Raw genomic sequence first — 111,947 nt, 5'->3', positions numbered from 1 at the left:
TTCTTCAAGGCCTGGGAACTGGCCTGCTTCGGTGGCTTCCTGGTCGGACGCGAAGCGGCGCGCGTCATGCTGCCGCGCGGACGCGGCACCATCTTCTTCACGGGGGCCACCGCGAGTGTGCGTGGCGGCAAGGGATTTGCCGCGTTTTCTTCGGCGAAGTTCGGTCTTCGCGCGGTGGCGCAAGCGATGGCGCGCGAGCTGGGGCCGAACAACATTCACGTTGTGCACCTGCTGATCGATGCCGGCGTGGACAGCGAGGCGATCCATCAGCGCATGAAAGCCGCGAAGGGGATCGAGGCAAGCGACATTCCCGCCGACAGCCTAACCAGGACCTCTTCCATTGCCGACGCCTACTGGTTCGCCCACCAGCAAAGCCGGGACGGCTGGACCCACGAACTCGATCTCCGTCCGTCCGTGGAGAAATGGTAAGATGCACGCAGCTCCAAACCTGACCTTGTGGGGCGTTGGGACCAGCCGCACGATTCGTCCGCATTGGGCCATGCACGAACTCGGCCTGGCGTACGAGACCAGACCGATCGGTCCACGTACCGGCGAGACAAAGACCGCCGAATATACCCGGCTTAACCCGCGCCAGAAGGTGCCGCTGCTGCAGGACGGCGATTTCGCCATCGGCGAGAGCGCCGCGATCGTTGCCTACTTGTCGCGAATGTATTCAACGACGCAACGCTCGCTTATTCCCGAAGCCCCTCGCGACTACGCGGCCTGGCTGGAGTGGTGCTTCTTCATCGTCGCGGAGCTGGATTCAACCAGCCTTTATGTGATGCGCCGCCATCGGGCCGACGCGCTCGGCCCGATCTACGGGATCGCGCCCGAGGTCGTCGCCCAGGCCGGCGAGTACTTTCGCCAGCAGTTGCGCCATGTCGAAGTCGCGCTGATGGATGGCCGGCAATTCCTGATGGGCAACAAGTTCACAAGCGCCGACATCCTGCTGACGACATGTCTGGATTGGGCCATCGCTTACGGTGTTGGCATCTGCGACAACGCCCAGCCCTATCTCGAACGCATGCAGGCGCGGGACTCCTATCAGCTCGCCAAGAAAGCAAATGTGCCGTTGGCACCGATCACGGCGGCGCCGGCGAAAGCCTGAGACCCGACGCCACACGTTCAGGACGGCATTAGAGCCTCTTCCGCTCCGATGGAATCGGAACGGAAAAGGCTCTGGATTTTCGATTTGGCGCGTTTTCTTAGCGCGAACCGATTCCTACTTGGCTGAAAAACGCTTCAGACCGCCACACGCACGCTGCGCTCGGCCACCATCTTGTCGATGGCGCCGTCGTCGTAACCGAGCCCACGCAACACCTCGCGCGAGTGCTCGCCAACGCGGGGAGCAGGCCCGCCGATCTTGGCCTCGTTGACCTCAAAACGTGCCGCCGGCTTCGGTTGCCGCACCCGTCCGACCTTTGGCTGGTCGAACTCGGCGATGATGCCGCGTGCGACCACCTGCTCGTTGTGGATGATTTCGCTGCGCCGAAGAATCGGCGCGCAAGGAACGTCGGCGGCATCCAGACGCTCCAGCCATTCGGCCGTGGTGCGCTGCCCGATATGCTCCGCCATCTTGTTGATGCGGGCCGTGGCGTTGACCGAACGCGCCGACGGCGTCGCGAACCTGGGATCCTTGGCAAGCTCGGAATCGCCGGAGGCTCCGCAAAAGCCTTGCCATTCGGAATCCGAGATGGTGCCGGCAGTGATGTAGCCGTCGCTGGTCTTGAACACGAGGTCAGGCCGGTCGTTGGGATCGGCGGCGGCGGCTTCCGCGCCGACCACCGTGTATTGCATCATGCCTTCCGGCCACAAATACGAGATCATCGTGTCCAGCATGGCGACCTGAATATGATCGCCCTGCCCGGTTTTCTCGCGGGCATAGAGCGCAGCGGCCACCGCCTGCGCGGTGAAAACGGCGGTGGTCTTGTCGCAGACGATGGTCCGGATCATCTGCGGACGGTTCGTCACCGGCTGCGACTGGATATCGGCAAAGCCCGACAGGCCCTGAATGATCGGGTCGTATACCCGCTTCTTGACATAGGGCCCGGTGTCGCCGACGCCGCTGATCGAGACATAGATCAGGCGCGGATGGCGCTGGCGCAACTCGTCGACGCCGAGACCAAGCCGTTCCATCGTGCCGGGCCGGAAATTCTGCACTAAGACGTCCGCCTGCGCCACCAGCCTCGCAAGCACCTCACGGCCGGCGTCGCTCTTGACGTCGATCGACAGCGAACGCTTGCCGCGGTTTGAAGAGATAAACAGCGCGGAGAATTCTCCGTCCTTATCTATCGTTGCGCGGCTGCGGCGGGTGATGTCGCCGCCGATCGGCTCGATCTTCAGCACGTCGGCGCCTTGATCCGCCAGAAACATAGTCGCGAACGGACCCGACACCACGCCGGTGAGATCGAGCACACGAACGCCGTTGAGTGGGCCGGGCATGGGTATTCTCCCTGAATTTGCTTTGTTATGGGCCGACTGAAGTTATGGGCCGGCTAAGTGTCCGTCACGCAGGTCCGGGACATCGACCCTCCGCATCTCGCAGTTTCCGCCTTGGCGCCTTCGGCTCCCGCGTGAGGTCTTGACGCGTTTTTCACGCGAACGGATTTCCACTTCGCTCGAAACGTTCTAGGCAGACTTCGGAACCGGCCGGCTAGTCTGTTCGACGATCGACTCCTCGACGTCGCGGAGCTGGTCCTTGCCGAAGAACATTTCCTTTCCGACGAAAAATGTCGGGGAGCCAAAGGCACCACGGTTGACCGCGTCGGTAGTCCGATCGATGAGCCCCTTCTTGACGTCGTCCTGCTGGGCCCGCGCGATCAGCCGGTCGATGTCAATGCCCGAGACGATGAACGCCTTTCGGAAGATCTCGAGGTCATCCATCTTCTTCGGCTCTTCCCACATGTGGTGGTACGCCGCGCGGAAATAGGGCTCGAACATGCCCTCGAACTGGGCCGCGACGGCGCCGCGCATCATCATCAGCGTGTTGACCGGAAAGAACGGATTGGAACGGAATCTGGTTGCGTTGTGACGACGGACGAAGCGTTCGGTCTCTAGCGCATTGTACTCGGGCTTGTTCTTGATGCCACGGAGCGAGTCGAACGGGGACATGTTGCCGGTCGCCTTGAAGATGCCGCCGAGCAGAACCGGGACATATTCGAATTTCACGCCGGTGCGACGTTCGATGCCGGGAAGGGCCAGCTCCGCCAGGTAAGCGTTGGGGCTGCCGAAATCGAAGTGAAATTCAACTTTCAGGGGCATGTCAGCTCCTTTCGTGGAGTGAAGTGAATGGCCGGGCCCGGTCGTCCCTGGCGTGGACCCGGCTACATTCGTTCATACAGTTCTAAAATCGAACTGTCAAATTCACGATGGATTCTGCTAATTTGTGCCAGTCGGCGGGGTATTGTCTGGTATTTAGTACCTAACTAGAATGGTAGCTAGGCGCCGGTTCCCTGGGACGATTCGAGGGAATGGTGGCCGGCGGACCGGAGAGCAGGAATGAAATGGGACGAACTTGAGGAACAAGCGTGTTCGATGGCTCGTACCATCGGCGTGATCGGCGACCGCTGGACGCTGATGATCCTCCGGGAATGTTTTCTGCGCACGCGACGCTTCGAAGGCTTTCAGTCGGCGCTCGGGATTACCCGGCATCTGCTCGCCGAACGGCTGAAGAAGCTGGTTCGCCAAGGCGTCCTACGCCGCATTCCCTATCAGGAAGCGCCCAAGCGCCACGAATATATCCTGACGCAAAAGGGCCTGGACCTCTATCCGATCATGATGGCGATCGTGCATTGGGGCGACATCCATATGGTCGATGTGCGTGGACGCCCACTGCTCCATCAACACCGTAAGTGCGGCAAGATGTTCGATCCCGTGATGGTGTGCTCGGAATGCGGCGAACCGCTTTCAGCCAAGGAAGTTCAGGTTCATCCCGGCCCAGGCGCACACACGGTTTTGGAGAAGTCTTCTGTGGACAAGAAGGCCAAGTCGAAGAGCCGCAGAGTAGCGGCCTGAAGCAAATTCGCGTCCCGGCGGCCGCGCGGCTGAACGGGGAGTGCAGGTGTTCTATCGCTACGTCGGGCGGAGAGATAGCATCGACTTGGCGTGCGTAAGCGCGTCGAAGCCGTATTTCCCATAGTAGTGGCCGATGCCGGCGGACCCGGTGCTGCCAAACGGCATGATCTCGACGAACAAGTGCACATTCACCAGGTTCACACCACCCCGTTGGCCGACGAACCCGTCGATGGTTTTCTGGTTGCGGCGAAGATAAGGGCAGCGAGCGGACGTCCCGTTTTCGCCATCCGCATCATCGCCTCGTCGAAGGACGTGTAAGTCAGAGTCGGCGGGATTGGACCGAAGATCTCGTCCTCCAAGATCTTGTCGTCCCAGGTGATCGGAAAGAGGAGCGTGGGTTGGAGGTAGTGGGCATCCCGATCTGACTTGCCGCCGGCGATGATCCTGGAGGGAGCGACGAGCCCAGCCAGTCGATCGACCGTGCGCGCGTTGGTGATCCGCGAATAGTCGGAATTGGATTTCGGATCGTTACCACGTGCTGGGCTAGATCGGGTCGCGTGCCCGGAGTGTCCTGTGAATAAGCACCGAAGTGGGACCCCCGCTGAGATGACCGCTATGCTTTGATCTAGCACAAGGAAATTCGCTCGGGGTGGGGTCCGGATCGGCGCCGATCGGGACCCCGGTTGTCTGTCAGTTCACGAACTAAATCAACGGTTGGCTTTAACGTAGCCGGGGTCCCACTTCGGCGCTTTTTCACACCGACGTGTTAGCCAAGGCTGTCGTTGCTATGCGCACTAGGGCGCGACCTCACAACAGCGTGCGTTCGCGATAGTTTACCTCCATTCGGGCAGACCGGCCCGGCGGAGACCATCGATCATCAGTACCTTGGTCTTCGGCGCAAGAGAAGTTCTTGCGTGAGCCGTCGATGGTGCAGGTCGAGAGCCGACCCAACCTGCATCGGGCCTCCTCACTCCTGCCGAGAAGGCCAAATGCCGAAGGATGGTAGTCAATGTGATCTGCCAAACGTCTTAGTGAGCGCTTGAGGTGGTGCGCCGGTCCAATGTCCCGCGCCAGCTTGCTGGAGCGTAGAGGGGCTTCGGGCGATGAGCAGATTGTTTTGCCTCAGAGTCGATACTTGAGGTGGGTTTCATTGTGGACCGCGGGTCAATCGGCCGTGCGAGCCAAAACCGCTTCAAGCCGAACCGCTTCACCATTCAACTCTCCCCACTCGGGCCGCTTGGGCCGGGACGTTCTTTGGTGGGCCTCCAGTGAAACACGTCATGAATAGGCGCGCAACATGACGCTATGCGGCAGTGCATGCAACCAACGCGCGTCTGTCGGTCGCCGAGTCGCGCCTTGGACGTGAGCTCGGAGCGCGGCCTCACTGGTCAGGATCAAGCCCAGCCGCGACCAGCGCCTCAGCATCAGTCACGCCTTCATCGGTCGGGACCGGGCTCGACAGCATCATGGCGATCAGGCTCGGTGCAATTGTGCTGGCGTGATCCTAAGACCGTGGGGACTTACTCTCTTCATCCAGCCGGATGTATGACGGCCTGCGCCCGCATTCGAGCAAGTTGAAGCTAAACGAGGGAAGCTCTCTGGGTGAGAGCCCTTTCGGCGAGCCTCTCGCGCATGAACCACAGCAGAACACGTTGGCGATCTGCTTCATGATGCCGCCAGACCACTCAGCGGATTGGGCGTTTCGAAGCAATCAAGGCCGACCAACTCGATCGGGTCCCGCGCCACCGTCCGGCGCTCCGGCTTCGGCAGCCGAACAGCGCACCGGAAACTCGACATTGTTTCTCCGTCAGCCAGGGAAACAGGCGAGAGGATGGCGCGGCCGCCACCATAGTTGCGACCAGCCGATTCTCAACGTCGCCGGGGCCGTGAAAGCCGTGCGCCATGAGCGCGATCACCTGAACTCTAATTTATATATTCCCAGAAATCGTCTGGAACAGAGCTTCCGAGAGCAGCCCGCATGGCGTCCCGAAAAAGTTTCGCTGCGGGCATCGGACGAAAAGCAACTGTGCGATCGACGATGAGTCCCTCATCGTTTTCTTCGATAAAGTCGAAACTTTCCAGCTCGTGACCCTGAATCTGCCCCTTCCATCTGAGTAAGGTTCTGCGGTCGTCTAGCTTCCACTCACCTGTATAGGCGCCTTCTCGTAGAGTGGTCGAGGCCGCAAAGATTTGTGCAACCGCCGCACGACCTTCGATGGTCCGTATCAAGACTGGACTGTGAAAAACAACATTCTCAGCGAGCATTGTTTCGTAGTCAGCCGTGGTGGCGTGGCCTGACTCACGAAGTTTTCGAATTGCATGCATGTCGGATGACTCCTTCGCGGTTGACTACTCCTATGTCTGCTGCTTGACGATTCTGCTGCCCCGTTCCCGATCGGGACAGATTTCCAGCATTGTGGCGTAGAATTCGCGTGCGATTGCCGTCGTATTCCAGCCGATTGTGCGCGCCAGCTTTCCGGACGCGTAACGTAGAAGAAGCCGGTGACGTCCGACGAAATGTCGCCAAACGACGGCGTCCCGTCAACGACATGCGAGAGCTTTGGCCTCTTGATCTGCCGAGTCAACCCGCGCAGTGTCTGAAGGGCGAAGTGACTACTGTCGACCGGGTGAAACCGGGGTGCGGCATGTTCGTGTTGAGCCTAAGGAGGAACCGTTCGTTAACATCGGCAGTGATCGGCCGTGTTCTCGTCCGCCCGCGGGGAGTCAACAGGAGCGGCTGTCGACTGAGTAAGGAAACCTGCCACAAACGAACCGCATCCGACTGGGAGGAGGCCGGTTTTTGGTGTTGCAGACAAGCTTCAGGTGCACGGTCACGTATGTCTACGGTTTCGTACAAGCCTCAAAACCCCATAAACTTTGTATAATGCAACAACCGGGACCTGCAGCAGTAGTGCCACAGTCAATCGCCCTTGCGACAGGTTCGGGCCTTAGGGAGACTTCACCGAACAGAGGGGGTGTGACGTGCTCAGCAAAACATTCGCAACCGCAGCGCTAGGCCTCGCCGGTGCGCTCGCGGCATCGCAAGCTCATGCACAGTCGGCAAGCAGTGATCAAGAAATTGCGCTGTTAAAGCAGCAATTGAGAGTCCTGGAACAGAAGCTCGACAAGCTCCAGAAGCAGACCGCGGCAAACACGGTGGCTGCGGCAAGCGCAAAGGCGGAGGCCAGGCTCGAGGCGCGGTCCGAGGCAAAGGTCGCGGTCGCCAACGCCAGTGCCGCCATCCCGGTCAAAGGTCCGGCGGCGGCTGCAGGGGTCGTGGTGACGATGCCGAACAACCGGCCGACGATCTGCACCGCCGACGAGGCAAACTGCATCGCAATCACTGGGCGCGTGCATTGGGATGTCGGCGGCTACGATTATAGGCCCAACACGGCGGCGACCGTGCCGCAGAGACTCGATAGCGGCGAAAATCTCCGGCGCGCACGCATTGGCCTTGCCGGCAAGTTCTTCAACGACTGGAATTTCGCCCTGGTCTACGACTTCGGCGGCACCTCCGCGGGATTCGGCGGCGCCGCGCCAGGATCCCTGCCAGGCGGCGGCGTATCCGGCGTGGAAAACGCCTTCCTTAGCTACACCGGGCTGAAGCCGTTCGGCGGTCGGATGGCGATCGAGGCCGGCATCATGGACCTGCCGTACACGTTGGACGAGGCCACCAGCTCGAACGATATCCTATTCATGGAGCGCGCTTCGTCCGGCGTCATCGCCACCAACATTGCCGCCGGCGACTTCCGCTCCGCGGTCGGAACACGCTGGTACAATGACCAGCTCTGGGTTGGCGGCTACGTCACAGGACCCGCTGCCGGCGCGATCCACTCCGCCTCGAGCGTTGCACCGGCGGGGACGAGCGAGCAATACGGCGCCGTGGCGCGCATTGCGGGCAATCCCATTAACGGCAAGGACTATTCGGTCCATCTCGGTGCCGATGCGCAATGGCTGATTCAACCCCCGCGCAATCTCATTGCCAACACGCAGACCGTTACGCTCAGCGATCGACCGGAGTTGCGTCTCGACCCGACGACGCTGGTTTCGACAGGCGCGATGGCCAACGTTTCGGGCGCACAGGTCTACAGCATTGAAGCCGCCGCGACGTATGGACCGCTGATCCTTCAGGGCGAGTATTTCTGGTACAACGTCGATCGCACCGCTAACACAGGTTTGCCGCCCTTCGGTGCGCCGAGCTTGAAGTTCCAGGGCGGGTATGCGCAAGCGGGCTACGTTCTGACCGGCGAGAGCCATGCCTACAATCCGGCGTCTGCCGCATATGGCGGCGTCAAGCCGGCCCATCCGTTCTCGCTTGAGGGCGGCGGCTGGGGCGCGTGGGAGGTCGCGGGGCGCTTCTCGACCATCGACCTCAACGATCAGCTCGCGACCGCTAATGGCATCGCCGGCGGTCGGCAGACGGTCTACACGCTCGCGCTCAACTGGTATGTCAATGGCAATGTCCGTTTCATGCTCGACTACCTACATGGCAACGTATCGAAGCAGGCCTCGCCGCTCTCGACGGCGGACGTCGGCTCGAAATTTGATGCAGTCGCGATGCGCACCCAGTTCGCGTTCTAACACATGCATTCCGGGAGCGGCCTGGCCGCTTCCGGACCAACCCAGCTGATACGATCAGTCGATCGTGAAACGGCCGGTCAAGCCAAACGCGGCCGGGAACGGCTCGCAGGCACGTCGTACGTCGCTTCGCTGGCTGCAACAGCAAGGCAGGGCACTGCCGCACGCCCGCGCGTTTCCTCGGTTTCCTGAATAAAACAAGATTCCCTAGGCCGGGCGAGTGCCGCCTAGGTCTGGAGGCTGCGACGCGGCCTATGTCGGCAGCTCACGGCCAGACAATTCGGCCGCCATGTAGTCGGCGTACCAGTCCGGCCAGTTTGCATCCGGAGCACCGATCCTTTTCTCGTGCTCACCGTGCGCGGCCGCAGCGCGACGAAGCGCACCCGCAAGTTCGGCCGGCGAGGAGAACGTTGTTTGTTCCGCGTCCACGCGCCCAGCCAATCGCGTGGTGATCTCCTGGATCAGCCAGGTGTTTCCGTCTGGGTCACTGAATGAGGCGAACGAGACGTAACTGCGCCCCGCGGGATCTCGTCCATTGATGCGTGGCTGTCCTGGACCGGCGCGATGGAATACCTCGCCTACGTTGGCACCGCGTTCGACCAGTTCGGCGCGTGCAGCCTCGATGTCCGAGACGACCAGATAAAGGTTCTGGGCTGCTCCGGGAGCGGCCGACGTCAATCCCTTGCCGAAATGGATTGAGGCCGGTGAGCCTGGAGGCGTGAACTGTACCACGCGGAACGGCTCGCCAGCGACAAAGTCTGCGTCCAGCCGCCAGCCCAGCTTGCCGTAGAAGGATTTTGCGCGATCGACGTCCGAGACCGGGAGAACGACAGCCTCGAGCTTCAAATGGATTTTAGCTGCTCGGGGAGGCTTGATCGCAGATCCGCTCTGCTCCTGACTCACGCTCATGTGCAACTCCTATGCTGTTCGGTTAGGACGGCCTATTTATTGGGTTTCCCGCAGGGACCTGAATGCAGTCCGCAGCTCAGCCGAGAAGATTTGCGGTTGCTCCCAAGCCGCAAAGTGGCCACTCTTTTCAAGCTTGTTGTAGTGGATCAGGTTAGGGTAAGCCCGCTCTGCCCAGCTCCGCGGAGCTTGGTAAATCTCATCGGCAAAAGCGCTTACCGCAACCGGAATCTTGACGCCCCGAACATCAAAGAAGCCTCCCCCGGTCGAGATCTGCGTGGTGTCCCAATAGAGGCGCGCAGACGAGACCGCAGTGTTCGTCAGCCAGTAAAGCGTGACGTTGTCGAGGATGTCATCACGCGTCAGGCCCTCAGTTGATCCGTCAAAAACGCGCGCGATAAGCTTGTAGCTGCGGATGTCGTGATCGATCATCCACGCGGCGAGCCCAACCGGCGAATCCGCGATGGCGTACAGGGTTTGCGGGCGGTTTGACATCTCCAGGGCGTATGCGAGCCCCTTGCCGTAGAAATCGGCCAATTGATCCCACGCTTTCCGTTCGTCTGTGGTGAGGTCGCTAGGCGGCGTCTCGTGATACGCAAGCGCCTTTGAGATATTGGCCGGAACCGTGGCTGCCATGTTGGTGTGAATTCCAAGCAGTCCTGCCGGCCGCTGCAAACCCATCACCTCCGAGACGGCGTTCCCCCAATCGCCGCCCTGTGCGACATATTTCGTGTAGCCGAGGCGTTGCATCAACGTGGCCCAAGCACGGGCGATGGTGACGGGGGTCCAGCCGGGCGCCTTCGGCTTGCCCGAGAAGCCATGGCCGGGCAACGACGGAATCACGACATGGAAGGCGTCCGCGGCGCTGCCGCCATGTGAAGTTGGGTTCGTCAGCGGTTCGATGATCTTCAACTGCTCGATGATCGACCCGGGCCAGCCATGCGTGACGATCAGCGGCAGTGCGTCTTGATGCTTCGAGCGAACGTGAATGAAATGGATATCAAGGCCGTCGATCTCGGTGATGAATTGCGGCAGGGCGTTGAGCTGCGCCTCCACCTTGCGCCAGTCGTATTCCGTCGCCCAATAGCGCGCGAGCTTTTCTGTCGTCGCAAGCTGAACGCCTTGCGACGCATCGCCAACCGTCTCCCGATCCGGCCATCGCGTCGCCAGGACGCGTCGGCGGAGATCGGAGAGTTGCTCTTCCGGCACATTGACGTGGAAGGGACGGATAGCGTTGGCGGGCGCAGCCGCCAAAGGCGACGGAAGCAGGCTTGCGGCACCGGCTACCGCGATACCCATGGCAGCCGCACCCAGAAATTTGCGTCGATCTTGATCGATTACCTCTGTAATGATGTTCGTCTTCATGACGATCTCCCTGATTTCAATTGCAGCATTTGGTACGACTACGCGGCAAGTGCCGTTACATGCTCAGGCCGCTGTGTTGGCGCACGTGGTACCGAGGCGCCGGGATTGCACTCGAAAGCTTGCAGTTCATGGTGCGGCGAGCCATCTCATAGCGATCCCATTCCGTCTGGTCGGGCAGCGAAGGAATTGTCACGGTCTCGCCGAGATCGAGGCCTGCCAATGCGGCGTCGACCATGTCGTCAGCCGACATCACGATCTCCGCGGGCAGTTGGTGAACCGGCTTGCCGGCAATGTCCCAAAATTCGGTCGCTGTGGCGCCGGGAAGGACCGCTTGAGCGCGGATGCCCTTGTCAGCGAGTTCGTGGACGAGAGAATGATTGAGCGCCAACACGAATGCCTTGGTGCCGCCGTAGACGCCGTTCAATCGCTCCGGCGCGATCGCAACGATCGACGAAATGTTGATGATCGTGCCGCGGCCGCGGCTGACGAATCCAGGGACCACGGCATAGGTCAGGCGGGTCGGTGCGGTAACATTAAGTCGGATCATCTCCTCCATTTGGTCGACATCGGAGGCAAGAAGCGGCTTGGTGGCGCCAAAGCCGGCGTTATTGACCAGCAGGGAAATCCCGGCATTGTTCCGCAAGATGTCCTCGACGCGCCGCAGGTCTGCCGGAGAGGTGAGATCGGCTTGGACCGTCTCCACGTTGCGGCCGGTGTCGCTCGTGAGACGACGCGCCAGCGATGAAAGCCGATCCATGTTGCGAGCAACCAGAATGAGGTCGCGGCCGCGTTTTGCCAGCCGGTCAGCGTAGACTGCTCCGATACCACTCGATGCGCCGGTAATGAGCGCAATGCCCTTCGTTTCAGTCGTGTTCATGTCCGTCTCCCGTGCGCTAAGCGACTACGTCGTCGACGCTGGAGATAGACTCTGCTCAGTTATCCGGTATTGGACAAAATCGAGATTCATCCTTCCAGAAAACGGAAGCAGACACGGATCGTTATGGCAGCCTGCCCGCTGCCAGGCTCCGGTACAGACACGCTCGCAATTGCGAGCCGCAAGATGTCCAAACTGGAAGCGCGGCTACAGATGAAGCTCTTGAAATCATCCGAGCCGCGGAATCGTGCCGACGACGCCGGTCAATGCGACGTGCCGCAGCGAAGTGGATCCCGGTCGCGCGGGGTGAACGCAAGAGCAAGCAGAAACCGTTTTGAGGTGACCGTGACGGCAGGGGGTGTGGTAAACGAAAATCCGCGGGATCAAAGAGGTCGCTTTTCATCGGGCCTCCCGTCGCCCGTAACGCCCGTCCGCGCCCTTGGCAGACCAATTCAACGAGGTATCTAGCACCCTGTATCTTCCGAAATTTGCGGCGACGTGGCAAAGTCGAGAGCTGTCCTTCCGGATTTTGGAAGAGGATTCGAATGGATCGGTTGGAAGCCATGTCGACCTTCCTCGCCGTGGTCGAGGCCGGCAGCCTGTCGGCTGCGGCGCGTCGATTGAAGACGCCGCTCGCAACGGTCAGCCGTAAGGTCTCCGAGCTTGAGTCACATTTGCGGACCAAGCTGTTCAGTCGGTCGAGCCGCCAATTGGTGCTCACCGATGCGGGCAGCTCCTACCTGACCGCATGCAAGCGCATTCTTGCGGACGTGACCGAAGCCGAGCGTTCAGCGTCGGGTGAATATATCGCGCCGACAGGCGAGCTATCGGTGACAACGCCGCTCGGTCTTGGGCGAACCATCCTCATTCCGATCATGGCCGATTTCCTCAAGGCGTATCCGGATATCAAGGTCAGAATGATCCCCACAGATCGCGTGCTGAGTCTGGTTCAGGAGCAAATCGATGTTGGGGTGCGCATTGGCGCGCTGCCGGATAGCGGCCTGATGGCGATCCGGGTCGGCGAAGTGCGTCGCCTGGCCTGCGCCAGTCCCGCCTATCTTTCGGTTCGCGGAACGCCGCGTACGCCGGAAGAATTGGCAGATCATGATTGCATAACCTATGCCGGCTTTGCGTCAGGCGATGTCTGGACCTTCGTCAAAGACAAGGCGACGACTGCAGTCCCGGTACAGACGCGGCTCGTCGTTGGAAATGCTGAGGCCGCCTTCGCCGCAGCTCGTGCCGGGATCGGAATTGCGGCCGCTCTTTCCTACCAGCTTCAGGAACCCCTAAACGACGGTGGACCTTTGACGACCGTGCTCGATGCTTTCCAGCCGATACCGCTGCCGGTGTCTCTTGTATACGCCGCCAACCGATTCCTGCCGATCAAAATACGCGCTTTCCTGGATTTCGCGGCGCCGCGGTTGAAACGAGTGCTCGCCAGTTAGCGGCGGGGTCGCTAGGCAGCTTTGGTTGGCCGCAGCCCGACAACAACCTCGCGATTCTTCAAAGAGGCGTTTCGAATCTCAATGGCGTCGACGGACTTTTCAAACCCTCTTTTCAAAACGCGCTTGCCGATGGTCTTGAGCACCAGCCCGAGGATCCATCCCTTGAAATTCTTGCCATCGCGTACGACAGCGACGTCAATGTCGGTCGTGCCGTCTGGAAGACGCGTGAAAGCGTATGTGTGACCTGACGCGCCTCCCCATACATTGGACTCGGTGGTCGTGAGTACAACGCGGTCGGGATCGGACCAGTCGTAGGTCAGGCGTTCCCAGATGCCGGACGAGCCTTCTGTGACGTCGGCGTGCGAACGACCCTTGTGATGCACCTTGAGGTACTCGTCGGCGCTATTGCCTAAGAGCTTCGCGCGACCGGGCCCGAAGTCGGTGAGCCCGGCAATATACTGTTCGGGTGTCAAAGTGGTCGTTCGATGGAGACGGATCGTCGACATGCTTGGCATCCTTATTCCATAGCTACATTGGTTGACTAAGATTCAGTCCACGGCTGCGTTCGCCTTGCGGACGAGGACGCTGTCGCCTTGTCGGCTGATTTCCAGCCTGCTCGCCCGATTTGCTGTCGAAAGAACCACACGCTGGCCCGGCGCAAGAACCGACACGACGCGGATCGGCGTTCCCTCTTTGCCTTGCACAAGAGTCGTGACGACGTGAAACCCATCAGGCTCGGCGGTGTAGTAGGCGACGCCCGATATATCGCCAAGGTGGATGCTCGTGGCTTCAATCGGACGGAGGCCATTAGCATGAGCGGTCGTTAGAGAGGAAAAAGCAAATACGGTTGCGGCAAGCATGTTTTGGATTGACACGGCGCTCTCCTGTTGTTTGCGAAAAGTGTTCAGTGGTCGCAGAACATCGCGATGTTGGTGATCACGACAGAATGTTGTGGGGGTGCTGAGCATTGGCTCCGTTGGCACCATGCATCAGTGGCGGCTCGTCTCGCTGCTCGTTGACCGATTGAGACGGCGGGAAAACGCTGTCGTAAATGGCGCGGGCTTCTCGAATCAGGCGGAGTCGCTCGCGCTCGGCCTTTGACACAAATCGGACAACTTCTCCCATATCCGCCTCCTGGTGTGTTGGGCCGCACTCTGGCGGCGTCTGGTCCAGGAGATGGGGCGAGGACGATGCGTCAACAGGCGCCCATAGCGGAAGGAGCCCTTCCAAATTTTGGAAAGCCCGGCCGAGGCTGACAATCCGCTCGAACAAGCACTCTTAGTGCGGGTTTTCGCGAGAAGATCCGCCAGAAAGCTGGACCTTACATCGCTACTCAACGGCGCCCCGCAACTCTAGACCGGAGCGAGCATTTGCGACAGCGCCCCTCATTCCGTCGCATCGAAATCCTCCTCCTTGGCGTTCAGCATCGCTGCCAATGTGCGCAGGCCAGTATCGAGTTGGTCCATGGTCGGAGCCGCCAAAGCCAGCCTCACGGCGTTGGGTGCATGGCCAAGCGTGGCGGCAAAAGTCGTCGACGGAGTCAGTGCAATGTCGCGCCTGGCTGCGGCAGCGACTAAGGTCTGCGAGCGCCAGTGTGCCGGCAGCGTCAACCACAGATGATAGCATTTTCCGTTGGTCTGGATTTCGAAGCCCGAAAGGCAATCAACCGCAAGCTTCTGACGCGCGCGCGCATCGAGGCGCTTCAATCTCGTAAGCTCGGCAATGGTGCCATCACCCATCATTCGCTGCGCAGCCGCAAACGCAAATCCCGATGCGGTCCACCCGCCCGAACGCACCGAGGCCGCCATGGTTTCACGTAGCCGCGGCGGCGGCACGATGAAGCCCAGGGTCAGGCCCGGCGCGACCCTCTTCGAGAGACTGTCGATCACAATGCAGGCCTCCGGCGCCAGCGCGGCAAGTGGCGGCTCATTGTCCAGGAAGCCGTAGACGTTGTCCTCAATGATCGGAAGGTTGAGCTTCTCGACGACGCGCAGGAGATCGGCCCGGCGTGCCGAGGTCATTGTCATACCCAACGGATTGTGGATCGCCGGCTGAATATAGATGGCCGAGAGATGGGCCTCACGGTGCGCCTTTTGCACCGAGTCAGGCCGTACGCCGCCTTCGTCCATCGCTAGAGGCACCAGCAAAATACCCAGCCGGGCCGCGATGCCCTTGATGAAGGGATAGGTCAGGGCCTCCACGCCGCAGCGGCCGCCGGTAGGCACGATTGCGGCAAGTGCGGCGGCAATGCTCTGCCGCCCGTTCCCGGTGAACACGAGTTGTTCAGCGGTGGGCGACCACGCACCCTGCGAAAGATATTCAGCCGCGACGCTTCGGACCGCCGTTGTTCCGATGCTGGTCCCCTGCCTCAATGCGGCATCGAGCGCCGCAACTTTGTCCAGGCCATTCAGGCTTTTTGCGATCAGCGCGGTCTGCTCGGGAAGCATCGGATAATTGAACTCGAGGTCTATCCGGACGCCCCGCGGCTCGCTTGGCGCTGCCGCTCCGCGCCTGGCATTGCCCGAGATGAAGGTGCCCCTACCTATCTCGCCGACGACGAGCCCGCGGCGCAGTAGCTCGGCGTAGACGCGGCCCGCCGTCGAGACGGCGATCTTACGCTCGTAAGCAAAATTGCGCTGAGGCGGCAGGCGGTCGCCCGGCTTGAAGGCGCCTGCAGCTATTTCCGAGGCAATTGCATCAGCGAGCTTCAGATATTCGGGCTTCGACATTTATTGCACCGAGTTCAATGTTCTAATTGCACCGAGAACTGTATCGGGTCATTCTGGCCACATCAACCCAACCTTACCGGGGATGCGAAAACTTCCTCAATCAAGGCGCGGTCCGCGCGAGGAGCGGTTGCGCCAAAGGCGTCGCATTGCCCGGAGCAACCAATGGAGTCTCCCATGGAGTTGACGCTCACCACGATCATGGTCGCCTTTGCCGGCGTCTTCCTGATCTGTTTCATGAAGGGAGCGTTCGGTGGCGGATTCTCCATCGTCGGCATTCCACTACTGTCGTGCGTGATGGACCCGGTCACCGCCGGTGGTCTGCTCGCGCCCTTGTTCATCGCGATGGATCTGTTCGCGCTGCTGTACTGGAAGCCTTCGACCTGGTCGAAGCCTGACCTTGCGCTGCTGTTGCCGGGACTCGTAATTGGCATCGGGTTTGGCTACCTGGTGTTCCGCTTACTCGACCATCGCGCGATCGCAATTGTGATGGCGGTGCTCACTCTGATCTTTGTTGGCCTATGGCTGGTTGCAGGCGCGGAAATTGCTACACGTCCGCGGTCCAGGCCGAAGGCAATCACCGCCGGTCTTGCCTCGGGAATAACCACGATGGTGGCGCATTCAGGCGGGCCGCCGCTTGCGATGTACCTACTGCCCCTCGGCCTCAGCAAGGAAATCTACGCCGGAACGACAAGCCTGTTCTTCACCGTCGGCAACGCGACCAAGGCGGTGCCGTGGCTGCTGCTGGTCAAACCGACCGCCAGCGTCTGGACCTTGATGGCGATTTGTCTGTTCGCCATTCCCGGCGGCGTATGGCTGGGTTGGCGACTTCACGGCTCGCTGGACCAGCGTCAGATCTATCGTGCTTGCTATGGACTGCTGGTCGTGACGGCATTGAAGTTACTGTGGGACGGCGCTTCCGGCTATCTCGCTTGAGTGGGCGGGACCTTGGGTAACACGCCGGCGGACGTATCCAACACGTCGGGATCTCTCAGACTTCGGAAGGATTGCTTCCAAAATCCAGGGGATGGCAAGGCGGACTCTCTTCTCCATCTTGTTCGACAACGGCGTCTTGCGAAGAGGACGCCAACGCATGAGGAGAAGTTCAATGACGAAAACGACCGACGCTTATCGCCACAAACTGGTGCACGACGACGGTGCTGACTTTGTCGCCTATCAGCGCAACTCAGGCGAAGGCATCTGGCAGACGGTTTCAGTTTGGATGATCCCACAACAGGTTTTCTGAATGCTGAGAGGCAGCACCCGAAGATTAAGCCCTTCGCCCAGTGCCTCGATCTCCAAGTGAAACACGTGAGCGCTCGAGGATGACTGGGATTTGATCGACCACGTTTTTTGTCCAAATACAGAAAGGAAAGCACCAATGGACTTTACCTACTTCGAAGCCGTTATGGCGTCCTTGGGCATCGCGTCCATCGTGATCGGCTCGTTCGCCGACCGTCTCACGGGCGGATCACTCCGGGGCCGGCAGCCTGCATCAACCGAACGCCAAAGACACCAATTGAGAAGACAGTTGCGGCAACCCGAGCAAAGCCAAGGCTGGTGAAATCTCGCCCGTCAATGACCAATTCAAGCCAAAGGAAAAAGGCCATGAGTGCAATATCGACCACTATAGGGAACGACACCTCCGCCGAAAGCCATGAATTACCGAGGACGCGGCTCAGTTTGTACTACCTCGTCGGCTACACGCTTCCGGTTGGCGTGTCGCTGATGTTCGTTCCGCAGACGATGATGAATTTGTTACTCACCAACCACGCCTACGATGACCTCGGCCTTCGTATGTTCGGGGTACTTATTTTTTCGCTGGGAATCATCGCGTTTGGATTGATCATCAATAAAGCGTCTCCAGTTTATACGGTGACTCTATTTGTGCGCGGCTTCATCATCGCGGCATTGTTCGTGCTTTACTCCCAGTACGGCGACCCTGCGTTGCTTGCGATTAATCTGGTTGTCATGGTGGGCTGGACATTGACAATCCTGAGCTGGCGCAAGGATAAGGCTGAGGAGCGTGGATAGAGTGACGCCCATGATGAGGCGGATGGTGCGCCTGTCCCGCGCGTCATCCGCCATCATCGGCGTGACGAATTGGTTGCAGCGCCCTTCGTTCAGTGGCGGCGGGCTGGCGTCTGGGACCAGATCCTGGATGCGCTGAGCGAGATGATTTCGTCGACGCAGGCGCGAGCCAGCAGGGTGCTGTCGATCGTCCAAATGTCGGGGTCCGATCAGGGAAGGTTCGCGCGTTCCAGCGGCGTACTGAATGCGAACGGCCTCAGGCGCGTCAGCTTGGACCGGACCGCGTCCCGATGCGTCGATGATCCGTCATTCCACTACGCGAGCTCGGCTGCCCAGAGGGGACCATCGATCGCCTCTCCGAACGCAGGGCGCCGAAAATGCCTGCTTTATGCCACGTCAGTCGCCGATCGACATCTATTTGCGGCGTGATCAGTCGGCGCGATCCGCAGATTAGATACTCGCGCTCGCCTTTCGATTACGAGAGACGCGTTACTTTGTTCCCCCTAGCCTTCTCCAGCAAGTCGACTAGGTTTGCCTTTTCCAAATCCTTCTCGAAGGCCGCCTTACAAGGGCCGGAGCTTAGTTCGATTTTTTGATGGCAAAGTTCGCACGTCCAGTCTTTAGCGCCGAATAGTCGCCCAAGAACGACCTTATGCCCACATGGGAGCTTGAAAAGCATTTGGTCCAACATGCTGATAGACATCGAGTGGAGCCCTATGTGTAATGACTGGTTGGTCGATATGTCGCCTGATGGGGCCATCGAACCCCATACGGGGGGCTGATAGGCTTCAACTCCAATCCGCTATGTAGTCAGGAAGTAATGTCTCTTTGGTCGTTCCGAGGCTTGTCAGGTATTCCTGAAGGGGCTTCGGGAGCCGGTCGTACCAGGCAGCTTCCTTGTCCGGCTTCCGCAGTACACGGCCGTATTCCGCCATGTGCGTCGGCATCTGCCAGACTACGCTCGATTTTGTGAAGCGGAAATAGGCCATCGTGCGTATCGGCACCGGCAGCACACCGCCGGAACCAGCACCATTGCGAAATCGTACGCGAGGCGAGATCCGAAGGCCGCCGCCCGGCCACAAATAGCCGCGATCCTCTGATCGGAGAGGCCCCTTCCGTTTGGCCATGATCTCGTCGATTCCAAGCTCGACATGGCTTATATTTTGATGGAGCAAGCCTCGAGCCCTTGCATCAAGCGGAGGCACACTACCGCCAAGGTGGACCCGGACAAGGCGCCTATCGAATGGTTTGACCACCTTGTCATTGGGACGCGGTTCAAAGCGATGAAGTGCAGATCACCCCGTTAGATATCAAGCGGTTTGCGGCCGAGAGTTCGATCTGCAGCCGATGCACGTAGACGAGAACTCTGCCGCAAAGACTATGTCCAAGGGGCGTCGCCGCGTCAGGATGGCAGCGGCAATTGCGCTGAATCTCGCAGTTCAAATTCGACCGTTCGGGCCTCGTCCACTGATCGGGATGGGCGTCGACGGTTTACGGTGGACAGCCCCCGTACGGCCTGACGATATTTTATCGTCTTGACGGCAAATGATAGGCCTCACTCGTCGAAGACCAGGCTGCAAGGCATCGCGCTGGTAAAATGGACTATGTACAATCAGAGTGGCACTCAAGTTTTATCCCGATCGCCGTTGTTCCACGTCGTCCCCAGAGTTAGCGAAACGGGTTATTACGCGTTTGGGGGCGCGCACCCTCGCAAGAACAGGCCGGCAGCAGCCTGCGCGCGCCGCTTTAGCTCGTTTCGGGACGGCGCGGGCGCATGGCCGAACATGGCAGCGCGCTGCGGCTGGAAGGCGAGCATACCCAGCAACATGCCGGCGGCATCCACAGCATCGTCGATCTCGATCAGGCCATGCACAGCTTGCGCCTTCAGCCAGTTCGACAGCGTGCTTTCGGAGCGCTTGATCGCCTTGCCGTAGAATGTTTCGGCGATCTCTGGAAATTGTTCGCTCTCGCCCAGGATCATACGCTGCAGGGCGATCACTTCACTGTCTAGAATCAGCTCTCCGCAGGCGATCAGCGCTTCGCCCAGCGCGGTCTCGACATCGCCTCCATCACACGCTTTCAGGCGAACTACCGAATCGAAACGATCGAGGCGGTCCGTGATCATGGCCTCGAACAATGTAGCCTTGTTTGGTATCAGCCGGTACAGCGTCTTGGTGGAGACACCGGCACGGCGCGCCACGCTTTCCATACCGGTGGCGGCATAGCCGTTCGACGCAAATTCGTGCCGCGCGGATTGGAGAATAATAGCACGCGTCTCGTCATCCGGACGAGCCTGCGGCCGACCGCGGCCGCGCCGCACTTCCGATCCGGCGCGTTCGCCCGTTGCTCTCTTCTTCGTGACTGCCATGGGCCAGCCATGCCTTTCGATGATGCCTGTCATTCCATTGACAGTCCGAACATAGGGCCTATTTTGGAAAACAGCAAGTTTCCAAATCGGAGGCCAACATGGGTGCCCAGATCGCTTCGGCTCAAGTCACCTCGCTCCAGCCGCTTCAAAAATTGACGTCCGAAACCGATGAGCTTTTGACCCCAGTCACAGCTCCCGGCAACGAGGTCACCGACTCGCCGACCAAACGCGGACGAAAGGGCAGCTTTCGGCGGGCTTTGCTGGCCAGTGCGGCCGTCGCCCTGCTCGCCGCCGCATCCTGGTACGGTTGGGATTACTGGACCGCGGGCCGTTTCCTGGTGTCGACCGATGACGCCTACGTGAAGGCCGACAACACCACGATCGCTCCGAAGGTTTCCGGCTATCTGAACGATGTTCTCGTCGGAGACAACCAAAACGTGAAGGCGGGTCAGGTGCTGGCGCGGATCGACGACCGGGACTTCAAGGTCGCGCTCGACCAGGCAAAAGCTGACGTTGGCGCGGCGGCGGCTGCGGTCGAAAGCAAGCGTGCGCAGCTCGATGTGCAGGGGGCTGTGATCGACGCCGCCAAGGCCACACTTAACGTTGATATGGCGGCGCGGGTGTTCACAGCGCAAGAAAACAAGCGCTACACCGATCTCGCGGCTACTGGCTATGGCAGCGTGCAGAATGCAGAAAATGCACAGGCGCGCGATAACACCTCGCTCGCCGCCATCGAGCGCGACAAGGCAAACCTTGCATCAGCGCAGAAGCAAACCGAACTTCTTAAGGCCGAGGTGGCCCAAGCCGTGGCAGGAGCTAGGCGAGCCGATGCCGCCGAGCGTCAGGCTGAGCTCAACCTATCCTATGCGACGATCACGGCTCCGATCGACGGTGTGGTCGGCAACCGCACGCTTCGTGTCGGGCAATTCGTCCAGGCCGGCACCCAGCTGATGTCATTGGTACCGTCGGACGGCGCCTACGTGGTCGGGAATTTTAAAGAAACCCAGCTGGGCCAGGTGCGGGCCGGACAGGCGGTCGATATTGAGGTCGATATGTTCCCGGGCAAAGCCGTGCACGGGCATGTCGACAGCCTTGCGCCCGCCAGCGGCCAGGAGTTCGCGCTGCTGCCGCCGGACAATGCAACGGGCAATTTCACCAAAGTCGTACAGCGGATTCCGGTGAAAATCGTGCTCGACAGCGCCGACGCGGATCTGCGCCCCGGCATGTCTGTCACCCCCAGCATCCAAACCAAGTCTTTGACAACCGGTCGCCGGCAACTCGTGTTCGCCAACCCCGTCACGTCTCCGCTCGCCTCGAACAGGTGATGCCATGTCCACTCTTACTCTCAACGGCTCCGTAGCCGCGCGAGGCGCCACCACTGTCGCCTCAGTACAGCCTGACCGTGCCAGAGCTACCGTCTGGATTACCATTCTTGCCGCCATGATCGGCGCCTTCATGGCGATTCTCAACATCCAGATCACCAACGCCTCGCTGCTCAACATCGAAGGCGGCATCGGCACCGGCGTGGACAATGGCTCCTGGATCTCGACCTCTTACCTGATCGGGGAGATCGTGGTGATCCCGCTGACCGACTATCTCAGCCGGGTATTTTCCTTCCGTGCGATCATGCTGAGCTTTGCCGGCCTGTTCGCGGCCTTCTCGGTAGCCTGTGCCTTTGCCACTGACCTGCCGACGATGATCGCCCTTCGCGCCTTCCAGGGCTTTTTTGGGGGCGTATTGATCCCGATGGCGTTCACGCTGGTGTTCACCAAGCTGCCGAAGCGCCAGCAGCCGATCGGGCTTGCGATGTTCGCGATTGCGGTAACCTTTGCGCCGGCAATCGGCCCCACCATCGGCGGGTACCTCACGGAAAATTACGGCTGGCAAACCATCTTCTTCGTCAATGTCGTGCCGACCGCGGTCATGGTCTCCACCCTGTACTTCACGCTGGACCGCCAGAAGATGCAGCTCGCTCTCCTGCGCGAGGGCGACTGGTTTGGTATCGCCAGCATGGCGCTTGGACTTTCTGCCCTGCAGGCCGTCCTGGAGGAAGGAAACAAGAACGATTGGTTCGGCTCGCCTTTCATCGTGAAGCTGGCTATTGTTGCCGGCATCAGCCTGTCGCTGTTCGTCGCCAACGAGTTGCTGGTCGAGAAGCCGCTCATTCGCCTCCGCCTGCTCACGATCCGCAGCTTCGGACTGGGCACCCTCGCCGCCGTCTTTATCGGTTTTGCCTTGTTCGGCTCGATCTATCTACTGCCGGCCTATCTCGGCCAGGTACAGCACTACAACGCGGAGCAGATCGGCGCTGTGCTGGCTTGGACCGGCCTGCCACAGTTGCTGCTGATACCTCTGGTACCGAAGCTGATGGAGCGCTTTGACATTCGCTTCATTGCCTTTGCCGGAACCAGCATCTTTGCACTCAGCTCCTTTATGAACACCGCGATGTCGCTCGACTATTCCGGCGACCAGCTCTTCATCCCCAACATCGTGCGCGCGGTCGGCCAAGCCCTGTTGCTTACCCCCCTGAGTGCGATTTCGCTGGGCAGCGTGGCACCCCAGGATGCGGCTGCCGCTTCCGGCATCGCCAACATGATGCGCAATCTCGGCGGCGCCATTGGTACCGCGATGCTCTCCACCATTGTCACCAAGCGCGAGCAGTTTCATTCCAACATCATCGGCCAATCTGTCGATCTCGGCCGCGAGCAAGTGCGCGAGCGGATTGCGACGATGACTGACTACTTCCTGGCGCACGGTATGACCGATCCCGCCGGCGCTCGCCATCAGGCCATTATCGCGCTGGGCAAGTCAGTGAAGCAGCAAGCGCTGGTCATGGGTTTCAGCGACACCTTCGCGGTGGTTGGCATCGTGCTACTGCTGGCTGGCGTCGCCCTGCTCCTGACCGGAAAGCCAAAGGGCGCGACCGCCGGCGGGGGCCATTGAGAAGTGCCGGGACCGGCGCACTCCGAGACAGGCCCAAGCGCCTAATAACAGCTTACTTGCAGGCGCTCAGGCTTGACCAAGACGGTCGCCTATTCCCTTCGACTTGCTGGGACGGCTTGCCGCTATACGAACGCGAACAGCACCACCAGGTCAGCACGGCTAGGCGGTCTTGCGGCCAGATTACCGCTCCGGGTCAAACGCAGCGGCAAACAGCCAGACCATGGCCGGTCCGCCCCGGATAACGAACAGGATGCGCGTTCAAGCGACCTTCGCCTAACGGCCACAAGCTTTATTTCGTCGTCGGCCGCAGCGTGCCTCTGACTGGCCGGCATTGCCCGCGCGTGGATCGGAGAACAGCGCCTGCCATTATTCAGGCGGCAGATCGCCCGCTGCAATGGCGGACGACGTTCGCTACCCGCCTTACCATTTCGTGTGCGCGGTTAGATCCCGACAGACGTGCTTCCTCAACCCAAATCCCCCGCTTTCTATTGACCCGCATCGCCAACGGTCAAATCCTGACAACCACGCAATTGCCGTCGTCAATCTTACTAGTACCAACTTCGGCGGCCGCCTTTATCGGCGCCATCTAGCCGATGGGCGAACTCCTCGCCATCCGCAACTGGACTCTGCTCGCCGAATCCGAAACGCGATCCGCTCTTCTGGCCGGATAAGATGAGAGAATTGGACCATCACACTTGCGCGGCGGATCCCCCATGCAGCCCAGAGTAAAGTCAGGTCTTCGTCAGTGCATGGTGAAGCCGCCATCCACCGGCAGTGCGACGCCGACGACGAAGCTGGCCGCGTCGCTGCACAGAGAACGGCCGCCTCGACGTCTTCCGGACGGCCGAAGCGGCCGATCGACTGGTCGCGCATGATCTCCTTCAGCATGCCGTGATCGATGCCCGCAGACATTGGCGTTTCGATGGTGCCCGGGCAGACGGCGTTGACGCGGATGTTCTTCGTCGCGAAATCGAGCGCCGCGCATTTGGTGAGACCGAGCACGCCATGCTTCGAGCCATGATAGGCCGCGCGGTTGGGCAGTCCGACGAGGCCGCCGAGCGACGAGCAGTTCACGATCGTACCGCTGCCCTGCTCCCGTCATGGCATCGACGGGAAATCGAATCAATTGTCTCGCTGCTTTCGCAGATATCGCACAACGCCTGTGCGCGATGAGAATCTCGGTCGTGGCCAGCGTTACCGGCCGCATATCCCGGTCCGTCGGGATGCCGCGGAAAAGGCGCGCCAGAGCGGCGTCCAACATTGGCGGGTCTCGGGCGAAGCGTCTCCGGAAGCGGCCCGCTGTTCACGGGCATGCTCGACCCAGCTCCAGAGCTGCTATCGCTTTCTCGTCTTCGGGCGTGAGTACCGTCCCGTGTCCGAGCCAGTCGAGTCGTCTCATAATCGCTTCCGCGTCGCGCCTTTCACGGAAGAAGTCATAGGCGACGACCGGATCGTTGCTGGAGTGGAATTGCTGCAGGATCGCACGGCTGTTCTCTCTCGCGTCCTTCTCGCTGTCTGCGGCGCCAACGGCGAGGACGCCCGCGCGCAGCCCGTCGGCCTTGCGGTCCGCACGTAACGATAGATCGAACAGGAAACCGGCGAGTTTATCTGGTGCAGAGAAGCGAAGCCGTTTCAGTCCGATGCTCCTCGCGCCTCTGGTCCTGAACCCCGGCCGCCGGAGTTAACACCAGATATCACCTGCCGGTTCGCGCTGGCGGGCCGAGAGTTCAACCGCTTGAAGCGACCTAAGCCAAGCGGCTGTCCGGGCCTGGTGATCGGTCGCGGTGCGCTTCGTTTGAAAACGCGCTGGTCAATCTCTCCAGCTTCGAATGCTCTTCGCTCAAGCGCTTTTCGACGAATTGGCGCTCAAACTCTGTCAGGCTGGTTTGCAATAAGTGGCGATAGCGTTGAATGTTGTTTCGATGCGTTCGCACGCGAGCCAACTGCTCATCAAGCATCATCATCATCCTTTGACGGGCACAAAATTTATTCCGTTTTTTGCTTCACGGGGATGGAACGGTCCCGAGGCAGCATTCCACAGCGCCGCTAGAGCGGAGTATCCTCGCCCCGGCGGCACTGATATTTCCCTGGTCGGGTCTTTAAATCCCGGCGCTCTATTCTGTCCGACTTAGATGACAGAAACACGAATGGTCTAAGGGGAAAGCGGACCGCCTGTTCACGCTGCTGGACCTCCTGCACGCGGGTGTGATGCGCATTGTGTGAAGTAGTTCACAAGCGGCAGATATCGCCAAGCATAGTGTGCGCGCTTCAGGTGGAGGGAAGCGCCATGAATCCTAACTGGACGACCTCTCGAATGTTCGCACTGACAGCCGTTGTTCTAGTGGGGGCTGGTGCCACTATGGCGATCGGCACTCCTCTCAAAGTGATTGAGCCGGCTTTGGGAAAAGATTGGCAATGCAGCCGAACGTTGCTGCTTGTGACGACTTGCTCTCACTCAATCGTTCGACCGGAATAAGAGAACTTATTCGGCGGGAGTTCACGCCAGTCCACCGCGAGGAGCTGACCGCTGACGGAAGGCGGCGCATGAAGCCGTCCATTCCGAGGCAAAGCGCGCAACCCCGTGTGGCTCGACCGGGCCAAAGCGCCAGGCCCCAGCTGCACCGGGTCGCCGGCATCTCCCTGGACATTCTTAGCCGGTTTCCACCGGGCTTTGTGAGCGATGCGTCCTTCTAGTGTGGGTTGGTTTTTTCACTGACCTGTATGGGTTAGCTGATTGGCGCGGCCTTCAGCTTTCCCTTCCGCCGCGAACCTCTGGGACGCTGACGGTGGAACATCTACATCTCGAAGAGTGGGCTTGGCGGCTCGCGGCCGACGTGTATCGCCTTAATCTGTTTGCGCAGCTCACCGGGCGCACTGTGTCCAAGCGCTCGGCTGTAACCGAGGAAGAGCTTGCCGGAGCTATCCGTAACAGCTTCACTCAGTTGAACGAAGCTGCTTGTCGAGAAATGGTAAAATTGGCGACCGACGCTGCGCTCGAAACCTACGATCGACTTGTGTCGCGGACCATCAAGCTGTCGCACGCTCGGCGCGCGAACTGATCTCCTAGTCGACATCGATCCGGCACCGAGCGCGCCAGAAACAGGTCGTCTAGTTCGTCCGCAAATTGCCTGCGGCCGCCCACTGAGGCGGCCTCACCTTCCTCCCGTCACGACACGAAAACGGGGGGCCGCCGGTTTGTCAGGCGGCACGCGAACCAGATTGAATTTTGTATCATTCCGCTGAGCGCGCTTGCAGTTGGGGCAGACGAAAAGGTGGGCGAATATTGGTTCTGGAGTATCTCGCACCAGCTCCGAGCGAAACCATCTCATGGTGACGCGGCAATTCGGACACTCCGGGGGTTCGAGTTGCCCGTTGCTTTCTTTAGTAGGTCCATGCCGCGCCCCCTGCTCCGGAAACAGGTAGCAGAGCCTATCCGCGCGCAATGCATCAAACGATACTTAAGGGCAAATAGTGAGATCAAATGTGAGCACGGCGACCAAGCCGCCTGTAGAACGAGTTCCTAGATGATGCGTAGCGAGGTCGCGACCCATAGCGCCAATGAAATCAAGAGCATCGAGCTTATAACCGCAAGGAAAACGTCTCGCATGTGCCCCCCTAGCGCGCCGGAGGAGCTTCTTTTTGCAACCAAACGACAGTGACCAGCAGTGTCAGTACGCAGACCAGGAACGTTCCAGAACTCATCTCCGCTTGCTTGCCTCGCATCCGCTGCTCCCATGGCCATCGGGGGAAAAAGCTCCCCGCCAAGTCTGGTGTATGCCGAAACAGACGGGGAGCTGCGCGACGGGGCGGCCGTCGCGGGATGCAGCCTAAAAACGTCATATGACGTCGAGATGAAACGGACGGCTCGGCTAGTGAATCTGCAAGGGAAGATGCAGTTCTGCAGCACGCTCCGCACGATCCTTCTTGCGGAACTCGTTCTCCTTGCGCTCGAACTCGGCAAACTCTTTCTGAGCCGCCTCCAACAGCTGATCTCGCCGCAGCGGATGCAATGTGTGTTCGCTCATCGGACGCCCTCTACTGAGCCTGACCTAGCTTAAAACACGAACCGGGGGAAGGTTCGCTCTGAGAGGAGTTAAAGCGCCGAGATGAGGGACCGTGGCTTAGCCCGCCTTTCTCCGCGAAATGTGGAGCACGAATCTAGCCGCGATGGGGAGAACCGCGCACTCGCCGAGGAGATACAAGATGGCGTGGCGGCGTAACCGCGGATCGCGGCCTTGGAGTTTTGCTAACTCGCCCAAGCTCGCGGGCCGACATCGGCATCCGGCGTCATTCGACGATCGGATACCTCAGCCCCGTTGAGTTCGAACGTAAGGTCGGATTAGCTTAACCGGGTGTCCATCAAACCGGCAGCAGCTCATGCTGACAAACGTAAATCACGGGAGGGCTTGAATGGTCTGTGCACTTCAGTCGCGGCGGCCTCCGCCTTGAGGTCTGCGCTCCGCTTGGCGTCGCGGACCGCGCGACGGGCCTTCATTAGATGGCCGACGAGACTTCCGCTCCGCATCACCGAGTCTGGGGCGTTTGTCGCAACACCTCATCGCCCCTGAAACTACACAATCGCCCTCTATCCGCGCTCTGTCGGTGAGACGAACAGCCTGATCACCGCCCCGGCGCGACCTTCATGTCGAAGAGCCGTGCCCGCGCTTCCGTCGTCAATCCCGGATAGCTCGCCGCCGGCGTGAGATCCGGCGCCTGCTCGGCGCCGAGCCGGATGCCGGAATAAGCCATAGCCCCATCGGCGGTCGCCACGATGTCGCCCGGACGCAGCGGATCCAATGCCAGGTCGACCTGTGCGAGGCCGACGGCATCGCGGCCGTTGCAGGTGCAGTCAGGGCGGAGCGCGGTCCGGTAGGTGTAGGCGTTCTCGCTCTCGGCGTAGCGTTCGCCAGCGGCGGTGCGGGCGCCGTCGATGCCGGAGCCGAAGAACACCTTGGTCGGGCTGGCCGGACAGAACGCCTGGCACAATTGCGCCGGCGAGGCGGCGCCGCGCATCAGCGGGAAATATTTGCCGTCGCAGCTGCGCACGCAGAAGGCGGGACCGGAGCCTGCAGTGACAGGCCGCGGCGGCAACGGTGCCGGCGTGGCCGGCGGCTGCTGTTGCGTCCGGAGGCCGCCGAAGAGGAAATCGAGCACGTTTTCGGCCGAACTAGCCTCCGGTACGAGCGCCGCCGCGACAGCTACGGCGATCAACGGCATGCGAGTCGGATTGCGCGACGAATGCTCCACCGGCGGCTCCTTGCGGCACATGGGAGCTGCCACGCTGAGCGGCGAACGCGCCCTAAGCGGGGCGGAGATGGGGAGGAATTTGGCCAAGATGCGACCGCCCGGCCGCGTCGATCGCGGTCTCGATCTGGGCGATCCTGAGCCCCACCGTCTGGGGCAGGCTGCGCCGTTCCGGCGCCCCCGCTCCGCTCGATGAGAAAGAGGTGGAGCCGCTGACCACGTCAGATCCTCTGTCGTCTATCTTACAACAGTGAATCTGGTTCCGTTCAGAGGAACAGACTTTTCGATTGCAGTGAAGCCACAGGGGCGTAGCTTTGTTTCACCGGGGCTGGTCAATATTTCACGAATTTCTTTAAACCCGGTGGGCCGCAGCGTCGAAAGGTGCTGCGGCCATTTTCATTCGGAAAGTAGTCCCGGATGACACAGGCGATTGCGGCGTGTCAGACGCGCAGATTTTCCGCGCTGCTCTTGCCGCGTTTTCCATCGACCTGCACCTCATAAGAGACCTTCTGCCCCTCAGCCAACCCCGATAGGCCGCGCGCTCCACCGCGCTGATATGCGACATCCTGGCCGCCGTCATCGGGCTGGATGAAACCGAATCCTTTGGTCGCGTTGAACCACTTCACAATGCCTGTCGCCACGTCCGCCTCCGCTGAGCAAATCAAGTTGCCCTAAGTCGACGCCCAGAACCCGGCAAGAGAAACCCGCAGCAAGCCGGCTGCTCACTCACTTTAACTCCAGGCGAATTAGATTGTTATGAGCTGAAGCTAGGGGCGGGCGATGAAGCTGTTTTTCCCGGGACACGACCCCCGCCAGCGTTTGGAAGCATTTCGAAAGGCTTCCCCGGCTGCGGCGCGGCTTGATCCCCATCGGCGATGCCATCTGCCAGTTCAATCCGATCTACGGTCAAGGCATGTCGGCGGCGGTCCAACAATCCCGTTTGCTGCAAACCGCGTTGGCGAGCGCAGCGCACGAATCAGATCCTCTGAGCGCCGCGCAGGTCGCCTTCGCGTTCGGCATCGAGTCGATCCTTCAAACGCCTTGGACCATGGCCTTGAACTCGGACCTCGCCTTCCCGCAAACCCAGGCCACGCGCCCGGATAATTTTGAGCATCCCAGCGAGCTCAGGCGGCGCTGTTCTGGGGTGATTGGCCTCAAGAGAATCCGTTTTCGACAGGCTGAAGTGCTTCTCGACGTCCAGGTGTTAATCGGCGTGGGGTCCCGAGGCCGATCGGCGAGCTAAGCAGTTGATCCGCCTCACGGTGATGGGGTCACTCTTGTACGCTTATTCACACTGTGATTGAGGTCAGGCCTGTCGACGTGCTTCCAACACGACGGCGGGCCGCTTGTTTTCCAAGCTCGATTAGCGTAGTACGCTTATTATGAAGCCGTCAACGAAAAACGTAGTACGGAAACGTCCTGGCCGGCCGGCCACCGGGCAGGACCCGGTGACGGCAATCCGCCTGTCCTCGGAGTTACGGAAGAGTGTCGATGCTTGGGCAGCCAAGCAAGAAGACCTCCCCGGCCGCTCCGAGGCCATCCGCCGCCTGGTCGAGCTGGGACTGAAGGCTAAGGGGAAATGAAATGAAGATAGCGGCTGGACTTCTCGCGCTTTTGTTTGCGTCAAGCGCGTTCGCTCAGACCCCACCGAAAGTGAGCAAACAGCCAGCAGCCCAGGCAAAGCCGCACGCGCCGATGGGTTGCAAGTTGGTCGGTACGGCCAGAGGCACGAAGATCTGGGCCGGTGACTGCATTGCCGCGGAGCCTGCAGCGGAAACCCCACAGGCAGCACCGCCACCACCCCCTGCCATGCCGCCCGCAGAGAAGCAGTGACCGGTGGGGGCTGATGTCTGACCTAGAAGAACGCGCGGAGATCGCGCAAAAGCGCGAAGCAACTGTCAAACAGCTATTGCGCCGCGCAGCCAAGCGGTCCCGACCGAGCCAAGCCGTTTCAGTCGTAGTACCTCATACCCGCGAGACAGACGCGAACCGCGAGTTTGCGCCGGATCGCGACTCGGACGCCCTTGCATGGTTCCTGATTGCCCTACCGGTATTCATGGTCGCCCACGCAATCTGCGTGAAGATCGGCGCGATCTAGCCCAAAGCGGAGACGCAAAAGCCGCGCGGGTTTCAGGATGCCTGCTCAGCGCTGAGTCGGCGGAGCGGCCCCCGGCCTACTTCGTCGTGTGTCCGCCACTTGCAGTCGACCGGTAGTTGAGCTTCTATCTGGCACGGTAGGGGGGACTCGTGCAAAGATTTTCGGAAACGCCGTTGGCTTGCTGCGGCTCCTAAGTGTCGCAACATCAACTTTTTCCTAAGCGAGTTTCTGCGCGGCTGGCGCCCGTGGGGACCGGCATTACCGCTCCGTGGTGGATCCGCGCTGACGACGGGCTCTGTTACATCATAAAGGATGATGCGCCCCCGTCCGCCCCTAGCGTGCGCGCGTGCGAATACCTGTGGTCCGCCGTGGCAAGGTCAGTCGGGCTCCCAGCCCCCACACCTGAGGTCATCGAAGATGTAACTGGCCGGCTGCTGTTTGGGTCTAGACGGGAGCAGTCATCCATAGGGAAGGATCACGCGACCTGCCTCCTCCACCTGTTGGGAGGACAAGTTCACGAAGCCGGGAAGCATCTTTCGCGGATCTACGCGTTCGATCTGTTCTGCGGCAATTGGGACCGGCATCCCGGGAATTATCTCATTATCAACGAAACGAGCGCACTGGTGGTTTTTGCAATCGACTTTAGCCACGCGCCTATGCATCCCGGATGCGCAATACCAGGCTTCGACCCCCTAATTCTTTTCAACTCTGCCACGCGGGTGTGGTTTAAGACTGTTGTAGCGCCATATGGACCAGACGTCGCATCTGCTACGGAAACGGTCGACCGTCTGGCGAAACTACCAGTCGCCGAAATTGAGGCAATCTTAACCTCGATACCTCTCGATTGGCTTTCGCCAGCCGACCGAGACGGAATCATTGTCTGGTGGCGAGATGGTGGCTGTAAGGCGCGCGCTGATCTGCTTTTAAAGGGCTTGAAAGATGGCACATACATTTGACTTTGCCGTTCTCCGCCTCGTCCCAGATGTCGCGCGCGGTGAGAGTGTCAATCTCGGTGTAGTCATATTTCGGGATGGCGAGATTGACGTTCGCTTGGGAGAAGTACTCTCTCGCGCGCGCACGCTCTTTCCCGAGCTCACTGACAACGATCTCGATAGCGCAGTCGCAATTCTGAAGCGTCTGGGTAATGTTGCCCTATCGTCCCGCGAGCGACACCGTGCCCTCGCAAGCGTCGGAGCATTCGCCCTTGGAGATCTCGGATCGTTCAGCGTCAATGACGAAAGGCCAGAGAGCTATCAATCCCAGGTCGAGATGCTGTTGGCAACGTTCGTGGCCGCGCCGCGCTCGACAATTTTGAGAGCAAAAGGCCCGTCCAGACTAGCGACGGAAGTCCGAAAAGTTTTTCGCAAGGAGAAGGTGCTTGCGACGATCGGCGATGTCGGAGCCATCTCTGAGCATAAAATCGTTCCGGAATGGCCCATACCGAGCCGCCCCAGCATTCGAGCTGACTTGGCGCTGCGCAATAGTGTGATGCGCGTCTGCGAGTTGGTAGACCTCGATTTGGTCGACGATGGACCGCCGCCTCCGGCCCTCTTTGAGGGCGTTGTAACGCTCGACGTCGCTCAGCGGGAAGTACAAGCAGAGCAACGGGTTTTTGCGTATCGGGCAAAGGGGCCCGCTGCAAGGATTGACGAAGCCTTGGCAATCGCTCGTATGCATGCTTCGGAAGTCGTCGATTGGAATAGGCCTGATCAGCGAGAGAGTTTCATCCACCAATGGGTAACGGCAGCTCGTTAGGCCAGCTACGCGCCACCTCGCTGACGAATACGATTCAGCGCAGGAGCGCGGCGAAGGCGCTTCGATGACGGTGCCAATCAGACTCACGTCCCAGCTCCGTTAGCTCCGGCTGGGGCTTTTTCTTTGGCTGAGGCACCAATTGATTGGTTCTTTGCCGAGAACAAAAGCACGTGGCTCTACCGGCTCTGATCGAGCAAGCGACCTCAGCGCGGGGAGCGCACCAAGGTCGCCAACCTCTATGAAAGGTTTTCTCGCGGCCTGGGTGCCTTAGGGATGCAAGTGGGCCGGAGCTTCGGCTAGACGCGCTGGACTGGATAAAGTTCCTTCGCTTCCGAGGAGCCATTGCCAGCATTTCCTGGAGGTGCGTGGCCCATCAGCGCGAGCGACGAGCCGACCCGAATCTCACGGATTGGCATAAGGTTCAAGGTCCGAGCGGCTCGTCCGGGCCCTGTCGCTCGAGACAAGAGATCGATACCGATCAATCTGGTTGGCGACCCGAACCCAGCTCTGCGATATCGATCTTAGAAGTCTGACTTCGGTCTCGCTCTGCGCCGATTGCAACAGGCTGAGACATTCATCCGCGTGGGCGCGGCACTGCTTCGCAGCTTCCATTGATCCCCCTCTGAGTCCAACGGTGCCAGCTTTTCCCGGGTAAAGAGGTTCGCGCAATAACATAAGCTATTGGCAATGGGCGGCCACCGTTGCGTGCCTTTAGCATAAGCTTCGCCAGCGCGAACCGGCGGCCTGGACAAAAACCCCGCCGGCCTTGTGAGCCGGCGGGAGTTTGAGGCAGATGATGTTGGCGATCGGCGGGCACCGATCACAGGATCGGGTTAGCAGAGTCGCTGGCCGGGCGCTAACCAGCCTTGCTCTTCAGCGCGTCAGCCGCCGGCGGTGCGTCATCAGCCTCTGCCTGAACGGCCGCTGCGATCGAATGGTCGACATGCGGCTCGATACACTTCCGCAGGATCAGCCGTGGTCGCGAGTCGGGTTGCGCCTGATCTGCTCGGCATGCGGCGCCGCAGGATCTGTGCATATCGTCCCGAACTGGCATGACAGCCGCCGGCAACTCAGGCCAAGCATAGGCTTGAGGTTTTGATTCCAGCGATGAAGCACGTCACCGAACGCCCTTTTGCCGATCCACAAGCCGCGGCCCGCAAGCTGCTCGAGCTCGCCGCCAGCATCGAGCCGGTCCAGGATGGCCGCATCCACATTGAGAAGATCAACTATCCCTTCCTCTACACGCTCAAGGCAAGCGGCACCGAGTTCGGCGCCGGCATCACGTGCGCTGTCGAGAAGGGCTGGCTAGAGCTGCATGAGAGCGGCACCTATGTGCGGCTGCTGACGCCCGGCCAGGATCTGCCGACGCTCCGATAGGACCAGAGCCCTGACTGCGCGGTTTGCTGAGTCGCTGGCTTCCCCCGGAGCTGGCGGAGCGGCCCCGGCCTTATCCATCCAAGGACCCTCCAAGCCGGGGCCGTGTCTCCGCTGGCCCGCGGCCAGATGGGACGAAGCTTATGGCAATACTCAGAGGCAAGTTCATAGGCGAGCGCACTGACAAGCCGCAGGCAGATGAGGCGGAGCATTTCATCAAGTGCCCGATCTGCGGAGGATGGATTGATATGCGTGACCTCGGAGCGGTTTAGACCACGATGGGTCGTTACCCGCATCCAGGATCAGGCACAATAGTCGCTTCGGCTGTGGTCGTACTCGAAGCCCAGCGACCAGTTTGGACCGAGGCCGTACTCCAGGCCGACACCCACAGTCCCGCCCCAGCGCGTCTCGCTCGCAGCCGAAGCCAGACGTGTGCCCGCGAGCGGCGTGCCTGCTGCGGCGTAGACGTCGTACTTGTCACCGACGACGGCGGCGCCGCCCTTCACGTAAAGCAGCACGTTGTTCCAGGCGTAACCGACCTGGCCGGTGATGAGCCCGAAGGCATCGATGCTGGTCCGGTTACGGTCACCCGTCACCAAAGCGGTACCCGGGAAGAGGGTGCTCACGTTGTCGCCACGGAAGTCGGCCCAGTTGCCCTGACCTTCGATGCCGAACACCCACTGGCCGGACTGCATGCGATACCTGGTGAGGAAACACAGGATCACGCTTGCGGTCCTCCCCAAGGTGACGCGCCCGCGAATCGAATGGGAGGAGATCATCCCCCGCGTCTACGTCGACGGCGGCTTCCCGGCCAAGAGCTTCCACGCTTTCCACGCCCATCTGCAGATCTCGGAGGGCTGCAGGCTCGACTGTCGCGGAATCGTTGCTTTTTGCCGCTCAGCCCTTCTTTCGTACTCTTTTCAGGAACGAAAGGCACCTTGTGGTCCAGAGGTGGGCGACTAGGAAACTCGACCAAACGACGTCAGACCTTCGACTCTCGACCAATTGAATTCACGGGAAGGCATTTTGTGGGCTTGTAGGATCGCGCACCGTCTCGTCAAAATTGTCTGCGCCGCAGGAGCTTCTCGAAAACCACCGCTCGCGATGGTGGAGGCGTTTCGGCGGTCGACGGGGCGATGAAACGTCATGCGCTCCTCCATCGCATCATCCGCATCCGGCCTGTGGGCCGAAATGGCCGCGCGGAAGTCGTCTTCCCAATTCCAGCCGGCGAATCCTTGGAATTCCATCAACGTTTCGGCCGGTCCCTTCATTCGTTCTTCTCCTTTCAGTTTTCGGATGGGGCGCAGATCGTGGCGATCTCGCGCAGTTCGTCCTGCTCACACCAGCGTGCCTGCTTGTCGCGACCGCCCGACCGGCGCCCGTACGTCCAGGCGGCCGAGACCATGCGGCGCACGCCGAAGGTCAGGGATACGAAGCGCTGCGGGAATTCCACGTAGAACCGGAAGTAGATCTCCGCGTCGGGCCGGCCGGAACGCTCGAGGTTCAGTCGGCAGGACTTCTCGCGGTCGAAGAAATCGAGGACGCGTTCTAGCGCCTCGATCGCGTGATCTCCAGGGCAGATTCCGATCTCGAATCCCGGGTTGCCCTGGCCGTAACGAGCATTCCAACGATAGCCGTGAAACGACGGCTCCAGCTTCCGCATCCATTCGATCGTCCTGACGGTGTCCTGCACCGCCTCCGAGCCCAGAACGGCGCAAATCAAGGTCGCGGCGTCCCGGCGCGACATCGTCGGCGCATTGCGCCCGCGTCCGCCCGCGGTGACGAGCGGCTTTCCGTCCAGCGCCCCCTTGGCCTCCCGGAGATTCTTGATGTGCTGCGCCGTGGAGGTCAGCGGCTTGCCCAAAGCCACGGCGACCCCCTCGGCGAGCTGACGAGAATTAACCATTCCACCGCATCGTTTGACTCCAGAGAATTTAATTCCGTAGAGAAAGGGACGAGAAGTGTCAACCGGTGGCGGCCGCGGGCCGCGGGAGAAGCGGAATGTCGGATAAAGCGATCAGAGCGAGCGCGGCAAGGAAGAAGCTGTACGCCGTGCAGCGCTTTCGGCGGGAGGCCGCCGGGCGGCTCAATCTAGACCCGAAGATGGTCAGGGACGCGATCGATGCGCTCGTCGTCGCCGGCGTCCTCCCATGCACGCTCGCGGACCAGGCCGACGCCCTCGCCATGGACGGGGTCTGGATGCTGCTCGGTATCGGGTGCCGGGTCCGCCCCGATGCGATCGCACGCGTGACCCCGCGGTTCGCGTCGATGACGCTTCAGATCGACTGCGACCACCCGAGAAGCGCGAAGAACGGATCGCCAGGCGCCACCTTCGAGAACGAACTGGCCACGCTCTTCCGGGAAACATGGGCCACGGCGGACGAAGTCGCGGTCCCGCCCGTCCTAGGCGTCGGCCTTCACTGGAGCGACGGCCGGGGCAGCGTCCTCTCCGGCACGATCGACCGCTGGGAACGAGGCAAGCCGCGGCACCGGAAGATCTTCGCATCGGAGCCTCTGCGTCTTCCTCAGGCGCCGGGAGGCGAATGGGATTTCGTCCATCTGGACGAATCCTTTCGTCTGCCGGCGGTCGGCGGCATCGCATTCTCGCCGCTGCCGCTGCTGGGCTTCATCGAACTCCTGGCGGAAGGCGTCGAGGAGACGGCAGCGAGAATCCGATGAGGCACGCCGTAGGCGGCGCCCACGCGTCTCCTTGGCGATCACACGCTCAAACCCCAGTTTATGCAGGTCGAGCGCTTCGACGAACGCATCGACCACATGGACCGCGTTGTCCTCGCTTACCCAATCCTCCAGGCAGTCCGGCAAGAGCGTCAGCTGGGATCTGTCCGCGCCTTCAACGAAGCGTACATCCGTATCCCTCCATCAGGAAACAGAGGAATCGTAGCCGACTCGTCGCTTTCACAGCCAGGGTCATTAGTGCCCTTCCGGTCGGCTGAATTGCACCTACGTCGGAAGCTAACGTAAATTCAGAAGATTGCCGGCCTGAGAATGATCGGCCTCATCAACTGAGGAGGTCATCATGACCGAAGTCCCAAGCACTAGCGAGAACTGCACCAAGCTCGCCCATGGAATAGGAGCAAGATTGTTGGCGGAAAGCCGCCACTTCGCCCGAAGCACGTTTGGTCCATCCGGACGAAGCTCCCGGTTGAGGTCGAATCCGTGATCTGGCGTTGTTTAAGATCGCCATCAACGGCAAGCCCGTGGTTGCGACGTGGTGAGCTTCAAGGTCGATGACGTGGCACCAAGCGGCTATGCGGCCGATAGAGCAAGCGTTAAGGCTTTCGGAGGCCGGCCCCCGCGCGCCGCCGCACCGACGGGGGCCGACATCCGGACCCCTTGACAAAAGCAGTCATTCGAGCTGCGGGCCAGCCGTAGTCCCGTCGTGCCGCGGCAAGGTAATAATGAACTCCGTAAAGATGCCGGGCTCGGTGTCGACATCGATCCGGCCGCCATGCTGCTTGACTATGATGTCATGTGTCATCGAGAGCCCAAGGCCTGTCCCATCTCCCGCCGGTTTCGTTGTGAAAAAGGGATCGAACATTTTTTCCTTTACGTCGGGCGGGACACCCGTTCCGTTGTCACGAATGCGGATCTCGACGGCCTTGCCGAGATGTCTGGTGACGGCGCTAAGGACTGGCTCAAACGCTACGTCGCCGGTCTCTGCCTTGCGTTTTGTCGCTGCATAGAAGCCGTTGGAGATCAGATTTAGCAGCGCCCTGGTCATCTCCTGCGGGTAAACATCCAAAGCACCCGCCTCAGGATCAAGGTCACGCTTAATCGTTATGCTGAAGCCAGCCTTTTCCGCTCGGGCGCCGTGGTAGGCAAGGCTAAGGCTCTCCTCGACTAGCCTGTTGATCTCGGCGGACCGGCGCTCGCCGGAGCCCTCACGAGAATGTAGCAACATGTTCTTGACGATCGAGTCGGCACGGTTGCCATGTTGGACCACCTTGACGAGATTATCTTTAAGCAACCCGGTCAACTCGTTCGTTTCCTCACGGCCCTTCTCAGTCAGCCTCTCCTGCGTCAAAACCTCTTTTAGCTCGTCAGTCAATTCTACGCAGAGCGCCGAAAAGTTGTTGACGAAGTTTAGCGGGTTCTTGATCTCGTGCGCAATGCCCGCGGTGAGCTGACCGAGAGAAGCCAGCTTCTCGGTCTGCACTAAGCGATCCTGTGCAGCGCGCAGGTCTTCAAGGGACCGCGATAGCTGTCCCGTCCGCATGCGCAATTCGTTAAGCAGACGAGCACTCTCAATGGCGATCACTGCCTGATCTGCGAAGTTCGTGACAAGCTCGATCTGCTTTTCGCTGAAGGGACGCATGTCTTGGCGATAGATGACGATGACGCCAACTAGATCGCTTTCTTTGAGCATCGGTACGGCAAGCAAGGTCCGAGCCCGCATGTTCGTGAGAGTGACAATGCGAAGCGCGGTTTGCTGAACAGCAGGGCCCTCTGCCAAGAGGTCGGGAACATGGACGGCTTTCTTGGTGGCAAGAACTCGGCCGAGCGCTGTTGCAGGTGGGGGAGTAAGCGGCCCTTTCTTGAATAGGTCAGCAAATGCTGGCGGCGAGTTATACAGTTCCGCCAGCTCGAGTCCGCCGTTGGCGGCGAGCATCATGTTGCCGTACGACGCCTCGCAAATTTTTAAGGCCTTGTCGAGCATGACCCTGAATACCGACCGAAGATCGCCGGATGAGCCGCTGATGACGCGCAAGACGTCCGACATCGCTGTCTGTTGCCCCAGCGCTTCCGACAGGTCGCGCGTGCGCAGCTGAACTTCGTTGAACAGCCGCGCGTTCTGGATCGCGATTACGGCTTGATCGGCGAATGTCTGAATGAAATCCAGCTGCCGTTCCGAGTATCTGAATCCGGCTTCCGGGTGAGTAAAAATGATGGTGCCGATACCCTTCGTCCGATCGATAAGTGGCACGAAGGTGATGGATCGAAAGCCACCGGTCGCGGCGGCCCTTCGCGTCATGGCGGGCGTGTCGGACCGATCAGTGTCCGGAATCTCAATGATCCGCCGCTCTAGAACCGCTCGCGCGGATGGTGACAGGTTTACATCAAATGGAATCGGATAAATCGTTCGAACACGATCCACATCGAAGCCGGAGATTGAAGCTGCCGACGCGCCCCAGTACAGCTTATTGTCCTGCAGAATTGTAATCGTCGCGGAGCAAGGCTCGAACAGCTTCGCCGCGCTGGTGACTATTGCTTCGAACACCGGCTGCACGTCATTGGGCGAACTGGCGATTACCTTCAATATCTCGGCCGTTGCTGCCTGCTGCTCGCGTGCTTCCTTCAGATCTTCGCTTGTATCGGAGACCGAACGACGCTTAGCGCGGATGGCTGCTGATGCAATGCGGTTCTTGGTCTTGCTACCCTTACGGCCCGTCGATGGGCTCGCCTTGCGGGTTTTCGCAATGCCGCTCTTGCCGTGCCTTTTCGCCGACCGCGCCATATCTGCCCCCAAGGGTAGAAAGGCATACTATCAGGTTGAGACTTCGTTCTGGAAGAGGCCTTTCAGTGAGGATCTTGCTCGCCGGCTGGCAGGGGCTGAGTGAGCTAAGGAGATGGCCGGCAGGTTCGCTTCGGGCACAAGCGGCCGTTCGGCATTTCGGCTGCTTACTTCCAGTTGAGCAGCGGGAGCGGACATCGCGGCGGCTGAACCGCGCTTCCGCATGGGGCGGCGGAAGTCGCGACATCGCGTTTTCGCGCTTACTTTGAATCCCGCAAGCAAGCCGAGTTGCCTCTGCGCGAGCCGTTCCTAGGTGAACCAGACTCTCTTGACGCCTTTTGCTATTAGCCAGGAAGTGTGCTGCGATGGGCCGGTTACTTTTGCCTACAAGGGGCAATCTATATCCGACAAGCCAGCGGCTAAAAAAATGGGCGGGCGTCTCAACCGGCCCAGCTCCGCGAAGCGCGTCCGGCGGCTTTGAGGGGGAACGAGGTTGAAGCAGATCGGTCATTTCGATATGCGCCGATTGGAGGCGTTGAGCAACACCATCTTTGGTGTTGCGATGACGCTGCTCGCCTATGATCTGCCGAAGGCCAGCAGGTTCGCGAACGCGCCGGCCTGGGTAGACCTTGTAAATGCCTACGCCCAACCTGTCATCGCGCTGATGATCAGCTTCATCGTCGCCGGCGTGTTTTGGCTGAGCCATCATCGGCGGCTCACCTTCGCGCCGGAAGGCAGCCGCGGCGAAGTCTTGCTCAATCTGATCTTCCTGCTGTCGATCGTCATGCTTCCGGTGACAAACGGACTTTACGGGGCGTATCGGCTCGATAGCGTTGTCGCAGTGAGCTACGGTTTGCATCTGACTATCATTGCCGGCCTGAATGCGCTGCTATGGATTTTGGCGCTGCGAGGTCACCGGAATCCCGAATTGCTGGCAACCGCGATCTTTCCGGTCTTTGCATGCGTGTTCGCAACAGTGATGGCCATATTCGCGCCGTCCGTTGCGCAATTCATATGGTGCCTAGCATTTGGGGCGCCTCTGGCAGGCTGGTGGGCAGCCCGACGCTGGCCCTGAGAACGAATTAGCTATCACCACGGCTCGCGTTCCCTAACGCGCTGGTTGGCCACGGCCGCTGCGGTCACTTCGTGTTCGCTGGCTGGACTGGGGCCAACTTCCGGTCTACCCGAGTGAAGGGACATTCTCAGGATAGCCGGGCATGGAGAGCGTTTCGGCGCGCGAGACCGGAACGCGCACGCACATAGCGTCTAAGATCCTGGAGGCGGCCACCCGCGGAGAGGCCTCGCCCGAAGGCCTCAGGCAAGTCGGTCGCGAATCCCTTTCCGGGGCGCCGACCATGTGGCGCTGAAAGCGAGCCTGGCGGTAAATTTTCAGGTCACGGTGTTGAAGATCTTGGTGTCATATCTGAACGCCTGATCCGTATTTCGATGCCGTGCTGGCCGAGAGACCTTGCTCCAGAGCGTCGATCCCGGCAGGCGCGTTGAGATATAGCAGGGCATGCAGCCAGACGTCGGGATACGGAATCGAAAGACCGTCGGCCAGGCGCTCTCTTGCCGTAGCCTGCACAAACCGGCGGTCGTCGTCGGAGCCGAGCCTGACCAGGATCGTGACGGCCTGCCGTAAATTTTGTCCGGCCTGCGGATCCTCGCGCTTAGCGTCAGACGCTGCGACTTCCGAAAGCCAAGCTCGAATGCGAGGAATGAATAGCGCGGCGACCTTAGGGTGCGCATAGCTCACGTTCTGAAGGAACATCGAGTAAGTTCCATTGCTCGCCGCATCGCAGAGCGAAACGCTCAGTTCGTTACCTAGAATGCGGTCGACCGCGGCGGGATATTTGGCGACCAGGCGTTCGAGCCAGGACGGGAAGCCGTTCAGTTCGAGTGGTGCATAACGGGTCGCCAGCTCGGCTTCCTCTTCGGTAAGTCGATCCGTCCAGCGGTCGTCCTCGGCTTCGGCATAGATCCCAGCCAGGCCGAATTGCCACCTGACCAAAAATGTATCCTTCTGGTCCGCCGGTCGCTCGCTGCGCAACGTAGGCTTATCTATGCGCCATGCCGTCATCATGGTCTCGCGAAGCCTATCTGCGACGTCCCGGGCGAATTGACCTTCGATGAAGCGTCGATTCCAACCGGATGCGCGGCTTTCTTGTTCGGACCGCTCGACTGCCTGCCAGAGATTCCACGCGGTATTTTGGGCCCGCTCCGGTTTGAATACGGCTTCCGGGTGCTGCGCTATTTCACGCCAGAATACGATCCAACTGGCGAGAGCTTTGGCGTCGCGCCGTTCCGCCTGCTTCGCGTGTCGCTGGTTTGCAGCTTCCATGCGCCGCAGGTCGGCGCTTACGGTCTGAGGTTTGAGAGTGTTCTCTATGATCGCCTTGAGGCTAGGTGCATCGTCGACGAAGTGTTTCAGGCCTTTTACGAAGGCTCCACGATCGGGCACATCGAGATTGAACAATAGCATCTCGGTTTGGAGCATCATCTCGTGGTGGTCCAAAGGTTCGCTCGGATCCGATAGCCGTCGCCGGACCCAGGCGGCGTCCTTTTCTTGGTTCAGGTGTGCCTCCATGACGCGTGCGGTCGAACATGCGCTGCGCCGCGAGTTACGCGTGGGATCCGCTCCGGCTAAATCAACGCGCAAACCAACGTCGCAGGGCCGTAATGAGCAAGTTGCTAGGACTCCGCAAATCCACGGGTCTTGCAGCGAGAGAGAGCGCGAGAGAGCTTTCTCGCTGCGCTAAGACTGGGGCCGGAGCATCCGCATTGTTCGGCATTCCTTCGGCGCAGGAGTCGACGGGTATCAGGAACAATTCCTGGCAACCCGAGAGGGATCCTTTCGTCGAGATGCAAGGCAATTCTCCGCCAGGCGGCGCATTCCGTCGGTCGAGACATAGCGAACCTCGTTGGACCAGGTGAGGGAGAAGCCCTTAGCGCCGCAGGCTGCCTTTTGGGCATCAAGCTTTCGGGATTCAGCGCCGGCGGATATATTACAAAAGCTTCCTTTGACAGTGCCCAGCGGTACCGATGCAAGCCGGCGTGTTCGCCCGATTCGGCAGGATCGAATCGAGTGTTCCAAGACCACCGGCTGCAGGAAGAGCCCCGCCATGTCAGTGATAGCCGTATTGCTCGCGTGTGGACTGACGAATGACCTCCGGAAAGCGCTTGCCGCATTCGCGGATTGTCTCCCGATAACCGGACAAAAGGGCGCCACCTGCAGAACTCAGTATGAGCCGACCGTCCTCGCCCACACGTCGCTCATCGACAATGAGCGAGCATTCGCTCCGCCAGCCGAATTGCAAGGAGAAACTCGCGCCAGCAGATATTATGCGGCGCGAACCCCGTCCAAGAACCTCGCAACTTCTGATTTCAGTCGCTCGGATTCGCCCGACAAGTGGCTTGCCGCGGACAGTACGTTGTCCGCAATCGCGCCTGTTTCCGAAGCTGCGCCCATTGCGGCGGTCACGTTGGCCGAGACCTCTCGGGCGCCGGTTGCCGCCTGTTGTATATTTCCGGCTATTTCGCGAGTTGCAGCGCCCTGCTCCTCGACCGCCGCCGCGATCGCTGCCGTAATATCGTTCATCTGTGCGACCGTGTTACCGATGCTATTGATCGTGGTGACAGCGGTGCCCGTCATCGATTCGATCTCCGCGACCATGGACTGTATTTCGTCCGTCGCCTTGGCGGTTTGGTCGGCCAAGGATTTCACCTCGGATGCAACTACCGCAAACCCGCGCCCCGCCTCGCCGGCGCGCGCCGCTTCAATCGTGGCGTTCAGAGCGAGCAGGTTGGTTTGCGCGGCAATCCCGGTAATCAACGCCACGATGTCGCCAACGCGTTTGGCGGAATTAACGAGGCTGGTCATGGTCGCGTTTGCCCGCCCGGCTTCGGAGACCGCTCCGGAAGCAACCTGCGACGAGTGCGTGACCTGGCGCGAAATCTCGCCGATCGAAGACGAAAGCTCCTCGGTAGCGGCCGCAACGGTTCCAACATTGGCGCTGGTTTGCTCGGCGGCTCCAGCGGCAGCTGTCGTTGCACTATTTGCCGTGTCTGCCGCCGCGGTCATGGAGTTGGCCGAAGCTTCCATTTCAGTCGAAGCAGAGGCGATTGCGTCAACAACCGCCTTGACGGACGCCTCGAAACCATCGGCCAGCCGGCGCATCGCCAGCTGCCGCTCGCGCGCAGCGCCGGCTTTCAGCTCCTCCTGTTCGCCCGCAAGCCGCACAGCTTCCGCCGAGCGATTCTTCAGGACCGCAACAGCCTGCGCCAGCGTACCAATCTCATCGCGCCGCTCGGTTTCCGGCACGTTGGTCGCAAGGTCACCGTCTGCAAGGCGGTGCGCTGCGTCGACGAGCTTCAGAATTGGTCGGGTGATACGACGACCAAGCCAGAATGCGAGCGCGAACGAGATCAGTGCTAGTACTATAATGATGCCGCCGGTACGCAGCGCAGTCGACCAGGTCGCAGCATCGACGACATCCAGATAGACGCCGGAGCTCACGACCCATTTCCAGCTATTGGTGAGCTGCGAATATGTGGCCTTGCGCACCGGCGGCGTGTTCGGCGTCTTCGGCCAGAGATAATAGCTGAAGCCACCGCCGCCCTCTGCTGCGGCGACCATGTCGCGACCGAAAAAGGCACCGTTGGCGTCCCTGTTGTCCCTCGACTGCTCGCCCTCCCGGTTGCTGAACATTCCGTTCACCTCAATGACGCCGTCGGTTCGCCGGACCGTCATATATTCGGTTCCGTCATAGCGAATGGCGCGGAGCACTTGCTTTGCCGCGGCTTGGGCGGCCTCCACGCTGATCTCGCCTTTCGCCGCCCTGCTCTCGAACATCTCGACTACCTTGACCGCTGCGCTGGTCACTGCCCGAGCGCGAGCCTGATGCTCCTGCAGGGTAATATCGCCGATACTGCGAACGGAGAACGCGCCGGCGATCAGCAGCGCCAGAACTGCAAGCACGGGAAGGAGGAGGATGCGACCATTGACGCTGTGAAGTACTTTCTGCATGGATTTGTCCTTTGCCTTTGGCGGGCGATGATCGCAGGTTCAGCTGCGCTTGGGCTGCAACGGAATACTTACTCCGTAGCCGCCCTGAGCGAGACGGGCGATGGTCGTCAGTCGCCTCTCCCCTCATCCTGAGGGAAGTCGGCGAGTTACAAGCGCTTCAGCTCGTGGTGCAGGCTGCCAAGGCCTGTCAATGTCTCTTGAAGCTGAGCATTAATGACATCGAGGAGCTGCCCGGTGGCCGGCGTTGGCCGCTCAGAAAGGCGCTTGATCAGCTCTGCAGCAGCGACAGTCGCATCCAACGCCTCGATCAGGGTCTCCGCGGCTGATTCGACTGCAGCCAACTTTGCGGTCAGGATTTCGGGGTCACTCAAATTCGGATTCGACTTCGGTGCAAAACTTCTATTTCCGAGTTGAATCACGCTCATTTGGTGGATCTTTCTATGTGCTTCAATGGATTGATTTGGACAGGGACTGCGGCGCTGTCGCCGGCGGAAAGCGTCGACATCCCACTCAGGAAGATCTGAACCGCCGCCTCGAATGCGTCGGTGTACGAGAATGTCGCGACAAATGAGCCCATCACTTCGTGCACGACGAATCCACGCACCAGGCTTCTCAAGGTACACAGCGCGAGCTCAGCCTCGCCCCCGTTCAAGCCGCACTCCGCAAATAGGCCCCGCATGAATTCGCAGAGGCGAGCATGGGCCTCGCGCCATTCCGGGCAATCGCTCACAGGCGTGCGAAAAGTGGCCGCCGAAAGTGCCGGACTTTCCAACGCATACTCCCGCATGGCGTACGCGACCGACCGTAGCGCGTTCCATGACGTTCTCCCGTTTCGGGCGAGTTGCAGGCGCTCAAGAAGGTCCCGATACCCCTTGCACGCAAGAAAGCGACGCATCTCCGCCGTGGCCGAAAGCCTCTCGCCCGTATAGGCCTCGAGTTCTGAAAGAAGATCGTGAGCGATCTTCCTGTCCCAGGACCTCGAGAGGATCTCCTCGACCGAGCAATTTTGCATTTGCATCGCTTTCCCTCACTTAGGCGTGAACAGTTTTCGCCATCGTGCCGATCTCGTCGCGATGATGCGCATTGACGATCTCAACGGCGAGTTCATTGCTGGCGAGCGTTGCCATAATTGTCGTCATTTGAGATTGTCGGATGTGATTATTCCAGGCCGTACCGAGTATTTCTTGCATCGTTGAACGGCACTAGAAGACGGTCGTCGTTTGAGACGAGCTAGTCGCAGCGCTCGATGAAGCTGTTGGCAGCTCTCCTGTGCCGAATTCGGATGCGCTCATGCGAGGGACTATCCGGGGAGGGGTAAGGAAACTGCTAAATAACGGCTCCGCAAATCTGCGGAGTGCGGACAGAGGTCGCGTTCGAGGTTCACTGCGCCAACGCGCGTCCGGCGCACCTCGCTTAACGTTCTTTCGCGCGGAGCAGCCGACGGGCAACGGCAACGAAGTCCTTGGCAGCCTGCGAGGCATCCTGCCTTCGATAAGCCAGGCGAATTTCCGCAGGCGGCGCGTGTCCTTTGATCGGTACGTAGCGAACCTCGTCAGACAGGATTCTGGTGGTTGAACGTGGTACTATCGATATGCCCAAGCCTGCAGCAACGAGCGGTATAACCGCGAGAATTTGTGGAGCCTCCTGGCCCAAAGCAGGATTGAAGCCCGCGGCGCGGCAGGCCGCGATGATGGCATCATAGCTGTCGGGATTGAGCCCGCGCGGATACATCACGAAGACTTCCCTCGCCAATTCCGCGAGTGCAACGGATGCCAGACCGGCCAGCTGGTGCGATTTCGGCAATACCACGACGGAGTCTTCCGAAACCAGCGGCTGCAGAACAAGACCGCTGGTGTCGCTGATTGGCGGCCGCACGAAAGCAATATCGACGTTGCCTGTGCGCAGCCGCGCAATCAGCAAGGCCGTGTTGCTCGCAGTCGGCATGAGAACAATATCCGGAAAACGCTTGCCGTATTCGCGGATGATCTCCGGGATAAGCGGGTGAAAATAGGTCGCGCCCGCGGACCCGACGATCAGCTGACCCGTTTCGGCCCGGGCGCGCCGGCGCACAGACGTTTTTGCCGTCTCGATCTGCTTGAGAATGAGCCGCGCTTCTTCGAGCAGCAACTTGCCGGCGCTTGTGAGCTCCACACCTCGCGCCCGGCGTAGCAGCAGTTGAGATCCGAGCTCTTTCTCCAGCTGACGGACCTGTGCGCTCAGCGGCGGTTGACTGATTCCAAGGCGTTTGGCCGCCCGCGTAAAGCTCAACTCTTCGGCGACCGCGACGAAGTAGCGTAAATGGCGTAGCTCCATGGCGCAGGCTCTCTGCTTCGACGGACGTGTGGAGTTGCTTCCGGGAGCTCGTTTGTTGGTGGGCCGCCCTCGGCACCATGACCTATACGCCAAAGATATGGAACTGTCTGCGGCTAAGTATTGGACAGAAAACGGTTTTTCGGCAAAATGGATCAGCCGATGCGGCCGAAGGCAATTTCACCGTACGCGCCCATGAGCCGACGGCTTGGTCTCCAATTCAGTCGAAAAGCAGCCAATTGCCAATGAATCGCCGGACCAAAACCGCGACTGAGATTTTCGTGCTTGAAGACGAACGCGGCGTGCGCGAAGTGCTTTCCATGGTTCTGACAAAGGCCGGCCATGAGGTCGTCTGCTTTGCCGACGCCGGGGCACTTCTCGCAACTGCTCGGACGCGCATTCCCGATTGCATGCTGCTGGACGTATTCGTTCCGGGCAAATCCGGCCTTGAGCTTCTCGCAGAACTGCAGGCGGACAAATATCCCGCTCCTGTCATTGTCATTTCTGGCCAGGGCGACGTTGCGATGGCGGTCTCCGCCATGAAGCTGGGTGCCCTCGATTTTATCGAGAAGCCCTTCCACAGCTGTGAATTGATCTCACGCGTCGAAGGCGCTCTTAAATCCTATGCGGGACGTCAAAGTGGGAGCACCGAGTTGGGGCCGCTGCATATTCCTGGTGCCGAACCGCTCAGCAAACGCGAGCGGGAAGTGTTGGAGCAGTTCGTCTCCGGCGCATCGAACAAGGAAGCGGCTCGGACCCTTGGGATTAGCCCGCGTACCGTCGAAGACCATCGTTCGCATATCATGAGGAAGGTCGGCGCAAGAAATTACGCCGATCTTATTCGTATTGTCATGAGGCCGACTCGGTATCCATCCTGAAGAAACATCCGACCGCGCTGAAGATGGTGTAAATGCTGATCGAAAAGTGACCCCCATCGGCGTCTTGGGGGCCCTTCAAGTCATTGATTGCCTTGAACCTGATCCATTAGACCCCCACGCCGATAAGCGCCAAGACCCCGCGCCGAAACACAGACGGCGTGCCGAAACTTGCGCGATCCCTCACCCCTCAGATGGCTTCGATACACCGGTGCAAACCCCGGATCCGCGATTCCGTTAAGTCAGCCCGGTGCTCGGATTGCAGTGCTTCCAAATACGTCGCAAAAATCTGCGCCTACCGGCGCGTGTGCGTAACGAAGTCAACGCTTTGAGTGCCTTTTGGCTGCAACGAAGCAGCATCGAATGGCGGAATCAAAATCGGCTTGACTTCGCACTGATGCATCCGGCGGCGTCGGGGGTTCGATTCCCTAGACCGCTACATGGCTAACGTGGAGGCGCTGTTCTCTTACCAGAGGGCAGCTTAACTCCTGGCCTCGCGCCTTGATAGGACTAGCGTCGCGGGAGCGAAGTCGATAGGTCATTGTTTGTGATCAACCCAAGCCGCGAGCTGTGATCAGACGCCCCACCGCAGAGCTGCTGTCTGCACCGGGGCATCCCATAATTTCGTCGACTGGCTATCAAGCACGGACACGGTGATCGAGACACCGGCCATATCGAGGGATGTGACGTAGGAACCGGTCAGGTAGCGCACCACTGCCACCCCCGCGCTGTCCAGAATCCGCTTTGCGGCATTGACCATCAAATAGAGCTCGATCAGAGGCGTCGCGCCAAATCCGTTGACGAGAAGCAGCACTTCGCTCCCCTTGCCGGGCGCAAGATCCTTCAAGATCGCATCGAGCAGCTCGGCGGAAATCGCATCGGCGGACGCCAGCGGAACCCTGCGCCGGCCGGGCTCGCCATGAATGCCGACGCCCATTTCCATTTCATTGTCGGCCAATGCGAAATTTGGCCGCCCTGCCGCCGGTACGGTGCATGGCAAGAGCGCCACCCCCATCGAGCGGGTGCGCCGGTTGACCTCTTCGCCGAGCGAGGCGAGAGCGGCAAGCGGCATGCCGGTCTCGGCTGCAGCGCCGACCATTTTTTCCACGATCAATGTCCCCGCGACGCCGCGACGACCGGTCGTATAGGTCGATTTCTCCACCGCCACGTCGTCGTTGGTCACCACGCTCGCAACTTCCCGCCCCGCCATCTCGGCTGCCATGGTGAAATTCATCACATCGCCTTCGTAGTTCTTGACGATGAAGAGCACGCCTGCGCCCGTGTCGACCGCCTCCGCGGCCTCGACCATCTGGTCTGGCGTCGGCGAGGTGAAGACTTGGCCGGGGCAAGCGGCATCGAGCATACCAAGGCCGACAAAGCCCGCATGCAGCGGCTCGTGTCCCGAGCCGCCGCCCGAAATCAGCGCGACCTTGCCCGGCTTCAACGTGCGGCGGCGGACGAATTTGCGCTCGGGGCCAAGAAGCAGGATATCCGCATGGGCTGCCGCGAAACCGTCCAGACTTTCTTCGAGTATCGCATCGGTGCTGTTGATCAGCTTTTTCATGAATGTCCTCCGGTCTGGTCTCATGTTCGAATCAAAGGCTCAACCCACATTTTCGGCATAGCGCGCCAGTTGCGCGGCGAAATCCACGATCAGCTGTTCGAGCGCACGGTTCTTCTTGTCGTCGCCGAGGTCGGGTACGGTCACCGAGACAATGCGGGTGCGCGCCTCGCGGTGCGGTGCGCGCAGCCGGCCGGGATGCGCGCGTCCATAGGCTTTGAGGAAAGCCGCACGCTCGGTGCCGGACAGATGGCAGACTTCGAAGATGATCGCGACATGCTTCGCCGGAATCGGAACCAGATACGCCGGATTGGTGATCTGGGTGACGAAGGAGCGGTTCTTGCCCAGCGCCGCCGCCAGCTTCAGCCGCGTTCCCGAGGGCCGATTGTCGAGCACCCGTCGCAGGATGGCCTTGTAATCCGCCACATTGCTGTCACCAGGCGCGCGGGTATTCTCGCCTGCCTCATCCGTCACGAACGTACCTTTGCGATTGCGGCTTTGAGCCGCGCGACGGCAATCGGCGACACCGAGAGAGTTGTCAACCCGGTGGCGATCAGCGCCGTGGTCAGTCGCGTATCGGCCGCGGCATCACCGCAGAGCGAGACCTCCACGCCGAGCTTTCGTCCGGCCTCGACAGTCCGCGAGATCAGTGCCAGCACCGCCGGATTGCCGCTGTCGTTGAGGTCCGCGACGGCACCGATATCGCGCGCCGCCGCCATCGTGTACTGGGTCAGGTCGTTCGAGCCGATGGAATAGAAGGCCGCGTCGAAATCCTCGGCGCGGAGCGCCGCCGCCGGGACCTCGACCATGATGCCGAGCGGCGGTCGGGCACAGGCGATGCCTTCCGCTCTGAGCGCCGCGAACTCTGCATCCAGGAGGGCATTCGCACGGTCGAGTTCCGAAGGGACCGCGATCATCGGCAGCATCACCTTCAGCACCCCGTGCACGGCCGCACGACACAGTGCCCGCAGTTGAACCCGAAACACGTCCGGCCGCGCGAGCGAGAGTCGGATGCCGCGAAGGCCGAGGAACGGATTGCGCTCGTCATCGATGGTCAAGCCAGCGATTGGCTTGTCGCCGCCGGCGTCGAGGGTGCGGATCGTCACCGGCATTCCCTCGGCCCAGTCGAGAATGCGCCGATAGACTGCATATTGCACGTTCTCGTCCGGCAGGCCCTGGGAGGCCTCGAACAGAAATTCCGTACGCACGAGGCCGATGCCGTCGCAGATTGCGGGATCGAGGCCAGCGAGATCCTCGGGCGCGGCGATATTGAGAAGGACCGCGATGGGCCGGCCGTCGGCCGTGCGTGCCGACTCGAGCCGGCCGTCATCGGCTGCGGCTTGCGCGGCATTCGCAAGCGCCATGCGGTGTTCGAACACGCGGCGCGTTTCCGGCTCGGGATCGAAGATCACGGTGCCGGCATTGCCGTCGACGAGCGCCAACGCCGGTGGCTGTCCGTTCCACGACAGTGGGCCGAGCCCAACGACCATAGGCGCCCCGCGCGCCCGCGCCAACATCGCAACATGCGAGGAAGGTGAGCCCGCAGCCAGCGCGATGGCGCCGCCGCGGGACCAGTCAGCGGCGAGAAAAGCGGAAGGCGTGATGTCGTCAGCCGCCACGATCGAGCCACTGGCAATCCTGGCGACCGTGTCCACGCCGCTCAGATGCGCGAGCACACGGTCGCGGATGTCGACGATATCGGCCGCACGGGCACGGAAATATTCATCTTCAGCAGCGCGATAGCCAGCTATCTCCACGTCGAGCGCCAAGCGCCAGGCGTGGTCGGCAGTGATCCCCTCCGAGATGACCCCATAGGCCGGATCCGCCAGCGCATCATCCTCAAGCATGGCGACCTGAAATTCCAGAATGTCGGCCACGTCGCCCTGGTTCGTCTTTATCTGCTCAGCGATCTCCGCTCTCGCACCTTCAATCGCCGCCCGCAGTGCCGCCGCCTCCTGCGCGGGATCGTCGCTCGCTGCCCGCCTGGTCGCGGCCGCAGTCAGCGTGGTGACCGGTCCGATCGCGAGACCCGGCGAGGCAGCACGGCCGATGAGATGAAACTCTGCCACAGCGATCAGGCCTCGCCGAAGCCGTCATGCACAAGCGCCAGTACAGCAGCAAGCGCTGCCTTGCCATCGGAGCCGGTAACGCGGAAATGCAGCGTTGCGCCCTGCGGCGCCTTCACACGCATGACCTTTACCGGGCTCTTGGCGTCCGTCCAGGGCCCGTCCACCGCGAGGGCGAGCTCGATCTTCGCGGTAAAACCCTTGGCGCACTGCGTGAGCTTGACCGAGGGGCGCGCATGAAGACCGACTTTGTTGACGAGAACCACCGAGGCTGTCAGCGGCACCGGCGTTTCGCCCGGCCGGCTGGCGTGAGCATCATGCATAGAATTCCTCCGCGCTACGTTTGACCGCGGCAAGCGGTGAGCCGCCCGAAGACTCGGTTGCCGCGATCACAGCTCCCTCGACCACCGGGGCATTGCAGACGACAACGCGCGCCCGTCGATCTTCAGGCAGCATTTCCACTGCCATCTCGGAATTTGTCTCCGCCCCGCCAAGATCAACCAGCACCGCCACGCCTGCCGGCGACCAGGCTGCCTCGATCGCCTCGAGGATTCCGGCAACATTGGTGCCGAGCCCTCCATCGATGTCGCCGCCTGTCCAGGCGAGCGGCACGGCGTTCCCTACCATCTGGCGCACCATATCCGCCGCGCCTTCCGCGATCTTGGGGGAATGTGAAACGATAACGATCCCGACATTGCCGGAATTTGAACTGCTCATGAACTTGCCTCGAACTCCAGGACCTTGACTGCGGCCCCGATCAAAAGGGACGCCGAACGCGAACCAGGGTCCATATGACCGATGGAACGTTCGCCGAGAAAGGACGCACGGCCGCGGATCGCAAGCATGGGCGTGGTGCGATCGGCCGCTTGCGCCGCTTCCGCCGCTATCGCCTTGGCATCGCCGCCGCCCGCCAACACGAGCTGGACCGGCACCAAGACATCCAGCAAGGTTTTCTGCCCCGCCTCCGAGCGCCCGCGCGCTTTGACGGCATCAATCGCCTTCTCCATCGCCGTGACGAGATCCGCTCGGATCGGCTGCTCCGGAAGCGCCTTGCCTAGCTCCACGAAGAAAGTGCCAACCAGCGGCCCGGAAGCGCCACCGACCTTCATCACCAGCGTCATTCCGATCGCCTTCAGCATTTCCGGCAACGATTTGTCGGCAAGGCCGGGGAGTGTCGCGAGCACGGCCTCGAAGCCGCGCTTCATGTTCAGCCCGTGATCGCCGTCACCGATCGCCTGATCGAGGCTCGTCAATTCGTCGGCGTGCTCGATCACGGATTCCGCCAATGCCCGCACCAGCTTTTCCCTGGCAAGCCGATCGAGAGTCATGCCGCGATCCTCCCGCCGGCCGCATCGAACAACAGCGGCTTGTTGAGTCGGAGCGACACGATGTCACCCGGGCCCAACCTCGCCTCGGGGTCGGCCAACGTCACGACCGGCTGGCCGCCGAGGTCGAGGTGGAGATGGCTCTGGTCGCCGAGATGTTCGACCCGCGTGACAGTTGCCGACACGTCTCCGCCGCTGCGTGCGATCGTCAGGTGCTCGGTACGCGCGCCGATGGTCTTGGCGCCTGGCGGAATGCCGGCGAATAGAGCCGCCGGCAGCAGGTTGATCATCGGCTGGCCAAGCCGCGCGGCGACATGGGCGTTGATCGGGTTCTCGTAAATCTCGCGCGGCGTACCGATCTGCATCAGCCGGCCAGCCTCGATCACGCCGATGCGCGAAGCCATAGTCATCGCCTCCGTCTGATCATGGGTGACGTAGAGAATGGTGGCGCCGAGATCGGTTTGGATGCGCTTGAGTTCGAGCCGCATTTCGCCGCGCAACTTGGCATCCAGGGAGGAGAGTGGCTCGTCCATCAAATAGATCGAGGGCGAGCGTACCAAGGCCCGGCCGATCGCGACACGCTGCATCTGCCCGCCCGACAACTGCGTCGCTTTGTTGTGCAGCTTTGTTTCGATGTGGAGAAGACGCGCAACCTCCTCGACCTTCGCACGAATCTCGGCCTCGGGTACGCGGCGGATCGGCGCACGTAACGCAAAGGCCATATTCTCGAACACGCTAAGATGCGGATACAAGGAATATTGCTGGAAGACGAAGGCGACGTCGCGATCGGCCGGCGCATCGCCGGTCACATCACGTCCACCGATCCGGATCGAACCGCTGTCTGGCCTCTCCAGTCCGGCGACAAGCCGCAGCGCCGTCGTCTTACCGGCACCCGTCGGCCCCAGTAACGCAACGAATTCGCCGTCTCCCACGGTGAGAGACAGGTCGACAACCGCTTGCGTGTGGCCGAACGACTTGGCGACCGCCCTGATCTCGACTTCAGCCATGCGCACCTCCTTCATGCAAAGCGGTGCGGATGGCCCGACCCGACACCTTGTCGAAGATCGAGAGTGTGTCGGGCCGGAAGTCGAGCCCGACACTCTCTCCAGTCCGAAAGCGCATGCTGCTGGGTGAACGGGCCTTGAGTGCGCCGTAGCGCGTCGTAACGGTCACGATCTGCGTCGTGCCGAGATATTCCGACCCATAAACCTCGCCCCGTACCATGCCGCGATCGGTGAACCGCACATGCTCCGGCCGGACCCCGAGGACGAGATCGCTTTCCGTCAGCTCCTCGCGTGCCGCAGGAATTGCGACTTCGCGCTCGGCCAGCCAGACCGCCTGCGCGCCGACTTGCAGTCGACCGTGGAACGGCAGGAAATTCATAGGTGGTGAACCGATGAAATCTGCGACGAAAAGCGAAGCAGGCCGGTCGTAGATGTCGCGCGGGCTCGCGACCTGCTCGACGACGCCGTTGTTCATCACGGCGATCATGTCGGCCATCGCCATGGCCTCGAGCTGGTCGTGGGTGACATACACCGTCGTCGCGCCGAGTCGGTCATGCAGCGCGCGCAATTCATGGATCATCGCCTCGCGCATTTCGGTGTCGAGTGCGCCGAGCGGCTCGTCCATCAGGAAGCATTTTGGCTTGCGGACGATGGCTCGCCCAAGTGCGACGCGCTGCCGGTCGCCGCCCGCGAGGCCCGACACCGATCGGTCGAGGAGATGGGAAATGCGCAGAATCCGGGCAGCTTCCACCACCCGCCGGTCGCGCTCGGCCGCTCCAATTCGCTCGCATTTCAGCGGAAAGCCGATATTGCGTCGGACGTTCATGTGCGGATAGAGCGCAAACAGCTGGAACACGAAGGCGATGTCGCGCGCCGAGGCGCGATTCATCGTAACATTGTCGCCGCCGAGCCTGATGGTGCCGGCCGTCGGCAATTCCAGCCCTGCGATCATGCGCAGTGTTGTCGTCTTGCCGCAGCCGGAAGGCCCGAGCAGGCAGAGGAACTGGCCGTCTTCCACCGTGAAGCTGGCGGCCTTGACCGCATGGAACGTCCCGAAGGATTTGTCGAGCGCTTCGACCCTGATCTGTGCCATCGCGCCTCACTCCCTGACCTTCGAGACGATGGTGAACATCACCGTCCCGAACAGCGTGGTCGCGAACGACCACGAATAAAGGGTGAGGAAAAATGGCTGCATCAGCATGACGACGCCCGCGGCGATGATCGTCGTCGCAATGGCCTCCAGCGGACCGCGTCGCAATATCCTTTCAGCGAAGCCGCGTCGGAGCGTGGATGTGTTCGCATCGAGACTCATTTGCGGACGGCTCCAAAGGTGATGCCGCGCAGGAGGTGCTTGCGCAAAAGCACCGTGAAGACGACGATCGGCACCAGGAAGAACGTCGTACCGGCCGCTACTGCTGGCCAGTCCTGGCCGCCCTCGCCGATGATGATCGGTATGAACGGCGGCGCCGTCTGCGCGTTACCGGAGGTCAGTAGCACCGCAAAGGCGTATTCGTTCCACGCAAAAATGAGGCAGAAGATGGCCGTCGCTGCGATTCCCGTCGTCGCCTGCGGCAGCACGACTTTCACGAATGCCTGGAACCGGGTGTAGCCGTCGATCATCGCCGCCTCCTCGTACTCCCGCGGGATTTCGTCGATGAAACCCTTGAGAAGCCAGACGGCGAGCGAAACGTTGACCGATGTGTAGAGTAGGATCATCCCGAGCCGGGTGTCCGAAAGCCCGACGGTGCGGTACATCAGGTAGATCGGGATCGCGACCGCGATCGGTGGCATCATCCTCGTCGACAGAATGAAAAAAAGCAGGTCGTCCTTCAGCGGCACGCGGAACCGCGAGAACCCATAGGCCGACAATGTGCCCAGTGTGACGGCGAGCATCGTCGAACCGAACGCGATGATCAGCGAATTGACGAAACGCGGTACATAGTTCGACGGCCCGACCACGACCATATTTCGGCTGCGCGCGATGCCGTCGCAAAGCCCCTGCGGCGGGCCCAGCGTCTGAATGAATTCCGGCGTCTGGCGCGAGCGGGTTGTGAATAGATTGCAGTAGCCTTCGAGCGACGGCTTGAACAGTATCTTCGGGGGATAGGAGATCGCATCGTCGGGCGACTTGAACGAGGTGAGCACAATCCATAGCAGCGGAATCATGGTGACGATGGCATAGAGTATGACGAGCAGGCCGGCGAAGCGGCGTACCTCGGCCGACGGTTCGACCACTGAGTGGGCTGTATTTGCGGCGCTCATCGGTTTTTCACCCGGTTCAGCGCCTTGACGTAGATGTTGGCGAGGCCGAACACCGTCACGAACAGAATGATTGCGAAGGCCGAGGAATAACCGGTTCGCCAACTTTCAAAGGCTGCCCGCTTAAGCGTGATCGAGGCAACTTCCGTGGTCGAGCCCGGCCCACCGCCGGTCAGCAGGTTGACCATGTCGAACATCTTGAAGTTCTCGATACCGCGAAAGAGCACCGCGAGCATGATGAACGGCAGCGCCATCGGCAGCGTGATCGACCAGAACTGCCGCCAATTCGACGCGCGGTCAACCTCTGCCGCTTCATAAATGTAATCGGGAATCGAGCGCAGTCCCGCCAGGCAAATCAGCATCACGTAGGGCGTCCACATCCAGGCATCGACGATGACGATGGCCCAGGGACTGAGTGTCACGTCTCCCAGCATCTGGAACGACGAAGCGTCGCGCCTCGTGAAGAAAGCGACCACGTAATTGAACAATCCGATCTGCGGCTGATAAAGGAAGGTCCAGAAATTACCGACGACCGCCGGCGAAAGCATCATCGGCAGCAGGATGATGGTGGTCCACATGCCATGGCCGCGGAATTTCTTGTCGATGAGGAGGGCAAGACCAAATCCGAGCACGGTCTCGATGAGCACGGTCCAGATCACGAAATGCGCCGTCACCTGCATCGCGGCCCAGATATCCGGATCGGTCAGGATCGACTGGTACCAGTCGGTGCCCAGCCATATCGTCGGCGCGTTCGCCCGATTGGCACGGTAGTTGGTAAACGAGAGATAGATCGTCCACAGCAGCGGGAAGATATTGATCGCCAGCAGCAAAACGATCGTCGGCGTGATGAAGAGCCAGGCGAGCGCCTGGTCCGACAGGCCCCGGATGCGGCGCGCCAGGGCTGGTCGAACCGGGACGGCCCTGTAGGTGATCTGCGACGAGGCACTCAAATCGTTCATGGCTTGGTCAATCCTCGCGCCGGGAGCGTCAGCTATGCCACAGCTGCCGGCAATCCCGAAGAGAACCTGGAGCGCGCCCGCGTGCGCTCCAGGCGGTTGCCTTAGAACTTCTTGCCTTCTTCCTTGAAAATGGCTTTCCAGTCCTTCACCAGTCCGTCGAGCGCTTCCTGCGCAGTGCCCTTGTCCGCCACGACGTAGTCATGCACGCGCTTCTGTTCGGCTTGCAGGAGTTGCGCATAGGAGGGCTCGGCCCAGAAGTCCACGACCATTCCCATCGACTTCAGAAACTCCCCGGCGAACGGCGCACTGTTTGGGAAGCTCGGATCGTTCAACACGGACTTGGCGCAGGAATAGCCGCCAAGCGCCCACCACTTCTTCTGCACATCTCCGCCGGAGAACCATTTGATATACTGCAGTGCCTCGCCCTGGTTCTTGGAATAGGAAACGACCGAGATACCCTGCCCGCCAAGCTGCGTCGCCTGGGTCGCGGGTCCGGCGGGATTGCTGAAGAAGCCGATCTTGTCACCACCGACGTTCGGATCCTTGTAGAGGCCGGGGAAGAAGGCGAAGAAGTTCATCTGGAGTGCGACTTGCCCCGACTTGAACGCGTCAAGGCCTTCGGACATGTAGGAGTTTGATGCGCCGGGCGGTGTGCAGCACTTGTAGAGCTCCTTGTAGGCCTCGAGCCCCTTCACGGCGCCGGGCGAGTTGACGAGCCCGTCCATTGAATACGGCTTCTTCGGATCCTGATATTGGAAGCCATAATCATACAGGTAGTTCGAAACGCCCATGGTGATGCCTTCCGAGCCGCGCTCGGTGTAGATCGAAGCGCCATAGACCTTCTTGCCGTCGATCTCGCGGCCCTGGAAGAACTTCGAGATGTCTCGCAGTTCGTCGAGCGTCTTCGGCGCAGCGAGATCGCGGCCGTACCTGGCCTTGAAGTCCTTCTGGATCTCTGGCCGCGCAAACCAGTCCTTGCGATAGGTCCAGCCCACGGCGTCACCCATGGCCGGCAGCGCCCAATAGTTTGGCGTATTCTTCGGCCACTCCGAATAGCCGACCACGGTGGCCGGCATGTAATCGTCCATGCTGATCCCTTCCTTCTTGAAGAAATCGTTGAGCTTGACGTACTGGCCGTTCTCCGCAGCGCCGCCGATCCATTGCGAATCGCCGATGATGAGATCGCACAACGAGCCGTGCGAATTGAGCTCGTTCAGGAAACGATCGGCATAATTGGTCCACGGCACGAATTCGAACCTCATACCGATGCCGGTCTTGGCGGTGAAGTCCTTCGACAGTTCGACCAGTGCGTTTGCAGGGTCCCAAGCGGCCCAGCACAGCGTGATGGTCTTGGCCTGCGCGTGCGCAGGGGTAGTCCCCACTCCGGCACTGAGCGCGGATGCCAGAACTCCGAAACTCGTAAGAAGCGCCTTCACTGTCTGTTGCATAACGCTTTCCCTCCCAGTGGGGCCGGCCATCGACATGGCGCGACTCTCCAACCCGCTCGAATGCTTCGAGCAGAGCGATACAGTCCTTCACGGCTGAACGACTAAACGGACGTTTCCTCGTGCCTGCCTGGATTCTTAGGGATTCAGCCAAGCTCGATTTGTTTAGTGAACCACGAGATACTAAACATTGCAAGCAGGCGATCGGCCGGAAACACGTTCGCGTCTACGGAAAACGCCGCGATGAGCGCCTGCCGCACGGCCTCGAGGGCCGCGAGATGAAGCGGTCGAGTTGCCTTCGCGGCTTTAAGGATCTCGCCAACGAACTGCTTGGTGCGAGCGTGCTGCGGATTGCGGAAGAAAGCGTCGGGTGTGCCTTCTTCGATGATCTGCCCTTCAGCCATAAAGATGACGCGGTAGGCAACCTGACGGGCACAGCCCATCTCGTGGGTGACGCAAATCATGGTCATGCCGTCGTTGGGAGGCCGATCATCGTATCGAGCACTTCCTTGACCGTTTCCAGGTCGAGAGCCGAGGTCGGTTCGTCGAACAGCATCACCTTGGGCTGCATGCAGAGCGCACGCGCCATCGCCACACGTTGTTGCTGACCGCCCGAGAGCTGAGCCGGATACTTCTCGGCCTAATCACCAATACGCACCCGCTCACGGCCTTGTAGGTCTTTACCTTTCCCGCTGGTAATTCCTGGATGTGCGAATAGCCGGCGAACCAGTGCGAGGGCAGCCATGATGAACGATCGCAGCACTTGCCCTCCTTGCGCACTCGCCGCCACCAGCCCCGACCGGCCCCGACAACCGTCTCCAGGCCGGCTCTATTGTCGCGATGTACTGCTCGACATCCGCGATCGACAACCTGCAGTCAAAGGTCCAAGATTTTCAGCATGGCCAGCACGGCCATTTTTCCCTGAGCTGCATGCCTGCGCTCAGATATCGTCGACTGGAATGACGCAGACTGCCCTCCCATGTTCGTCGACAACATGGATTGAGCAATTGCGTCCGACGAGCTCGGGGCGTGTCTCGCGTAGCGACCGTGCCAGCTTAATGGCCTCGATCTGCGCGGCCGTCTCGTCAGCCAGATCGTGCACGCCGTGGTCTGAGATAATACGGCTGTCGATGAGCTTGAAATGAAAATCAGTCATGGAGGAGCACCGCTGCAAGTTCCTTGCCACACCCGCCTGCCTAAAAAGGATGCTTCCAGCATTGGAACAGGGGTGAATGCAAGATGATTGCTTAGCGAGATCGCCGTTCGTCACCGTGGCGATCTCATGCTGTTCGTCTCGCAACGGAGCGGGCGATGTTCTTGATGTTCGAACAATTGTCGCCCGGAAAGATGGGGCATCGGGAGTTCAAGTGCCCTCGGTGCGCGGCGTGGCCACGACTCATGAAAGTCGATCCACACCCACACGGGTCCGACTGCCTCTACGAATGCAGATGCGGCGCTCATATCTGGTACCACGCATTGAACGCCCCCCACAAATGAACAAAACGGAGCCTCTATGTTGCTCGCTTATTTCCCGCTGATTGTGCTCGATAGCTTCGCAAACATGTTGATCGTTACGCTGCAACCGACGCAGTCGCGGAAGCCGAACGGCACTGAACCCACGATCATCCTGCTCGAGTGAGCACTGAACCGAGCCAAAGGGTATTGATGATCGGTACCCGACTGGACTCCGCACCTAGCCAGCGTCGGGACGTCGCGCAAGGACGGCCGAGACAATGGCCGGCCGAGACAAAGGCCGACAGCCGGATAGGCAGCTCACAGCAACCTCTCGGCCTCGACCGTGCGGCGCAGCTCCGAGAACGCCTCCGGTGGAAGTAGCTCGCGACCATGTGCTCGTATAGCCGCGGTCATGAACACGAGGACTACGACACGCGGACCGCCCTCCAGTGAGGATTGGATGGAAGTACACTAAACGCCCCCAGCTGGTTTGAACACTCGGCTTTCGCGCGGAGATCAGCCGATGCAATCGTACTTTTCGCCGTCAACTCCGTCGCGAGGTAGCCTTACTGGTCGTCAAGCTCTGATCGTTCGGCACGTAGGTCATATTCTTCAGTCAGATCCTTGAGCCTTTCCGCGAACAGCGAGTGTGCCGCACCTTCGGCTAGTTGACGCAACCACACGGCCCTCTTGCGCGACCTTTCCGTGTCAAGATCACTATGAGCTTTCGCATTTGAATGCATCTCTGCTTTCTCTCCCGTGCTCACAGAAAAGCCGCCCCAAAGAGCGGCCTTTCCATCCTTGGGCGTAATTGTGTGCGGCGTTCGAGCGCCGTCTTTGGCAGACCTCGAAGCATACCCACACTCCTCGGGTTATTACCATCCTGCAGCGCACCAAAACCTTTACTCGAGGAGATCGCGCTGGAGTCGACCCGGACCATCGAGATCGACGAGTTCGTCGACCGCAGCGACATCGATCCGCGCTATCTGATTAAGCCCTACTACATCCGTCCGGACGGCAAGGTCGGCCACGACGGCTTCGCCGCGATCCGCGAGACCATTCACGAAATGGACCGAAATGGACAAGGTCGCCATCGGTCGGGTCGTGCTGACCAACCGCGAGCACATCATCGCTCTGGAGCCGATGGATAAGGGTCTCGTCGGCACGCTGCTCCGCTATCCGTACGAAGTTCGCAGCGAGCAGGAGTATTTCGACGAGATTCAGGATGTGAAGGTCACGAAGGACATGCTCGATCTTGCCAGGCACATCGTGAACCAGAAAGCCGGCCGGTTCGACCCCGAAGAATTCGAGGACCACTACGAGACCGCCCTGATCGAGCTCATCAATCAGAAGCGCGCCGGCAAACCGATCACGCCGAAGGAGAAGCCTGCCGCGACCAACGTCGTCAACCTGATGGAGGCGCTGCGGCGGAGCGTCGGTCAGGAGGCCGCGCCGGCGAATGCCTCCAAGCCCGCCAAGAAGCCGCGCAAGGCTGCCGCTGGCCAGAAGGAGATGCTGATGCCGATCGCCGGCAAGAAGCCGGCCAAGGAGGCCGCCGCGAAGAAGGCCCCGCCGAAGTCGCAGCGCAAATCGGCCTAACTCGTTTGTTTCGGCGGGCTCGGCGCCGGGAGCCCATACTTTTCGGCCCGTTTTGCTGCGAGCTCGCGATAGGCATTCGCCTGCTTGAGCAGTTCTGCCTTGAACTTGGGGCCGGTTTCCCGCTCCGCCAATTCTTCGAACTGGAGCGCTCGTTCGATGTACTCGGTCAGCAACTTCACCGGAGGACCCCGCCGATCTCCGCTGTACCCCTATACTCCGCCAAGCGCCTCGGTCCAGAGCATTGTTCGGTGCGCGTCGGTGCTGAGTTGCCTTCGCTCGTCTCCGCCTCATCATCGAACCTAAGCAGAGGCAGGGTAGACTGATCCTCATGCGGGATTTTGACGCGAGAAGGAGGACATCATGGGTAGATCGCTTGGGCCGACAATGCTGGCTGTCGCGGTTCTCTTCAGCCCCGATGCGCAGGCGCAGCCGCTTGCGGGAGCCGACAATCCGCAGGAGATGCTGGCGGCGCAGATCCGCATGCAGGGGTTCGCATGCGACAAGACGCTTGGGGCGGCGAGGGACAAGAAGCGCTCCCGGCCGGACTACGCCGTCTGGACGTTGAAATGCAGCAACGGGACGTACCGGATCGGACGCTCGCCCGACATGGCAGCCAAAATCGAAACCGTTCGATGAGGTGGTCCTCGACCGGCTAGGCGGGTCCACGTCCGCTCGGTCGACGAAGTGGGAGAGCTCGCACAAAATGCTGATGCCGACCGCCGCAAGAAGCCGCATGCAGCAGCAAGAGACCTTGGCCAGGTCGGAGCGGAAGTCGGCTGGCGCCTAGGCAATTCGCTGCGGTACAAGCACCTCAATGAAGGTGGCCGCGAAGCCGTTCGATCAGCTCGAGCAGATCTTTCACGTACTCCTCGACAACCCGGCGGGCCTCCTCCGTGCGCGAAGGCTTCGTCTTGGTCTCTTTTCCGCCGTTGGGAGGATCCTGAACCGGCCGCTTCATGACCGGACGGTGAGGCGACGACGGAGGGCCCCATTGACCTGGGTCAAGGAGAAGCATCCGTCCCTTCTAGACGTCGGGCGGACACTCGGGGCACGTGTCGCCGATCGAATCCAGCACGTCCCGTACTTCGGCCACGGCTTCGTCCGGAGAGCTTCTCGGCGGCGGGTCCCGACGTGCGATGTCGAAGGCCCGCTCGCGGGCGTGCGGGTCGGCACGATCCTTCGCCCAGCCGTGCTCCTCGCATTCGTGGATGGCGCCGGCGTCCTGTAGCACGTGGATGGCCCAGCCGCGCAGCGTCTGGATCGCCGGCCGTCTTTCCTTCGTCATCAGCATCGAGACAGCTCCTGCCGTGGCGAAGCCTATGGCGTGGGTCCGTAAAATTGACGAATGGCGCCGGGCCCAGCCAGATCTGCCCAATGTCTCGGAGGCCATTCGCAGGCTTGTGGAAGCGGTCTGGAAGCCGGAAAGAAACGCAAGTGACGGCGGGTTTGCGGTATTCGATCCGAAGTGCATTCGCGAATGCAAAGGTGGCAGCCCCGCGAGATGCCGACGATCTAGAAAAGAACCCGGTGAGCTGAGCGATATAGCCGCAGCAGAGCGGCAGGGACTGTTCGATACCGAAACTCGCTGCCGCGGATCGACCGCGCCGACCGCTTCTTTGCAGCGCGGGCGCAGTTGTAAACCACTACGGGGCGCAAGCGCTTCGGCGACCTCGGCTAGATGAATCAGCAGCATCGCTGCTACCAGCTGATCTTCCCGATCGATGCAGTCGCCGTACGGCCAGCGGCGAGAAGAAGGTCCGGCGGCACATTGTCGAGCTTGATACGCGCGGGGATCCGTTGCGCGACGCGTACCCAGCTGAACGTCGGATTGACGGAAGCCAACAAGTTGCTGCTGGTGCTGCGGTTCTGGTCTTCGATACCGTTGAGAAGGCGACGGCTCTGGCACGGCGCTCCGCAATCCGGCATAATGGCGCAATCATGAAAGCCGATGCTGGAAAGCACTTTCTTGCCATAAGCGAGTCCAAGCCGCGTCACATCGGCATTCTTGCTTATCCGGGCGTCGCGTTGCTCGACGCCGTCGGTCCGCTCGAGGTCTTTGCCGCCGCTAATATCGTTCTCGCCAGGCGTTCACCGCCCTGCGCCAAAGCCTATCACGTTGAAATCTGGTCAGAGCGCGTCGGAGCCATCGACGGATCCTGTGGCGTTAGCTTGAACGCGACGCGCTCGATTGCGGCGGCAGACCCTTTCGAGCTCGATACCCTGATCGTGGCCGGCTCGCCCGGGGTTGGCACCCTCATATCCAGCCCTTGTGTCGATTGGCTCCGGGAAGCCACGGGAGGAATCCGCCGGGTGGGCGGGATCTGCACCGGTGTTTTCCTGCTGGCAGAAGCCGGCCTGCTGGATGGTTGCCGCGCCGTGACCCATTGGGCCTTTTGCGATGAACTGGCGCGGCGCTACCCTGCGATCCGGGTCGATCCCGATCCGATCTTTCTGCGAGACGGTCGATTCTACACGACGGCCGGCATGACCGCAGGCATGGATCTCGCCCTCGCCCTGGTGCAGGACGATCTCGGACGCGATGTCGCACTTGCGACTGCCCAACTGCTGGTGATTTTCCTCAAGCGGCCCGGGGGCCAGTCACAATTCAGCGCCCACCTCGCGGCGCAGCTTGACGGCGACGGTCCGATCGCCGGACTACAGAGCTGGATCCTCGATCATCTCGATACCGATCTTACCATCGAGGCGCTTGCGGAACGCGTGCATATGAGCCCGCGTAACTTCGTGCGCAACTTCGAGCGCGAGGCCGGCACACCGCCCGGCGTCTTTGTCGAACGGGCGCGCCTCGATGCAGCACGCCGCGCTATTGAGGACGGCGAGGATCAACTTGAGATCATCGCCAGGCGATGCGGCTTCACCAGCGCCGAAATCCTTCGCCGCCTCTTTCAGCGACGCCTGGGCGTGAGCCCGACGGCCTACCGGAGCCGCTTTCGATCGGCGCACTGACGGGCAAGAAGGCGAGACGATGTTGCGCACCTTGAAAGTGGTCGAGTCCCGGCCTGACGCGAGACGGCCCCGATCCCAAATTTGGCACGAAAGGTGGGAGGGATGGCATGGTCCGGAGGGGTGTGGGCTCGGTAAACTCAGCCCGCATGCAGAGCGGCTGAGCGGCGGAGTGTACCGATGGAAGACGCAAAACAGATCGCCCTTCGCGCGTTGACCGGCGCCTTCATCGACCGCGATCCAGGTGGGGTGGAATGCTATTTCGCCCCCGACTACATTCAGCACAATCCCGCCATTCCAAACGGGCGGACCGCCATTCCCGGTATTATTAAAAGCTTGAGCAAAGACTTTTCCTATGAGCCCGGCATGGTCGTGGCTGAGGGCAATCTGGTCATGGTGCACGGCCGCTATGTCGGCTGGGGACCGAAGCCGATGGTGGCGGTCGACATTTTCCGCGTGGTGAACGGCAAGTTGCTCGAGCACTGGGATGTGATGCAGGAAGAAGTGCCCGCATCCGCGACGGCGAGCGGCAATCGCATGTTCAGCTCCGTCGGCCGCGGCTCGTGACTGGCCTGGCGGCCGCAAGGATGTCGTGGCACGCCCGTCAAGCTTCGATTCGAGTTGAGCATTCGCCGACCGCTTCGTTGGCCAATTGTCCGCCGTGGCGCTTAGCATGAGCAGCGCCAGCACCGTCAGACAGGAGCTGAAGAGCGCACGTCGGATCCCGTGGCTTTGTGCTCAAACCGCAGCGTCTCGTATTTGGGCAGGGAACGTCGGGCCATTGGCATGGTCGCAGACGGTGTCGCCTCGCTAGAGTTCTGAACTGTAACAACGAACAGCGGAGGGAAAAGTGGCGAAGAACCTGTCCACCTATCGCGCAGTCCAAGCGGTGAGCAAAGGCAAGCTGGAGCTGGCCGAAAAGCCACTGCTTGATCCGCCCGCGGGCCACGTCCGCATCCGCGTCGAAGCCTGCGGCGTATGCCATTCGGACGCCATAACCGTGGATGGGCTCTTGCCGATCCAGTATCCGCGAGTGCCTGGCCACGAAGCGGTTGGAAAGATCGATGTCATCGGCCCGGGCGTCGAAGGCTGGCGCGTCGGCCAACGCGTCGGCGTCGGCTTTCTCGGTGGCAATTGCGGGTATTGCGAATACTGCCGCGACGGTGATCTCGTGAACTGCACAAACCAGGCGTTCACCGGCGTTCAGCATGATGGCGGCTACGCGGAGGTGATGATCGCAAAAGCGAGCGGTTTGATGTCCGTGCCGGACGAATTGTCATCGGTCGACGCAGCTCCGCTGCTGTGTGCCGGCATCACGACGTTCAGTGCCCTCCGGAATTCCCCCGCGCGGGCGGGCGACCTGGTCGCGATATTCGGGGTCGGCGGGCTTGGCCACCTGGGTGTGCAATATGCCCGTCACATGGGATTTGAGGTGGTCGCGATCGACCGCGGCGCCGACAGAGCCGAGCTCTCGAAGAAGCTTGGCGCGCACCACTATATCGACGGCTCCACTTCTGATGTCGCAAAGGCGCTCGAGGCGCTCGGCGGCGCTGCGGTGGTTGTGGCGACCGCGTCGGGCGGCAAGGCGGTCGCCGCGGCGCTCGGTGGCCTTAGACGCGGCGGCGTTGTGATTTCACTCGGCGCGACCGACGAGCCAATCGAGCTGTCAGCGTTTGAACTACTCTTCAAGGGCTTGGGCGTCGAGGGTGCGCTGACAGGGACGCCGTCGGCTGGCGACGCGACGCTCAAATTCAGCGCGCTCAGCGATGTCGCCGCCATGGTCGAAACCATGCCGCTCGAACGGGCCGCGGAAGCTTACGCCAGGATGATGTCAGGGCAAGCGCGTTTCAGGATGGTTCTCACCATGGTCTAGGCAGCGTCGCCAGCACCATCAGCTCCAATGGAGGTCACAATGAGTAACAGCCAGGACCTGAAGGCAATCACTAAAAAGTTTTTCGCCGCTTACGATGCGCACGACGTCGACGGCATGCTGGCCCTTTGCGCCGATGGCGCGCAGGGGCGGTACCTTCCCTACGGCAAGAACATTGTCATGCCGATCCGGGGCGGCCTTGAACAAATCTGGCGCGGCCTGCTGGGAGCAGTGCCGGATTTCGGAGTCGAGGTCGACGAGATGATCGAGGCCGAAGGCAACATCGTCGTTGTGCAGGCGCTGCTCGGCGGTGCCATGCCGGCGGATGTCCCTGGCCTTGTGACGAAAGGCAAGTCCGACCGCATCGCCCACGCTTACATCATTCGCTACGACGCGTCCGGAAAGATCACGCGCCTCGATTGCTATTGGGACAACACCGCCATCAACGCCATCATGGCGAGCGCTTTGTAGGGAAATTCCGTCGAAGGACGGGATAGGTCAGACGTTCGAGGAGAGCGGCGCGCGCCGTCGAGCCTTCGAGGAAAGAAATCTGAAGACAATCCTGTCATCCATCCAGTGGAGGCTTGAATGAGTCAGTTTCAGAAAATATTCGACGCACAGAAGGCGCTGTTTGTCTCGGGCGTCACTCGTACCCATGAATGGCGCGTCGACCAGCTCGACCGCATGGCCCGCATGATCCGGGAGAACGAGGAACGCTTCCAGAAAGCGATGGCGAAGGAGTTCAAGACCGCATCGCAGGAATATATCTTCGAGACGGCGGCATCGGCTGGCGAGAGCGAGGTCCAGAAGAGCCAGCTGAAAGAGTGGATGAAGCCCGTGGAAGCGCCCGTGCCACGCTTTCTCGCCAAAACCGGCCACAAGGGAATGATTTATCGCGAGCCTTACGGCGTGGCGCTCATCATTGGCCCCTTCAACGGACCCCTGCTCCTGCTGATCCGTCCGGCGCTGGCGGCGCTCGCGGCCGGAAACACCTGTATACTCACGCTGAGCGAAGCACTTCCGGAAACGACCAAGGTGCTGCTCGACCTTGTCCCGAAATATTTCGATCCGGCCGCGGTGACCATGGTGGCTGGCGGCAAGGAACAGAACACTGAACTCCTGAAGCTGCCGAACGACTTCATCTTCTTCACCGGCAGCACCTTCGTCGGCAAGATCGTCGCCCGGGCGGCCGCCGAGACCCTGACGCCCGTTCTGCTCGAACTCGGTGGCATGAACCCGGCGGTCGTGGACGAGACGGCGAACATTGCCGATGCGGCCAAAAAGATCGTCTGGGGCGCGATGGCCTGGGGCGGCCAGTGGTGCACCTCGCCGGGCTACGCCTATGTCCATGAATCGGTGGCCGAGCAGTTCGTCGCCGAGGCCAAGAAGGCGTTGGTTGAGCTCTTCGGCAATGACCCGAAAACCAATTCCGACTACTCGCGCGTCATCAACGCCCGCGCGGTGGACCGACTGGCCGCGCTCGTCGATCCCGCCAAGGTCATCGCCGGCGGCAAGGCAGACCGCGATGCGCACTACCTCGATCCCACGCTTCTTTATCCGATCACCTGGGAAGACAAGATCATGGAGGACGAGGTCTTCGGACCCATCCTGCCGATCCTGACCTATAAGTCCTTCGATGAGGCGATGGCGCGGATGGCGAAAACGGGACGGCCGCTCGCCGGCTTCATCTTCAGCCGCGACCAGAAAAACATCGACCGGTTCATCGGCCAGTTGTCCTTCGGTGGAGGCGCCGTGAATCTGGTGAATGTTCACCTGTTCGTGGAAACCATGCCGTTCGGTGGCACCGGCTCCGCCGGACTGGGGCACTACTACGGGAAATACGGCTTCGATGCCCTCACGCACGCGAAGTCGATGCTGATTTCCCCGCCCGACGTCGCGATCGAGCATCTTTACTCGCCATACACCGAAGACAAGAACCGCCAGCTGGCGGGATGGTTCGAATACTGAGGCGATCATGGCCCTGGCCACATCCAGCACGGACGTCAATTTGATGTCGTAGCGATCGGCAGCGGTGTGTTTCGGCGCGGGGTCTCGACCATGATCGGCGTGGGGGGTCCCGTCATCCCATTTAGCGAAATCAATGGCTTGAAGGGGTCCCGACGGCGCCGATGGGGGTCTCTATTCGATCAGCATTCACAGTCAAATCCCCGCGCTCAATCAGCTCGATGGTCGACGAAACCTCAACTCCCGACGAAGAAAGAAGGTGGCACAGAGCGAGCAGCGCCGGGTCAGAGACAACCGTCGAGATGATCGATCGGATATTTTTGGTGTTGTTCTTGTCGTCCACGATCGCCTGCGCCACGGCGTACACGGTGCGTTTTGCATCGTCGTCCACCGGCACCTCGACGACATATTGCACGAACCCCGCGTCCTTTCGCTTCGCTCGGTATTTGCGCTTAAAGCAACTCAAAGAGCGGGTGTTGACGTCGTGCCTCATTGAGCCTTTCCGGCGAAATTCCAAAATACGGCAGCGGCGCCCGGTCATAGATGCCCCGGCGCAACGTCTCTCCGAGGCGTTTATTGTATCCTGGACGCGTTGGCCCCAGCCGGCATATTCGGCGGCCAGCATCTTCAAGTCTCCCGACGATCCCGGCATGCCGTGGTTGTATTCCGGTGTGGCGATGATCAGTCCGGCGCTGTACGCCACCGCATTCCGAAACTGCCGCACCTCGAGGGGAGCATGATTTCCATCCTCATCCTCGTTGTAGAGTGAAGCCCCGGACTCAAGATCTCGAGACTTGTCTTGCTTGGAAGGCTATCGCGCAGACCGGCGAGGGTTGCGCGCGAAAAGATCCCTTGCGGAGGCTACCAGGTAGCCCAACAAGACGGGTCGGGACTGCAGACGTCATACGATCTCCATCGCGCGGCGCTGATCGGTCACATCGGCAATCGTCCTTGCCGGAGTTTTCGATTGTGACCACCGCCTGAAGAAATAAGGCACGGGTCGCCGGCCTCCTTTTCAGTTTGCCCGAAACTGTCCAAGGGCCCAAAGACGCCGATCGGCCCTATCCCTTTCATCGGCAGGTGAAAACCGTCGGGAGGACTTTCGTCAGCGCATCACAACGGACCTGGCGTCGGCCGAGGCGGGCGCAGAGAGCTCTGCACGACGACCCCATCGCTGGGCCAGCGCGGCGCAGACCATCAGTTGAATCTGATGGAAGACCATGAGCGGGAGGATCACCGCCCCCACCCCATGGGAAGCAAAGATCACCTTGGCCATGGTAACTCCCTGGGACAGGCTCTTCTTCGAGCCACAGAAGATAATGGCCACTCGATCGGCACGATTGCAACCCAGCCATTTGCCGAGAAGTCCGGTCGTGATCAGGGCGGCGCCAAGAAGGATGCCGTCGGCAACGACCAATCCCGCGAGCGCAGCTGGCGGAACCTGATGCCACAACCCCTCGCTGACGGCCGCGCTGAAGGCGGAATAGACAATGAGCAAGATTGATCCCTGGTCGACCGCGCCGACAATGCCATCATGCCGCCCAATCCATCCGCCGATGAACGGCTGGAGCAGTTGCCCGCAGACAAACGGCACGAACAACTGCAACGTGATCTGCCCGATAGCGTCCCAGCCTGAGGCAGCTCCGCCGTCATTTGAGAGCAGGAGACCTGCCACGAGCGGCGTCACGAAGATGCCGATGATGCTTGAGGCCGAGGCACTGCAAAGCGCCGCAGGAACGTTACCCTTGGCGATGGCGGTGAACGCGATCGAGGATTGCACCGTGGACGGCAAGGTGCAGAGGAACAGGATGCCGGCGTAAAGCGTCGGCGTCGCAAGCGGAGACAGGATTGGCCTGAAGGCCAGGCCGAACAGCGGAAACAGCACAAATGTCGTCAGCAGCACTAGGGCATGCAGCCGCCAGTGACTTGCCGCCGCGATCACGGCTTCGCGCGACAGCTTTGCTCCATGCAGGAAGAACAGCAAGGCAATGGCGAGGTCGGTGAGGTGATCCACCACCAGCGCCGCCGTGCCGCGGCATGGCAGCTCGCTTGCCACGACGACGGTCGCGATCAACGCCAGGGTGAAATTCTCAGGCAGGAATCTAGGTCGAGACATGCTCATGATCTGTTAGCCAGAGCCGGGTTTGATCTGGCTCGATCGCGAAGTCAGCGCGCCTTTCGGGGCAGCGGAAACATGCCCCAGTGAGAACAACTGATCCATTCGTCAGGGCTGGTCGCGAACGCAGATGTCGATGTGATGGCGTTCATGGTCGTCTCCTTACATTGTACGCACGGCCTAGAAGTAGGGAGCGGCGAACCTGCCACCACTAAAACTCCATTTAAGCGCGCTTGCTGATAGGGCGACTATCGCGAGAGTAGAACTACCTTGGCGCGCGATGACACGATTTTCGTGTCTGGATCCGGCCCCGCCTGACCAGACCATCATGGCGCAGCGAGACCTCCGAAAACGGCGATGCGGCCGCCCGTTCGAGCAGCGCGCGCAATCTTGGGTGAAGACCTTCGCCGCGCGATGCCGCAAAGGCACTGAATTGATGAAAAAAGCACATTGCGAGAACTCCTAGGCTGTACGGCTGGCACCATTCGTCATGGGAGGCGTCGCGTCTCGGCCAGACCATCGCTCAACCGCGATCCGCGCTCATCGGCGGGGCGCCTGCCTCCGCAACGAGCTTCGAGACGTGGCGGCAGTTCTCGTTACCTGCGAACAGGAGGATTGGTGTTGCGCCAAGTGGGCACTGCGTTTGTTACGCCTACCGAAGGCCAGTTGTACGACCCCACCGACGGTGCGGTGACCGTTCTGACAGACGTTCCGGACGTCCCAAAGGTCCCAGACCGCGGTGTCGACTGCCCGGACGTCCCATAGGCAGCAGATTGCATTGTCGAGACATCGTGCCTCAAATGGTGTAGCTCTTCCCTTCCGCAGCGAGCGGCGCGACCGCGAGCCCCAAGGTTACGCAGGCGGCGGTCATGAAGTTGGTGGTCGTCATGATAAGGTCCTCTCTCGTAAGACATAGGCGACAACGCGCTTTTACCCGTCGACTAGCTCGCAGCACGAAGTACCCAACTAACGTCAGGCCTGCGACCAGGATGAACTGGCGTTGCCCAGCCAGCGCTCGGTGTCTTCATTGCTCCAGCCGGGGACGGCGAACCGTGGCGGGGCAGGCAAAGCCGCGCTTGGATTTGCCAGTCGATGTTTCTGCACGTGCAGACGCGCTGCCGGACGAATTGGACCGTGCGTTGCAGCGGAAGCAGTCGCACACGAAGCCAGCAAAAGACCAAACACTAATAGACAGCGCATTGAATCGCTCCGAGCATCTTCATTCAGCATCGGACGGGGGCACAGCCGGCGAACGGGCCGGGCTCTACGGGTCCATCCCAAGCGGTTGGCCGCCGAACTTGGACGGATCGTTGTAGCTCGGCGTATCGTCGTAATAGATCGGCGGTCGAGGGCCTGCATAGGCTCTGCTCGGGATGGCGAAGTCACCCAGTGACACGACCGGTCCATGATGAGCCACGGCGCGATGGCGTGCGTGCGTCTCATGGATGGGCGCCGCGCTTGCACAGGCGGTCGGCGAAATCAGAAAGGCTATCGTCAAGAGAGAACGCATCGAACTTTTCTCCATTGCTCACCTCCCGCAGGTAGGACGTGCCGCTCGTCATCCCAATCCGCGCAGTCGCGCGGCGTATCACGTTGCCGGCACGGCCCCGGGGCCCGGTACGGGAAGCCCACCGTTTGGTGAAGCGCGTCGCCGCGAGCTCACACCCAGCAGAACGAGAAGAGCGGGTATCATTAATTTAGCGTGGCGACATGCACGCGCTCAACATCCGCGACAGATCGAACCCTCCAGCATTTTTTCAACCCGCGCATCCTCCTTGTCGATGGCAGAATTCGTGCCGAGCAGCGGACCTTTCATGGCATGACCGATCGTCCCGGATGAGGGCAGCGCGGTGCCCAGCGAATTCGTGCCCGGCGCCGCAGCGCTCGTGCCGAGCGCGCCGCCACCCATCGACATATGCGATCCCATCGATCCCATGCCGCCTCGGGCGAATGCTGTGGTGGCGGAGAGGACGAGACAAAGCGCGACGCAAAGCGGGGACAACAGCCTCATGATTCATACTCCAGGCGTTGAGGTGACCTGAACTCGAAGTAGGCGTCAGGCACGCCCCCGCCAAGCACGATAGCGAGAGCGATCATGACAATGAATACAGATTCAACATCGGCGCATTCATAGCTCCAAGCGTATTTCGCCTTCTCGGGAGAGTGATCTGCGACGATGCACGGTCGCCGAGGGAAATGCCTACATCAGACACATCAAGAACATTTCGATTCGGGAAACGCGACGAGGCGAGCGGCAGTGATCGCGGTCCGCGAATTCTCCGCACGAATGAAACAATGGAGAATGAAGATGACGATGTTCAAGACACTGATTGCTGCGGCGTCGATCTCGACGGCGACAATCCCGTCTGCATTTGCGGCGTGGTCCTTCGCTGACCAGGAGCCAGCGGCGTACGCGTCGATGTATCCCAACCGCGACGTCCTGAACGGCGGCGCCCTGACGCCGGCAGGCAGGATGGGCCTCGAGCGGGCCGGCGGCGCGGCTCCCGTGTTCGCGGGCCGCAACGTCCCTATCGTGCCGAGATACCGCTGAGCGCAAGGCACCGCGAAGTGTCATATGGGGTGCTGCCGCAACCTGCGGCGCACCCTGTTTGCTATTCGAAATTACTGCATCAGATCCTCGAGCACTCACGATCCTGTAGCCACTCCATTTTGGGGTTACTGTCTCTCGACCAGTCGTCGCGATTTTCCATCGTGATCGAGCGCCCCGCATATGGACGCATCACCGGCGCTGTCGGCCCCCGGCTGCTTCGAGCCATCAATCTCCGCTCCCGAACGTGAATTGAATCTACAGGCCTCAGCGCTTACGTCCGATCTCGACAATCGAACGCCTGGGATTTTGAATGCGTACGCTCATCTGCGCAACGGCCGCCCTCCTGCTGAGCGGCAGCAGCTGCCTGGCGCAAGTCTCGACCATGGGAACGACCGCCATGGCCGTTCCGACAACACCGGGGGCGATCGTGTCGTCCCCGCTGGCAGGGCCAAGCCCGTTCACGAGCCTTTTCTCGGCCTCGACCATTCCCGGTGCGCCAGCAACCACGCTGGCTTCGCCCCCACTGGCACAAGACCCCACGCTTCCAGGAACAAGCGTGAATTGCGCGCCGACCGCGGTTGAGCTTTCGCCATCCGTGGCGAGCGTCACCGCCACGAGCAGCGGCGTTTCTGCGAGCCCCACCGTGGCGATGAGTGCAACGAGCCCGATGGGCGCAATGGGGACCATCACCGGCATGTCGGGGCTGGCTGCGCCGATGACCGCTACAAGCCTGCCGCCGACCTTGCCGGCGGCCATGCCCGTGACCATCGTCGGCACGGTCACTGGCAGCACGACAGGCACTGTTGCGCCGGCGCCTCCACTCGGCAGCTCGACTCCCGGAAGCTCGTGCACGTCGGCACCCGGAAGCACCTTCACCAATGCAGCGGCTCTGCCGGCGTCAACGCCTGATATCCCATCAACCCCTGCCCCGGGCACCATTCAACCGCCGGCGATCGACGCCGACACCGCCGACACCAGCATCAGCCCAGCGCCGAGCGTGATGCCCACCCCGAACACGAGCGCGTGCCCCGAAAGCATTTCGATGGACCTCGCTAATCCCGCTCCGGCCAGTCCCCTCACCAGCGGCACTGCTGCGGCCCCGGGAGCATCCCCGCCTGCTGGCTGCTAAGGCCATTCTTACGATGCTCGACAGCTCGGTCGACTGGGGCCAGTGGTCGGGGCTCGCTGGCGCCGTCCAGGAAGAGGAGGAAAGTCGGGCGCGACCTGAACATGTGGAGGCGGCAGGAGACGATCGCACCGGCGGCGGCGCAGTCGGCATGCGCCGCCTTCCCTCCTTTCTAGCCCTCAGCAAACCTGCGGATTGTCACCGTGATCGCAAATGCCGCCCGGCGGCTCCGAGGGCACGGCCTCATTGGCGCCAAAAGGTTTTGCAAACGGGCCGACGCTCGCGTGATGAGCGCGCTCCCTGATATGCCGCTGGTTCGCGTCAGCCTCGCGTGCATTGGCGGTCGTCGTGAACATCGCGGTCGCGATCAGTCCCGCCGACAAGATCTTCAACATCGTCATCAAACTTCTCCATTCAAAAGCAACGAAGGTTGCCTATGAAGAAGGTGCGGATCGATGCAGCGGAGGCGAATGCAAGACTTGCTCACAGGCGCTCAATGATTTGCGAGCCGCTTACGGTTCTCTAATCCGACGAACCAGGGGAACGGCACGTTGTCGATCGGAGCATCGTCGGATTTCGCCGGGAGTTAGCTCGTCTGCGGCCCGTGGGCCGAAACCCGGCTGCCCTCCGTCAGGTTCAGCATCGGGTTGAGAATCACCTGATCGCCGGGCTTCACGCCATCATGCACCTCGATCTGCGTGCCGAAATCGCGTGCGATCGAGATCTTCTGCATGTGAACGACGCCATTTTCAACGACCGCAACATGAAGGCCGTTCTCATCGAAGACAACGGCATCAGCCGGTATCATCAACGACGGCGTCTTGCGCGGAATGTACAGCTCGACGCTACAATAGATGCCCGGCTGAAGCGCACCACCGGGATTGGGCACGTCAATCTCTGTCAGCAGCGTGCGGCTCCCGGGCTGGAGCGCGGTGGCAATCCGCGTGACCTTTCCCGGAAACGCCCGCCCAGGTAGCTCTGGGACCCGGATGACCGCATCGACACCCGGCTGAACGCCTACCGCCTCGTCCTGCGGCACAAACATTTGTGTGCGGATCACGTCCGCATGCATCAACGCGAACAGGAATGTCGAACCGGCCTGCACAAGGCTGCCGTTGTCGATGTTGCGCTGGGTGATCACGCCGTCGAACGGCGCCACCACGCGCTGATAGGCCTTGTCCTGCTCCAGAACCCTGATTTGAGCTTGCTGAGCAGCGATGTTCGACTTCGCCACCGCCTCGGCCGCCTGCTGTGCGCGCAGCGTCAGACGGTCATTGTCGCCCTGCTGGGCGGTCAGCCATCCCTGCTTGACGAGACCGCTGTCGCGCGCGTTGGTGACCTCGGCGAGCTCACGGCTCGCTTGCGTCTGCTGAAGAGTTCCCTGAGTCTGCGCCAGGGTGGCCTGGGCCTGCGCGATCTGGTGGTCCAGCTCGGGCGCGACGATCTCGGCCAGGATCGCCCCCGCTTTCACCCGATCGCCGATATCGACGTAGCGCTTTTCGACGTAACCGCTGGTCCTCGCAAATATGTTGGCAGCCTCGAACGCTGCCGTCGTCGCCGGCAACGTAACGTCTATCTTGCTGTCCCCGGCGCGGACGATCGCGACGCGGACTTCCGGCACAAGCATACGCACTTGTTCGGACGTCGCCGCCAGCGCACGCTCGGCCTGATAGTGGCGCCAGCCACCCACAGCAAGCGCCCCGGCAAGCAAGAGCAGCGCCGCTGACCCGAACACGGCTGCTCCGGACTGTCGCTTGGGCCGGTGTTCGGCCCGCACCAGAGGCCTATCCCCATCGTCCGGAAGATCGAGGTCATGGAGCGTCCGGTCGGGCCGCACATCTATCTCAGTCATGCCTGCGTTTCCTCGAACACGCCATGCTGCGGCTTTCCGTCATTGCCCTTGCGCAGCATGGCAAACAGATAGGGGACGATGAGCAGGGTCGTCGGCGTCGCAAACAGCAGTCCACCGATCACGGCCCGCGCAAGTGCCGCGTTCTGCTCCTCGCCGGCACCGCCGATCGCCATCGGGATCATGCCGACGATCATCGCGGCAGCCGTCATCAGCACTGGCCGCATGCGGGTACGACCGGCGCTCAATGCCGCCTCAAGAGCGGAATGGCCCTTCAACTGCTGCTCGCGCGCAAACGTCACCAGCAGGATGGAGTTCGCCGATGCGACACCCACGGACATGATCGCGCCCATCAGCGATGGGACATTGAGCGTGGTCCCGGTGATGAACAGCATGGTCACGATGCCGCACAGAGTCGCGGGTAACGCAAGGATGACCACGAAGGGCTCGCCAAAGCTTTGGTAGTTGACGACCATCAGCAGATAGACGAGCACTGCCGCGAACACGAGGCCGGTGCCAAGATCCCGGAACGAGTCGTTCATGCTCTGAATCTGGCCCAGGACCTGGATGGTGTTGCCCGGCTTGAGTTGCCTTTCCAGATCGGCGGTGACCTTGCCGAGATCGGCTGCGACGCTGCCGAGATCGCGGCCCTGCACGCTGGCATAGACCTCGTAGACCGGCTGGACGTTGCTTTGATTGGCGTTGGTCGGCACTGTGTCGCGCTTGAACGTCGCGATGTTGCCGAGCATGCCCGGCACCGTCTGGCCACTCGCAGCGAGTGACGTGGACACAGGCGTATTGGCCAGCGCATTCAGCGAGCCGATCTTGTATTCCGGCGTCTGCACGGCGAGATAGTAGGGAATGCCCGAGCTCAGATCGGTCCAGAAATTCGGCGAAACCTGCACCGACGAGCTGAGACTGACATTGATGTTGGTCGCGACAGTGCTGGCGTTCAGGCCGAGCTGGGCGGCACGGGTCCTGTCGATATCCGCATAGAACGCCGGACCATCGATCTCCTGCTGGAGATGGGCATCCACGACGCCTGGAATGGCGGCCAGCCGCTTCTGGATCTTCTTGGCAATCGCCAGATTGTCTGCTCCATACCCGACGGTTCGAACGTCGATCTGCGCCGGCAGCCCGAAGTTCAGGATCTGCGTGACGATGTCGGCGGCCTGGAAATAGAACGTGTCCTCGGGGAACGAGGCCGGCATGACCTGACGCAGCTTCTTGATATACTCCGCAGTCGGCCTGTGGCCGTCCCGGAGCGAGACCAGAATGACTCCATCGTTGATACCGATGGTCGAGCCGTCGGCGAAGGCCAGATTATAGGCCCGCGCGGGCAGCCCGATATTGTCGACGATGAGCGAGCGATCCTTCTCTGGAATGACTTCGCGGATCTTGTCTTCGACCTTCTGGAATATGGCTTCGGTAGTCTCGATACGCGTTCCTGCCGGCGCGCGGACATGAAGCTGGATCTGGCCTCCGTCGATCAAGGGGAAGAAATCCCTTCCCACGAGGCTCAGCATCACTGAGCCCACGCCGAGCATCAGGATCGCAAGAATCGGCACGATGGCGCGGCGTCGAAGCAGCACGCCGAGAAGCCGGGAATAGCCCTCACGCAGCCGCTCGAAGTTGCGCTCGAAGGCGGCGGACAGGCGCGAGAATCGCCCGGCGGAGACTTCGCCGTGGACGTGCCGGCGTTCGCCCTTCAGCAGCAACCCAATCGTGATCGGCGTCAGTGTCCGCGACAATCCATAGGACGCAAGCATCGCAAATACGACGGCGAGCCCCAGCGGCGTAAACAGGTATTTGGCTGGCCCCTCGAGGAATACCACCGACGTGAATACGCAGCTGATGGCAAGGGTGGACACCAGTGTGGGGACCGCGATCTCCGCCGCCCCATGCAAGGTCGCGTCCGCGAGCGACATGCCCTCCTCTGTCCACAGCCGATGAGTGTTCTCGATCGTGACGGTTGAATCGTCGACCAGGATGCCGACCGCCAAAGCGAGGCCGCCCAGCGTCATCGTGTTCAGCGTTTCCCCGAGGAAGTAGAGCACGACAAGCGACGACAGGATCGCCAGCGGAATCGAAATCATCACCACCAGGGTGGAGCGCCACGAGCCCAGGAACAGGAGGATCATCAAGGCGGTCAACCCCGCCGCGATCGTCCCCTCCCGGAGCACGCCGTTCACCGAATTCGTGACGAAGACCGACTGGTCGAATAGCTCAGTTATATTCAGTCCGGGAGGCGCGGCAGCGCGAACGGCGGTCAGCGCCTTCTTCACACCGTTGACGACTGCCAGTGTGGAGGCGTTACCGTTCTTGATGATGCTGAGAAGGACCGAGCGACGACCGTTCTCGCGAACGATGTTCTGCTGCACCATCGAACCGTCGCGCACCTGGGCAACGTCCTTCAGCAGGATCGTGGCGCCGTTCGTGAACTTGACCGGAATCTTGTTGAGATCGTCGATGGTCGCCGGGGTCGCATTGGTGCGTACCGTGTACTGTATGTCTCCCATCTTTGCGGTGCCGGAGGGTAGCGTGAGATTCTGGGTGTTGACCGCGTTGACGATGTCCAGCGGCGTCAAACCTCGGGACAGGAGCTTGTCGGGATCGATGTCCACCATGATCTGGCGGTACTTTCCACCGGCCGGCGTCGGTAGGGTGACACCGGGAACGGGCGCAAGCTGCTGCCGGACACGATAGATGCCGAAGTCGTAGAGTTGCTGCTCGTTGAGATTGTCCGAATTCAGGCTGAGCTGCAGCACGGGAACGCTGGACGCATTGAACTGCACGACGATCGGCGGCTGGATGCCCGGCGGCATCAACGCACGAATGGAGTTGGTTGCCGAAACGATCTGCGCGATAGCCAGGTCGAGATTGACGTCGGGCTGGAAATAGATCTTCTGCACCGATAGACCGTTGAGGGTCTGAGACTCCATGTTCTTGATGCCGTTGACATTGGCGCTGATGGAATACTGGCTATAGGTACTGACGCGCTGCTCCATCTCCGGCGTGGATAGACCGGTGTACTGCCAGATGACCGTCACCACGGGGATCCGGATCTCCGGGAAGATGTCCGTCGGCATCGACCACAGCGCCGCACCGCCCAGAAACAGGATCAGTGCCGCTACCACGTAGAAGGTGTGCGGGAACCTCAGTGCAAATCGAACTATTCCCATCCTAGACCCCTGCGCCTCTGCCGGCTCTGAAAACGCGACGAGACATGAAGTCGCCAGGCAGCCCGCTCAACCAAGTTGGGGTTTTGGCGCCGCAACATGAAATGACGAAGCCATCGCGCGACTCCACCTTTTAGTCAGGCTTCGAGCAGCCGTGATCGGCTGCCGATTCCCGTTCACTTCGAGATGAGCATGCGCACACAGAGCTAGGCACGCGCATGACCGCGCGCTTCACGCAGCCATTGCCTCGCCGCCGGTCCTGGCCGCCAGTATCGTCGCGCGCTTGACTTTGGCGAACGCGCTTGCCTCGATCTGCCGCACCCGTTCGCTCGAGATCGATAGCTCGCAGCTGAGCTGCTCGAGTGTCAACGGTTGCTCTGCAAGCCGTCTCGCTTCGAACACGCGCCGCTCACGCCCCGTCAAGACCTCCAGTGCAACGCGCAGGGCCCTTGACCTGCGTGTCGCTTCGTCGTGCTCCACGACAATCTCCTCTGCGTCCGGAGACTCATCGACGAGCGTAGCTTCCCATTCCGCCGATCCATCGCCGTCACCAACCCGGGTATGCAGGGAAAGATCGCCACAGAGCCGGCTATCCATCTCAGTCACGTCGCGAACGGTCACCTCGAGCTTTTCCGCAATGACCTGCGCCATTTCGGGCGTCAGGGCTGCCGTCTCGCCCGCAAGCTTCCTTATTTCACCCCGCAGCCGGAAAAAGAGCTTCTTTTGCGCGGCCGTCGTGCCGATCTTCACCAGCGACCATGAGCGCAAGATGTATTCGTGGACGGTCGCTTTGATCCACCAGATCGCATAGCTCGAGAATCGAGCACCGTGTCCGGGTTCGAAACGTGAGGCGGCAATCACCAGCCCCAAATTGGCTTCCGCGATCAGGTCGGCGATCGGAAGACCGTATCCCTTGTAGCCTCGGGCCACCTTCGCAGCGAGACGGAGATGGCTCGTGACCAACTCGTCAGTCGCGCTTTTGTCGCGCCGCTCCTGCCAACGCCGCGCGAGCTGCTGCTCTCGGCTGCGCTCGAGCAAATCGAAGCGCTTGATGGCGGAGGAATAGGCGAGAATGCCGGCTGATTGCAGAGCTGGCACTCCGGTGACATTGGCGGTGGCATTTTGAGCCTGCATTTCCTGCTCCTACGTTGAGTCCGGCACCTCGACTGTAGGAAGACCGCGGATGGGGCGGCCACTAAATTGGGCTTAAGAAATCTGAATTTGGATTTAACCGGCCGGCGGGCGTCTCGCTCGCCGGACCTTAAATCCAGTTTTAATTGAGCTGATCGATCCCCCTTGGCATCTTGTAGCGAGCAACACGCATTCGTTCGCTTGAGATGATCACAATAGCTTTCCAAGGAGTTCGATGTGCCCTTGTTTTCTCGCGGATTCGTACGCAGACGCGCGATCTCGCTGGCGACCAGCCTATCCGTCATGGCGACATCCTTTGCCCTCGCGCAGGATCCGAAGCACGGTTCTGAAGCCCACAGGGTGACGGACGCGGACGAGCAGCAGTTTCTGTTCGAGCTCGATCTTGCGATGAGCAACATGAACAGCAGCATGCTGATGACGCCGACGGACGACATCGACCGCGATATAGTCAACGTGATGTTCCCTCACCACCAGGGCGCGATCGGCTTGGAGCGTGCGGAGATCAAGTACAGCCGCAACGACGAACTTCGGCAGCTCGCGAGGCTAATGGTGAGCAAGCAAGAGGAGGAAATCTCCTCGCTGCATCACGCGCCGGCCGCCGCCGGCTTGAGGCCGTCGGCCGGCGCCGAGATCGCCTCGCACGCACCGAATTGACCGCATCTCGCCACATCGTGAAGACCTGACAGCATTCTCTATCCCGGAGCAACTCAAGATGTCCGTCCAGATCCACGATCCCCTTCGGCAGTTGTTCGCGCAGTCCACCCCAAGCGGAAACGAGGCCGGGCTTTCAGCTTCCATTGCAAGTGGTCACCTGTCGACTCCGCCGTCGGCCCACGCTGAGATGGGGTTCGGAGATGAAGTCGTTCAGTCGCTGATTGAGGCCCTAAACGTCGCTACGCACAACAATGATCGTCAATGTATGGAATCGCTTCGGCTCGCGATTGCGGTCAGGAAGTTTGGTCTGCGGACGGCCGCGGAGGGGACCGATTGGGTCTCTGTTCGCGGCCGCCATGTCCAGGGGCTGCAGAAATGGCGACTCAAACGCGTCATCGACTACATCGATGCCGCCATGTCCTCGAAGATCAACTCGCGTGATCTGGCTGCGGTCGCGGGCCTTAGCCGCATGCACTTCGCCTCTCAATTCCGCGTGGCTACAGGCCTGCGCCCGCACGAATTCCTGCTGCAGCGACGTATTCGGCGAGCCGCGGAGTTGATGCGGGACACCACGATGCCGATCATCGAGATCGCGCTCTCGGTCGGCTTCCAGACCCAAGCGCACTTTACGACCGTCTTCAAACAGTTCACGGGATGCACTCCCCGGAACTGGCGCTTCGGCAATCATCTGCTCCCGCGATCCGAGCTCGAGCAGTCCACCGCAGAGCTTTTGTGACGGCACTGGCTTATCTGCAGATATGAACCAGTCGACGGCAACCGAAGCGGTGCCGTCGATTTCGACACTGCCCGCCCTGCGAACTGAACGCTTTGCTGCCGGACAGCGGGCGGGGGGTCACGCCACGGCCTGTTGAACGCCGGACCTCTTCTCGAACTCAGGCACATTCACGATCCCTCGTCGGTGGGTTCCGGCACCTATCTTTCTAAGATCATTCCACGCCTCGATCTCGAAGAGGACGCTCTTTGCGTCAACGCTTTTGACACACGCAAGCGCGCGTACGCGACCACCGATGGGCGTGGCCGCCAGATGCCGGATGTCGACCGACATGCCGACGCTTACGTAGTCCGAAGGCAGAGCGGCTGCGATCGCGAGGCCCGCGGCCATTTCCATGTGCAGGATCATCATCGGGGTCGCATAAACCTGCGGCATGCCCGGAACGAAATGCCCGACCGTCATATCGGGAGTGACCACAATCGACACGGCAGCAGCCATTCCGATGGCTAGGTTTGTGCTCGGTTTCATCGTTTCAACTCCTCTGATCGCACTTCGCTGATTGAAGCTTCAGCCGTCGATCGACGGCGTCGCAATCGCACGCGCCGCTTCTTCAGACTGGAATGGATCAGTGAACAGCGGATGAGGCGCGAAGAGCAACGCGATCAGCAAGTGCGAAACGCCGTCTTCGTTGCCGGCGGCCGGCAACGCCAGCATCACACACTCCCAAATGCCGCCGCGAACGGCCCAGATCGCGCGTTCACCGGCCGGTGCCCTCGACATCATTGCCCTCACGCAGATCCGCCGCAGCTGACCGCGGCTCGGCTGTGGCAGCTCAGAGAGACGCCGGTTTCGCTGATTGCCCCCGCAAAGCATACCAATCTCTGCGCCCCATCTGGAGACGGCAAAATCGGCGCCATGGTCGACCACAGTGACTTCAGCGAGATTGGCCTCGAAGGCACCAAACTCGGCGAGATCGGTTCGCGCATCCGCGCGATCGTCGTAGCGTGTGATCCGACCGAGCCATTTCCCGAGGATCCAGACCGACGCCCTGTGCAGCTCATTTTGCATTGTGCTCTAATCCTGATGCGGGGACTCGTCCGTCACGTTGGCGCCGGCCCGCTCGATCCGGACCGGGATGCCCTTGGAAGACGGTGTGAAGCTGAGAGGATCGTGCGCATAGAGCGGCACCAGCGGATTTGTCTCGGGGTAATAGGCCGCGCAGCAGCCGTTCGGGAACGAGTATCCGACGACGCGGAAGTTGCGCACCCGCCGCTCTCGTCCGTCCGTCGACACGGTCACCAGATCGACGCGATCGCCGTCCGCGAGCCCGCGCCTCTCCAATTCGAACTGATTGAGAAACACGATGTCGCGTTGGCCATAAACGCCCCGATAACGATCGGACATCGAATAGAGCGTGGTGTTGTACTGATCATGGCTGCGGATTGTGCTCAGCCAGAGCGTCTCCGGATGATCGTCGTTCGGATCTTCGCCAACGCCGTCGAAGACCAGAAAATTGGCCTTGCCGCTCGACGTCGCCCAGATGCGCTCGCGCGCAGTCGAGACGAGATGGAAGCCGCCGGGCACGCGAATTCGCTCGTTGTAGGCCTGGAATATCGGAAGCACGACCTCGATCGCCTCGCGAATGCGATCATAGTCGGCGACGAAGCCGTCCCAATCGACGGCGGAGGATTGCCCTAGAGTGGCCCGGGCCATGCCGGCAACGATCGCGGGCTCACTCAACAAATGCTCGGAGGCAGGCTGATTGCGGCCGGCCGACGCATGAACCATCGACATAGAGTCCTCCACGGTGATGGACTGCGGCCCGGTCGCCTGGATGTCTATCTCCGTGCGGCCAAGGCAGGGGAGGATCAGGGCGTCGCGCCCATGGATCAGGTGACTACGATTGAGTTTTGTCGAGACGTGGACCGTAAGATCGAGCCCCCTGAGGGCATCCTGCGTAAGCTGCCAATCGGGAATTGCCGCAGCAAAGTTGCCGCCCATCGCAATGAACACCTTGGCGTCACCGCGAACCATCGCCTCGAGCGCCGTGACGACATTGTGGCCGTGGGCACGAGGTGGCTTGAAACCGAAGTGGAATTCCAGCCGATCGAGAAAGTCTTCGGAGGGCGTCTCGGTGATGCCAACAGTACGATCGCCCTGCACGTTCGAATGGCCGCGGACCGGGCAGATGCCTGCGCCCTCACGGCCGATATGGCCGCGCAGCAGGGCGAGATTGGCCAATTGCTGAACATTCTGCGCGCCGCGCCGATGCTGGGTGATGCCCATGCCATAGACGATGATCGCGCGCTCGGCTTTCATGTAGACTTGCGCGGCATATTTGATCTCCTCGCGACTGAGCCCCGAGTAACGCTCGATATCCGTCCAGGGCGTGGCGCTCAGGTCACTCACCAGTTCATCAAGGCCTCTGGTGTGATCACCGATGAAATCCCAGTCCAGAATGGCCTGCTCGCCTCTCTCCCGCGCCGCTGCGTCTTCATTGACCAGAACCTTCATGAGGCCCTTGATCACGGCGACGTCGCCGCCGACCCGCACCTGGTAGAGGCGCGAGCTGATCTGCGTCGAGCCCAACGTCGCCATCTCGATCGGGCTTTGCGGCGCCTGAAACCGTTCCAGCGCGCGCTCACGGAAGGGATTGAACGAGATGATCGAAGCCCCACGACGGGCGGCATCGCGCAGATTGGTCATCATGCGCGGGCTGTTGGTCCCGGGGTTCTGGCCAAAAATGAAGATGCAGTCTGCCTTGTCGAAATCCTCCAGCAGGACCGTCCCCTTGCCCACACCGATGGACTGGGGCAAGCCGACGCTCGTTGCCTCGTGGCACATGTTTGAGCAATCGGGGAAATTGTTGGTGCCGTATTCCCGCACGAAGAGCTGATAGAGAAAGGCGGCTTCGTTCGAGGTGCGGCCGGAGGTATAGAACTCCGCCATGTCAGGGTCGGGCAGCGCGTTCAGATGGCGACCGATGATCGAGAACGCCTCGCTCCAGCTCACCGGGAGGTAGCTGTCCGTTGCTCCATCATACGCCATCGGATGGGTGAGGCGGCCCACCATTTCGAGATCATAGTCACTCCAGGTGGCAAGTTCGGCCACCGGGTGTTCGGCGAAGAACTCCGGCGTGCAGCGCTTGGCAGTCGCTTCCCACGCCACCGCCTTGGCACCATTCTCGCAGAACTCGAATGACGAAGTGTGTTTCGGATCGGGCCAGGCGCACCCGGGACAGTCGAAGCCCGTGGGCTGATTAATGCGACGGAGCGTGTTCGCCCCCTTGATCGGAATCCGCTGCTCGATCAGGTGCTCGCTGAGGGCCTTGAGCGCACCCCACCCACCGGCCGGATGACGATAGGGGTGAATTTCTTTCCGTTCCGACATCGCGAGAGCCTCTGCGGGTATCGATGCAGAACAACTGCAATTTCGGCCGCTGACTTTCTTTCGAGAATGCCGCTTCATGCCAGCGCGACGGACCAGAAGGTCGGATCACGAAAACGTTGTAGTGCATTCTGGAAAAGTCGACGTCCTCTCCGGATTGGCTCATATCAACGCTTTCCCAACTGTAGCGAGAGAGACCGCGATCAACGGCTCTGCAGTGCAACCCTCCTGGAGATGCGATCATGATTTCGAGACGAAACTTGCTGGCGGCCTCGGCAATGGGCGCGGCGATGACGGTGTCCGCGGCAAAGGCCGGATCCTTCGGCAATCCGGACGAGCCGCCGCAGGGCGCCATCAACGCGAAGGGTCCGGGAAATCTCCTTGATCCCGGCCCGCAGAGTAAGGTTCTGGGCAATCAATTTCCCTCTGCGCAATCTCCCCCCGCGACGGATGTCGGCGGCATGCCGACACCGTGGGCCTCGTTCAACAACGCGCCGAAGCGGATCCAGAATGGCGGATGGGCGCGGGAGGTCACAGTTGCCGATTTTGCCATTTCCAAGGAGATCTCCGGCGTCAACATGCGCTTGACCGCCGGCGGCATCCGCGAGCTGCACTGGCACCAGGCTGCCGAGTGGGCCATCATGACTTATGGCACTTGCCGTGTGACGGTTCTCGACGCGCAGGGCCGCCCCTATGCTGCGGACGTCAAGGAGGGTGATCTCTGGTACTTCCCGCCGGGAGCGCCGCATTCACTGCAGGGCTTGGGCCCGGATGGATGCGAATTCGTAATCTGCTTCGATGACGGGCATGCCGATGAGTTCAATACCCTGCTCGTCACGGATTGGTTCGCGCATACACCGCCCGAGATCCTGGCCAAGAACTTCGGCGTCCCGGCAGAAACATTTTCGAGGACCCCGCTGCACAATCTTTGGATATTCCAGGGCACCGTGCCCGGTGACCTCGCCGGCGACCGGGCCGCGATTCAGAAGGAGGCCCCCGTCCCCACCCATCCCTTCATCTTCCCGCTCGGATCCTCCCGTCCGTTCAGATCGTCCGATACTGGAACCATCCAAATCGCCGACAGCAGCAATTTCAAGGTTTCGACCGCAGTGGCGGCCGCGCTGGTCACAGTTCGTCCCGGTGGCATCAGGGAGATGCACTGGCACCCCAATGCGGATGAGTGGCAGTATTACATCAAGGGCAAGGCGCGGATGACCGTCTTCGATACTGGTCCGAACGCATTGACGATGGACTTCAATGCCGGCGACATCGGCTATGTCAGGCGGAACCTCGGCCATTATGTCGAGAACGTCGGCGACACCGATCTGCAATTCATCGGCGTGTTTCGCGCGTCGCGTTACGAAGAAGTCTCTCTCTCCAACTGGCTCACGCACACGCCGCCGAAACTCGTGGCGCAGCATCTCAATATCGACGAACGCACGATCGCAGGTTGGCCCGACAATGCGCCGGGCGTGATGGCGAAGCGATAAACCCAACTCCTCGCTCGATTGAACGTGCGAAAGGTCGTCGATCAGCCAACTCTGATCGATGGTTTTCTCGTGGCCGGCCGTTTCGCTTTCAGAGCGCGTGCCGGAGCATGCCGACGACGCGATGTCGCCAAATCGCCCTCACGTCCTCGAAGATTTGGCGATCTGACTCAGCTCTTCCGTACGAGCAAAAAACTCCGCCGCCCGTGCGTCGGCACCGGTCCCCACGAGCATCGCGAGCGCTTTCGCGGATAACGCGGAGGGATCTTAGTGGCCGGGCGTCGTTCCCACCTTGCCTCTGAACACCCGGTAGCCGATCGCGACATACAGTACCATCAAGGGGAAGACGAAGAGGCCCTCGCCCCAAAACATGAAGGCGAGACTGGCGTGAGGAGCCGCCGCGTCCTCAATCGTGATGGCAAACGGAATCATGTAAGGCCAGAAGGACAGTGCCAGCGTTCCGAACGCGGCGACAAAGATGACGGCGACAGCGGCGAACGGCCAGCGATCGTTGTGATGCAGGATGCTGCTGGCCAGCACGGCCGCGGCCACAGCTCCGACGGCAGGAAATACAAACAGGTAGGGCCGATCGAGCCAGCGATGCATGATCGGAAGATTTTCGATCAGAGCATGCGCAAAGACGATGATCAGAAACGCCAGAACCGCGAGCGCCAGCCCGGGGATCTGGCGGCGCGCCCTGTCACGGACGTCCGACCGACACTTTTGCACGAGCCAGCTGGCACCCAGAAGGGCATAGCCGAGGCACAGCCCGATGCCGCAAATCAGCGAGAACGGGCTGAGCCAGCCCATAACACCGCCGACATAGGCACCGTCGGTGAACTTCAGGCCCTCCACCAGGGCTCCAACCGTCACGCCTTGCATGAAGCTCGCGGCAAACGAGCCGCCCACGAAGCTCACATCCCAGATCCAGCGAAACTGCCGCGCCGCCCTGTGGCGAAATTCGAAGGCAACGCCGCGCAGGATCAACCCGAGCAGCATGATGATAACAGGCAGATAGAAGGCCGACAGCAGCGTGGCATAAACGAGTGGAAACGCGCCCCACAGAATAACGCCGGCAACGACAAGCCAGGTCTCATTGCCATCCCAGACCGGCGCGACGGTATCGAGCATCGTGTCGCGAGCTGCTTCGCTGCCGGCGAGACCAAACAACATGCCGACCCCGAGATCGAATCCGTCGAGCAACAGATAGATCAATATGCTAATAGCCAGAAGAGCAACCCAGAACAAGACCATCTCTATTCTCCTGCGCTCCGGTGAACTGACTGAATGAGCTCTGGCTCGGCGAGCGACATCGGGCGGTTTGGAGAGGCGCCGTGCGGCGGCTCGACGACGAGGCGCGTCGGACCGGTACGTAAGAGGCGATAGATGTAGAATGTGCCAAAAGAGAAGATGAAGAGATAAACCGCCCCGAATAGCACGAGCGTGGTCATTGCCGCTGGCGCCGTCAGGAACGGCGTCACGGCGTCGGCCGTCCGCAGCAATCCGTAGACCACCCAGGGCTGTCGTCCCACCTCGGCAACATACCAGCCCGTGAGAATGGCGATAAACGGAAGCGGGAAACTGAGGAAGATTGCCCAAAGCATGGCGCGGTTCCGGCGCAGGCGCCGTTTGATGCTCAGATAGGACCCGAACCACGCGATCGCGAGCATGATCAGCCCGCAGCCGACCATGATGCGGAACGTTACGAACGGTATCAGCACCGGCGGGCGATCCTGCGGCGCGAAGTCAGTCAGCCCCACCTCCTTCGAGGTCAGGCTCGAGCTGGCGATGATGCTTCCGAGAATCGGCAGCTTGATCTCGTATTTGTTGCTTTCAGTCGCCGGATCGGGAACCCCGATCAGCACTTCGCTCGCAGGCTGCTCGTCATGCCAGCGCCCCTCGATGGCCGCGAACTTTGCCGGCTGGTAGGCGTGAACGTAGTCGCCGACCAGGTGACCGAACACGAGCTGGACGGGTATCAGAAGCGCTGCGAGGAATAGTCCCATCCTCAGCATCACCCTGGACTCGGCGTAGTGGTCGCCACGCAACACATACCATGCACCGGTCGCAGCGACGCAGAATGCACCCGTGAGATAGGCCGCCAGCAGCATGTGCGGAAAGCGCGACCATACGACCGAGTTGAAGATGATCTTCGTCCAATCGTCTGGCACGAAGTAGCCGTTCTGGATGACATAACCGACCGGTACCTGCATCCAGCTGTTGTTGGTCATGATCCAGAAGGCGGACAACGTGGTCCCGAGCGACACCATCGCGGTGGAGAACAGATAGAACCTTGGCGGCACTCGCTTGCGTCCGAACACGAGGACTCCGAAGAAGCTGGCTTCCAGCATGAACGCCGTGAAGGTTTCGTAGGAGAGAAGCGGACCCTGGATCGGCCCGGACATCTTCGACAGGACGCTCCAGTTCGTTCCGAACTGGAATCCCATCACGACTCCCGAGACGACGCCCATACCGAAGGCGACGCCGAAGATCTTGAGCCAGAATTCGAACAGCGCCTGATAGACGGGACGGCCTGTTCGCATGTGCATTGCTTCGAGGACGGTCAGCCAGGCAGCCAGACCGATCGTGAAGGCCGGGAAGATGATGTGAAATGAAATGGTGAAGCCGAACTGTATGCGCGACAGCAGAAGCGCCGTTGCATCCATGTGAACATCCTTTTCCCCTGACGGACCGCGTTAATCTCGCCTTGAGCAGGTAGGAGCTGCTCCACCGCGGCCTTTTCCGCAGCGAACGGATTTTGCGCATTTGCACGCGGAGCCGGTCCAGGCGGCGGCGTGATCCTGTGGGCCCCAGCAGCCTGTCAGGCCGCGACAGTCGGGAAGTCGGAAAAGATCAGGCGATCGGGATGGGTAAAGATCTCATATCCGTCTGAACGGGCGACCGCGATCAGCGTGATGCCCGCCTGATCGGCGGTCTCGACAGCGAGCGAGGTCGGCGCCGAGACCGCGACGAGGACAGGAGCGCCAATCCGCGCGGTTTTCTGCACCATCTCGACGGACACGCGGCTTGTCAGAAGGATCGCACCGCCTGCCCGCGCCATGTTCTCCCGCAAGAGCGCACCGGCGAGCTTGTCGAGTGCGTTGTGACGGCCAACATCCTCCCGCACCAGACCTATGCCGTTGTGCGGTTGCCAGAAGGCAGCGGCGTGCACGCTCCGTGTCTTCTGATTGAGCGCTTGCAATGGCGCCAGCGCGCTCATCGCGTTCAACAGGTCGCGCGCGCGAAAGGTCGCTGTGGTTGATACATGCGCTGGCGTGGGACAGGCCTGCTCCAGGCTTTCGATCCCACATAAGCCGCAGCCGACCGGACCGATCATGGCCCGGCGACGCGCCGAGAGCTCGTCCGCCCGGTCTCGGCCCAGCCACATTCGGACCTCGATCCCGAGGCTGCTCTCCACGATTTCGATGCAGGCAATCTCGTCCGCCTGCTTGATAATCCCTTCCGTCAGGGCGAACCCAACTCCGAAATCCTCCAGATCGGCCGGCGTGGCCATCATCACTGCGTTGGTGGACCCGCCAAAGGTGAGCGCAACCGCCCTCTCCTCGGCCACATATCTCGATGAAAGGGTGGGGTTTCCACCGCGCCAGAGAAGCTTCGCGCGCTGCCGAAGCGGACCATCGCTGATCATTGCTGCTCCTTCCAGATAACGTACCCGTTCAGATAGCCTCGCCTGCCGACAGACGTTTCCTGCACCGCGATCGCATTTTCTTGATCGCACGACGGCGCCTCCGGGCAATCGACTCGCTCTTGCCGCGTGCGAATTCGAAAGATCACTCGGTCGTCGACGACGATATCGGAGGGAAGCCCAAACAGGCCGATAAGGCCCGTGAACATTCTTGGGCTTGAGGACAGCGAACTCAATGCACGGAGCGTAGGAGCATGACTAAGCCGGAAAGTACTGGTCTCGCCGATCGACCACGGGCAGGTGCACTCAGACGACGCCCTATTCACCAGATCCTGGTGCCATTTCCAGTCGCTTACTTTGCGGCGGCATTCGCGACCGACCTGGCCTATTGGAGGACCGCCGAAGTGATGTGGTACCGGTTTTCCGTCTGGCTGATCGCGGGGGGACTTGTCATGGCTGCGCTTGTCGCGGTCGCCGCGATGGTCGATCTCTTTCGTAACCAAAGACCAGCGTGGATCCACGCACTTGCCTATGCGGCCGCGGTCGTGCTGTCCGTTCTGAATGTCCTTGTCCATAGCCGGGACGGCTATACCGCGGTCGTACCCACGGGGCTAACCCTCTCGGGTGTCGTCCTCGTTGTTCTTCTTTTCGCGATCTCCCCCGGCTGGACGTTGACCCATCGCTATCGTATCGGAGCAAAGGCATGAGCGAAATCAAGACGAGCTTGCCGCGGGTTGCCGCCATCCTGGTCGCTGTCGCCGGATTGGGGCTGGCCGGTTGCAACGACACCGGAGGTGACCCGAAGCTGCAGATCGGCTCAAATCCCGTGCTGCCCCCGCTGCATCAATATCTGCTGCCACCAATCCGGATTGCGACACCGGTGGGGTGGGGATCCGAGACACCCAAGGTCCCGCAGGGGCTGCAGGTCCATGCGCTTGCCACAGGGCTGCAGCATCCGCGATCGGTTTACGTCCTGCCAAACGGCGACGTGCTGGTCGTGGAGAGCAACGGTCCAAAGGCGCCGATCTTCCGTCCCAAGGATCTGGTCACCGGCGTGGTAGAGACCCTCGCCGGCGCCAAGGCGAAGGACGCCAACCGGATCACCTTGCTCCGCGACACCAATGGCGATGGCATTCCCGACGTACGGACGGTGTTTCTGGATCACCTCAATTCTCCGTTCGGCGTCGCGCTGGTCGGTCACGATCTCTACGTCGCAAATACGGATGCGATCATGCGCTATCCCTATCAGGACGGGCAGACCAGCATCACCGCCAAAGGTACCAAGCTGACCGATCTGCCGGGTGGACCGATCGATCACCATTGGACGAAGAGCCTTCTGGCGAGCCCGGACGGATCCAAGCTTTATGTCGGCGTCGGGTCGAACAGCAATATTGCGGAAAACGGGCTCCAAGCCGAATACGAACGCGCCGCCATCTGGGAAGTCGATCGCGCCACCGGCGCTCACCGCATCTTCGCCAGCGGCACGCGCAACCCGACGGGGCTACAGTGGGAGCCGACGACCGGCAAGCTGTGGGCGATTGCCAACGAACGCGACGAGATCGGACCCGACCTGGTGCCGGACTATCTCACCTCAGTGCAGGATGGCGGGTTTTACGGTTGGCCGTACAGCTATTACGGTCAACATCTCGATCCGCGCGTTCAGCCGCAACGGCCCGATCTGGTCGCGAAAGCGATCGTGCCGGACTACGCGCTCAGCTCCCACGTGGCTCCGCTGGGATTTGCCATGTCCTCCGGACATAATCTTCCTGCGAACTATCAGAGCGGCGCCTTCGTCGGAGAGCACGGCAGCTGGGATCGAACACCCCTCAACGGCTACAAGGTGGTGTTCGTCCCCTTCAGAGACGGCAAACCTTCCGGCCCAGCGCAGGACGTCATCACTGGCTTCCTCGATGCGAACAACCACACCCACGGCCGGCCTGTCGGCCTCGCCATGGATCGTAGTGGCGCACTGCTGATTGCCGACGACGTCGGCAACGCGGTGTGGCGCGTCTCATCGGCTGACGTCACGGCGCCCAAGCCGGCCTCGTAGCGACAGAACCCACGTGTGGTCGAGGCGGCCGGGAATAGGCCCGCCTCGCCCCTGGTGGAATAACTATTGTCGTCGAATTTAGTCGGATCGGCGCGGCGAGCGCCTACCTCGAAATCAGGACGGATGGAGCTTGGCATGTCTTCGCGAACCAAACGACGCATCACTGTTGCGACGCTGCTTCTTGCGATCGCTGCATCGTGTCCCGCACTCGCCGCCACAGCATCTTTATCCTCGAAAGGCGACGCGATGGTCCAATTCGAGCGGGGCGAACTCGTCAGGTTGCGATCTGGAGGCCCCATGATGACCGTCTCGGCGGTCAAGGAGGACCAGGTCAAGTGCATTTGGACAGACGATAGCGGCCGACCCGACGATGCCACCTTCCCGGCCGACGTGCTGCAGAAATTCTGATCGAGCTGTTTTGCAATCATCCTGGAGGCAAGAATGTTGATTACGCTGGTGGCAGTTCTCTGCAACGGATCGATCTGCCTGGAAAAGGTCGTCACCAATAGCGAGCAATCCGGCATCACCATGAGCGCATGCGAAACCAATGCGCAGAGCGGAATCGCCGACTGGCTCCCGCATGGCCCATACAGCCAGTGGAAGTTACAGGGCTACAAGTGCGTGATTGGACCGTATACTCCCAAACGTGCGGCCTAGACTTCGCGTGTTCGCCATCTCTCATGATTTTACCCTGACCTGATCTATCCGACCCGGGCTAATCCCGTCTCGTGATCGTTGGACCTCCCCGGCTTTTCGCGGTGGCGCCTGTCGAGAGGACTTTCCGTGGCAACAAGGCCGAACGGCGGCGCAAATGACATTGGAACAGGTGCGGGGGCCTCTTCCCAGGCCACAGCCGAGCCCGAGCCGCCTACAATCGCCGACCTCGAGACCAAACATCTGTCACGACAGGTGGCTGGGCGCGTTCTCGTTCAAGACGTCAGTGTGCAGGTATTGGCCGGCGAGATACTCGCCATCGTTGGACCAAGCGGGGCCGGGAAATCGTCGTTCCTCCGGCTGCTCAATCGCCTGGACGAACCTACGTCCGGCACCGTCCTGCTCAAGTCGCAGGATTACCGTTCCATCACCCCACCGGAATTGCGGCGCCGCGTTGGCATGGTGATGCAAACGGCGTATCTCTTCCCGGGCTCCATCGCCGCCAACATTGCGTTTGGGCCGCACCAACGCGGCAAGGTGCTGGCGCCTGCGCGAATCGAGGGTCTCCTGGAGCGCGTCGGCTTGTCCGGACTTGCCGATCGCGACGTCAGCAATCTCTCCGGCGGCGAAGCGCAACGCGTCGCGCTGGCGCGGACCCTTGCGAACGAGCCCGAGGTGCTGTTGCTGGATGAGCCCACCTCCGCCCTCGACGAGGCGTCAGTGCGCGGCATCGAGGAGCTCATTCTCGGCATCGTCAGCGAACGGCGGATGACGTGCCTCATCGTCACGCACAATCACGCCCAGGCGGAACGGCTCGCGGCGCGGACGATGGTCATGCAAGCGGGCCGGCTCGCCGCGATCGGCCCCACGGAGCAAGTTCTGCATGCTGGCTGAGCTCCAGAACAGTATCGGCGGCGACGTGTTGACTGGCCTCGCGCAGGCCGGCGGGGCGTTCGCACTGTGCGCGGCTGTCGTCGCGCTTTGTCGCTGGCAATCCGTGCATGTGGAGCGTGAGGCGGTCGTCTCGATGGCGCGCGGCCTCGTGCAGATGGTTCTGGTCGGCCTGGTACTGGCCCTGCTGCTGCACGGCCGTCTGCTGATCGGCTGCCTCATCCTCTTCATGATGGCGATCGCCGCAGCGATCACGGCGGCCCAACGTCTCAAGGGAATGGCTGGTGCACTTCCGCTCTGTTTCTGGTCGATCGCCGCAGGTGCAGGCACCGTCATCGCGGTGATGCTCGCGACCGGCAGTCTTCAGCCGGATATTTCAATGCTCGTCCCAGTCGGCAGCATGATCATCGCCAACGCGATGAACGCGTGCGCACAGGCAATCGAGCGTCTCCGAGCCGAGATCCTTGCCCATGTCGGCCAGATCGAGGCGGGCCTGTCGCTCGGCGCGGAGCCCGCCGTCATCATTGCGCCCTATCTTCAGAGTGCCGTGTATGCGAGCCTTCTGCCTCGCCTCGACATGATGAAATCCTTGGGACTGGTGTGGATCCCGGGGGTTATGGCCGGAATGGTGGTTTCGGGCGCCAGTCCGGTCTATGCGGGCATCTACCAATTCATCATCGTGGCAATGATCCTGGCAGCCTCCGGCATCACCGGCCTCGTTGCAACGGTTCTCATGCGCTCACGCGCGTTTTCCGCCGCGGCCCAACTCACAATTCGGCCGGCGGAGACAGCGGCCTCAAGCCGCCCGTCTGGGCAAGCACGCTGATTGAGTCATCTCCCGCCCGGTTCTTGCCGCACCCGAAAAGCCGTCCAAGCTGGCGATAGCGTCGTGCAATTGCGAAAGGCTTCGGCTCTTTGAGAGCCCAGTTCTAGCTTGAGTGATGGCAATCCGCGAGTTGAGACGATGATCCTCCTGCCCCTCATGACCGCCTGGATCTGGTTCCAGATATTGACAGCCTCACCGCTGCCGGCATTGGCTTTGAAACCACACCATGCGCGTGGCTCACGGGAAGGTCGATAGCTGGCTTTGGCCAGCGGTGCCGCGGTTTGCGCCATCTCGCTGACGCGCGGGTGACAGAACCGTCGTGCGGGAGGCGCTCGGTAAGCGTGACGACTGCAATGCACGAGCAATACCCGCCTGACGGAGCGGATTTCCCGGCCGTCGATGACACCGGCCTACCGACGTTCGGAACAACCACCATGAACCTTGGCCCGTTGCCTGCGATATCGAAGAGCTCGCTGGCGCTTGGCCTGCTGTCAGCTTCCATCGTGATCCTGCTGACAACCGCCTTTGTGCGCCTGCCCAGAGCTCATGCGGGCTCAGCAGGCGTCTCCGCTCAACCGGCGACGTATCTGCCGAGCATCAGCGACATGATGATCGGCACGATACAGCCCAGGCACGAGCGGATATGGCGTGCCGAACAGGCGGGCAACTGGAATTTTGCCGCCTACGAGCTAGGCAATCTCCGCGGTGCCTTCGGCCGACTCGGACGCGCGCATCCAATGGAAGAGGGCACCCCGTTCCCCGACATGATCGAGTCAGTTATCCAAAAGCCGCTCGGGGACCTGAAGGATGCGATCGATCGGAGGGACGACGCCAATTTTGGCAAGGCCTTTGACGAGCTCAGCGACGCCTGCAACTCCTGTCACCAGGCGCTGAACCACGGCACGATCGTGATTGGCCGCCCGGCCGGCCCATCCCAATCAGACCTGATTTTCGACAAAGCTGGACGGTAGCGACGCATCTGCCCGGTGCTTCAATCATATTTGCGACGAGTTTGGTCCATTCGCCTTGTCCAGACAGACGATCTCGATCCGCCCTCCCGAGCCGGGATAGATGTTCAGCCGGAAGCCATGCAGCTTGGTGATGGCCGCCACCAGGCTAAGTCCGAGCCCGACTCCCGGCGTGTTGCGCATCTTGTCGGAGCGGTAGAACCGCCGCAGCACGGCTTCACGCTCCTGTTCGCCGATACCCGGCCCGGTATCGGTCACGCGCACGATGCTTTCCCTGTCCCCACGCCGTAGATCGAGGCCGACCTTTCCGCCCGCCGGCGTGAACTTGATGGCGTTGTCGACGAGATTCGCCACCGCCTCGAAGAGCAGATCCCGGTCACCCCAAACGTGCAGCTTGCGGTCGATATCCACGCCAAGCTTGATGCTCTTGTCCTCGGCGATCGGCTCGTAGATGTCACATACCTCTCGCAAGATTTCATGCAGCGCAACATTGCCGAACCCGGCCGAACGCCGGCTGTTCTCGATCTCCGTCAGTCGCAGGAGAGCGGTGATGATCGCGAGCGACTGATCAATGCCTCCGATCGCCTTGTCCATGACGCTCTGAAGCTGCTCCAAGGTGGTTGCATGTGTACGCCCGCGCTCCAGGGACAATCGGGCGCGGGTTAAGGGGGTTCGTAGATCGTGCGCAATATCGTTGCCGACGCCGGCGAGCGCATTGATCATTGTTTCCATTTCATCGAGCATGCTGTTCACAATCACAGCCAGTCTGGAGAACGGATCATTGACGTTACGATGCGGAAGGCGCTCGCGGAGGTCGCCGGCGATAATGCGCTGAACCCGCTGATTGACCTCCTCCACCCGCCGTTGCGCGCGCACGCTCAGCCAGGCTCCGGCCAGTAAGCAAAGGCAGAGTGCCGGCAAGAGCCCGAGCGCGAGGGCTTGCCCCACGACGCTCGATATCTCGCGGGTCTCGTCGACGTTCCGCCCCAACACAAGGACATCACCGTTTTCAAGACGCCGGCCTATCGCCCGGATCAGTGGATCGCCACCTGGTGGTTGGCCGACCGGCGCTACCCTCGCGGCCTGTGCCGCTCCACCGACGGTGAAGTCCCGCGGCAGCTCTTTGAGGTTGCCGGCGAGCCGATTGCCGGCAGCATCGAACAATCCCGCATACTGAACGCCCCGGGAATCCTGGCCAAGGTGGTCCGAGATTGCATCGGCGCGGCGGTCCCGCGGCAGGCCTGCCAGGAAATCAAGCTGTTGAGCGATCATGCGATCGGATCGCGCAATCAGGTAGCCGTCGATCTTCCAGTAGATGAAGCCGAACAGCACGATCATGAGCAGGGCGAAGACAGCGGCCACCGCCGAGGCCCAGCGGAAGGTGTTCGAGCGTATGAATTGGAGCTGGCGCATCGATCCCGCCGGTTGGTGTTCGTACCTCATTCGATCGCCAAACAACGGCGCCGGCAGCGCCTATTGCTGCGGTCGCAGAATAAACCCGGAGCCCCGGACATTGTGAATCAACTGGGGCTCCCCAGCGCCGTCGACCTTGTGCCGCAGCCGGCCCATATGCACATCGACCAGATTGGTCGTGGCCGGGACGAACTTGTAATTCCAGACCTCTTCGAGCAACATTGCACGGGTCAGCAGCTGATCACTTCGCCGCATCATGTATTCGAGCAGGCGGAATTCGCGTGGCAACAAATCGATTTTCCGCTCGCCGCGCCACGCGGTACGTTCGATCAGATCGAGTTCAAGAGGACCGACCCGCAACGTCGTCCCGCGGCTCTCCGTGGGACGACGAAGCAGGGCTTCTATTCTTGCTATGAGCTCCACGACTGCGAAGGGCTTCGTCAGGTAATCGTCTCCGCCGCTTCGCAAACCCCGCACCCGATCGTCGACGGCGCCGAGTGCGCTCAGCACCAGGACCGGAGTGCTAACCTGCTCCTTGCGTAGCGCCTCGATGATTGTAAGTCCGTCCATGCCGGGCAGCATGCGATCGACGATCAGGACATCGGGATGCAGCGCCCGGGCTTTGTCGAGGCCTTCGATTCCGTTTGACGCCCACTCGACCTCAAACCCAAGCTCGCTCAGCTCGGCCACGATCTCCTCGGCCGTTCCGGCGTCGTCCTCGATCAATAGAACCTTCATCATCAGCTCGATCTCAAGTGTGCCAAAGTGCCCGGCCGGCTGGCCGGAAATCATATGCTCGCTCGTTGGCAAAGTCATAGGCACCGTCCACATAGCCGACCGGGAATGGGCCGGATCGCGCTACCCAACGACTTGGCTTAGCGCCGCCCGCTTCGGACTAGCATGCCGCCTTGGCAGAGCGCGGCAGGGCCCTCGAGGAAAGACATAAACTCTCCGCCAAGGCGGCGCCATTAAATAGCAATTTAACGGGCTTAGCGGATTGGGGACCAGCCAGCGCATGGTCGCCCCGCCGCGGCTTCGCCGCCCCATTTCTCGCAACACTGAAATCGATTTTAGACGACATCCTCGGGCCGGCTGCTTACCTTCTGGTGCCCGATCAAGCAAGCGAGCCGCCATGCTGGATGAGATCGACGAACGGAACACGAATGGCAATCCGCAGGTTGATTCGCGGATGTCCTCCAAAATTGGATTTATCGGGCTCGGCCTGATGGGTACCGCCATGGCGGCCAATCTCGCGGCCGACGGTCGCAAGGTATCGGCCTACGTACGCCGGCCGGAACGCATCAACGACCTCCGGGCGCTCGGCGTTTCGGCCACAACTCATCGGCCGGACTTGTTCGACAGCGACATCATCATCACCATGTTGCCCGATGACGCTGCCGTGCGAGATATCTTCTTTGGATCATTCGGGATCGCGGAGTCGCTACGGCCCGGCACGATCCATCTGTCAATGAGCACCATCAGCACTGGGGCCTCGGCCGCGCTGCTGCTCGAGCACGAGCGTCGCGGTCAAGGCTACGTTGCAGCCCCCGTGTTCGGCAACCCCGACGCCGCCAGAGCGCGCCAGCTGGCCGTCATCGTGGCAGGCAAGCCGGAGTCCTGTGAACATTGCCGGTCATTGACGGATTCGCTGGGGAAGACTTTCGTCGTCGGGACGGATCCCGCACAGGCCAATCTGCTCAAGTTGCTCGGCAACATGATGACGGCGACAGCTCTCGAGGTCCTCGGCGAAATCGTGACTGTTCTGCGCAAGCGCGGACAGGACCCTCAGCAGTTCGTGGATATCATGACAGGCACGATATTCGACAGTCGCGTCCACAAGAACTACGGCAGCCGGCTCATTGCCGGCAGCTATAAGCCGGGACTGACGATGCCGCTGGCGCTCAAGGACGTCCGCTTGGCGCTGGCCGAAGCGGAGCTGGCCGGCGCTCCTATGCCGTCGGTGGGTGTCGTTCGCGACCGCCTGATCACGGGAATCGCGCGTGGCCACGGTGGACTCGACTGGACGGCGCTCGGAATGGTGGCTTCGGAGGAAGCCGGACTTTAGACCCGTCGGTCGAGCAACATGGTCGGACCGGCTCAACGCGCCGAACAACGCGGGCCTCAAGGGAGCGCCGCACGGAGACCTTTCTGCTCTCTTTGCGAACTGCGATTTTGCGCAGTCGCTTGCTGCAAAACACGAACCTGCTGAGCCTTGAAACCAACATTCGCACGCCCGATAGAGCGCGCACGCGTTAGAAACGTGTCGCAATGGCGCGTAAGGACGCCGACTGCCGTCCCGCTTCTTACGCCTCCTGACTCACGCTCCATTGAAGCCGCGTGAGCATTTCGTGCGTTTGGCTAATCCGTGATCCACCGCATCTGCTCAGACGGGCCCCCTTGACCTGGCCCGCTGTTTTTAACGGAGAAGCTCAATGACCAATCTCAAACTGCTCTCGACTGGACTGATCGCGGTGGCAATGCTCGCAACGCCGGCTATGGCTCGCGAAAGCGGCGTCGCCTCCCGGCGGGCCGCCATGGAAGCCAATGCCGCCGCGCCGGAAGCGCCATTCTATTCGGGTGACCGTGCTTGCGTTCCGGCGCCGCGCGTCGGCGCATTTGCAACGGCGCCGTGGACCGGTAACAACGTTCCCTGCGAACCGGGCACGGGCGCGTTCTAATCTGCGTAGTGCAGTTCGGCTTGTTCGACTGTTCTTCTTGCGCCTTCGGCGCTTGTGACTCCGTCGATCAGCACACACACAGATAGCGGGCTGGATTTTGTTCCACCCCGTTTTTCTGTCGATCGCTCTGTACGGCAGCGAGCAACACCGAGCGTCTCTATGGTCTCGAGATTTCTCAACTTCCCGAGAGCAGACACTGCTCCGGCCCTTGTGATGGCAATTTGAATGGCGACGCTGGCGAGCATTCCTATTCTATCAAGCATCACGAAAGCCTGGCCGCGCGGCAACGTACGGATGCTGCGCTGACCGATGAAAATTCAAACACAAGGAGTGTCCTGATGAAACGAGTGATGATGATCCTGGCTACGGCTGCGCTTGCCTCCGCATTGGCCGTCGGCGCGGCGGATGCACGGGGCGGCGGCGGAGGCGGAGGTGGCGGCGGTCACGGCGGAGGCGGAGGTGGTGGTGGTCACGGCGGAGGTTTCGGCGGCGGCGGACACATGGGCGGTTTCGGAGGAGGCGCGCACATGGGCGGTATCGGCGGCGGTGCCCGCCTGGGCGACCTCGGCGGAGGCGTTCATGTCGGCGGCATGGCTATGCGTGGCGACATGGGTCCGAGCGGTCGTGATCATCTCGGCCTTGCCGAGCATTCCCTTGCGCATGGCACAGGTATCCATGACCACGCCATGAACCACTACGGCAGATACCGCCCAGGGTACGGGTACTATGGCGGCTCCGACTGCTACGATTGGTACGTCTTGCATCCCGATCGGCCGTTCCCGCTCAGCTGCAGCTGATGCACCTGCAGCCCCTGCCTTCGGTCCGGATCCGCTTGCGTCATCCGGACTGATGGCAGCCGCGATCGAGGGCGTCAATTCAAAGTGACGACTCTGAAGTCCAATTCAATGGCCAGGTATCGCCAGTGGCAATACCTCCCACTCAATGCCGCCGGTCTGCAATTGCGGCCGCGAGGTTCAGAGACAGCCAGCGTCCGATCAGTGCACCGAGGCTGGTTCGCGCGATCATCCCCCGCGCGCCGTCTGATGCAATCAGGCGCAGACCACAAAGGAGTAAACAAATGAAGGTCGTTCCGAACATGAACATGGAATGCATCGACATTCCCGGCACTTCCATCCGCGTATCGCGCATTGCGCTCGGCACCTGGGCGATCGGGGGCTGGATGTGGGGCGGAACCGACGAAAGCGATGCAATCAAGACAATTCAGGAAGCGCTCGATCGCGGAATCACTCTCATCGATACAGCGCCGGTCTACGGATTCGGCCGCTCGGAAGAAATCGTCGGAAAAGCCCTTGCCGACGGTCGTCGCCGGAACGCCGTCATCGCCACAAAGGTCGGGCTCGACTGGAGAAACGGCCGGCCGTTCCGTAACGCGCGCAAGGCCCGAATCATCGAGGAAGCCGAGAGTTCTTTGCGGCGGCTTCGGACGGATGTCATCGATCTCTATCAGGTGCACTGGCCCGATTCCCTGACGCCGATCGCAGAGACTGCCGAGGCCGTCCGCGCGCTGCACCGCGCCGGCAAGATTCGCGCAGTCGGCGTCAGCAATTTCAGCCCGGCACAGATGGATGAATTCCGCAAGGTCGCGCCACTTCACACGGCTCAACCGCCCTACAATCTGTTCGAACGCGCAATCGAGCAGGACGTGCTCCCCTATTGCCACGAGAAGAAGGTCGCGCTGCTCGCCTACGGCTCGCTGTGCCGAGGCCTGCTGTCCGGCAGCATGTCCACGTCGAGCCGTTTCACCGGCGACGACCTGCGAAAGAGCGACCCCAAATTTCGATCGCCACGTTTTCAGCAATATCTCCATGCGGTGGATCGACTCGACCGCTTCGCACGGGAGCGCTTCAACAGGAGCGTGATCCATCTGGCGGTACGCTGGGTACTGGATCGCGGCAAGTTGAACATTGCGTTGTGGGGGGCGCGGCGCGCGGAGCAACTCTCGCCGATCACCGACGCTCTCGGCTGGCGAATCGATGATGCCGCCATGATCGAGATCGACCGAATTCTTCGGGAGACAATCAACGATCCGATAGGCCCCGAATTCATGGCGCCCCCGGATCGGGAGGCGGCATGATGGACACACGATCCGCGATCCAAATCGTGAGCCGCGACCGGTTCGACACGACGACCGCTCAAACATCGGGCTCCCATCGTTTTGCCGCGATCGGGCCGTCGCTGGGCATCACTTCGGCAATCTGGGGTGGGCTCTTCGAAGTGGAGCCGGGCGCACGAACCGGAATCCACCACCACGGCGAACAGGACACGATCGCGTTCGTCCTGTCAGGCCGTTGCGAAGTGCGATGGGGCGGCAAGGGCGAGTTCTCCTCACGGGCCAAGGCCGGCGACTTCATTCACGTTCCTGCTTTTCTCCCGCATATGGAGATCAATCCATCCCGCGTCCTGCCTTTCATATGGGTCGTGGTGCGCAGCACGCCTGTACCCATCGTTGTCAATCTACCGGACACGTTCTGGTCTTAAGCGATGTGACCTTGCCCAGCATCTTTGATCTGCCCTGCAAATACGGAACAGACATGGAAAATACACCATCCATCTTTCCAACCATGGAGGTCACGCGCCGTACGGTCATCGAGACCGGCACCACCGCGCTCCTCCTGAGTAGCCTTCCACGTGGCGCGCTTGCCGCCGAGACTGAACAGGCGGAACCGTCCCGCATGTCCATCGAACTGCGGGTGAACGGCCATCTGCACGATCTTACGCTCGATCCCCGCACAACGCTGCTGGACGCCCTGCGTGAACACCTGGCGCTCACCGGCTCGAAAAAGGGATGCGATCACGGCCAGTGCGGTGCCTGCACCGTTCTGATCGAAGGACGCCGCATCAATTCATGCCTGACCCTCGCAGTCATGCACGACGGCCAGTCGATCACCACCATTGAGGGGCTCGCCTTCGGCCAGGACTTGCATCCCATGCAGGCGGCGTTCGTCGAGCATGACGGGTTTCAGTGCGGCTACTGCACTTCGGGCCAGATCTGCTCGGCAGTGGGCATGCTGGCCGAAAGCCGCGAGGGTATGCCGAGCTATGTGACCCCGGATCTGACCCAAGCGCCAGCAGAGCTAGGCGACGATGAAATTCGTGAGCGGATGAGCGGCAATATCTGCCGCTGCGCGGCCTACCCGAACATTGTCGCGGCGATCAAGCAGACCATGGGAGAACAGACATGAAAGCCTTCTCCTATGGGCGTGCGCAATCGGTCACGGATGCAGCTATTGCGGCCAGCAAGCCCGGCGTCAAGATCATTGCCGGCGGCACCAACCTGCTCGATCTCATGAAGTTGCAGGTGGAGAGGCCATCGACCCTGATCGACATCAACCGGCTGCCGCTCGACAAAATCGAAGAGACCTCGGAAGGCGGCCTACGGATCGGCGCGTTGGTCCGCAACAGCGACCTCGCGGCAGACCCGCGGGTGCGGCAGCATTACAGCGTCCTAAGCCGAGCCCTGCTCGCCGGTGCCAGCGCCCAATTGCGCAACAAGGCAACGACGGCGGGCAATCTCCTGCAGCGGACGCGCTGCTACTATTTTTACGACGTCACAAAACCCTGCAACAAGCGCGTACCCGGGTCGGGCTGTTCGGCACTCGCCGGCTTCAACCGCATCCATGCGATCCTGGGCGGGAGCGAGGCGTGCATCGCGACGCATCCGTCGGATATGGCGGTCGCCATGCGCGCACTCGACGCAAAAATCGAGGCGATCGATCGCGAAGGAAAAGTCCGCACGATTCCGATCGCCGATTTCCACAGGCTCCCCGGCCGCACGCCGGAAATAGAATCGGCGCTGGCCTCCGGCGAGATCATCACAGCTGTCACATTGCCGCCGCCGCCTCCAGGCGCTCAGGTGTACCGGAAGGTGCGCGACCGCGCGTCCTATGCTTTTGCGCTGGTTTCGGTGGCCGCCATCGTCGACAGCGCAGGCGGACGAATCCGCTCGGCGCGGCTCGCCTTCGGTGGTCTCGCGCCCAAGCCGTGGCGCGTCGCCGCCGCCGAACACAGTCTCATGAATACGGCTGCCAGCGCTAATTTGTTCGATGCAGCCGCGGACGCGGTTCTCGAGGGCGCGCATGGAGCCGGCACCAATGATTTCAAGATCTCGCTGACCCGCCGCACCCTGCATGCCGTGCTCGGCGAAATCACCCGCACTTGAGAGAGCATCAAGATGGAAATGGATCGACCTGTCGGGGCGAACGCGCTGGATGCCGAGAAGATCGTCGGAAAACCGCTTAATCGGGTCGATGGGCGATTAAAGGTTACCGGCGGCGCGCACTACGCCTATGAAATGCAGCAGAATGCGCTCTACGGCTTTGTCGTTGAGGCCTCCATCGCAAAGGGGCGGATAGCCTCGATCGAAACGCTGACTGCCGAGCGATCGCCCGGCGTCAAACTTGTCCTTACCTATCGCGACGCTCCCAAACAGGGCACCGGGAACCATCGTGAAGCGCATCCTGTGCTCACGGGTCCTGTCGTGTCCCACTACGGCGAACCGGTCGCGTTTGTGGTCGCCGAGACGTTCGAGCAGGCGAGGGCCGCCGCCTATCTGGTCAAAGTCGAGTACGATCGGGAGAAGGGACAATACGCCCTGCCTCATCACCTCGCTATGGCCCGCGTCCCACACCAGGCGGACGGTGCGCCAGCCGACAGCGAAGTCGGAAACTTCTCGGACGCCTACACGAACGCTTCCGTGCAGATCGACGTGTCCTACAGCACACCGCTGCAAAGCCATGCGATGATGGAGCCGCACGCAACGCTCGCGATGTGGGACGGAGACAAGTTGATCCTGCATACGGCGAACCAGATGCTAAACCAGGGCAAGCAGGTCATCGCAAGGACGTTGAATATCCCCCTCGCAAATGTGCGCTTGGTCAGCCCCTTCATCGGCGGCGGCTTCGGCGGCAAGCTATGGGTGAACGCCGATGCTATCCTGGCCGCAATCGCTTCACGATATCTCAAGCGGCCCGTCAAAGTTGCCCTCACCAGGCAGCAGATCTTCCACGTGACGACGCATCGCTCGGACACCATCCAGCGTATCCGCCTTGGAACCGATCGCGACGGCCGGATTGCCGCAGTTGGTCACGACGTTTTCTCGGGCAACTTGCCGTCAGAACAAGTCTACGAGGCTGCTGCGCTGCAGACCCGTTCCCTTTATGCCGGTCCGAACCGGCTGACGCGACATCGCCTGGTGCCGCTCGATATCCCTGTCGCATCCTCCATGCGCGCACCCGGCGAAGCTGTCGGATTGCTGGCGCTGGAGTGCGCTATGGACGAGCTCGCCGAAAAACTGATGCTCGATCCGATCGAGCTTCGGATCCGGAATGAGCCTGCCGAAGATCCCGAAAAGCACATCCCCTACTCCAGCCGTCATCTGGTCGCCTGCATGCAAGAGGGCGCCCGCCGGTTCGGTTGGGACAAGCGCAATTCAACGCCTGGCCAGGTCCGGAATGGGCGATGGTTGGTTGGAATGGGCATGTCTGCCGGAACCCGAGGCAATCCCCTCCGCTTCTCGAAAGCCAATGTGCGGCTGGATCCCGATGGCATAGCTACGGTGAGAATGGCGATGACCGACATAGGCACCGGGACTTACACGATCCTGGCACAGATCGCGGCGGAAATGCTGGGATTGCCAATAGAACGCGTGCGTGTCGATCTCGGCGATACGAATTTTCCGGAGGCAGCCGGCTCAGGCGGTTCGTTCGGCGCGGCGAGTTCCGGCTCGGCGTTGTTCGAAGCATGTCAGGCCTTGCGCACGAAGCTGGCGGAACTCGCCGGCATGAATCCCGATGCAGCACGTTTTAGCGACGGCCAGATTGCCACCGGAGCGCGTTCTGTGAGCCTCGCAGAACTTGTCGGCTCGGGAGTTGAAGCCGATGGCGAAATCAGGCCGGGCCGCAACAACCAGGACTTCTCCCAGCAGTCCTATGGTGCCCATTTTGCAGAGGTGGGCGTTGACCAGGACACCGGAGAAGTGCGCTTGCGGCGGATGCTCGGGGTGTTCGCAGCCGGTCGCGTCTTGAACGCAAAGACAGCGCGGTCGCAAGCCATTGGCGGAATGGTGTTCGGTGTGGGCGCAGCCCTGCACGAAGATCTCGTGCTCGATCCCCGCTTTGGCTATTTCGTCAACCACGACCTGGCTGAGTATCATGTGCCGGTACATGCGGACATTCCTGCCAGCCTGGAGGCGGTGTTCCTTCCCGAGCTGGACGAGCGATCCAATCCGCTGAAGAGCAAGGGAATCGGTGAGCTCGGAATCTGCGGCGCCGGAGCTGCGATCGCCAACGCTGTCTATAACGCCTGCGGCGCACGGATCAGGAACTATCCGATCACGCTCGACAAGGTGCTCGTTAGTTTGCCTGATCAGGCATAGCCGCGTACCGGACTTTCAACTCTTCAGGAAAACGCTTTGTCCTATCTGGCCGCGCAGCCAACTTATCTATCAGGGTTCACATTAGGAGATACAGCATGAGAAAGCTCTCGACCATGATCGCATCCGTCACGATGCTCGTTGCATTCGTTTTGCCGGCTATTGCGGGTATCTCAACATATCCGCCGCGCATGTCTGAGACGGCAATCGCCCGCGCCGACAGCGGCTACGCCGCATTTGACCAGGCGCCGACATCTGCAACGGAACTCAATGAGCACGTTTATCGCGGCGGTCCGAAGGTCAACGATTGACACCGCCAAGCCATCGGCACGCCGCCCCGCGGCGATGCCCTAGACCTGCCAGTCCGGCATGCAAACAGACCCGCTTCGGCGGGTCTTCTTTCGATGCGCATCCGAGCATCATCGGCAAACGGTCCAGCTCACCATCTTCGTGCGAATTCGGAAGGAGCGCGCCGACGCATAGACACTTCTTACCTGCGCGCAATTGGTTCGAATGGAGGATGCACGTGAGGTGTTGGTTGATCGCCGCCGGTTTTGCGCTGTTCGCGAGCGGTGCCGCATTCGCTCAGATGACAGGAATGGCCGCTCCGACGCCTACAGTCGGTGCAACCTCCCCGCTCGGCAGCACGACTGGTTCGCCGATTTCACCGATCGGAATTGGTTTGGGCGCAACCGAGCTGCCTTCAGCAGGCCTCAGCCCGGCTCCTGTTGTCACCGGTAGCATTGCCACACCTACGACCGGGACTGCATGCTCGACACTTGGGTCCTCGCCAAGCGGAATGTATGGCTCGACGTCGACATATGACGGCGGCGGAATGGCGATGGCTGGGTCAACACCAGCAACGGGCGGAGTCGGGAACACAGCGGCATCGACGTCGTCGGGAATAGGGACGACCTCATCATTGTCAATGACGTCAGCAACGATGCAGAGCCCCATCTCGGGCACGCTCGATACCGCTGGCATGTCGGGCATGTGCGGCTCCGGCTCGAGCAGCATCGCCGCATCCTCCAGCCCAACTTCGACCGTTCCGACAACGTCCGGCGGCAGTCCCAAGACCGGTCTCCCCTTCGGTTCAACAGAGATCGGCAATCTCGGTGTCAGTTCCGCCACGCTGCTTCCCACGCCGGCAGTCCCGCTGGTCACAGGCAGCGTGACGCCGATCCTACCGCCAATGCCGATCGTGACGCCGCCTGCGGCATCCGCTTCGACCTTCACACCTGGATGCCCATCCCTCGGCACGTCGACATCAACGGGCTCACCAAGCGGCTGCTGAGCTTCTGTCCTGCGGAGCAACCCTCTATGAAAAAGAAGATCGTCATTTCTGTCGCCGTGTTGGCTGCGGTCGCCGCGAGTGCCGGCCTGCTGCACTTGACGCATTTTCACCCGATGGAGAAGGCCGCGGCTGCACCGACTCCGGCGCCACCTGTTCCGATCGTTGCCGGGACTGTCACCCAGCATGACGTTCCGATCTATCTGACTGGCGTCGGTACGGTGATTGCCTACAACACGGATATCGTACGGGCGCAGATCCAGGGTCAGATCACCAGCATCAACTTTACCGAAGGACAGCGGGTCCACGCCGGCGATCTGCTCGCGCAGATCGATCCACGGCCCTATCAGGCCCTGATCGATCAATATGCTGCCAATCTCGAACGCGATCAGGCGCAGCTCGCAAATGCACGAGCGAATCAGACCCGCTACTCCCAGCTCGGCGACAAGGGCTGGGCGACGCCTCAATTGGTTGAAACGCAGAATGCGCAGGTCAGTCAGCTACAGGCTGCGATCAAGGCGGACCAGGCTCTAATCGACGCTGCGAACGTGCAGCTCAGTTTTACGCGGCTTACATCTCCAATAGAGGGCGTGGTGGGCATTCGCCAGATCGATGTTGGGAACATCATCAGCCCGTCAAATACGAACGGCCTCTGCGTGGTGACACAGCTGGACCCGATTTCGCTGATCTTTACCCTGCCCGAGACCGTCCTTCCGCAGATCCAGCAACAGCAGCGGGAGACGAAGGCACCGCTATCTGTTCTGGCCTACAATCAGGACAACACGATCCGCCTGGGCGAGGGACAGCTCGGGCTCGTCAACAACGAGATCCTGCAGACGACCGGCTCGATCCAGCTCAAGGCGAACTTCGCCAATAAGGAGAACGGCCTGTGGCCGGGCGAACTCGTCAATGCACGCTTGCTGCTCAATACGCGACACAACGGCCTGACCGTTCCCGCCTCTGTCGTCCAGCAAGGACCGAACGGACCATATGCCTACGTCGTCAATCCGGACGGCACGGTATCTCTCCGCCAGATCAAGGTTGCCCAAGTCAGTGACGGCCAGGCGCTGATTGATTCCGGTCTGAAGGCCGATGAGCAGGTCGTGGTCGACGGGCAATACAAGCTGCGGCCGGGAACGCATGTCGTCCCACTGCACGGCAAGGCCGCAGATGAAGCCGTCGCTCAAGACGCATTACAGGCACCGATCCCATGAACATCTCCGCGCCCTTCATTCGGCGACCGATCGCGACCGCACTGCTGATGGTCGGACTGCTGGCTGCCGGACTCATCGCCTATCCGTTGCTGCCGGTGGCCGCACTGCCGAACGTCAACTATCCGACACTGACGGTCACCGCCCAGCTGCCTGGCGCGGACCCGCAGACGATGGCCTCGTCGGTGGCTTCGCCGCTCGAACTGCAGTTCGGGGAAATACCCGGACTCACGCAAATGACGTCGGCCAGCGCGCTCGGCTACACCCAGGTCACGCTACAATTCGACTTGAACCGCCAGATCGACGGCGCCGTCAGCGATACGCTTTCGGCCATCAATGCGGCAAGCCCGTATCTGCCGACTGGCCTGCCCTATCCGCCGACGATCCGGAAGGTCAACCCGGCCGACACGCCGATCCTTGTGCTCGGCCTCACCTCGGACAGCCTGCCGCTCACCACAGTCGACGCGTATGCTGAGAACATCCTGCTGCAGAAAATCTCGCAGATCCAGGGCGTGGGTCTCGTCGGAATTGGCGGCCAGCAGAAGGCAGCAGTTCGCGTGCAGGTCGATCCACAGGCCCTGGCCGCGCGAGGCATCAATCTGGAGGATGTACGAACCGTCCTTGGCCAAGCGAACGTCGATCTGGCCAAGGGAACGCTGAACAGCCCTCGACAGACCTACACGCTCAACACCAATGACCAGCTGTTTCACCCGGAGCAATATGCGGACCTCGTCATTGCCTATCGCAACGGCTCGCCTGTCCGTATTCGCGACATCGGCCGCGCGATCAGCGCCGGAGAGAACGATCTGATCGCCGGTTGGTACAACAACCATCGCGCCATCATCCTTGCCGTACAGCGTCAGCCCGGAGCCAATGTCATCGAGACGGTGCAGAGCATCAAGGCGATGATGCCGACGCTCCAGGCGTCGATTCCCGCCGACATCAAGATCAACGTCATTTCGGACCGCACCCAGACGATCCGGGCTTCGGTTGCGGACGTGCAGTTCACGTTGCTGCTGACCATTGCTCTCGTGGTGATGGTTATCTTCATCTTTCTTCGTAGTTTCTGGGCAACCATCATTCCAGCCGTCACCGTGCCACTCTCGCTGATCGGCACCTTCGCGGTCCTCTATGAAATGGGCTATAGTCTCGACAATCTGTCGCTGATGGCGCTTTCAATCGCGGTCGGATTCGTCGTCGACGACGCCGTCGTCGAGATCGAGAACATCACGCGGCATATTGAGGAAGGCTTGTCCCCGTACGACGCCGCGATGAAGGGATCCGGCGAGATCGGCTTCACCGTCATGGCAATCACGTTCTCTCTAATCGCTGTCTTCATTCCGCTCTTCCTGATGAGCGGCTATGTCGGCCTGCTGTTCCGCGAGTTTGCAATCACCGTGAGTGTCGCGCTGGTCCTTTCCTTGGTGATCTCCAGGACGCTCACGCCGATGATGTGTGCCTACCTGCTCAAACCCGAGAGCCGTGAGCACGGCCGCCTCTATCGCTGGTCCGAACGCGGCTTCGATCTGCTGCTCAGCGCATACGAGGCAGGTTTGAAGGTCGTGTTGCGACATCGCTTCATCACCATGATGGTGATGATCGGCACCATCGCCGTGACCGGGTACCTGTACGTCATCATTCCTAAGGGGTTCTTCCCGCAACAGGATACCGGCCTGATCCTGGGCCAATCGGAAGCTGCCCAAGACATTTCGTTCCGGGCGATGGCCGAGCGCCAGCAGGCCATGCTCGATGCGGTCATGCGTGATCCCGCCGTTGCATCGATTGGCTCGGCGGTCGGCGCTGGCGGAGGTACCTCCACGGTCAATGATGGCCGCGTGTTCATTCAGCTCAAGTCGGCCGACCAGCGCGACCCAATCGACAAGGTGATTGGACGATTGCGAACCAACCTTGCCAAGATCCAGGGTATCACTCTTTACATGCAGCCCGCGCAGGACATCACGGTCGGCGCGCGGCTGAACAAGACCCAGTTCCAGTACACCATGAACGACGCTGACGCGGGCGAGCTCAATCACTGGGCAGGTGTGTTCCTCGACAAGATCAAGACGTTGCCGGCGGTCGCGGACGTCACGACCGACCAGCTCAATGCGGGCCCGCTGCTCGATATCACGATCAAGCGCGAGGTCGCTTCGTCCTACGGCATCCTGCCCTACACGATCGACAACACGCTCGATGACGCTTTCGGCCAGCGCATCGTCTCGACGATGTACACGACGCTGCAGCAATACCACGTCGTTCTCGAGGTCAATCCCAAGTTCCAGTACGGGCCTGAAGCTCTCAACGGCATCTACATCAAGTCATCGAGCGGACAACAGGTGCCGTTATCGACACTGGTCGATTCCGTGGTGAAGGTCGCGCCGCTTGTCGTCAACCACCAGGGGCAGTTCCCTTCCGTGACGATCTCGTTCAACCTGGCGCCTGGAGCCGCAATCGGCCAGGCGGTCGGCGGCATTCAATCGATCGAAAAGCAGTTGCATCCGCCGCTGTCGCTTCAGACGAGCTTCCAGGGTAATGCGCAGGCCTTCGGTGCCTCGCTGAAAAGCACGCCGGTTTTGATCGCCGCGTCGCTGTTCGTGATCTATCTCATCCTCGGGGTGCTCTATGAAAGCCTCATTCACCCGATCACCATCATCTCGACACTCCCTTCCGCAGGCGTTGGCGCGCTGCTGCTCCTGATGGCTGCGCATTTCGACCTCAGCGTGATCGCGGTGGTCGGGATCGTTCTGCTCATCGGCATCGTCAAGAAGAATGGCATCATGCTGGTCGATTTCGCCATCCAAGCCGAACAAGCCGAAGGTCTGACGCCGGAGGAAGCGATCTACCAGGCCTGTATCAAGCGCTTCCGACCGATCCTGATGACGACAATGGCAGCGCTCCTTGGCGCCGTGCCGATGATGGTCGGTACCGGCGTTGGATCGGAGATCCGTCAACCCTTGGGTTACGCAATCGTCGGCGGTCTCGCCCTGTCGCAGATCCTCACCTTGTACACCACGCCCGTCGTCTACCTCTACCTCGATCGGCTGCAGAATTGGCTATTCGGTGCGCGACGACATCAAGCGGCGTCAGGCGACGTCCATCCGGCGCCTGCCGAATGAGCGAGCGCAACGCCTATCTCATTGTATTCATCAGATCTTGTGATCGAATCGATCTGAAAACTGCGTTGGTGTGCTGTCGTGGCGCTCCTACCTCATAGGGAGTAAGGCGGACCTTTCGAGCAATGCTCGATCGGTTCACCAGCAAGCAATATGAGGAGACACTAATGACGCTCGATAGCTCACGGCGTACCGCCCTTGTCAGCTTGGGCGCGTTGGCAGTCGGGACCGCTGCGCTTGCAGCCGGTTCCTCGCAGGCCGCAACGACCGCGCAGATCATCCCACCCGGCGCCCAAGAGCTCGGCGATTTGATGAGCCGGCTACGCCGCGCGCCGCGCCGACGCGATTTCAAGACGGTGCCGATGATCCTCCAGCAATCCGATTTCTGGGACAACGAGGCGCTCAAGGAGATCATCGCCTATCGCGGCACGCACAAGCAGGTGTGGGACAACACCAATCTCGCGGGTCCTTGGCTCAACTTGATGCGCAACTCGATTAATGCGCAGATCTTCTCCTTCGGACACAAGGATTTTCTGGCCGTCTCCGCCACGCATGGTACGGCGCACCTTTCGTTGTTCGACCGTGTGATGTGGGAGAAGTATGAACTCGCGACGCTGACCGGGGACGGCTTCAAGACGAACATGCTGGCGATGCCGAAGCCCGCCCCGAGTGCTTTCGCGCGGAGCGAGGATCCCGATAGCGTGTTCGGG

Annotated in this window: 112 protein-coding genes and 5 pseudogenes (1 of these 117 running past the window's edge); 50 read left to right on the top strand and 67 right to left on the bottom strand. The window is 61.0% G+C overall.

The features are described 5' to 3' along the window. Positions 1-429: the 3' portion of an SDR family NAD(P)-dependent oxidoreductase gene (locus ABIB66_RS32585; protein WP_354257221.1), read on the top strand. 315 nt of this gene lie to the left of the window's left edge; the window shows 429 of its 744 coding nt (coding positions 316-744); the start codon falls outside the window, past its left edge; it ends in the stop codon at positions 427-429. A gap of 1 nt (position 430) precedes the next feature. Beyond that, on the top strand, positions 431-1,108 hold the full coding sequence (locus tag ABIB66_RS32580; RefSeq protein ID WP_354257218.1) for a glutathione S-transferase family protein: 678 nt from the start codon (positions 431-433) through the stop codon (positions 1,106-1,108). Between the two features lie 134 nt (positions 1,109-1,242). Here the strand turns inward: ABIB66_RS32580 and ABIB66_RS32575 are convergent, their stop codons facing one another. Then, entirely contained in the window at positions 1,243-2,442 is a 1,200-nt protein-coding gene (locus ABIB66_RS32575; protein ID WP_354257215.1) for a CaiB/BaiF CoA transferase family protein, read from the bottom strand. A gap of 186 nt (positions 2,443-2,628) precedes the next feature. Further along, a complete protein-coding gene (locus ABIB66_RS32570; protein WP_354257212.1) occupies positions 2,629-3,261 on the bottom strand; it encodes a 2-hydroxychromene-2-carboxylate isomerase in 633 nt (210 codons plus the stop codon). A 237-nt stretch (positions 3,262-3,498) separates the two neighbouring features. Between ABIB66_RS32570 and ABIB66_RS32565 the strand changes: the two genes are divergently transcribed. Continuing rightward, a complete protein-coding gene (locus tag ABIB66_RS32565; protein WP_354257208.1) occupies positions 3,499-4,014 on the top strand; it encodes a winged helix-turn-helix transcriptional regulator in 516 nt (171 codons plus the stop codon). Positions 4,015-4,071: 57 nt separating this feature from the next. Here ABIB66_RS32565 and ABIB66_RS32560 read toward each other — a convergent pair whose 3' ends face one another. From ABIB66_RS32560 to ABIB66_RS32550, 3 genes are all read right to left on the bottom strand, one after another. Further along, complete coding sequence (locus ABIB66_RS32560; RefSeq protein WP_354257205.1) at positions 4,072-4,206, bottom strand: hypothetical protein; 135 nt, start codon at positions 4,204-4,206, stop codon at positions 4,072-4,074. A gap of 5 nt (positions 4,207-4,211) precedes the next feature. Beyond that, positions 4,212-4,646, bottom strand: coding sequence for an aldehyde dehydrogenase family protein (locus tag ABIB66_RS32555; RefSeq protein ID WP_354257202.1), 435 nt, complete (start codon positions 4,644-4,646; stop codon positions 4,212-4,214). Positions 4,647-5,937: 1,291 nt separating this feature from the next. After that, positions 5,938-6,339, bottom strand: coding sequence for a hypothetical protein (locus ABIB66_RS32550; protein ID WP_354257198.1), 402 nt, complete (start codon positions 6,337-6,339; stop codon positions 5,938-5,940). 657 nt (positions 6,340-6,996) lie between these two features. On the opposite strand from ABIB66_RS32550, the gene ABIB66_RS32545 reads away from it, so the two are divergent. Beyond that, positions 6,997-8,595, top strand: a complete 1,599-nt coding sequence (locus tag ABIB66_RS32545) for an OprO/OprP family phosphate-selective porin (protein WP_354257195.1) — start codon at positions 6,997-6,999, stop codon at positions 8,593-8,595. 249 nt (positions 8,596-8,844) lie between these two features. On the opposite strand, the gene ABIB66_RS32540 is transcribed toward ABIB66_RS32545, so the two are convergent. Genes ABIB66_RS32540 through ABIB66_RS32530 form a run of 3 tightly spaced genes read right to left on the bottom strand, consistent with a single transcriptional unit; the run spans position 8,845 to position 11,740 of the window. Further along, complete coding sequence (locus ABIB66_RS32540; protein WP_354257192.1) at positions 8,845-9,501, bottom strand: VOC family protein; 657 nt, start codon at positions 9,499-9,501, stop codon at positions 8,845-8,847. 36 nt (positions 9,502-9,537) lie between these two features. Further along, positions 9,538-10,863: an epoxide hydrolase family protein gene (locus tag ABIB66_RS32535; RefSeq protein WP_354257189.1), complete on the bottom strand. Its 1,326-nt coding sequence runs from the start codon at positions 10,861-10,863 to the stop codon at positions 9,538-9,540. A gap of 55 nt (positions 10,864-10,918) precedes the next feature. After that, positions 10,919-11,740: an SDR family NAD(P)-dependent oxidoreductase gene (locus ABIB66_RS32530; protein ID WP_354257186.1), complete on the bottom strand. Its 822-nt coding sequence runs from the start codon at positions 11,738-11,740 to the stop codon at positions 10,919-10,921. Positions 11,741-12,282: 542 nt separating this feature from the next. Here ABIB66_RS32530 and ABIB66_RS32525 point away from each other — a divergent pair. Next, on the top strand, positions 12,283-13,182 hold the full coding sequence (locus ABIB66_RS32525; RefSeq protein ID WP_354257183.1) for a LysR family transcriptional regulator: 900 nt from the start codon (positions 12,283-12,285) through the stop codon (positions 13,180-13,182). A gap of 11 nt (positions 13,183-13,193) precedes the next feature. Here ABIB66_RS32525 and ABIB66_RS32520 read toward each other — a convergent pair whose 3' ends face one another. The 4 genes from ABIB66_RS32520 to ABIB66_RS32505 form a co-directional block, all read right to left on the bottom strand. Beyond that, positions 13,194-13,688 (bottom strand): hypothetical protein, encoded by a 495-nt coding sequence (locus ABIB66_RS32520; protein ID WP_354257180.1) that lies wholly within the window; start codon positions 13,686-13,688, stop codon positions 13,194-13,196. Between the two features lie 42 nt (positions 13,689-13,730). Next, complete coding sequence (locus tag ABIB66_RS32515) at positions 13,731-14,057, bottom strand: hypothetical protein (RefSeq protein WP_354257177.1); 327 nt, start codon at positions 14,055-14,057, stop codon at positions 13,731-13,733. Positions 14,058-14,118: 61 nt separating this feature from the next. Beyond that, positions 14,119-14,307, bottom strand: coding sequence for a hypothetical protein (locus ABIB66_RS32510; protein ID WP_354257174.1), 189 nt, complete (start codon positions 14,305-14,307; stop codon positions 14,119-14,121). A 260-nt stretch (positions 14,308-14,567) separates the two neighbouring features. Next, complete coding sequence (locus ABIB66_RS32505; protein ID WP_354257171.1) at positions 14,568-15,911, bottom strand: aminotransferase-like domain-containing protein; 1,344 nt, start codon at positions 15,909-15,911, stop codon at positions 14,568-14,570. Positions 15,912-16,085: 174 nt separating this feature from the next. On the opposite strand from ABIB66_RS32505, the gene ABIB66_RS32500 reads away from it, so the two are divergent. After that, the gene (locus tag ABIB66_RS32500; protein WP_354257168.1) at positions 16,086-16,844 is read left to right on the top strand and encodes a sulfite exporter TauE/SafE family protein; all 759 of its coding nucleotides are present in this window, start codon (positions 16,086-16,088) and stop codon (positions 16,842-16,844) included. A 172-nt stretch (positions 16,845-17,016) separates the two neighbouring features. After that, the gene (locus tag ABIB66_RS32495; RefSeq protein WP_354257164.1) at positions 17,017-17,154 is read left to right on the top strand and encodes a hypothetical protein; all 138 of its coding nucleotides are present in this window, start codon (positions 17,017-17,019) and stop codon (positions 17,152-17,154) included. Between the two features lie 214 nt (positions 17,155-17,368). Here ABIB66_RS32495 and ABIB66_RS32490 read toward each other — a convergent pair whose 3' ends face one another. After that, positions 17,369-17,518, bottom strand: a complete 150-nt coding sequence (locus ABIB66_RS32490; protein ID WP_354257161.1) for a hypothetical protein — start codon at positions 17,516-17,518, stop codon at positions 17,369-17,371. On the opposite strand from ABIB66_RS32490, the gene ABIB66_RS32485 reads away from it, so the two are divergent. After that, positions 17,517-17,942 (top strand): hypothetical protein, encoded by a 426-nt coding sequence (locus ABIB66_RS32485; protein WP_354257158.1) that lies wholly within the window; start codon positions 17,517-17,519, stop codon positions 17,940-17,942. The two genes, ABIB66_RS32490 and ABIB66_RS32485, sit on opposite strands and share 2 nt — an antisense overlap. A gap of 785 nt (positions 17,943-18,727) precedes the next feature. Here ABIB66_RS32485 and ABIB66_RS32480 read toward each other — a convergent pair. Further along, a complete protein-coding gene (locus ABIB66_RS32480) occupies positions 18,728-19,066 on the bottom strand; it encodes a hypothetical protein (protein ID WP_354257155.1) in 339 nt (112 codons plus the stop codon). Positions 19,067-19,286: 220 nt separating this feature from the next. Here ABIB66_RS32480 and ABIB66_RS32475 point away from each other — a divergent pair, with 220 nt between their 5' ends. Further along, entirely contained in the window at positions 19,287-19,478 is a 192-nt protein-coding gene (locus ABIB66_RS32475) for a hotdog family protein (protein WP_354257152.1), read from the top strand. 145 nt (positions 19,479-19,623) lie between these two features. Here the strand turns inward: ABIB66_RS32475 and ABIB66_RS32470 are convergent, their stop codons facing one another. Next, positions 19,624-20,340: a TetR/AcrR family transcriptional regulator gene (locus ABIB66_RS32470; protein ID WP_354257149.1), complete on the bottom strand. Its 717-nt coding sequence runs from the start codon at positions 20,338-20,340 to the stop codon at positions 19,624-19,626. Positions 20,341-20,405: 65 nt separating this feature from the next. Between ABIB66_RS32470 and ABIB66_RS32465 the strand changes: the two genes are divergently transcribed. Both ABIB66_RS32465 and ABIB66_RS32460 read left to right on the top strand, forming a co-directional pair. After that, on the top strand, positions 20,406-21,632 hold the full coding sequence (locus ABIB66_RS32465) for an HlyD family secretion protein (RefSeq protein ID WP_354257146.1): 1,227 nt from the start codon (positions 20,406-20,408) through the stop codon (positions 21,630-21,632). Between the two features lie 4 nt (positions 21,633-21,636). Then, positions 21,637-23,250, top strand: a complete 1,614-nt coding sequence (locus ABIB66_RS32460) for a DHA2 family efflux MFS transporter permease subunit (RefSeq protein WP_354257142.1) — start codon at positions 21,637-21,639, stop codon at positions 23,248-23,250. A gap of 573 nt (positions 23,251-23,823) precedes the next feature. On the opposite strand, the gene ABIB66_RS32455 is transcribed toward ABIB66_RS32460, so the two are convergent. Together ABIB66_RS32455 and ABIB66_RS32450 are read right to left on the bottom strand one after the other, a co-directional pair. Next, complete coding sequence (locus ABIB66_RS32455) at positions 23,824-24,324, bottom strand: SDR family oxidoreductase (protein WP_354257139.1); 501 nt, start codon at positions 24,322-24,324, stop codon at positions 23,824-23,826. Between the two features lie 671 nt (positions 24,325-24,995). After that, positions 24,996-25,208, bottom strand: coding sequence for a hypothetical protein (locus ABIB66_RS32450; protein WP_354257136.1), 213 nt, complete (start codon positions 25,206-25,208; stop codon positions 24,996-24,998). A gap of 828 nt (positions 25,209-26,036) precedes the next feature. On the opposite strand from ABIB66_RS32450, the gene ABIB66_RS32445 reads away from it, so the two are divergent. Then, positions 26,037-26,309: a hypothetical protein gene (locus tag ABIB66_RS32445; protein WP_354257133.1), complete on the top strand. Its 273-nt coding sequence runs from the start codon at positions 26,037-26,039 to the stop codon at positions 26,307-26,309. Positions 26,310-27,119: 810 nt separating this feature from the next. Here ABIB66_RS32445 and ABIB66_RS32440 read toward each other — a convergent pair. The 3 genes from ABIB66_RS32440 to ABIB66_RS32430 all read right to left on the bottom strand — a co-directional run bounded on the left by ABIB66_RS32440 (position 27,120) and on the right by ABIB66_RS32430 (position 29,135). Continuing rightward, positions 27,120-27,275, bottom strand: a complete 156-nt coding sequence (locus ABIB66_RS32440) for a hypothetical protein (RefSeq protein ID WP_354257130.1) — start codon at positions 27,273-27,275, stop codon at positions 27,120-27,122. Positions 27,276-27,870: 595 nt separating this feature from the next. Next, entirely contained in the window at positions 27,871-28,518 is a 648-nt protein-coding gene (locus ABIB66_RS32435) for a DUF2865 domain-containing protein (protein WP_354257127.1), read from the bottom strand. Between the two features lie 416 nt (positions 28,519-28,934). Continuing rightward, positions 28,935-29,135, bottom strand: coding sequence for a cold-shock protein (locus ABIB66_RS32430; RefSeq protein WP_354257124.1), 201 nt, complete (start codon positions 29,133-29,135; stop codon positions 28,935-28,937). 218 nt (positions 29,136-29,353) lie between these two features. On the opposite strand from ABIB66_RS32430, the gene ABIB66_RS32425 reads away from it, so the two are divergent. The 5 genes from ABIB66_RS32425 (at position 29,354) to ABIB66_RS32405 (ending at position 33,724) form a co-directional block, all read left to right on the top strand. Beyond that, positions 29,354-29,737 carry a hypothetical protein gene (locus tag ABIB66_RS32425; protein ID WP_354257121.1) on the top strand — a complete coding sequence of 128 codons (384 nt, stop codon included), beginning with the start codon at positions 29,354-29,356 and terminating at the stop codon, positions 29,735-29,737. Positions 29,738-30,340: 603 nt separating this feature from the next. Continuing rightward, positions 30,341-30,592, top strand: a complete 252-nt coding sequence (locus tag ABIB66_RS32420) for a hypothetical protein (protein WP_354257118.1) — start codon at positions 30,341-30,343, stop codon at positions 30,590-30,592. Between the two features lie 194 nt (positions 30,593-30,786). Continuing rightward, entirely contained in the window at positions 30,787-31,548 is a 762-nt protein-coding gene (locus ABIB66_RS32415) for a HipA family kinase (protein ID WP_354257115.1), read from the top strand. Next, on the top strand, positions 31,532-32,347 hold the full coding sequence (locus tag ABIB66_RS32410) for a DUF3037 domain-containing protein (protein ID WP_354257112.1): 816 nt from the start codon (positions 31,532-31,534) through the stop codon (positions 32,345-32,347). The genes ABIB66_RS32415 and ABIB66_RS32410 overlap by 17 nt, the downstream gene beginning before the upstream one ends. Before the next feature lie 1,107 nt (positions 32,348-33,454). Beyond that, positions 33,455-33,724 (top strand): hypothetical protein, encoded by a 270-nt coding sequence (locus ABIB66_RS32405; RefSeq protein WP_354257109.1) that lies wholly within the window; start codon positions 33,455-33,457, stop codon positions 33,722-33,724. 323 nt (positions 33,725-34,047) lie between these two features. On the opposite strand, the pseudogene ABIB66_RS32400 reads toward ABIB66_RS32405, so the two are convergent. The 3 genes and pseudogenes from ABIB66_RS32400 to ABIB66_RS32390 all read right to left on the bottom strand — a co-directional run. Further along, a pseudogene (locus tag ABIB66_RS32400) lies at positions 34,048-34,422 on the bottom strand (outer membrane protein); the annotation flags it as partial. A gap of 258 nt (positions 34,423-34,680) precedes the next feature. After that, entirely contained in the window at positions 34,681-34,992 is a 312-nt protein-coding gene (locus tag ABIB66_RS32395) for a hypothetical protein (RefSeq protein ID WP_354257106.1), read from the bottom strand. A gap of 14 nt (positions 34,993-35,006) precedes the next feature. After that, on the bottom strand, positions 35,007-35,591 hold the full coding sequence (locus ABIB66_RS32390; protein ID WP_354257103.1) for a hypothetical protein: 585 nt from the start codon (positions 35,589-35,591) through the stop codon (positions 35,007-35,009). A gap of 131 nt (positions 35,592-35,722) precedes the next feature. Here ABIB66_RS32390 and ABIB66_RS32385 point away from each other — a divergent pair, with 131 nt between their 5' ends. Next, on the top strand, positions 35,723-36,400 hold the full coding sequence (locus ABIB66_RS32385) for a hypothetical protein (protein ID WP_354257100.1): 678 nt from the start codon (positions 35,723-35,725) through the stop codon (positions 36,398-36,400). Positions 36,401-37,088: 688 nt separating this feature from the next. On the opposite strand, the gene ABIB66_RS32380 is transcribed toward ABIB66_RS32385, so the two are convergent. Further along, a complete protein-coding gene (locus tag ABIB66_RS32380) occupies positions 37,089-39,197 on the bottom strand; it encodes a GAF domain-containing protein (protein ID WP_354257097.1) in 2,109 nt (702 codons plus the stop codon). 514 nt (positions 39,198-39,711) lie between these two features. Between ABIB66_RS32380 and ABIB66_RS32375 the strand changes: the two genes are divergently transcribed. Continuing rightward, positions 39,712-40,269 carry a TMEM175 family protein gene (locus tag ABIB66_RS32375; protein ID WP_354257442.1) on the top strand — a complete coding sequence of 186 codons (558 nt, stop codon included), beginning with the start codon at positions 39,712-39,714 and terminating at the stop codon, positions 40,267-40,269. A gap of 342 nt (positions 40,270-40,611) precedes the next feature. Here the strand turns inward: ABIB66_RS32375 and ABIB66_RS32370 are convergent, their stop codons facing one another. From ABIB66_RS32370 to ABIB66_RS32350, 5 genes are all read right to left on the bottom strand, one after another. Continuing rightward, positions 40,612-41,694: a hypothetical protein gene (locus ABIB66_RS32370; RefSeq protein WP_354257093.1), complete on the bottom strand. Its 1,083-nt coding sequence runs from the start codon at positions 41,692-41,694 to the stop codon at positions 40,612-40,614. 840 nt (positions 41,695-42,534) lie between these two features. Then, the gene (locus ABIB66_RS32365) at positions 42,535-44,220 is read right to left on the bottom strand and encodes a methyl-accepting chemotaxis protein (RefSeq protein WP_354257090.1); all 1,686 of its coding nucleotides are present in this window, start codon (positions 44,218-44,220) and stop codon (positions 42,535-42,537) included. Between the two features lie 146 nt (positions 44,221-44,366). Continuing rightward, on the bottom strand, positions 44,367-44,645 hold the full coding sequence (locus tag ABIB66_RS32360) for a hypothetical protein (protein ID WP_354257087.1): 279 nt from the start codon (positions 44,643-44,645) through the stop codon (positions 44,367-44,369). After that, entirely contained in the window at positions 44,642-45,238 is a 597-nt protein-coding gene (locus ABIB66_RS32355; protein ID WP_354257084.1) for a TetR-like C-terminal domain-containing protein, read from the bottom strand. Before ABIB66_RS32355 ends, ABIB66_RS32360 begins: the two co-directional genes overlap by 4 nt. Positions 45,239-45,633: 395 nt before the next feature. After that, complete coding sequence (locus tag ABIB66_RS32350) at positions 45,634-46,533, bottom strand: LysR family transcriptional regulator (RefSeq protein ID WP_354257081.1); 900 nt, start codon at positions 46,531-46,533, stop codon at positions 45,634-45,636. A gap of 242 nt (positions 46,534-46,775) precedes the next feature. On the opposite strand from ABIB66_RS32350, the gene ABIB66_RS32345 reads away from it, so the two are divergent. Further along, complete coding sequence (locus ABIB66_RS32345; RefSeq protein ID WP_354257439.1) at positions 46,776-47,408, top strand: response regulator transcription factor; 633 nt, start codon at positions 46,776-46,778, stop codon at positions 47,406-47,408. Between the two features lie 571 nt (positions 47,409-47,979). On the opposite strand, the gene dhaK is transcribed toward ABIB66_RS32345, so the two are convergent. The 14 genes and pseudogenes from dhaK to ABIB66_RS32275 form a co-directional block, all read right to left on the bottom strand. Continuing rightward, entirely contained in the window at positions 47,980-48,969 is a 990-nt protein-coding gene (dhaK, locus tag ABIB66_RS32340; protein WP_354257078.1) for a dihydroxyacetone kinase subunit DhaK, read from the bottom strand. A gap of 39 nt (positions 48,970-49,008) precedes the next feature. Further along, positions 49,009-49,440: a hypothetical protein gene (locus tag ABIB66_RS32335; RefSeq protein WP_354257075.1), complete on the bottom strand. Its 432-nt coding sequence runs from the start codon at positions 49,438-49,440 to the stop codon at positions 49,009-49,011. Then, positions 49,437-51,035: a phosphoenolpyruvate--protein phosphotransferase gene (gene ptsP, locus ABIB66_RS32330; RefSeq protein WP_354257072.1), complete on the bottom strand. Its 1,599-nt coding sequence runs from the start codon at positions 51,033-51,035 to the stop codon at positions 49,437-49,439. The genes ABIB66_RS32335 and ptsP overlap by 4 nt, the downstream gene beginning before the upstream one ends. A 5-nt stretch (positions 51,036-51,040) precedes the next feature. After that, complete coding sequence (locus tag ABIB66_RS32325) at positions 51,041-51,355, bottom strand: HPr family phosphocarrier protein (protein ID WP_354257069.1); 315 nt, start codon at positions 51,353-51,355, stop codon at positions 51,041-51,043. Beyond that, the gene (gene dhaM, locus ABIB66_RS32320; RefSeq protein WP_354257065.1) at positions 51,348-51,749 is read right to left on the bottom strand and encodes a dihydroxyacetone kinase phosphoryl donor subunit DhaM; all 402 of its coding nucleotides are present in this window, start codon (positions 51,747-51,749) and stop codon (positions 51,348-51,350) included. Before dhaM ends, ABIB66_RS32325 begins: the two co-directional genes overlap by 8 nt. Beyond that, entirely contained in the window at positions 51,746-52,360 is a 615-nt protein-coding gene (gene dhaL, locus ABIB66_RS32315; RefSeq protein ID WP_354257062.1) for a dihydroxyacetone kinase subunit DhaL, read from the bottom strand. The genes dhaM and dhaL overlap by 4 nt, the downstream gene beginning before the upstream one ends. Further along, on the bottom strand, positions 52,357-53,364 hold the full coding sequence (locus tag ABIB66_RS32310; protein WP_354257059.1) for an ABC transporter ATP-binding protein: 1,008 nt from the start codon (positions 53,362-53,364) through the stop codon (positions 52,357-52,359). Before ABIB66_RS32310 ends, dhaL begins: the two co-directional genes overlap by 4 nt. Beyond that, on the bottom strand, positions 53,357-54,454 hold the full coding sequence (locus ABIB66_RS32305; protein ID WP_354257056.1) for an ABC transporter ATP-binding protein: 1,098 nt from the start codon (positions 54,452-54,454) through the stop codon (positions 53,357-53,359). Before ABIB66_RS32305 ends, ABIB66_RS32310 begins: the two co-directional genes overlap by 8 nt. Before the next feature lie 6 nt (positions 54,455-54,460). Then, positions 54,461-54,673 carry a hypothetical protein gene (locus ABIB66_RS32300; RefSeq protein WP_354257053.1) on the bottom strand — a complete coding sequence of 71 codons (213 nt, stop codon included), beginning with the start codon at positions 54,671-54,673 and terminating at the stop codon, positions 54,461-54,463. Beyond that, positions 54,670-55,623 carry a carbohydrate ABC transporter permease gene (locus ABIB66_RS32295; RefSeq protein WP_354257050.1) on the bottom strand — a complete coding sequence of 318 codons (954 nt, stop codon included), beginning with the start codon at positions 55,621-55,623 and terminating at the stop codon, positions 54,670-54,672. The genes ABIB66_RS32300 and ABIB66_RS32295 overlap by 4 nt, the downstream gene beginning before the upstream one ends. After that, the gene (locus ABIB66_RS32290; protein WP_354257046.1) at positions 55,620-56,579 is read right to left on the bottom strand and encodes a carbohydrate ABC transporter permease; all 960 of its coding nucleotides are present in this window, start codon (positions 56,577-56,579) and stop codon (positions 55,620-55,622) included. The genes ABIB66_RS32295 and ABIB66_RS32290 overlap by 4 nt, the downstream gene beginning before the upstream one ends. 101 nt (positions 56,580-56,680) lie before the next feature. Next, positions 56,681-58,027, bottom strand: a complete 1,347-nt coding sequence (locus ABIB66_RS32285; RefSeq protein WP_354257043.1) for an ABC transporter substrate-binding protein — start codon at positions 58,025-58,027, stop codon at positions 56,681-56,683. Positions 58,028-58,332: 305 nt separating this feature from the next. Beyond that, positions 58,333-58,688, bottom strand: a pseudogene (locus ABIB66_RS32280) (amino acid ABC transporter ATP-binding protein); the annotation flags it as partial. A 276-nt stretch (positions 58,689-58,964) separates the two neighbouring features. Continuing rightward, the gene (locus ABIB66_RS32275; RefSeq protein WP_354257040.1) at positions 58,965-59,180 is read right to left on the bottom strand and encodes a DUF6894 family protein; all 216 of its coding nucleotides are present in this window, start codon (positions 59,178-59,180) and stop codon (positions 58,965-58,967) included. Positions 59,181-59,537: 357 nt separating this feature from the next. On the opposite strand from ABIB66_RS32275, the gene ABIB66_RS32270 reads away from it, so the two are divergent. Both ABIB66_RS32270 and ku read left to right on the top strand, forming a co-directional pair. After that, positions 59,538-59,663 carry a hypothetical protein gene (locus tag ABIB66_RS32270; RefSeq protein ID WP_354257037.1) on the top strand — a complete coding sequence of 42 codons (126 nt, stop codon included), beginning with the start codon at positions 59,538-59,540 and terminating at the stop codon, positions 59,661-59,663. A 712-nt stretch (positions 59,664-60,375) separates the two neighbouring features. Then, a pseudogene (gene ku / locus ABIB66_RS32265) lies at positions 60,376-61,078 on the top strand (non-homologous end joining protein Ku); the annotation flags it as partial. Here ku and ABIB66_RS32260 read toward each other — a convergent pair. After that, complete coding sequence (locus tag ABIB66_RS32260) at positions 61,075-61,257, bottom strand: hypothetical protein (RefSeq protein WP_354257034.1); 183 nt, start codon at positions 61,255-61,257, stop codon at positions 61,075-61,077. The pseudogene ku and the gene ABIB66_RS32260 sit on opposite strands and share 4 nt — an antisense overlap. A gap of 181 nt (positions 61,258-61,438) precedes the next feature. Between ABIB66_RS32260 and ABIB66_RS32255 the strand changes: the two genes are divergently transcribed. After that, on the top strand, positions 61,439-61,714 hold the full coding sequence (locus ABIB66_RS32255) for a hypothetical protein (protein ID WP_354257031.1): 276 nt from the start codon (positions 61,439-61,441) through the stop codon (positions 61,712-61,714). A gap of 388 nt (positions 61,715-62,102) precedes the next feature. Here ABIB66_RS32255 and ABIB66_RS32250 read toward each other — a convergent pair whose 3' ends face one another. Continuing rightward, entirely contained in the window at positions 62,103-62,369 is a 267-nt protein-coding gene (locus ABIB66_RS32250) for a hypothetical protein (protein ID WP_354257028.1), read from the bottom strand. Positions 62,370-62,776: 407 nt separating this feature from the next. Continuing rightward, positions 62,777-63,040, bottom strand: a complete 264-nt coding sequence (locus ABIB66_RS32245; protein WP_354257025.1) for an HlyD family secretion protein — start codon at positions 63,038-63,040, stop codon at positions 62,777-62,779. Between ABIB66_RS32245 and ABIB66_RS32240 the strand changes: the two genes are divergently transcribed. The 5 genes from ABIB66_RS32240 to ABIB66_RS32220 all read left to right on the top strand — a co-directional run bounded on the left by ABIB66_RS32240 (position 63,017) and on the right by ABIB66_RS32220 (position 67,877). Continuing rightward, a complete protein-coding gene (locus ABIB66_RS32240; protein WP_354257022.1) occupies positions 63,017-64,042 on the top strand; it encodes a GlxA family transcriptional regulator in 1,026 nt (341 codons plus the stop codon). The two genes, ABIB66_RS32245 and ABIB66_RS32240, sit on opposite strands and share 24 nt — an antisense overlap. 177 nt (positions 64,043-64,219) lie before the next feature. Beyond that, entirely contained in the window at positions 64,220-64,606 is a 387-nt protein-coding gene (locus ABIB66_RS32235) for a nuclear transport factor 2 family protein (RefSeq protein ID WP_354257019.1), read from the top strand. Between the two features lie 283 nt (positions 64,607-64,889). After that, positions 64,890-65,912 carry an alcohol dehydrogenase catalytic domain-containing protein gene (locus ABIB66_RS32230; RefSeq protein WP_354257016.1) on the top strand — a complete coding sequence of 341 codons (1,023 nt, stop codon included), beginning with the start codon at positions 64,890-64,892 and terminating at the stop codon, positions 65,910-65,912. A 39-nt stretch (positions 65,913-65,951) separates the two neighbouring features. Beyond that, entirely contained in the window at positions 65,952-66,380 is a 429-nt protein-coding gene (locus tag ABIB66_RS32225; RefSeq protein ID WP_354257013.1) for a nuclear transport factor 2 family protein, read from the top strand. Between the two features lie 117 nt (positions 66,381-66,497). Next, complete coding sequence (locus tag ABIB66_RS32220) at positions 66,498-67,877, top strand: aldehyde dehydrogenase family protein (protein ID WP_354257010.1); 1,380 nt, start codon at positions 66,498-66,500, stop codon at positions 67,875-67,877. A gap of 130 nt (positions 67,878-68,007) precedes the next feature. Here the strand turns inward: ABIB66_RS32220 and ABIB66_RS32215 are convergent. The 5 genes and pseudogenes from ABIB66_RS32215 to ABIB66_RS32200 form a co-directional block, all read right to left on the bottom strand. Continuing rightward, positions 68,008-68,628, bottom strand: a pseudogene (locus tag ABIB66_RS32215) (NADPH-dependent FMN reductase); the annotation flags it as partial. A gap of 351 nt (positions 68,629-68,979) precedes the next feature. Further along, on the bottom strand, positions 68,980-69,996 hold the full coding sequence (locus tag ABIB66_RS32210) for a bile acid:sodium symporter family protein (protein ID WP_354214098.1): 1,017 nt from the start codon (positions 69,994-69,996) through the stop codon (positions 68,980-68,982). A 590-nt stretch (positions 69,997-70,586) separates the two neighbouring features. Beyond that, a pseudogene (locus tag ABIB66_RS43680) lies at positions 70,587-70,879 on the bottom strand (hypothetical protein). Between the two features lie 375 nt (positions 70,880-71,254). Next, on the bottom strand, positions 71,255-71,515 hold the full coding sequence (locus ABIB66_RS32205; protein WP_354218111.1) for a hypothetical protein: 261 nt from the start codon (positions 71,513-71,515) through the stop codon (positions 71,255-71,257). 195 nt (positions 71,516-71,710) lie between these two features. Beyond that, positions 71,711-71,905 (bottom strand): hypothetical protein, encoded by a 195-nt coding sequence (locus tag ABIB66_RS32200; protein WP_354211379.1) that lies wholly within the window; start codon positions 71,903-71,905, stop codon positions 71,711-71,713. A gap of 393 nt (positions 71,906-72,298) precedes the next feature. Between ABIB66_RS32200 and ABIB66_RS32195 the strand changes: the two genes are divergently transcribed. Beyond that, complete coding sequence (locus ABIB66_RS32195) at positions 72,299-72,541, top strand: hypothetical protein (protein WP_354211378.1); 243 nt, start codon at positions 72,299-72,301, stop codon at positions 72,539-72,541. 264 nt (positions 72,542-72,805) lie between these two features. Here ABIB66_RS32195 and ABIB66_RS32190 read toward each other — a convergent pair whose 3' ends face one another. The 5 genes from ABIB66_RS32190 to ABIB66_RS32170 all read right to left on the bottom strand — a co-directional run bounded on the left by ABIB66_RS32190 (position 72,806) and on the right by ABIB66_RS32170 (position 79,733). Continuing rightward, positions 72,806-73,420 (bottom strand): hypothetical protein, encoded by a 615-nt coding sequence (locus ABIB66_RS32190; protein WP_354211377.1) that lies wholly within the window; start codon positions 73,418-73,420, stop codon positions 72,806-72,808. A 426-nt stretch (positions 73,421-73,846) separates the two neighbouring features. After that, positions 73,847-74,068: a hypothetical protein gene (locus tag ABIB66_RS32185; RefSeq protein WP_354211375.1), complete on the bottom strand. Its 222-nt coding sequence runs from the start codon at positions 74,066-74,068 to the stop codon at positions 73,847-73,849. Positions 74,069-74,253: 185 nt separating this feature from the next. Continuing rightward, positions 74,254-75,444 (bottom strand): efflux RND transporter periplasmic adaptor subunit, encoded by a 1,191-nt coding sequence (locus ABIB66_RS32180; protein ID WP_354257007.1) that lies wholly within the window; start codon positions 75,442-75,444, stop codon positions 74,254-74,256. Positions 75,445-75,515: 71 nt separating this feature from the next. Continuing rightward, positions 75,516-78,698: an efflux RND transporter permease subunit gene (locus ABIB66_RS32175; protein ID WP_354211371.1), complete on the bottom strand. Its 3,183-nt coding sequence runs from the start codon at positions 78,696-78,698 to the stop codon at positions 75,516-75,518. A gap of 228 nt (positions 78,699-78,926) precedes the next feature. Next, positions 78,927-79,733, bottom strand: a complete 807-nt coding sequence (locus ABIB66_RS32170; protein WP_502917432.1) for an RNA polymerase factor sigma-32 — start codon at positions 79,731-79,733, stop codon at positions 78,927-78,929. Between the two features lie 330 nt (positions 79,734-80,063). On the opposite strand from ABIB66_RS32170, the gene ABIB66_RS32165 reads away from it, so the two are divergent. Both ABIB66_RS32165 and ABIB66_RS32160 read left to right on the top strand, forming a co-directional pair. Continuing rightward, complete coding sequence (locus tag ABIB66_RS32165; protein ID WP_354211368.1) at positions 80,064-80,501, top strand: DUF305 domain-containing protein; 438 nt, start codon at positions 80,064-80,066, stop codon at positions 80,499-80,501. A 58-nt stretch (positions 80,502-80,559) separates the two neighbouring features. Then, on the top strand, positions 80,560-81,237 hold the full coding sequence (locus ABIB66_RS32160; RefSeq protein ID WP_354211367.1) for a helix-turn-helix transcriptional regulator: 678 nt from the start codon (positions 80,560-80,562) through the stop codon (positions 81,235-81,237). A gap of 117 nt (positions 81,238-81,354) precedes the next feature. Here ABIB66_RS32160 and ABIB66_RS32155 read toward each other — a convergent pair whose 3' ends face one another. The 3 genes from ABIB66_RS32155 to ABIB66_RS32145 are packed head-to-tail and all read right to left on the bottom strand — an operon-like array spanning position 81,355 to position 84,624. Then, complete coding sequence (locus ABIB66_RS32155; RefSeq protein ID WP_354211365.1) at positions 81,355-81,762, bottom strand: thioesterase family protein; 408 nt, start codon at positions 81,760-81,762, stop codon at positions 81,355-81,357. A gap of 39 nt (positions 81,763-81,801) precedes the next feature. Beyond that, complete coding sequence (locus ABIB66_RS32150) at positions 81,802-82,302, bottom strand: hypothetical protein (RefSeq protein ID WP_354257004.1); 501 nt, start codon at positions 82,300-82,302, stop codon at positions 81,802-81,804. A 6-nt stretch (positions 82,303-82,308) separates the two neighbouring features. Further along, positions 82,309-84,624 (bottom strand): FdhF/YdeP family oxidoreductase, encoded by a 2,316-nt coding sequence (locus tag ABIB66_RS32145; protein WP_354211362.1) that lies wholly within the window; start codon positions 84,622-84,624, stop codon positions 82,309-82,311. Positions 84,625-84,863: 239 nt separating this feature from the next. On the opposite strand from ABIB66_RS32145, the gene ABIB66_RS32140 reads away from it, so the two are divergent. Then, a complete protein-coding gene (locus ABIB66_RS32140; RefSeq protein WP_354257001.1) occupies positions 84,864-86,111 on the top strand; it encodes a cupin domain-containing protein in 1,248 nt (415 codons plus the stop codon). A 264-nt stretch (positions 86,112-86,375) separates the two neighbouring features. Here ABIB66_RS32140 and cydB read toward each other — a convergent pair whose 3' ends face one another. From cydB to ABIB66_RS32120, 4 genes are all read right to left on the bottom strand, one after another. Further along, positions 86,376-87,362, bottom strand: coding sequence for a cytochrome d ubiquinol oxidase subunit II (gene cydB / locus ABIB66_RS32135; RefSeq protein ID WP_354211358.1), 987 nt, complete (start codon positions 87,360-87,362; stop codon positions 86,376-86,378). Between the two features lie 2 nt (positions 87,363-87,364). Next, on the bottom strand, positions 87,365-88,774 hold the full coding sequence (locus ABIB66_RS32130; RefSeq protein WP_354211356.1) for a cytochrome ubiquinol oxidase subunit I: 1,410 nt from the start codon (positions 88,772-88,774) through the stop codon (positions 87,365-87,367). Between the two features lie 155 nt (positions 88,775-88,929). Beyond that, on the bottom strand, positions 88,930-89,757 hold the full coding sequence (gene fdhD, locus ABIB66_RS32125) for a formate dehydrogenase accessory sulfurtransferase FdhD (protein ID WP_354211355.1): 828 nt from the start codon (positions 89,755-89,757) through the stop codon (positions 88,930-88,932). Next, positions 89,754-89,963 carry a hypothetical protein gene (locus ABIB66_RS32120; RefSeq protein ID WP_354211353.1) on the bottom strand — a complete coding sequence of 70 codons (210 nt, stop codon included), beginning with the start codon at positions 89,961-89,963 and terminating at the stop codon, positions 89,754-89,756. The genes fdhD and ABIB66_RS32120 overlap by 4 nt, the downstream gene beginning before the upstream one ends. Positions 89,964-90,008: 45 nt before the next feature. Here ABIB66_RS32120 and ABIB66_RS32115 point away from each other — a divergent pair, with 45 nt between their 5' ends. From ABIB66_RS32115 to ABIB66_RS32085, 7 genes are all read left to right on the top strand, one after another. Beyond that, a complete protein-coding gene (locus ABIB66_RS32115; protein ID WP_354211352.1) occupies positions 90,009-90,461 on the top strand; it encodes a DUF2231 domain-containing protein in 453 nt (150 codons plus the stop codon). After that, entirely contained in the window at positions 90,458-91,804 is a 1,347-nt protein-coding gene (locus ABIB66_RS32110) for a PQQ-dependent sugar dehydrogenase (RefSeq protein WP_354211351.1), read from the top strand. Before ABIB66_RS32115 ends, ABIB66_RS32110 begins: the two co-directional genes overlap by 4 nt. 123 nt (positions 91,805-91,927) lie before the next feature. Continuing rightward, positions 91,928-92,212 (top strand): YodC family protein, encoded by a 285-nt coding sequence (locus tag ABIB66_RS32105; RefSeq protein WP_354256998.1) that lies wholly within the window; start codon positions 91,928-91,930, stop codon positions 92,210-92,212. Between the two features lie 33 nt (positions 92,213-92,245). Next, entirely contained in the window at positions 92,246-92,461 is a 216-nt protein-coding gene (locus ABIB66_RS32100; protein ID WP_354211348.1) for a hypothetical protein, read from the top strand. A 285-nt stretch (positions 92,462-92,746) separates the two neighbouring features. Next, positions 92,747-93,352, top strand: coding sequence for an ABC transporter ATP-binding protein (locus ABIB66_RS32095; protein WP_502917433.1), 606 nt, complete (start codon positions 92,747-92,749; stop codon positions 93,350-93,352). Continuing rightward, a complete protein-coding gene (locus ABIB66_RS32090; RefSeq protein WP_354211345.1) occupies positions 93,342-94,175 on the top strand; it encodes an ABC transporter permease in 834 nt (277 codons plus the stop codon). The genes ABIB66_RS32095 and ABIB66_RS32090 overlap by 11 nt, the downstream gene beginning before the upstream one ends. 434 nt (positions 94,176-94,609) lie before the next feature. Beyond that, positions 94,610-95,146 (top strand): cytochrome family protein, encoded by a 537-nt coding sequence (locus tag ABIB66_RS32085; protein WP_354256995.1) that lies wholly within the window; start codon positions 94,610-94,612, stop codon positions 95,144-95,146. 24 nt (positions 95,147-95,170) lie between these two features. Here the strand turns inward: ABIB66_RS32085 and ABIB66_RS32080 are convergent, their stop codons facing one another. Then, positions 95,171-96,556, bottom strand: coding sequence for a sensor histidine kinase (locus ABIB66_RS32080; protein ID WP_354211341.1), 1,386 nt, complete (start codon positions 96,554-96,556; stop codon positions 95,171-95,173). A gap of 60 nt (positions 96,557-96,616) precedes the next feature. After that, a complete protein-coding gene (locus ABIB66_RS32075) occupies positions 96,617-97,297 on the bottom strand; it encodes a response regulator transcription factor (protein ID WP_129274440.1) in 681 nt (226 codons plus the stop codon). A gap of 391 nt (positions 97,298-97,688) precedes the next feature. Here ABIB66_RS32075 and ABIB66_RS32070 point away from each other — a divergent pair, with 391 nt between their 5' ends. Next, complete coding sequence (locus ABIB66_RS32070; protein ID WP_354211339.1) at positions 97,689-98,621, top strand: NAD(P)-dependent oxidoreductase; 933 nt, start codon at positions 97,689-97,691, stop codon at positions 98,619-98,621. Positions 98,622-98,988: 367 nt separating this feature from the next. Then, positions 98,989-99,234: a hypothetical protein gene (locus ABIB66_RS32065; RefSeq protein WP_129274379.1), complete on the top strand. Its 246-nt coding sequence runs from the start codon at positions 98,989-98,991 to the stop codon at positions 99,232-99,234. A gap of 317 nt (positions 99,235-99,551) precedes the next feature. Here ABIB66_RS32065 and ABIB66_RS32060 read toward each other — a convergent pair whose 3' ends face one another. After that, positions 99,552-99,896 (bottom strand): hypothetical protein, encoded by a 345-nt coding sequence (locus tag ABIB66_RS32060; RefSeq protein ID WP_354211337.1) that lies wholly within the window; start codon positions 99,894-99,896, stop codon positions 99,552-99,554. 416 nt (positions 99,897-100,312) lie between these two features. Between ABIB66_RS32060 and ABIB66_RS32055 the strand changes: the two genes are divergently transcribed. From ABIB66_RS32055 to ABIB66_RS32030, 6 genes are all read left to right on the top strand, one after another. Further along, positions 100,313-101,329, top strand: coding sequence for an aldo/keto reductase (locus ABIB66_RS32055; RefSeq protein WP_354211336.1), 1,017 nt, complete (start codon positions 100,313-100,315; stop codon positions 101,327-101,329). Further along, positions 101,326-101,733, top strand: coding sequence for a cupin domain-containing protein (locus ABIB66_RS32050; RefSeq protein WP_354211335.1), 408 nt, complete (start codon positions 101,326-101,328; stop codon positions 101,731-101,733). The genes ABIB66_RS32055 and ABIB66_RS32050 overlap by 4 nt, the downstream gene beginning before the upstream one ends. Before the next feature lie 53 nt (positions 101,734-101,786). Beyond that, positions 101,787-102,437 (top strand): 2Fe-2S iron-sulfur cluster-binding protein, encoded by a 651-nt coding sequence (locus ABIB66_RS32045; RefSeq protein ID WP_354211386.1) that lies wholly within the window; start codon positions 101,787-101,789, stop codon positions 102,435-102,437. Beyond that, positions 102,434-103,414, top strand: a complete 981-nt coding sequence (locus ABIB66_RS32040; protein WP_354211333.1) for an FAD binding domain-containing protein — start codon at positions 102,434-102,436, stop codon at positions 103,412-103,414. The genes ABIB66_RS32045 and ABIB66_RS32040 overlap by 4 nt, the downstream gene beginning before the upstream one ends. A gap of 12 nt (positions 103,415-103,426) precedes the next feature. After that, positions 103,427-105,628, top strand: a complete 2,202-nt coding sequence (locus tag ABIB66_RS32035) for a molybdopterin cofactor-binding domain-containing protein (protein WP_354256992.1) — start codon at positions 103,427-103,429, stop codon at positions 105,626-105,628. Positions 105,629-105,723: 95 nt separating this feature from the next. Further along, positions 105,724-105,936 carry a hypothetical protein gene (locus tag ABIB66_RS32030; protein WP_354211330.1) on the top strand — a complete coding sequence of 71 codons (213 nt, stop codon included), beginning with the start codon at positions 105,724-105,726 and terminating at the stop codon, positions 105,934-105,936. Positions 105,937-106,210: 274 nt separating this feature from the next. Here the strand turns inward: ABIB66_RS32030 and ABIB66_RS32025 are convergent, their stop codons facing one another. Then, positions 106,211-106,861, bottom strand: coding sequence for a hypothetical protein (locus ABIB66_RS32025; protein WP_354256989.1), 651 nt, complete (start codon positions 106,859-106,861; stop codon positions 106,211-106,213). Positions 106,862-106,945: 84 nt separating this feature from the next. Between ABIB66_RS32025 and ABIB66_RS32020 the strand changes: the two genes are divergently transcribed. From ABIB66_RS32020 to ABIB66_RS32010, 3 genes are all read left to right on the top strand, one after another. Next, complete coding sequence (locus ABIB66_RS32020) at positions 106,946-108,130, top strand: efflux RND transporter periplasmic adaptor subunit (protein WP_354211327.1); 1,185 nt, start codon at positions 106,946-106,948, stop codon at positions 108,128-108,130. Continuing rightward, positions 108,127-111,240 carry an efflux RND transporter permease subunit gene (locus ABIB66_RS32015; protein WP_354211325.1) on the top strand — a complete coding sequence of 1,038 codons (3,114 nt, stop codon included), beginning with the start codon at positions 108,127-108,129 and terminating at the stop codon, positions 111,238-111,240. The genes ABIB66_RS32020 and ABIB66_RS32015 overlap by 4 nt, the downstream gene beginning before the upstream one ends. A gap of 164 nt (positions 111,241-111,404) precedes the next feature. Beyond that, on the top strand, positions 111,405-111,947 hold a 543-nt coding region (locus ABIB66_RS32010), incomplete at its 3' end, for a transcriptional initiation protein Tat (protein WP_354256986.1).

This window comes from Bradyrhizobium sp. F1.13.3 (assembly GCF_040548265.1).
GTDB lineage: Bacteria > Pseudomonadota > Alphaproteobacteria > Rhizobiales > Xanthobacteraceae > Bradyrhizobium.
This window is presented reverse-complemented; position numbering and strand designations above follow the sequence as displayed.

What these genes read in the sequence shown, in the direction of transcription:
- ABIB66_RS32570 (WP_354257212.1), bottom strand. Translation starts at nt 3,261, where the DNA reads ATGCCCCTGAAAGTTGAATTTCACTTCGATTTCGGCAGCCCCAACGCT.
- ABIB66_RS32550 (WP_354257198.1), bottom strand. Translation starts at nt 6,339, where the DNA reads ATGCATGCAATTCGAAAACTTCGTGAGTCAGGCCACGCCACCACGGCT.
- ABIB66_RS32130 (WP_354211356.1), bottom strand. Translation starts at nt 88,774, where the DNA reads ATGGATGCAACGGCGCTTCTGCTGTCGCGCATACAGTTCGGCTTCACC.
- ABIB66_RS32360 (WP_354257087.1), bottom strand. Translation starts at nt 44,645, where the DNA reads ATGAGCGTGATTCAACTCGGAAATAGAAGTTTTGCACCGAAGTCGAAT.
- ABIB66_RS32035 (WP_354256992.1), top strand. Translation starts at nt 103,427, where the DNA reads ATGGAAATGGATCGACCTGTCGGGGCGAACGCGCTGGATGCCGAGAAG.
- ABIB66_RS32100 (WP_354211348.1), top strand. Translation starts at nt 92,246, where the DNA reads ATGTTGATTACGCTGGTGGCAGTTCTCTGCAACGGATCGATCTGCCTG.
- ABIB66_RS32020 (WP_354211327.1), top strand. Translation starts at nt 106,946, where the DNA reads ATGAAAAAGAAGATCGTCATTTCTGTCGCCGTGTTGGCTGCGGTCGCC.
- ABIB66_RS32365 (WP_354257090.1), bottom strand. Translation starts at nt 44,220, where the DNA reads ATGCAGAAAGTACTTCACAGCGTCAATGGTCGCATCCTCCTCCTTCCC.
- ABIB66_RS32140 (WP_354257001.1), top strand. Translation starts at nt 84,864, where the DNA reads ATGATTTCGAGACGAAACTTGCTGGCGGCCTCGGCAATGGGCGCGGCG.
- ABIB66_RS32185 (WP_354211375.1), bottom strand. Translation starts at nt 74,068, where the DNA reads ATGACGATGTTGAAGATCTTGTCGGCGGGACTGATCGCGACCGCGATG.
- ABIB66_RS32405 (WP_354257109.1), top strand. Translation starts at nt 33,455, where the DNA reads ATGAAGCACGTCACCGAACGCCCTTTTGCCGATCCACAAGCCGCGGCC.
- ABIB66_RS32210 (WP_354214098.1), bottom strand. Translation starts at nt 69,996, where the DNA reads ATGAGCATGTCTCGACCTAGATTCCTGCCTGAGAATTTCACCCTGGCG.
- ABIB66_RS32460 (WP_354257142.1), top strand. Translation starts at nt 21,637, where the DNA reads ATGTCCACTCTTACTCTCAACGGCTCCGTAGCCGCGCGAGGCGCCACC.
- ABIB66_RS32465 (WP_354257146.1), top strand. Translation starts at nt 20,406, where the DNA reads ATGGGTGCCCAGATCGCTTCGGCTCAAGTCACCTCGCTCCAGCCGCTT.
- ABIB66_RS32040 (WP_354211333.1), top strand. Translation starts at nt 102,434, where the DNA reads ATGAAAGCCTTCTCCTATGGGCGTGCGCAATCGGTCACGGATGCAGCT.
- ABIB66_RS32525 (WP_354257183.1), top strand. Translation starts at nt 12,283, where the DNA reads ATGGATCGGTTGGAAGCCATGTCGACCTTCCTCGCCGTGGTCGAGGCC.
- ABIB66_RS32510 (WP_354257174.1), bottom strand. Translation starts at nt 14,307, where the DNA reads ATGGGAGAAGTTGTCCGATTTGTGTCAAAGGCCGAGCGCGAGCGACTC.
- ABIB66_RS32450 (WP_354257136.1), bottom strand. Translation starts at nt 25,208, where the DNA reads ATGCTTGATGAGCAGTTGGCTCGCGTGCGAACGCATCGAAACAACATT.
- ABIB66_RS32270 (WP_354257037.1), top strand. Translation starts at nt 59,538, where the DNA reads ATGTTGCTCGCTTATTTCCCGCTGATTGTGCTCGATAGCTTCGCAAAC.
- ABIB66_RS32490 (WP_354257161.1), bottom strand. Translation starts at nt 17,518, where the DNA reads ATGGCCTTTTTCCTTTGGCTTGAATTGGTCATTGACGGGCGAGATTTC.
- ABIB66_RS32470 (WP_354257149.1), bottom strand. Translation starts at nt 20,340, where the DNA reads ATGACAGGCATCATCGAAAGGCATGGCTGGCCCATGGCAGTCACGAAG.
- ABIB66_RS32220 (WP_354257010.1), top strand. Translation starts at nt 66,498, where the DNA reads ATGAGTCAGTTTCAGAAAATATTCGACGCACAGAAGGCGCTGTTTGTC.
- ABIB66_RS32250 (WP_354257028.1), bottom strand. Translation starts at nt 62,369, where the DNA reads ATGCTGATGACGAAGGAAAGACGGCCGGCGATCCAGACGCTGCGCGGC.
- ABIB66_RS32495 (WP_354257164.1), top strand. Translation starts at nt 17,017, where the DNA reads ATGACGAAAACGACCGACGCTTATCGCCACAAACTGGTGCACGACGAC.
- ABIB66_RS32240 (WP_354257022.1), top strand. Translation starts at nt 63,017, where the DNA reads ATGAAAGCCGATGCTGGAAAGCACTTTCTTGCCATAAGCGAGTCCAAG.
- ABIB66_RS32305 (WP_354257056.1), bottom strand. Translation starts at nt 54,454, where the DNA reads ATGGCACAGATCAGGGTCGAAGCGCTCGACAAATCCTTCGGGACGTTC.
- dhaK (WP_354257078.1), bottom strand. Translation starts at nt 48,969, where the DNA reads ATGAAAAAGCTGATCAACAGCACCGATGCGATACTCGAAGAAAGTCTG.
- ABIB66_RS32080 (WP_354211341.1), bottom strand. Translation starts at nt 96,556, where the DNA reads ATGCGCCAGCTCCAATTCATACGCTCGAACACCTTCCGCTGGGCCTCG.
- ABIB66_RS32580 (WP_354257218.1), top strand. Translation starts at nt 431, where the DNA reads ATGCACGCAGCTCCAAACCTGACCTTGTGGGGCGTTGGGACCAGCCGC.
- ABIB66_RS32115 (WP_354211352.1), top strand. Translation starts at nt 90,009, where the DNA reads ATGACTAAGCCGGAAAGTACTGGTCTCGCCGATCGACCACGGGCAGGT.
- ABIB66_RS32200 (WP_354211379.1), bottom strand. Translation starts at nt 71,905, where the DNA reads ATGTCGATGGGTGGCGGCGCGCTCGGCACGAGCGCTGCGGCGCCGGGC.
- ABIB66_RS32155 (WP_354211365.1), bottom strand. Translation starts at nt 81,762, where the DNA reads ATGAAACCGAGCACAAACCTAGCCATCGGAATGGCTGCTGCCGTGTCG.
- ABIB66_RS32070 (WP_354211339.1), top strand. Translation starts at nt 97,689, where the DNA reads ATGCTGGATGAGATCGACGAACGGAACACGAATGGCAATCCGCAGGTT.
- ABIB66_RS32485 (WP_354257158.1), top strand. Translation starts at nt 17,517, where the DNA reads ATGAGTGCAATATCGACCACTATAGGGAACGACACCTCCGCCGAAAGC.
- ABIB66_RS32535 (WP_354257189.1), bottom strand. Translation starts at nt 10,863, where the DNA reads ATGAAGACGAACATCATTACAGAGGTAATCGATCAAGATCGACGCAAA.
- ABIB66_RS32055 (WP_354211336.1), top strand. Translation starts at nt 100,313, where the DNA reads ATGAAGGTCGTTCCGAACATGAACATGGAATGCATCGACATTCCCGGC.
- ABIB66_RS32225 (WP_354257013.1), top strand. Translation starts at nt 65,952, where the DNA reads ATGAGTAACAGCCAGGACCTGAAGGCAATCACTAAAAAGTTTTTCGCC.
- ABIB66_RS32110 (WP_354211351.1), top strand. Translation starts at nt 90,458, where the DNA reads ATGAGCGAAATCAAGACGAGCTTGCCGCGGGTTGCCGCCATCCTGGTC.
- ABIB66_RS32235 (WP_354257019.1), top strand. Translation starts at nt 64,220, where the DNA reads ATGGAAGACGCAAAACAGATCGCCCTTCGCGCGTTGACCGGCGCCTTC.
- cydB (WP_354211358.1), bottom strand. Translation starts at nt 87,362, where the DNA reads ATGGTCTTGTTCTGGGTTGCTCTTCTGGCTATTAGCATATTGATCTAT.
- ABIB66_RS32295 (WP_354257050.1), bottom strand. Translation starts at nt 55,623, where the DNA reads ATGAGCGCCGCAAATACAGCCCACTCAGTGGTCGAACCGTCGGCCGAG.
- ABIB66_RS32380 (WP_354257097.1), bottom strand. Translation starts at nt 39,197, where the DNA reads ATGGCGCGGTCGGCGAAAAGGCACGGCAAGAGCGGCATTGCGAAAACC.
- ABIB66_RS32285 (WP_354257043.1), bottom strand. Translation starts at nt 58,027, where the DNA reads ATGCAACAGACAGTGAAGGCGCTTCTTACGAGTTTCGGAGTTCTGGCA.
- ABIB66_RS32345 (WP_354257439.1), top strand. Translation starts at nt 46,776, where the DNA reads ATGAATCGCCGGACCAAAACCGCGACTGAGATTTTCGTGCTTGAAGAC.
- ABIB66_RS32090 (WP_354211345.1), top strand. Translation starts at nt 93,342, where the DNA reads ATGCTGGCTGAGCTCCAGAACAGTATCGGCGGCGACGTGTTGACTGGC.
- ABIB66_RS32540 (WP_354257192.1), bottom strand. Translation starts at nt 9,501, where the DNA reads ATGAGCGTGAGTCAGGAGCAGAGCGGATCTGCGATCAAGCCTCCCCGA.
- ABIB66_RS32275 (WP_354257040.1), bottom strand. Translation starts at nt 59,180, where the DNA reads ATGACTGATTTTCATTTCAAGCTCATCGACAGCCGTATTATCTCAGAC.
- ABIB66_RS32435 (WP_354257127.1), bottom strand. Translation starts at nt 28,518, where the DNA reads ATGTGCCGCAAGGAGCCGCCGGTGGAGCATTCGTCGCGCAATCCGACT.
- ABIB66_RS32395 (WP_354257106.1), bottom strand. Translation starts at nt 34,992, where the DNA reads ATGAAGGGACCGGCCGAAACGTTGATGGAATTCCAAGGATTCGCCGGC.
- ABIB66_RS32505 (WP_354257171.1), bottom strand. Translation starts at nt 15,911, where the DNA reads ATGTCGAAGCCCGAATATCTGAAGCTCGCTGATGCAATTGCCTCGGAA.
- ABIB66_RS32045 (WP_354211386.1), top strand. Translation starts at nt 101,787, where the DNA reads ATGGAAAATACACCATCCATCTTTCCAACCATGGAGGTCACGCGCCGT.
- ABIB66_RS32120 (WP_354211353.1), bottom strand. Translation starts at nt 89,963, where the DNA reads ATGTTCACGGGCCTTATCGGCCTGTTTGGGCTTCCCTCCGATATCGTC.
- ABIB66_RS32205 (WP_354218111.1), bottom strand. Translation starts at nt 71,515, where the DNA reads ATGGAGAAAAGTTCGATGCGTTCTCTCTTGACGATAGCCTTTCTGATT.
- ABIB66_RS32310 (WP_354257059.1), bottom strand. Translation starts at nt 53,364, where the DNA reads ATGGCTGAAGTCGAGATCAGGGCGGTCGCCAAGTCGTTCGGCCACACG.
- ABIB66_RS32385 (WP_354257100.1), top strand. Translation starts at nt 35,723, where the DNA reads ATGTCGGATAAAGCGATCAGAGCGAGCGCGGCAAGGAAGAAGCTGTAC.
- ABIB66_RS32150 (WP_354257004.1), bottom strand. Translation starts at nt 82,302, where the DNA reads ATGCAAAATGAGCTGCACAGGGCGTCGGTCTGGATCCTCGGGAAATGG.
- ABIB66_RS32105 (WP_354256998.1), top strand. Translation starts at nt 91,928, where the DNA reads ATGGAGCTTGGCATGTCTTCGCGAACCAAACGACGCATCACTGTTGCG.
- ABIB66_RS32325 (WP_354257069.1), bottom strand. Translation starts at nt 51,355, where the DNA reads ATGCATGATGCTCACGCCAGCCGGCCGGGCGAAACGCCGGTGCCGCTG.
- ABIB66_RS32050 (WP_354211335.1), top strand. Translation starts at nt 101,326, where the DNA reads ATGATGGACACACGATCCGCGATCCAAATCGTGAGCCGCGACCGGTTC.
- ABIB66_RS32370 (WP_354257093.1), bottom strand. Translation starts at nt 41,694, where the DNA reads ATGATGCTCCAAACCGAGATGCTATTGTTCAATCTCGATGTGCCCGAT.
- ABIB66_RS32500 (WP_354257168.1), top strand. Translation starts at nt 16,086, where the DNA reads ATGGAGTTGACGCTCACCACGATCATGGTCGCCTTTGCCGGCGTCTTC.
- ABIB66_RS32175 (WP_354211371.1), bottom strand. Translation starts at nt 78,698, where the DNA reads ATGGGAATAGTTCGATTTGCACTGAGGTTCCCGCACACCTTCTACGTG.
- ABIB66_RS32575 (WP_354257215.1), bottom strand. Translation starts at nt 2,442, where the DNA reads ATGCCCGGCCCACTCAACGGCGTTCGTGTGCTCGATCTCACCGGCGTG.
- ABIB66_RS32065 (WP_129274379.1), top strand. Translation starts at nt 98,989, where the DNA reads ATGACCAATCTCAAACTGCTCTCGACTGGACTGATCGCGGTGGCAATG.
- ABIB66_RS32375 (WP_354257442.1), top strand. Translation starts at nt 39,712, where the DNA reads ATGCGCCGATTGGAGGCGTTGAGCAACACCATCTTTGGTGTTGCGATG.
- ABIB66_RS32195 (WP_354211378.1), top strand. Translation starts at nt 72,299, where the DNA reads ATGACGATGTTCAAGACACTGATTGCTGCGGCGTCGATCTCGACGGCG.
- ABIB66_RS32475 (WP_354257152.1), top strand. Translation starts at nt 19,287, where the DNA reads ATGCACGTAGACGAGAACTCTGCCGCAAAGACTATGTCCAAGGGGCGT.
- ABIB66_RS32520 (WP_354257180.1), bottom strand. Translation starts at nt 13,688, where the DNA reads ATGTCGACGATCCGTCTCCATCGAACGACCACTTTGACACCCGAACAG.
- ABIB66_RS32420 (WP_354257118.1), top strand. Translation starts at nt 30,341, where the DNA reads ATGTCTGACCTAGAAGAACGCGCGGAGATCGCGCAAAAGCGCGAAGCA.
- ABIB66_RS32030 (WP_354211330.1), top strand. Translation starts at nt 105,724, where the DNA reads ATGAGAAAGCTCTCGACCATGATCGCATCCGTCACGATGCTCGTTGCA.
- ABIB66_RS32355 (WP_354257084.1), bottom strand. Translation starts at nt 45,238, where the DNA reads ATGCAAATGCAAAATTGCTCGGTCGAGGAGATCCTCTCGAGGTCCTGG.
- ABIB66_RS32565 (WP_354257208.1), top strand. Translation starts at nt 3,499, where the DNA reads ATGAAATGGGACGAACTTGAGGAACAAGCGTGTTCGATGGCTCGTACC.
- ABIB66_RS32145 (WP_354211362.1), bottom strand. Translation starts at nt 84,624, where the DNA reads ATGTCGGAACGGAAAGAAATTCACCCCTATCGTCATCCGGCCGGTGGG.
- ABIB66_RS32015 (WP_354211325.1), top strand. Translation starts at nt 108,127, where the DNA reads ATGAACATCTCCGCGCCCTTCATTCGGCGACCGATCGCGACCGCACTG.
- dhaL (WP_354257062.1), bottom strand. Translation starts at nt 52,360, where the DNA reads ATGACTCTCGATCGGCTTGCCAGGGAAAAGCTGGTGCGGGCATTGGCG.
- ABIB66_RS32350 (WP_354257081.1), bottom strand. Translation starts at nt 46,533, where the DNA reads ATGGAGCTACGCCATTTACGCTACTTCGTCGCGGTCGCCGAAGAGTTG.
- ABIB66_RS32060 (WP_354211337.1), bottom strand. Translation starts at nt 99,896, where the DNA reads ATGCGCAAGGGAATGCTCGGCAAGGCCGAGATGATCACGACCGCTCGG.
- ABIB66_RS32480 (WP_354257155.1), bottom strand. Translation starts at nt 19,066, where the DNA reads ATGGCCAAACGGAAGGGGCCTCTCCGATCAGAGGATCGCGGCTATTTG.
- fdhD (WP_354211355.1), bottom strand. Translation starts at nt 89,757, where the DNA reads ATGATCAGCGATGGTCCGCTTCGGCAGCGCGCGAAGCTTCTCTGGCGC.
- ABIB66_RS32255 (WP_354257031.1), top strand. Translation starts at nt 61,439, where the DNA reads ATGGGTAGATCGCTTGGGCCGACAATGCTGGCTGTCGCGGTTCTCTTC.
- ABIB66_RS32530 (WP_354257186.1), bottom strand. Translation starts at nt 11,740, where the DNA reads ATGAACACGACTGAAACGAAGGGCATTGCGCTCATTACCGGCGCATCG.
- ABIB66_RS32290 (WP_354257046.1), bottom strand. Translation starts at nt 56,579, where the DNA reads ATGAACGATTTGAGTGCCTCGTCGCAGATCACCTACAGGGCCGTCCCG.
- ABIB66_RS32160 (WP_354211367.1), top strand. Translation starts at nt 80,560, where the DNA reads ATGTCCGTCCAGATCCACGATCCCCTTCGGCAGTTGTTCGCGCAGTCC.
- ABIB66_RS32075 (WP_129274440.1), bottom strand. Translation starts at nt 97,297, where the DNA reads ATGATGAAGGTTCTATTGATCGAGGACGACGCCGGAACGGCCGAGGAG.
- ABIB66_RS32085 (WP_354256995.1), top strand. Translation starts at nt 94,610, where the DNA reads ATGAACCTTGGCCCGTTGCCTGCGATATCGAAGAGCTCGCTGGCGCTT.
- ABIB66_RS32300 (WP_354257053.1), bottom strand. Translation starts at nt 54,673, where the DNA reads ATGAGTCTCGATGCGAACACATCCACGCTCCGACGCGGCTTCGCTGAA.
- dhaM (WP_354257065.1), bottom strand. Translation starts at nt 51,749, where the DNA reads ATGAGCAGTTCAAATTCCGGCAATGTCGGGATCGTTATCGTTTCACAT.
- ABIB66_RS32440 (WP_354257130.1), bottom strand. Translation starts at nt 27,275, where the DNA reads ATGAGCGAACACACATTGCATCCGCTGCGGCGAGATCAGCTGTTGGAG.
- ABIB66_RS32410 (WP_354257112.1), top strand. Translation starts at nt 31,532, where the DNA reads ATGGCACATACATTTGACTTTGCCGTTCTCCGCCTCGTCCCAGATGTC.